The organism is Burkholderia sp. Ax-1719 (genome assembly GCF_011753055.1).
In the GTDB taxonomy this organism is placed as follows: domain Bacteria; phylum Pseudomonadota; class Gammaproteobacteria; order Burkholderiales; family Burkholderiaceae; genus Paraburkholderia.
The window spans coordinates 343,489-458,831 of sequence record NZ_VWWJ01000001.1 but is presented as its reverse complement, the minus strand read 5'-3'; the positions used below and the strand labels follow the sequence as shown (position 1 = coordinate 458,831).

At 63.1% G+C, this 115,343-nt stretch carries 95 protein-coding genes and 1 tRNA gene (2 of these 96 only partly in view); 44 read left to right on the top strand and 52 right to left on the bottom strand.

Annotated elements, in window-relative coordinates; translation table 11 throughout:
- The 3 genes from F3J17_RS01980 to F3J17_RS01970 all read left to right on the top strand — a co-directional run.
- Positions 1 to 746: the 3' end of a bifunctional 3-(3-hydroxy-phenyl)propionate/3-hydroxycinnamic acid hydroxylase gene (locus F3J17_RS01980; RefSeq protein ID WP_240160717.1), read on the top strand. The gene continues 940 nt to the left of window position 1, outside the view; the window shows 746 of its 1,686 coding nt (coding positions 941-1,686); the start codon falls outside the window, past its left edge; it ends in the stop codon at positions 744 to 746.
- Positions 743 to 1,819, top strand: a complete 1,077-nt coding sequence (locus F3J17_RS01975) for an alpha/beta hydrolase (RefSeq protein WP_167053267.1) — start codon at positions 743 to 745, stop codon at positions 1,817 to 1,819. The genes F3J17_RS01980 and F3J17_RS01975 overlap by 4 nt, the downstream gene beginning before the upstream one ends.
- A gap of 120 nt (positions 1,820 to 1,939) precedes the next feature.
- Positions 1,940 to 2,016 (top strand) — tRNA-Met (locus tag F3J17_RS01970).
- Between the two features lie 219 nt (positions 2,017 to 2,235).
- Here F3J17_RS01970 and F3J17_RS01965 read toward each other — a convergent pair.
- The 4 genes from F3J17_RS01965 to F3J17_RS01950 all read right to left on the bottom strand — a co-directional run bounded on the left by F3J17_RS01965 (position 2,236) and on the right by F3J17_RS01950 (position 8,761).
- Positions 2,236 to 2,847: a TetR family transcriptional regulator gene (locus tag F3J17_RS01965; RefSeq protein WP_167053265.1), complete on the bottom strand. Its 612-nt coding sequence runs from the start codon at positions 2,845 to 2,847 to the stop codon at positions 2,236 to 2,238.
- A 75-nt stretch (positions 2,848 to 2,922) separates the two neighbouring features.
- Positions 2,923 to 4,392 carry an efflux transporter outer membrane subunit gene (locus F3J17_RS01960; protein ID WP_167053264.1) on the bottom strand — a complete coding sequence of 490 codons (1,470 nt, stop codon included), beginning with the start codon at positions 4,390 to 4,392 and terminating at the stop codon, positions 2,923 to 2,925.
- The gene (locus tag F3J17_RS01955) at positions 4,389 to 7,538 is read right to left on the bottom strand and encodes an efflux RND transporter permease subunit (RefSeq protein WP_167053262.1); all 3,150 of its coding nucleotides are present in this window, start codon (positions 7,536 to 7,538) and stop codon (positions 4,389 to 4,391) included. Before F3J17_RS01955 ends, F3J17_RS01960 begins: the two co-directional genes overlap by 4 nt.
- 11 nt (positions 7,539 to 7,549) lie before the next feature.
- A complete protein-coding gene (locus F3J17_RS01950) occupies positions 7,550 to 8,761 on the bottom strand; it encodes an efflux RND transporter periplasmic adaptor subunit (protein WP_167053260.1) in 1,212 nt (403 codons plus the stop codon).
- 376 nt (positions 8,762 to 9,137) lie between these two features.
- Here F3J17_RS01950 and F3J17_RS01945 point away from each other — a divergent pair, with 376 nt between their 5' ends.
- Positions 9,138 to 10,181: a LysR family transcriptional regulator gene (locus F3J17_RS01945; RefSeq protein WP_167053259.1), complete on the top strand. Its 1,044-nt coding sequence runs from the start codon at positions 9,138 to 9,140 to the stop codon at positions 10,179 to 10,181.
- Here the strand turns inward: F3J17_RS01945 and F3J17_RS01940 are convergent.
- The 6 genes from F3J17_RS01940 to F3J17_RS01915 all read right to left on the bottom strand — a co-directional run bounded on the left by F3J17_RS01940 (position 10,138) and on the right by F3J17_RS01915 (position 18,681).
- Positions 10,138 to 10,794, bottom strand: coding sequence for a TetR/AcrR family transcriptional regulator (locus F3J17_RS01940; RefSeq protein ID WP_167053257.1), 657 nt, complete (start codon positions 10,792 to 10,794; stop codon positions 10,138 to 10,140). The genes F3J17_RS01945 and F3J17_RS01940 overlap by 44 nt on opposite strands.
- A 155-nt stretch (positions 10,795 to 10,949) precedes the next feature.
- Positions 10,950 to 11,756: a hypothetical protein gene (locus F3J17_RS01935; protein ID WP_167053255.1), complete on the bottom strand. Its 807-nt coding sequence runs from the start codon at positions 11,754 to 11,756 to the stop codon at positions 10,950 to 10,952.
- A 135-nt stretch (positions 11,757 to 11,891) separates the two neighbouring features.
- Positions 11,892 to 13,532 carry a cyclic peptide export ABC transporter gene (locus F3J17_RS01930; RefSeq protein WP_167053253.1) on the bottom strand — a complete coding sequence of 547 codons (1,641 nt, stop codon included), beginning with the start codon at positions 13,530 to 13,532 and terminating at the stop codon, positions 11,892 to 11,894.
- Between the two features lie 19 nt (positions 13,533 to 13,551).
- On the bottom strand, positions 13,552 to 15,582 hold the full coding sequence (fhuB, locus tag F3J17_RS01925) for a Fe(3+)-hydroxamate ABC transporter permease FhuB (protein ID WP_167053251.1): 2,031 nt from the start codon (positions 15,580 to 15,582) through the stop codon (positions 13,552 to 13,554).
- Positions 15,579 to 16,487, bottom strand: a complete 909-nt coding sequence (locus F3J17_RS01920; protein ID WP_167053249.1) for an ABC transporter substrate-binding protein — start codon at positions 16,485 to 16,487, stop codon at positions 15,579 to 15,581. The genes fhuB and F3J17_RS01920 overlap by 4 nt, the downstream gene beginning before the upstream one ends.
- Before the next feature lie 31 nt (positions 16,488 to 16,518).
- Positions 16,519 to 18,681: a TonB-dependent siderophore receptor gene (locus tag F3J17_RS01915; protein WP_167053247.1), complete on the bottom strand. Its 2,163-nt coding sequence runs from the start codon at positions 18,679 to 18,681 to the stop codon at positions 16,519 to 16,521.
- Positions 18,682 to 18,932: 251 nt separating this feature from the next.
- Between F3J17_RS01915 and F3J17_RS01910 the strand changes: the two genes are divergently transcribed.
- On the top strand, positions 18,933 to 19,754 hold the full coding sequence (locus F3J17_RS01910; RefSeq protein WP_167053245.1) for a helix-turn-helix transcriptional regulator: 822 nt from the start codon (positions 18,933 to 18,935) through the stop codon (positions 19,752 to 19,754).
- 34 nt (positions 19,755 to 19,788) lie between these two features.
- Here the strand turns inward: F3J17_RS01910 and F3J17_RS01905 are convergent, their stop codons facing one another.
- From F3J17_RS01905 to F3J17_RS01895, 3 genes are all read right to left on the bottom strand, one after another.
- Positions 19,789 to 20,151 carry a hypothetical protein gene (locus F3J17_RS01905; RefSeq protein ID WP_167053243.1) on the bottom strand — a complete coding sequence of 121 codons (363 nt, stop codon included), beginning with the start codon at positions 20,149 to 20,151 and terminating at the stop codon, positions 19,789 to 19,791.
- Positions 20,152 to 20,370: 219 nt separating this feature from the next.
- Complete coding sequence (locus tag F3J17_RS01900) at positions 20,371 to 22,551, bottom strand: TonB-dependent siderophore receptor (RefSeq protein WP_167053241.1); 2,181 nt, start codon at positions 22,549 to 22,551, stop codon at positions 20,371 to 20,373.
- A 739-nt stretch (positions 22,552 to 23,290) separates the two neighbouring features.
- Positions 23,291 to 24,022, bottom strand: coding sequence for a GntR family transcriptional regulator (locus F3J17_RS01895; protein ID WP_167053239.1), 732 nt, complete (start codon positions 24,020 to 24,022; stop codon positions 23,291 to 23,293).
- 227 nt (positions 24,023 to 24,249) lie between these two features.
- Between F3J17_RS01895 and F3J17_RS01890 the strand changes: the two genes are divergently transcribed.
- The 5 genes from F3J17_RS01890 to F3J17_RS01870 all read left to right on the top strand — a co-directional run bounded on the left by F3J17_RS01890 (position 24,250) and on the right by F3J17_RS01870 (position 31,902).
- A complete protein-coding gene (locus F3J17_RS01890; protein WP_167053238.1) occupies positions 24,250 to 25,575 on the top strand; it encodes an MFS transporter in 1,326 nt (441 codons plus the stop codon).
- Positions 25,576 to 25,603: 28 nt separating this feature from the next.
- Positions 25,604 to 27,187, top strand: coding sequence for an altronate dehydratase family protein (locus tag F3J17_RS01885; RefSeq protein ID WP_167053236.1), 1,584 nt, complete (start codon positions 25,604 to 25,606; stop codon positions 27,185 to 27,187).
- A gap of 50 nt (positions 27,188 to 27,237) precedes the next feature.
- Complete coding sequence (locus tag F3J17_RS01880) at positions 27,238 to 28,170, top strand: dihydrodipicolinate synthase family protein (RefSeq protein ID WP_167053234.1); 933 nt, start codon at positions 27,238 to 27,240, stop codon at positions 28,168 to 28,170.
- A gap of 58 nt (positions 28,171 to 28,228) precedes the next feature.
- Entirely contained in the window at positions 28,229 to 29,806 is a 1,578-nt protein-coding gene (locus F3J17_RS01875; protein WP_167053232.1) for an aldehyde dehydrogenase (NADP(+)), read from the top strand.
- Between the two features lie 365 nt (positions 29,807 to 30,171).
- Positions 30,172 to 31,902 (top strand): methyl-accepting chemotaxis protein, encoded by a 1,731-nt coding sequence (locus F3J17_RS01870; RefSeq protein WP_167054418.1) that lies wholly within the window; start codon positions 30,172 to 30,174, stop codon positions 31,900 to 31,902.
- A gap of 54 nt (positions 31,903 to 31,956) precedes the next feature.
- Here F3J17_RS01870 and F3J17_RS01865 read toward each other — a convergent pair whose 3' ends face one another.
- Positions 31,957 to 32,322, bottom strand: a complete 366-nt coding sequence (locus F3J17_RS01865) for an H-NS histone family protein (RefSeq protein ID WP_167053230.1) — start codon at positions 32,320 to 32,322, stop codon at positions 31,957 to 31,959.
- Between the two features lie 202 nt (positions 32,323 to 32,524).
- Between F3J17_RS01865 and F3J17_RS01860 the strand changes: the two genes are divergently transcribed.
- On the top strand, positions 32,525 to 33,157 hold the full coding sequence (locus F3J17_RS01860; protein WP_167053228.1) for a TetR/AcrR family transcriptional regulator: 633 nt from the start codon (positions 32,525 to 32,527) through the stop codon (positions 33,155 to 33,157).
- Positions 33,158 to 33,209: 52 nt separating this feature from the next.
- Positions 33,210 to 33,815 carry a VC0807 family protein gene (locus F3J17_RS01855; RefSeq protein WP_167053226.1) on the top strand — a complete coding sequence of 202 codons (606 nt, stop codon included), beginning with the start codon at positions 33,210 to 33,212 and terminating at the stop codon, positions 33,813 to 33,815.
- Between the two features lie 36 nt (positions 33,816 to 33,851).
- On the opposite strand, the gene F3J17_RS01850 is transcribed toward F3J17_RS01855, so the two are convergent.
- The 6 genes from F3J17_RS01850 to F3J17_RS01825 form a co-directional block, all read right to left on the bottom strand.
- Entirely contained in the window at positions 33,852 to 34,799 is a 948-nt protein-coding gene (locus F3J17_RS01850; RefSeq protein WP_167053224.1) for a LysR family transcriptional regulator, read from the bottom strand.
- Positions 34,800 to 34,884: 85 nt separating this feature from the next.
- The gene (locus F3J17_RS01845) at positions 34,885 to 36,309 is read right to left on the bottom strand and encodes a M20 family metallopeptidase (RefSeq protein WP_167053222.1); all 1,425 of its coding nucleotides are present in this window, start codon (positions 36,307 to 36,309) and stop codon (positions 34,885 to 34,887) included.
- A 56-nt stretch (positions 36,310 to 36,365) separates the two neighbouring features.
- Complete coding sequence (locus F3J17_RS01840; RefSeq protein ID WP_167053220.1) at positions 36,366 to 37,580, bottom strand: porin; 1,215 nt, start codon at positions 37,578 to 37,580, stop codon at positions 36,366 to 36,368.
- 183 nt (positions 37,581 to 37,763) lie between these two features.
- Positions 37,764 to 39,071: an MFS transporter gene (locus tag F3J17_RS01835; protein WP_167053218.1), complete on the bottom strand. Its 1,308-nt coding sequence runs from the start codon at positions 39,069 to 39,071 to the stop codon at positions 37,764 to 37,766.
- Positions 39,072 to 39,215: 144 nt separating this feature from the next.
- A complete protein-coding gene (locus F3J17_RS01830) occupies positions 39,216 to 40,220 on the bottom strand; it encodes a zinc-binding dehydrogenase (RefSeq protein ID WP_345891110.1) in 1,005 nt (334 codons plus the stop codon).
- A complete protein-coding gene (locus tag F3J17_RS01825; RefSeq protein WP_167053215.1) occupies positions 40,217 to 40,756 on the bottom strand; it encodes a lactoylglutathione lyase family protein in 540 nt (179 codons plus the stop codon). The genes F3J17_RS01830 and F3J17_RS01825 overlap by 4 nt, the downstream gene beginning before the upstream one ends.
- 95 nt (positions 40,757 to 40,851) lie before the next feature.
- Between F3J17_RS01825 and F3J17_RS01820 the strand changes: the two genes are divergently transcribed.
- Positions 40,852 to 41,733, top strand: coding sequence for a LysR family transcriptional regulator (locus F3J17_RS01820; protein ID WP_167053213.1), 882 nt, complete (start codon positions 40,852 to 40,854; stop codon positions 41,731 to 41,733).
- A 20-nt stretch (positions 41,734 to 41,753) separates the two neighbouring features.
- Here the strand turns inward: F3J17_RS01820 and F3J17_RS01815 are convergent, their stop codons facing one another.
- Positions 41,754 to 42,839: a porin gene (locus tag F3J17_RS01815; protein ID WP_167053211.1), complete on the bottom strand. Its 1,086-nt coding sequence runs from the start codon at positions 42,837 to 42,839 to the stop codon at positions 41,754 to 41,756.
- A gap of 293 nt (positions 42,840 to 43,132) precedes the next feature.
- On the opposite strand from F3J17_RS01815, the gene F3J17_RS01810 reads away from it, so the two are divergent.
- Together F3J17_RS01810 and F3J17_RS01805 are read left to right on the top strand one after the other, a co-directional pair.
- The gene (locus tag F3J17_RS01810) at positions 43,133 to 43,915 is read left to right on the top strand and encodes a helix-turn-helix transcriptional regulator (protein WP_205194583.1); all 783 of its coding nucleotides are present in this window, start codon (positions 43,133 to 43,135) and stop codon (positions 43,913 to 43,915) included.
- Positions 43,916 to 44,015: 100 nt separating this feature from the next.
- Positions 44,016 to 44,954, top strand: coding sequence for a DMT family transporter (locus F3J17_RS01805; protein ID WP_167053209.1), 939 nt, complete (start codon positions 44,016 to 44,018; stop codon positions 44,952 to 44,954).
- A 2-nt stretch (positions 44,955 to 44,956) separates the two neighbouring features.
- Here the strand turns inward: F3J17_RS01805 and gcvA are convergent, their stop codons facing one another.
- Entirely contained in the window at positions 44,957 to 45,856 is a 900-nt protein-coding gene (gene gcvA / locus F3J17_RS01800) for a transcriptional regulator GcvA (RefSeq protein ID WP_167054412.1), read from the bottom strand.
- 118 nt (positions 45,857 to 45,974) lie between these two features.
- On the opposite strand from gcvA, the gene F3J17_RS01795 reads away from it, so the two are divergent.
- Positions 45,975 to 46,817, top strand: a complete 843-nt coding sequence (locus F3J17_RS01795; RefSeq protein WP_167053207.1) for a DMT family transporter — start codon at positions 45,975 to 45,977, stop codon at positions 46,815 to 46,817.
- A gap of 55 nt (positions 46,818 to 46,872) precedes the next feature.
- Here F3J17_RS01795 and F3J17_RS01790 read toward each other — a convergent pair whose 3' ends face one another.
- From F3J17_RS01790 to F3J17_RS01755, 8 genes are all read right to left on the bottom strand, one after another.
- A complete protein-coding gene (locus F3J17_RS01790) occupies positions 46,873 to 47,751 on the bottom strand; it encodes a PHB depolymerase family esterase (RefSeq protein ID WP_240160782.1) in 879 nt (292 codons plus the stop codon).
- Positions 47,752 to 48,277: 526 nt separating this feature from the next.
- Positions 48,278 to 48,943 carry a ligase-associated DNA damage response endonuclease PdeM gene (pdeM, locus tag F3J17_RS01785; RefSeq protein ID WP_167053203.1) on the bottom strand — a complete coding sequence of 222 codons (666 nt, stop codon included), beginning with the start codon at positions 48,941 to 48,943 and terminating at the stop codon, positions 48,278 to 48,280.
- Positions 48,933 to 51,536: a ligase-associated DNA damage response DEXH box helicase gene (locus tag F3J17_RS01780; protein ID WP_167053201.1), complete on the bottom strand. Its 2,604-nt coding sequence runs from the start codon at positions 51,534 to 51,536 to the stop codon at positions 48,933 to 48,935. The genes pdeM and F3J17_RS01780 overlap by 11 nt, the downstream gene beginning before the upstream one ends.
- Positions 51,533 to 53,200: an ATP-dependent DNA ligase gene (locus F3J17_RS01775; protein ID WP_167053200.1), complete on the bottom strand. Its 1,668-nt coding sequence runs from the start codon at positions 53,198 to 53,200 to the stop codon at positions 51,533 to 51,535. Before F3J17_RS01775 ends, F3J17_RS01780 begins: the two co-directional genes overlap by 4 nt.
- Positions 53,197 to 54,252, bottom strand: a complete 1,056-nt coding sequence (locus tag F3J17_RS01770; protein WP_167053199.1) for a ligase-associated DNA damage response exonuclease — start codon at positions 54,250 to 54,252, stop codon at positions 53,197 to 53,199. Before F3J17_RS01770 ends, F3J17_RS01775 begins: the two co-directional genes overlap by 4 nt.
- A 168-nt stretch (positions 54,253 to 54,420) precedes the next feature.
- Entirely contained in the window at positions 54,421 to 54,750 is a 330-nt protein-coding gene (locus F3J17_RS01765) for a hypothetical protein (protein ID WP_167053197.1), read from the bottom strand.
- A gap of 36 nt (positions 54,751 to 54,786) precedes the next feature.
- Positions 54,787 to 55,236: a MarR family transcriptional regulator gene (locus tag F3J17_RS01760; RefSeq protein WP_167053195.1), complete on the bottom strand. Its 450-nt coding sequence runs from the start codon at positions 55,234 to 55,236 to the stop codon at positions 54,787 to 54,789.
- A gap of 53 nt (positions 55,237 to 55,289) precedes the next feature.
- Entirely contained in the window at positions 55,290 to 56,405 is a 1,116-nt protein-coding gene (locus tag F3J17_RS01755; protein WP_345891133.1) for a phytanoyl-CoA dioxygenase family protein, read from the bottom strand.
- Between F3J17_RS01755 and F3J17_RS36535 the strand changes: the two genes are divergently transcribed.
- The 3 genes from F3J17_RS36535 to F3J17_RS01745 all read left to right on the top strand — a co-directional run bounded on the left by F3J17_RS36535 (position 56,346) and on the right by F3J17_RS01745 (position 58,888).
- Positions 56,346 to 56,510, top strand: coding sequence for a hypothetical protein (locus tag F3J17_RS36535; protein WP_345891137.1), 165 nt, complete (start codon positions 56,346 to 56,348; stop codon positions 56,508 to 56,510). The genes F3J17_RS01755 and F3J17_RS36535 overlap by 60 nt on opposite strands.
- Before the next feature lie 183 nt (positions 56,511 to 56,693).
- Entirely contained in the window at positions 56,694 to 58,484 is a 1,791-nt protein-coding gene (locus F3J17_RS01750; protein WP_167053191.1) for a nitrite/sulfite reductase, read from the top strand.
- Positions 58,481 to 58,888, top strand: a complete 408-nt coding sequence (locus F3J17_RS01745) for a DUF934 domain-containing protein (RefSeq protein WP_167053189.1) — start codon at positions 58,481 to 58,483, stop codon at positions 58,886 to 58,888. The genes F3J17_RS01750 and F3J17_RS01745 overlap by 4 nt, the downstream gene beginning before the upstream one ends.
- Positions 58,889 to 59,037: 149 nt before the next feature.
- On the opposite strand, the gene bla is transcribed toward F3J17_RS01745, so the two are convergent.
- On the bottom strand, positions 59,038 to 59,913 hold the full coding sequence (gene bla / locus F3J17_RS01740; protein ID WP_167053187.1) for a class A beta-lactamase: 876 nt from the start codon (positions 59,911 to 59,913) through the stop codon (positions 59,038 to 59,040).
- A gap of 213 nt (positions 59,914 to 60,126) precedes the next feature.
- Between bla and F3J17_RS01735 the strand changes: the two genes are divergently transcribed.
- The 6 genes from F3J17_RS01735 to F3J17_RS01710 all read left to right on the top strand — a co-directional run bounded on the left by F3J17_RS01735 (position 60,127) and on the right by F3J17_RS01710 (position 66,787).
- Entirely contained in the window at positions 60,127 to 61,044 is a 918-nt protein-coding gene (locus F3J17_RS01735; protein WP_167053186.1) for a LysR family transcriptional regulator, read from the top strand.
- A gap of 293 nt (positions 61,045 to 61,337) precedes the next feature.
- Positions 61,338 to 62,504 (top strand): ABC transporter substrate-binding protein, encoded by a 1,167-nt coding sequence (locus tag F3J17_RS01730; protein ID WP_167053184.1) that lies wholly within the window; start codon positions 61,338 to 61,340, stop codon positions 62,502 to 62,504.
- Between the two features lie 8 nt (positions 62,505 to 62,512).
- The gene (locus tag F3J17_RS01725; protein ID WP_167053182.1) at positions 62,513 to 63,538 is read left to right on the top strand and encodes an ABC transporter ATP-binding protein; all 1,026 of its coding nucleotides are present in this window, start codon (positions 62,513 to 62,515) and stop codon (positions 63,536 to 63,538) included.
- Between the two features lie 2 nt (positions 63,539 to 63,540).
- Positions 63,541 to 64,503, top strand: coding sequence for an ABC transporter permease (locus F3J17_RS01720; protein WP_240160715.1), 963 nt, complete (start codon positions 63,541 to 63,543; stop codon positions 64,501 to 64,503).
- Positions 64,493 to 65,302, top strand: coding sequence for an ABC transporter permease (locus F3J17_RS01715; RefSeq protein WP_167053180.1), 810 nt, complete (start codon positions 64,493 to 64,495; stop codon positions 65,300 to 65,302). The genes F3J17_RS01720 and F3J17_RS01715 overlap by 11 nt, the downstream gene beginning before the upstream one ends.
- A 45-nt stretch (positions 65,303 to 65,347) precedes the next feature.
- Complete coding sequence (locus tag F3J17_RS01710) at positions 65,348 to 66,787, top strand: gamma-aminobutyraldehyde dehydrogenase (RefSeq protein ID WP_167053178.1); 1,440 nt, start codon at positions 65,348 to 65,350, stop codon at positions 66,785 to 66,787.
- Between the two features lie 12 nt (positions 66,788 to 66,799).
- Here F3J17_RS01710 and F3J17_RS01705 read toward each other — a convergent pair whose 3' ends face one another.
- Entirely contained in the window at positions 66,800 to 67,915 is a 1,116-nt protein-coding gene (locus F3J17_RS01705; RefSeq protein WP_167054408.1) for a peptidyl-alpha-hydroxyglycine alpha-amidating lyase family protein, read from the bottom strand.
- Between the two features lie 153 nt (positions 67,916 to 68,068).
- On the opposite strand from F3J17_RS01705, the gene F3J17_RS01700 reads away from it, so the two are divergent.
- Positions 68,069 to 68,989, top strand: a complete 921-nt coding sequence (locus F3J17_RS01700) for a 3-hydroxyacyl-CoA dehydrogenase family protein (RefSeq protein ID WP_167053176.1) — start codon at positions 68,069 to 68,071, stop codon at positions 68,987 to 68,989.
- A gap of 34 nt (positions 68,990 to 69,023) precedes the next feature.
- Here F3J17_RS01700 and F3J17_RS01695 read toward each other — a convergent pair whose 3' ends face one another.
- Both F3J17_RS01695 and F3J17_RS01690 read right to left on the bottom strand, forming a co-directional pair.
- A complete protein-coding gene (locus F3J17_RS01695; protein WP_167053174.1) occupies positions 69,024 to 69,650 on the bottom strand; it encodes an MASE1 domain-containing protein in 627 nt (208 codons plus the stop codon).
- A gap of 195 nt (positions 69,651 to 69,845) precedes the next feature.
- Positions 69,846 to 72,875 carry a hypothetical protein gene (locus F3J17_RS01690; RefSeq protein WP_345891109.1) on the bottom strand — a complete coding sequence of 1,010 codons (3,030 nt, stop codon included), beginning with the start codon at positions 72,873 to 72,875 and terminating at the stop codon, positions 69,846 to 69,848.
- A 1,087-nt stretch (positions 72,876 to 73,962) separates the two neighbouring features.
- Here F3J17_RS01690 and F3J17_RS01685 point away from each other — a divergent pair.
- From F3J17_RS01685 to F3J17_RS01655, 7 genes are read left to right on the top strand one after another with little or no spacing between them, the layout of a single operon-like run.
- A complete protein-coding gene (locus F3J17_RS01685; RefSeq protein WP_167053170.1) occupies positions 73,963 to 74,871 on the top strand; it encodes an alpha/beta hydrolase in 909 nt (302 codons plus the stop codon).
- A 43-nt stretch (positions 74,872 to 74,914) separates the two neighbouring features.
- A complete protein-coding gene (locus F3J17_RS01680) occupies positions 74,915 to 75,484 on the top strand; it encodes an isoprenylcysteine carboxylmethyltransferase family protein (RefSeq protein WP_167053168.1) in 570 nt (189 codons plus the stop codon).
- A 16-nt stretch (positions 75,485 to 75,500) separates the two neighbouring features.
- Positions 75,501 to 76,823, top strand: a complete 1,323-nt coding sequence (locus F3J17_RS01675; protein WP_167053166.1) for a nucleotide disphospho-sugar-binding domain-containing protein — start codon at positions 75,501 to 75,503, stop codon at positions 76,821 to 76,823.
- Positions 76,820 to 78,382, top strand: coding sequence for a DHA2 family efflux MFS transporter permease subunit (locus F3J17_RS01670; protein WP_167053164.1), 1,563 nt, complete (start codon positions 76,820 to 76,822; stop codon positions 78,380 to 78,382). The genes F3J17_RS01675 and F3J17_RS01670 overlap by 4 nt, the downstream gene beginning before the upstream one ends.
- A 53-nt stretch (positions 78,383 to 78,435) precedes the next feature.
- Positions 78,436 to 79,392, top strand: a complete 957-nt coding sequence (locus F3J17_RS01665) for a glycosyltransferase family 2 protein (protein ID WP_167053163.1) — start codon at positions 78,436 to 78,438, stop codon at positions 79,390 to 79,392.
- Positions 79,389 to 80,960, top strand: a complete 1,572-nt coding sequence (locus F3J17_RS01660; protein WP_167053160.1) for an efflux transporter outer membrane subunit — start codon at positions 79,389 to 79,391, stop codon at positions 80,958 to 80,960. Before F3J17_RS01665 ends, F3J17_RS01660 begins: the two co-directional genes overlap by 4 nt.
- Positions 80,960 to 82,156: an efflux RND transporter periplasmic adaptor subunit gene (locus F3J17_RS01655; protein WP_167053158.1), complete on the top strand. Its 1,197-nt coding sequence runs from the start codon at positions 80,960 to 80,962 to the stop codon at positions 82,154 to 82,156. Before F3J17_RS01660 ends, F3J17_RS01655 begins: the two co-directional genes overlap by 1 nt.
- Before the next feature lie 182 nt (positions 82,157 to 82,338).
- Here F3J17_RS01655 and F3J17_RS01650 read toward each other — a convergent pair whose 3' ends face one another.
- Together F3J17_RS01650 and F3J17_RS01645 are read right to left on the bottom strand one after the other, a co-directional pair.
- Positions 82,339 to 84,429, bottom strand: a complete 2,091-nt coding sequence (locus tag F3J17_RS01650) for an EAL domain-containing protein (RefSeq protein WP_167053156.1) — start codon at positions 84,427 to 84,429, stop codon at positions 82,339 to 82,341.
- 255 nt (positions 84,430 to 84,684) lie between these two features.
- The gene (locus F3J17_RS01645) at positions 84,685 to 85,617 is read right to left on the bottom strand and encodes a LysR family transcriptional regulator (RefSeq protein ID WP_167053154.1); all 933 of its coding nucleotides are present in this window, start codon (positions 85,615 to 85,617) and stop codon (positions 84,685 to 84,687) included.
- A gap of 148 nt (positions 85,618 to 85,765) precedes the next feature.
- Here F3J17_RS01645 and F3J17_RS01640 point away from each other — a divergent pair, with 148 nt between their 5' ends.
- The 3 genes from F3J17_RS01640 to F3J17_RS01630 all read left to right on the top strand — a co-directional run bounded on the left by F3J17_RS01640 (position 85,766) and on the right by F3J17_RS01630 (position 89,719).
- A complete protein-coding gene (locus F3J17_RS01640) occupies positions 85,766 to 86,629 on the top strand; it encodes an NmrA family NAD(P)-binding protein (RefSeq protein WP_167053152.1) in 864 nt (287 codons plus the stop codon).
- A gap of 301 nt (positions 86,630 to 86,930) precedes the next feature.
- Entirely contained in the window at positions 86,931 to 88,040 is a 1,110-nt protein-coding gene (locus F3J17_RS01635) for an OpgC domain-containing protein (protein ID WP_167053150.1), read from the top strand.
- Entirely contained in the window at positions 88,037 to 89,719 is a 1,683-nt protein-coding gene (locus F3J17_RS01630) for a tannase/feruloyl esterase family alpha/beta hydrolase (RefSeq protein ID WP_167053148.1), read from the top strand. The genes F3J17_RS01635 and F3J17_RS01630 overlap by 4 nt, the downstream gene beginning before the upstream one ends.
- Here F3J17_RS01630 and F3J17_RS01625 read toward each other — a convergent pair.
- From F3J17_RS01625 to F3J17_RS01605, 5 genes are read right to left on the bottom strand one after another with little or no spacing between them, the layout of a single operon-like run.
- Entirely contained in the window at positions 89,709 to 90,509 is an 801-nt protein-coding gene (locus F3J17_RS01625) for an alpha/beta hydrolase (protein WP_167054406.1), read from the bottom strand. The two genes, F3J17_RS01630 and F3J17_RS01625, sit on opposite strands and share 11 nt — an antisense overlap.
- A gap of 24 nt (positions 90,510 to 90,533) precedes the next feature.
- A complete protein-coding gene (locus tag F3J17_RS01620; RefSeq protein ID WP_167054404.1) occupies positions 90,534 to 91,751 on the bottom strand; it encodes a pyridoxal phosphate-dependent aminotransferase in 1,218 nt (405 codons plus the stop codon).
- Positions 91,751 to 92,392 carry a dimethylmenaquinone methyltransferase gene (locus F3J17_RS01615; protein ID WP_167053146.1) on the bottom strand — a complete coding sequence of 214 codons (642 nt, stop codon included), beginning with the start codon at positions 92,390 to 92,392 and terminating at the stop codon, positions 91,751 to 91,753. Before F3J17_RS01615 ends, F3J17_RS01620 begins: the two co-directional genes overlap by 1 nt.
- Complete coding sequence (locus F3J17_RS01610) at positions 92,392 to 93,072, bottom strand: RraA family protein (RefSeq protein ID WP_167053145.1); 681 nt, start codon at positions 93,070 to 93,072, stop codon at positions 92,392 to 92,394. Before F3J17_RS01610 ends, F3J17_RS01615 begins: the two co-directional genes overlap by 1 nt.
- Positions 93,073 to 93,086: 14 nt before the next feature.
- Positions 93,087 to 93,761, bottom strand: coding sequence for an RraA family protein (locus tag F3J17_RS01605; RefSeq protein WP_167053143.1), 675 nt, complete (start codon positions 93,759 to 93,761; stop codon positions 93,087 to 93,089).
- Positions 93,762 to 93,864: 103 nt separating this feature from the next.
- On the opposite strand from F3J17_RS01605, the gene F3J17_RS01600 reads away from it, so the two are divergent.
- On the top strand, positions 93,865 to 94,782 hold the full coding sequence (locus F3J17_RS01600) for a LysR substrate-binding domain-containing protein (protein ID WP_167053141.1): 918 nt from the start codon (positions 93,865 to 93,867) through the stop codon (positions 94,780 to 94,782).
- Positions 94,783 to 94,785: 3 nt separating this feature from the next.
- On the opposite strand, the gene F3J17_RS01595 is transcribed toward F3J17_RS01600, so the two are convergent.
- Positions 94,786 to 95,694, bottom strand: coding sequence for a LysR family transcriptional regulator (locus tag F3J17_RS01595; protein WP_167053139.1), 909 nt, complete (start codon positions 95,692 to 95,694; stop codon positions 94,786 to 94,788).
- Between the two features lie 169 nt (positions 95,695 to 95,863).
- Here F3J17_RS01595 and F3J17_RS01590 point away from each other — a divergent pair, with 169 nt between their 5' ends.
- The 3 genes from F3J17_RS01590 to F3J17_RS01580 all read left to right on the top strand — a co-directional run bounded on the left by F3J17_RS01590 (position 95,864) and on the right by F3J17_RS01580 (position 100,758).
- Positions 95,864 to 97,468, top strand: coding sequence for an MFS transporter (locus F3J17_RS01590; RefSeq protein WP_167053137.1), 1,605 nt, complete (start codon positions 95,864 to 95,866; stop codon positions 97,466 to 97,468).
- A 278-nt stretch (positions 97,469 to 97,746) separates the two neighbouring features.
- Positions 97,747 to 98,883, top strand: coding sequence for a porin (locus F3J17_RS01585; protein WP_167053135.1), 1,137 nt, complete (start codon positions 97,747 to 97,749; stop codon positions 98,881 to 98,883).
- 321 nt (positions 98,884 to 99,204) lie between these two features.
- The gene (locus F3J17_RS01580; RefSeq protein ID WP_167053133.1) at positions 99,205 to 100,758 is read left to right on the top strand and encodes a methyl-accepting chemotaxis protein; all 1,554 of its coding nucleotides are present in this window, start codon (positions 99,205 to 99,207) and stop codon (positions 100,756 to 100,758) included.
- A gap of 31 nt (positions 100,759 to 100,789) precedes the next feature.
- Here the strand turns inward: F3J17_RS01580 and F3J17_RS01575 are convergent, their stop codons facing one another.
- Positions 100,790 to 102,103, bottom strand: a complete 1,314-nt coding sequence (locus F3J17_RS01575) for a cation:proton antiporter (RefSeq protein WP_167053131.1) — start codon at positions 102,101 to 102,103, stop codon at positions 100,790 to 100,792.
- 244 nt (positions 102,104 to 102,347) lie between these two features.
- On the opposite strand from F3J17_RS01575, the gene F3J17_RS01570 reads away from it, so the two are divergent.
- Entirely contained in the window at positions 102,348 to 102,812 is a 465-nt protein-coding gene (locus F3J17_RS01570) for a PRC-barrel domain-containing protein (protein ID WP_167053129.1), read from the top strand.
- A gap of 34 nt (positions 102,813 to 102,846) precedes the next feature.
- Here F3J17_RS01570 and F3J17_RS01565 read toward each other — a convergent pair whose 3' ends face one another.
- Together F3J17_RS01565 and F3J17_RS01560 are read right to left on the bottom strand one after the other, a co-directional pair.
- On the bottom strand, positions 102,847 to 103,101 hold the full coding sequence (locus tag F3J17_RS01565; RefSeq protein ID WP_167053127.1) for a DUF6723 family protein: 255 nt from the start codon (positions 103,099 to 103,101) through the stop codon (positions 102,847 to 102,849).
- A gap of 99 nt (positions 103,102 to 103,200) precedes the next feature.
- On the bottom strand, positions 103,201 to 103,515 hold the full coding sequence (locus tag F3J17_RS01560) for a DUF4148 domain-containing protein (protein ID WP_167053125.1): 315 nt from the start codon (positions 103,513 to 103,515) through the stop codon (positions 103,201 to 103,203).
- 184 nt (positions 103,516 to 103,699) lie between these two features.
- Between F3J17_RS01560 and F3J17_RS01555 the strand changes: the two genes are divergently transcribed.
- The 3 genes from F3J17_RS01555 to F3J17_RS01545 all read left to right on the top strand — a co-directional run bounded on the left by F3J17_RS01555 (position 103,700) and on the right by F3J17_RS01545 (position 106,740).
- Positions 103,700 to 103,960, top strand: a complete 261-nt coding sequence (locus F3J17_RS01555; RefSeq protein ID WP_167053123.1) for a DUF1488 domain-containing protein — start codon at positions 103,700 to 103,702, stop codon at positions 103,958 to 103,960.
- Between the two features lie 458 nt (positions 103,961 to 104,418).
- Positions 104,419 to 105,225, top strand: coding sequence for an alpha/beta hydrolase (locus tag F3J17_RS01550; RefSeq protein ID WP_167053121.1), 807 nt, complete (start codon positions 104,419 to 104,421; stop codon positions 105,223 to 105,225).
- A 96-nt stretch (positions 105,226 to 105,321) separates the two neighbouring features.
- Entirely contained in the window at positions 105,322 to 106,740 is a 1,419-nt protein-coding gene (locus F3J17_RS01545) for an MFS transporter (protein ID WP_167053119.1), read from the top strand.
- Positions 106,741 to 106,760: 20 nt separating this feature from the next.
- Here the strand turns inward: F3J17_RS01545 and F3J17_RS01540 are convergent, their stop codons facing one another.
- From F3J17_RS01540 to F3J17_RS01510, 7 genes are all read right to left on the bottom strand, one after another.
- On the bottom strand, positions 106,761 to 107,306 hold the full coding sequence (locus F3J17_RS01540) for a glutathione peroxidase (RefSeq protein ID WP_167053117.1): 546 nt from the start codon (positions 107,304 to 107,306) through the stop codon (positions 106,761 to 106,763).
- 64 nt (positions 107,307 to 107,370) lie between these two features.
- Entirely contained in the window at positions 107,371 to 108,198 is an 828-nt protein-coding gene (locus F3J17_RS01535) for a Crp/Fnr family transcriptional regulator (RefSeq protein ID WP_167053115.1), read from the bottom strand.
- Between the two features lie 160 nt (positions 108,199 to 108,358).
- Complete coding sequence (locus F3J17_RS01530; RefSeq protein ID WP_167053113.1) at positions 108,359 to 109,981, bottom strand: arylsulfatase; 1,623 nt, start codon at positions 109,979 to 109,981, stop codon at positions 108,359 to 108,361.
- A gap of 32 nt (positions 109,982 to 110,013) precedes the next feature.
- Complete coding sequence (locus tag F3J17_RS01525; RefSeq protein ID WP_167053111.1) at positions 110,014 to 111,636, bottom strand: ABC transporter permease; 1,623 nt, start codon at positions 111,634 to 111,636, stop codon at positions 110,014 to 110,016.
- A gap of 32 nt (positions 111,637 to 111,668) precedes the next feature.
- The gene (locus tag F3J17_RS01520; protein ID WP_167053109.1) at positions 111,669 to 114,017 is read right to left on the bottom strand and encodes a TonB-dependent receptor; all 2,349 of its coding nucleotides are present in this window, start codon (positions 114,015 to 114,017) and stop codon (positions 111,669 to 111,671) included.
- A 17-nt stretch (positions 114,018 to 114,034) separates the two neighbouring features.
- Positions 114,035 to 115,123 carry an ABC transporter substrate-binding protein gene (locus F3J17_RS01515; RefSeq protein WP_205194581.1) on the bottom strand — a complete coding sequence of 363 codons (1,089 nt, stop codon included), beginning with the start codon at positions 115,121 to 115,123 and terminating at the stop codon, positions 114,035 to 114,037.
- A 90-nt stretch (positions 115,124 to 115,213) separates the two neighbouring features.
- Positions 115,214 to 115,343, bottom strand: partial view of a TauD/TfdA family dioxygenase gene (locus F3J17_RS01510; RefSeq protein ID WP_167053105.1) — the 3' portion only. Its footprint extends 815 nt past the window's final position; the window shows 130 of its 945 coding nt (coding positions 816-945); the start codon falls outside the window, past its right edge; its stop codon occupies positions 115,214 to 115,216.

The window sequence follows — 115,343 nt, the reverse complement described above, 5'->3', positions numbered from 1 at the left end:
GAGACGCCGCCCACGCGATGATGCCGTACATGGGTCAAGGCGCTTGCTCCGGTATGCGCGACGGCATCAATCTCGCCTGGAAGCTGGATCTGGTTCTGAGCGGCCGCGCATCGGCCGCCCTGCTGGACAGCTACGAAGCGGAGCGCCGGCCGCACGCGCAGCAGATCATGGAGATGTCGTTATTTCTCGGCCAGGTGACGAACGAAGACGACCTGCAGAAAGCCGCCGCCCGCGATGAGGCCTTCCGTGCTCGCGCCATGCCGCCGATGCCGCCCTTTCCGAAGGTCGAGAACGGCGTGGTGCACCACGAGGCCGATGGCAGCCTGCTCGCCTCTACCGGGATGCCCGGGCCGCAGGCACGCGTACGACGCGGGAATTGCGAGGGCAGGCTCGACGAGGTGGTGGGCAATGGCTTTCTGCTGGTCGCGCACGCAGACCCGATGCCATTCCTCAACCCTGGCCAGCGCGCGTTTCTGACTCAACTCGGCTGCCGCGTCGTGGTGTTGTCCGACGATGAGCAGGTGTCCGGCGCAGTGATCGAACTGGATGATGAGATGTCCGGCTTTATGGCTCAGCATGGTATCGGCGCGTACATTGGCCGACCGGACTTCGTGATCTTCGGCTCGGTGCCGCACGTGAGCGAACTGGCGGCGCTGGTCGACGATCTGCGCCTGAAATTGCACTGGATCGAGGACGAGCAACGCAACGACGCTCCCCAACATTCGTCGAAGGAGCGCGCAGCATGAACGACGCACTCACTTCCGCCACGCTCGCTTACCAGCGCGCGATGCCGATGACCCGCCTGCTGGACTGCGGCATGGAATTCGCCGATGCCCAGGCGTTGTTTCAGCGCACCAGCGCCGGCGAGCAATGGGACCAGGTGGCCGAAACGCTCGCGCAGGCCCAGCTCGATCGGGCAGCGCAGGCTGCCGATGCGGGTTGCCGCGTGACCGCCACCGAGGCCCAGGCGGCTGCGCTTGCCGATCTGCTCTTCGCGCAGATGGCGTTCAACCACGACAATGCGCGCAAGCGCGCGCTCTACGATCAACTGGTTGGCGCGACTCGACGCCTGTGCGATTGGTCCGAGGGCCGCATGACGCGTGTCGAAGTGCCTTTCGAGCAAAGCCAGCTGGTCGGCTGGCTGATGCGGCCGCGTTCGCAGCGGGCAGCTGGCACCGTGCTGGTGTTTGGCGGCCAGAGCGGCTGGGGCGTGGCCTACCTGCCAATCGCCCGCGCACTGGCCAGACGCGGACTCGCTACGTTGCTGGCCGAAGGACCTGGCCAGGGCGAGACGCGTATGCATCAAGGCGTGCATGTCGACGTGAACCTGGAGGCCGCATATAGCCAGTTCATCAGCTTCATTCTGAACGACGCGTCGCTGGGGCAACCGGGCATCTGGGGCAACAGCGTGGGCGGACTGTGGGCGGCCCGCACCGCGGCAGCCGATGCCCGCATTCGTGCCTGCTGTGTCAACGGCGGTCTGGCGAAGCCGACACTTCTGCCCTTTCGCACGTTTGCCGAACAGGCGGCCGCCATGCTGGGTACCGACAACGAGGACGCAATCCGCAGAAACTTTGAACGCATGAGTTTTCGCCCCGAGCGCGATCGCATTGCCTGCCCTGTGCTCGTGCTGCACGGCGGCGCCGATCCACTCGTGAAGCTGGAAGATCAGCGCCCCTTCCTCGACGCAGCGGACAGCGCCGACACCACCCTGCGAATCTGGGAGGACGGCGAGCACACGATCTATAACCACGCTGCCGAGCGCACCGCCTTCGTGGCGGACTGGTTTGCCAGCAGGCTTGGAGGCGGTCGGGCTTGAAGCGCCACAAGACACCGACGCGAACGCCACCACCAATCCTTCAGAGAGGGAAATCGAGGTGAAAGAGGCCAAAGAAGGCGAAGGGTTGCGCTAAGCCCGTCATGCCGGTACAATTCGCGCCGCGGGGTGGAGCAGTCTGGCAGCTCGTCGGGCTCATAACCCGAAGGTCGTAGGTTCAAATCCTACCCCCGCAACCAATTCCAGCATGACGTCAGTATCAAAGAACCCGCTTAGGCGGGTTTTTGCGTTTCTGGGCCTTTGAGCGCTTCTTGCGCTTGCCGCTCGAAAGTCCGAGCGCGATTGTGGTGATGGCGAACAACGTCACGAATCGGTCAGTGACAAGGCCGTCAAAGAATGGCTTTTGATCCGGATTTCAAGGGACAAATCGCAAGGGACATACCACGGTAGAACGACACTCAGTCACTGCGGTGCAAGAGAATCGCTCGAACGATTTTGCCCACTTCGGTTTCCGGCAGATTGCGCTCCGCCGGATTCAGCAGCCAGCGGCGCAACAGTCCGCTCAGCGTGGCATGAATAACGCGCGCGCCTGTGTGCGCGTCAAATGAAGGCGGCAAACGGGCATCCGCCATTGCGCGGCGTAACCACTCCTCGAAGCGATTTTCCGAGTCGCGGCACGCCCGCTCGACGCGCTCGAAGAGCTGCGCCGCCTCCGCAGCATTTTCGAACAGGTGATAGACCAGCGCATACATGCGCACAGTGTGAGGCGCATCCGTTGCTTCACGCCAGCAGCGCCTGATCTCCGCAATCAGCCCTTCGATAGAAAAGTCCTTGCGCAACGCAAGGTTCACCATAAACGGATCGAGCGGCCGCACGGCTGCCTCGAAAACCGCGTCGAGCAACACAACCTTGTTGGTGAAGTGTCCATACACCGCACCCCGCGTCACGCCTGCATGCTTTGCAATATCGGCGAGCGTCGCACCGGGAAACCCTTTTTCGTAGAACACGAATGCGGCTGCCTCTAGAAGCGACGCTCGTGTGGCAAGCGCCTGTTCGCGCGTACGCTTCACAGCCTCTTCCCTCAATGATATGGCTCGCAAGAATCGAAGGCGCATGACCTGAAGGTCATGCATCGATCCGCTGCGTCAGTCGACATGCGGACGCGAAGCTGCGTTCGCATCCGCCGCGATAGGTGCGGTGGGTGTGATAGGTGCGGCGGCCTCAGTCCAGCCGCCGCCCAGAACGCGATACAGATCCACCGTATTGCTCATGCGCGACAGCCGGATCTTGATGAGATTCTGCTGCGCGTCATAAAGCGAACGCTGATTCACCAGCACATCCAGGTAGCCATCCACACCCTGCCGGTAGCGCTCGTCGGACAGGTCGTAGGCCGACTGGCTCGCCTGAACCAGTTCACGCTGCGCGCTTTCCTCCTGCGCCCAGGTCGCGCGTCCGTCGAGCGCATCCGAGACCTCGCGGAACGCCGTCTGGATTGTCTTCTGGTACGTTGCGACCGCGATATCGCGATTCACCTTCGCGACCGCCAGATTGGCGCTGTTGCGGCCATAGTCGAAGATCGGCATGGAGATCGACGGCCCAAACGACCACGCCGCGCTGCCCGGATTGAACAGATCGCTCAAGGAAGCGCTGGTGGTGCCGCCGCTCGCGGTCAGCGCAATACGCGGGAAAAAGGCCGCACGCGCAGCGCCGATATTCGCGTTCTGCGCCAGCAACTGATGCTCCGCCGACATGATGTCGGGGCGACGCGTGAGCAGATCGGAAGGCAATCCGGCGGGCAGATTTTCATTGAGCCTGATCGCAACGAGTGCTTCGGGCGCGACGAGATCGGCGTCCAGCGGCGCACCCACCAGCAACGTCAGCGCATTGACGTCCTGCTTCACCTGCCGCTCATACTGCGCGAGATTGACTTGCGCGGTATGCACGGATGTCTGCGCCTGCCGCAGATCGAGCAGCGATGCCACGCCGTTGCGATAGCTCGATTCCGTGATCTTCAGCGAGGCCTGCTGGTTCAGCAAGGTATTCGCCGTCAGCACCTTGAGCGCCTGATCGGCCTGCAGGGTCAGCCAGGCATTCGCCACTTCCGCAATCAGGCTGATCTGCGTGGCCTTGCGCGTTTCGGCGGTGGCCAGATAGCTTTGCAGCGCCTGCACCGACAAGCTGCGAACGCGTCCGAACAGATCCAGCTCGTACGACGCCACGCCGCCCACGCTGTAGCTGCGCGTCACCCCCGCCTGCCCCGTTGTCGACACATCGGCAGGCAGACGCTGGAGCGAGCCGCTTGCGCTGGCCGAAAGCGTCGGCAGCAGATCGGCGCGCTGGATGCGGTACTGCGCACGCGCCGATTCGATGTCGAGAATCGCTACGCGCAGATCGCGGTTGTTCGCCAGCGCCAGGCCGATCAGCTTTTGCAAACGCGCATCGGTGTAATAGTCGCGCCAGTCGATATCGGCGGCCAGCGGCGCATTCGCCTGCGTTTGCGCCGTTACATCGTACTGCGATGCAACCGATGGCTCGGGCCGCTGGTACTTCGGAATCATCGTGCAGCCGGCCGCTATCACGAGTGCGGGCAAAACCGCCAGTTTCAGGGTCTTCATGCATCCACCTCTTCGGTCACATCGGCGTCTTCGGCCTGCGCGGACTTGCGGCGCGCGAAGAAGCCCGTGACCAGTACATAGAACATCGGCACGAAGAAAATCGCCAGGAAGGTCGCGGTCAACATGCCGCCCATCACGCCCGTGCCGACCGAGTGCTGGCTGCCCGAACCCGCGCCGTGCGAGATCGCCAGCGGCAACACGCCGAGTACGAACGCCATCGACGTCATGATGATCGGCCGCAGGCGCATCCGTGCCGCGTGCACCGCCGCTTTCGCGAGCGGCATGCCTTCGCGCTCGTAGAGATCCTTGGCGAATTCGACGATCAGAATCGCGTTCTTCGCGGACAGCCCGACCGTGGTGAGCAGGCCCACCTGGAAGAACACATCGTTGGTGAGACCGCGTGCGAGCGTTGCGACCACCGCGCCGATCACGCCGAGTGGCACGACCATCAGGACTGAAAATGGCACCGACCAGCTTTCGTACAACGCCGCGAGACACAGGAACACGATCAGGATCGACAGCGCATAGAGCGCTGGCGCCTGCGAACCCGAGAGTTTCTCTTCATACGACAGGCCCGTCACCGCCACGCTGAATCCCTTCGGCAATTGCGCTGCGATCTTCTGCACTTCAGCCATCGCTTCGCCCGAGCTATGTCCCTGCGCAGGCTGACCCTGCAATTCGACTGCCGAAATGCCGTTGTAACGCTCAAGCTTCGGCGAGCCGAATTCCCAGTGACTATCCGCGACCGCCGAGAACGGCACCATCTGATTCTGCCCGTTGCGCAGATACCAGCGGTTCAGATCCTCCGGGCTCATCCGCGAGCCAGGCATACCCTGCACATAGACCTTTTTCACACGGCCGCGATCGACGAAGTCATTCACGTATTGCGAACCCCAGGCGGCGGTCATGGTGTCGTTGATATCGGCAATGCTCACGTCGAGCGCACGGGCCTTTTCGTCGTCGATATCGACGTGGAATTGCGGCTCGTCGTTCATGCCGTTCGGACGCACATTCACCAGCAGCGGGTCTTGAGCCGCAAGCTGCAGGAATTGATTGCGCGCCGCCATCAAGGCTGTATGTCCCTGGCCGGTATCATCCTGCAGATAAATATCGAAGCCCTGCGCATTGCCGAGTTCGAGCACTGCCGGCGGCACGATCGGAATCACCATGCCATCCTTGATCTTCGAAAACGCGCCATGCGCACGCTGCGCCAGTTCGGCCACGCCTGTGTGCTCGCCCGTACGCTCCTCCCACGGCTTGAGTCGCACGAATGCAAGCGCGGAATTCTGGCCGCGTCCGGCGAAATTGAATCCGTTGACCGTGAATACATCCGAAACCACGCCGGATTCGTCTTTCAGCAGATAGTTGCGCACCTGGGTCAGTACATCTTCCGTGCGTTCCGCCGATGCATTACCCGGCATCTGCACCTGCACGAACATCAGGCTCTGATCTTCGTCGGGCAAGAAGGCCGTGGGAATGCGGGTGAAAAGCGTGCCCATGCTCACCACGATCACGGCATAGATGAAGAGATAACGCCCCTTCCTGCCGAGAATCGACGCCACCGCGCCTTCATAGCGCGCTGCGCCACGATCGAACGTGCGATTGAACCAGCCGAAAAAACCCTTCTTTTCGTGGTGTCCGCCGTGTACCGGCTTGAGAATCGTCGCGCACAGCGCAGGCGTAAACACCAGCGCGACCAGCACCGAAAGCGCCATTGCGGAAACGATCGTGATCGAGAACTGGCGATAGATTACGCCCGTGGAGCCGCCGAAGAACGCCATCGGCAGGAACACGGCGGAAAGCACCAGCGCAATGCCAACGAGCGCGCCCTGGATCTGCCCCATCGACTTCTTGGTCGCTTCCCTGGGGCTCAGCCCCTCTTCGGCCATCACGCGTTCGACGTTTTCGACTACCACGATCGCATCGTCCACCAGCAGGCCGATCGCCAGCACCATGCCGAACATCGTCAGCGTATTGATCGTGAAGCCGCAGGCCGACAGCACGCCAAAGGTGCCCAGCAGCACCACCGGCACGGCCATCGTCGGTATCAACGTTGCACGAATGTTCTGCAAAAACAGATACATCACGAGAAACACCAGCACGATGCCTTCCAGCAGCGTCTTCACCACCTCATGGATCGACGCATGCACGACCGGCGACGTGTCGTACGGAATCACGATCTTGACGCCCGGCGGCAGCAGCGGCTCCTTCTCCTTGAGCAGCGTCTTGACCGCCTGCACCGTTTCCAGCAGGTTTGCACCCGTGGCCAGACGCAGCGCGATGCCGGCAGAAGGCTTGCCGTCGTAGAGGCTGGAAATCGAGTAGTTTTCCGGCCCGAGGCTCACGGTAGCGACATCGCCCAGGCGAACCTGCGATCCGTCCGTGTTGACCTTGACGAGAATATTGCGGAATTCATCGGCGGTACGTAGACGCACCTTGCCGATCACCGTGGCATTCAACTGCACGCCACCGCGCGCGGGCAAACCGCCAAGCTGTCCTGAAGAAACCTGTACGTTCTGCGACTGGATCGCAGTCGTCACGTCCTGCGGCGTGAGTGAGTAACTATCGAGCTTTGCCGGATCGAGCCAGATGCGCATGGCGTACTGCGAACCCATCAGCAGATAATCGCCCACGCCCTTGGTGCGTAGAATCGGGTCCTGCAGATTCGAAGCCAGGAAATTGCCGAGGTCGCCCACCGACATCTTGCCGTCTTCGGACACCAGCGCCACCACCATCATGAAGTTGATCTGATACTTCACGACGCGAATACCCTGCTGCTGCACTTCCTGCGGCAACAGCGGCGTGGCGAGCGATAGCTTGTTCTGCACCTGCACCTGGGCGATGTCGGGGTTGGTGCCCTGATCGAAGGTCGCGATGATGGTCATGCTGCCGTCGGCATCGCTTTCCGACGACATGTAACGCAGGCCGTCGAGCCCGTTGAGCTGCTGCTCGATCGGCTGCACGACCGTATCCTGCACGGTTTGCGCCGAAGCCCCCGGATACGTCACCTGAATCGACACGGCAGGCGCGGCGATATTCGGATACTGGTTGACCGGCAACGAGCGGATCGCCAGATAGCCCGCCAGCATGATGATGATGGCGATGACCCATGCAAACACGGGCCGTTTGATAAAGAACTGGGACATGACCGCTCCGCCTAGCTACCGTTGGACTGCGCGGCGGCAGACGTTGATTGCGTTGTTTCCGCTGTTTGCCTGGTCTCCAGCCCCAGATCGACGTGCACGTTCGACGCGGGCTTCGCCACCACCTTCATGCCGGGCTGAAGACGCTGCACGCCTTCGGTTACAACACGCTCGCCGGCCTGCAAACCTTCGTTCACGAGCCACGTGTTGCCAACGGTGCGGTCCACCTTGATCGGCTTCTGCTGCACGGTGCTGTCCGCGTTCACTACCCAGACTACCGGCTTGCCGGTCGTATCACGCGACACGCCCTGCTGCGGCACGAGAATCGCCGCGTTGCGCGTCCCTTCGTCCAGCGACGCGCGCACGAACATCCCGGGCAGCAGTTCGTGATCGGGATTCGGGAATTCGGCGCGCACGGTGACGGAGCCGGTGCCTTGATCGACCGTGACCTCGGAGAACTTGAGCGCGCCCGATTGGGCATAGGCCGTGCCGTCCTCCATCGCCAGACCGACGCTCGCGTCTCCCGAACCCGTCGTGTGCAACTGCCCGCTCTTGAGTTCCTTGCGCAACCGCAGCAAATCGGTGGACGATTGCGTGACGTCCACGTAGATCGGATCAAGTTGAGTGATGACGGCGAGTGCCTGTGTCTGGCCGCTCGTGACCAGTGCGCCTTCGGTGATGGTGGAACGACCAATGCGCCCGGAAATGGGTGCATAGACGCGCGTGTAGTCCAGATTGACCTTGGCGGTTTCCACATCGGCCTGTGCCTGCCGGTATGCGGACATGGCGTCGTCGTATTGCTGACGGCTCACGGCATTGTCTGCCACGAGTTTCGCGTCGCGTTCAGCAAGGTTTTGCGCCGACATCAGTACGGCTTGCGCCTTGTCGTAGGCCGCGCGGTACGGCGCGTCGTCGATCTGATAGAGCTGCTGACCCTGACGAACGTCCGCACCCTCCGTGAACAGACGCTGTTTGATGACGCCGTTCACCTGAGGCCGTACTTCCGCCACGCGCCAGGCATTGGTGCGCCCCGGTAGCATGGCCTTCAACGTGACGGGTTGCTCGGCCAGCGTGACCACGCCCACTTCGGTCATCGGTGCGGCGGCTTGCTGCGGCTTGTCACATCCCGCCAGCACGAACGCTCCCGCCACCGAACAGGCAATCAGCAGAGTACGCGTCGCCAGCGCGCCACGGCTTTCCGAGGCCGCGCTTCGACGGTGATTCATTTCGCTATCCATATTAATTTCATCGACTCCATGCGCCCCGCCCGACATCATCGGACCAGCGCAATTCTTAGGACCATTCCCGGCAATCAAAGCACTCACACCTTCGTCAACGGATCATTCACGCACATATTCAACACTCGTTGAATTTTGCGGATGATAGGGGTTTGCCGCGCAAGCTGTCAACCGGCGCACACGAAAAGCACCGTTGATGACCTGCAACGTTAGAAGTCGATGTCAGGATTTGAAGGGGCGATGTTGACATTTGAGTGCCATTCACCCAGAATGAGAATATTCAACACACGTTGAATATAGTGTCGAAGCAAGCCCGTTACGGGCCGCTCAGGCTCGATCAAGGCATCTGCATTGGGGAATTCTGGTGAACCAACTCGAAGCGATTCGCACCTTTCTTGGAGTCGTGCGTTCGGGGAGCATCGCCAGCGCGGCAACAAAGCTGAACGTCTCCAGTACGATGCTCAGCCGTCATGTGAAAGTGCTGGAAACACAGCTTGGTACGCGGCTGTTTTCACGCAGCACGCGCAGCGTGTCGCTCACCGAGGTCGGCCAGTTGTATTTCGAGCGCATGAGCAAGCTCATCGACGATCTGGACGATTGCGAGCGCTCGCTTGCCAGCCTCGCGCATCAGCCTGTCGGCAAGCTGCGCATCGTGGCGCCTGCATTCTTTTCATGGCGCCACCTGGCGGCCTGGCTGCATCAATACAACCGACAGTTTCCACAGGTACGCATCGCGCTGGATCTCGTCGATCAGCCGTTCGATCTCATCAACGATGGCTACGATGTCGCGCTCGTCGACACGGCCACGCTGTCCTCGACCAGCGTCATTGCGCGGCAGTTATGGGACGAGCCGCTGATTGCGTGTGCGTCGCCCGAGTACCTCGCGCGTTGCGGCACGCCTGCTCGTCCGGGCGAACTGGTCAATCACGAGTACATTGCGATGGCCGCGCGGCATGCCGCGACCGGCGATGTGCAGCTGGAAGGCCCCGAAGGGCGCTTCCGGCTCGAACAGAAACCCGCGATGCTGGTCAACAACATCGACGCGCTCATGCAGATGATCCGGGCAGGCGTCGGAATAGGTTTTGTTCCTATGGCGATCGCCCGTGAGGATATTGCGGAAGGGGTATTGAATGTGGTGTTGCCCGCTTACGCGACACCGCCAGTGTCCATCAGTGTCGTGTATCCAAGCCGCGAGCATCTGCCCGCCAAGGTGCGGACGTTTATCGATCATCTCGTGGCGTCGGCGCACGGACTGCGCGAATCCATTCGTGCAGAATCCGTGGAGGACGTGGCGACCATACGATCAGTCGCGACGGCCGCTCACTTTCCCACCGAGCAACGCGTGCGCACGCCGCGCGCGGGCGCTAACGGAAAATACCAAGCGCAATTTCAAGCACAGACTGCCTGAATGCCTCAGGTTCATTGGGCAAATTGGAAAACTTCGACAGCACGTGGCTATAAGACACGGCATTGCTGATCGCATTCACCATCATGTAGTGCATCAAATCGGGATCGTGCGGCTTGAGCTTGCCCGCCTCCATCGCATCGACTAGCAGCGGGACGAATGCGTTGCGATACGGTCGCATCAAACCTTCGATCAGCACATTCAGACGCTCGCCCTGCTCCGTGGTCGCCGTCGAGAAAAACATGCCGATATAGCGGTCTTCCAGGACAAAATCGATGAAGAGAGTCAGCGCCTGCTTGATGCGCTCGCGCGCCGACATGCGTGCGGACTGCAGTTGCTCCGTGGCTTCGATCAACGGGCTGAGCTGTTGGGAAAGTTGCTCCACCACCGCTTTCCACAAGCCTTCCTTCGACCCGAAATGATGCGACATGAGCGCTGGATCGACGCTCGCGAGTCGCGCAATTTCACGCACACTCGTGCCTTCGTAACCTTGCGTCGCGAACATCTGACGAGCGCCGCGAAGCAGCGAATCGAAGCCACTCAGCGCGCTGCCTGCAGGACGCCCTCTGCTACGCTTTTCACCTGGCGATCTGGATCGCCCGTTTGAGGCAGCCATGTTGAACGGATTCTCTGAAGTTCATATGCCCGCGAGTATAGCAATGCGAATTCCCGAGTCTCCGTCAACGCTTGAGCGAAAGCACGAATTGCCGCACGCCTGACCTCACGTCGCTTCTCTGCCAACGTGACCGAAGTGATTCTGCAGCTGTCGCTCTATTGTCCGGAAGCGGCCACGGGTGCCTGAGCGACGTCAGACGCACCTGTAGCAACGGACGCGGACGGCGTCTGGGCAACAGTAGCCTGGTTCGCCAGATTCCGGATCTCCTGAGAGCAGTCATCCGAAGGGACGACATGTGCTCGAGCCAACAGTGTTTGCAGCCCGTTGATCTTTCGCTGATCTTCAAGCAATAGCGCCTGGCATTGCGCCTGCACCCGCTCCAACCCCTGGCGATCCAGAATTGATTGGAGATGCTGGGCCATCTGCCCTCGGTCTTCCACGTTCGGCACCTGGAGGCCGAGCACTTTCAAACTCTCCAGAACCGCTGGTTGGCACGCGCCGGTGTAGTTCAACACCTGATCGCAGACTTGCGGCAGGACCCACGTGGGAGCGCGCTGGGTCTGGGTGGACCACAACTCTTGCACGGCTGGCGCCCGTTGAACGTAGCTGACCTCGCCGTGATGCACCGGGTGTTTGCGCATCCGCACACGATGAATATTTCTGCGGCCGCCCGAGTGGGCCGTCACCTCTCGTTTGCGTTTCGCGCGTTCCTCGTGTTCGGTGCGCTGCTCGTGTTTCGAGCGCTCGAAGTGTCGTAGATGCTCAGGCCTTCGGTGTTCGTGTGACCGCGCCATAACCATCGGATGACGGGATGGCTGAGCGTGGTGCACCTGAACGTTATGAACTTGCGCGCCGGGATTAACCTTGGTCTGCGCAATAGCATTGGCTACCTGAGCCACCAACGAACATCCCACGATCACCACCACTGCGTTAATTCCCGTTCTTTTCCTGCTGTAATCCACTCCCCATCCTCTCATTCCTTGGGCACAGCTATCTGTTAACGGCAATATAGGGTCGGCCTTTAATGGGTTGCCCGGTCGCCAGCACGCGTCCGGGGCGCCTCATATGAACGCCGCTTGCCCGTTTGCCCGACGGGATTAGCCGTTCGCAGATAGCACGCGAAGATTCGCGCCCACGCCTGTTTCCACCAGTTGGCCGTATTCCAGCTTGATATAACGGTCGGCCAGATGGAAATAGCGGTCGTCGTGCGTGATGACGAGCACCGTCTTGCCCTTTGCCTTCAATTCGGGGAGCAGCGTGCGATAGAACACGTCCTTGAATAGCGGGTCTTGGTCGGCGGCCCACTCGTCGAACAGATAGAACGGCCGGTCCTCCAGATAGGCAACCAGCAGCGCAAGGCGCTTTCTCTGCCCTTGCGAAAGGTCCAGCGTGGAAAACGTGCCGTCCTGGATGCGAACCTTGTGATCGAGTTGCAGTTGCCTGAGCAGATCCTGTGCGGTCTGGTCAAGACCATCGAAACGTATCCCCAGCAGGCTGTCGAATAAAAAGAAGTCGCTGAACACCACAGAAAAAAGCTGGCGATAACTGTCACGACTGCCTTCGTCCACACTTGCGCCGTTGACCAGAATCCGACCGGTTTCAGGCGCATAGAGACCCACGATCATCTTCGCAAGCGTAGTCTTGCCGCTGCCATTGCCGCCGATCAGATAGATCAGTTCGCCAGGCCTGAAGCTGAGATCGATCGGCCCGAGCGTGAAAACCTCGTTCTCCTTTTCGCGGAAATAGCGGTGCGTGACGCCCTCAAGCACGATGCGCTCGAAACCTCGCGTGACGGGTGCGTCCATGCCTTTTTCGAGCGGCAGTTCGGCATTCACCTGCTCGATGCGCTCAAGCGCAACGCGTGCCGTGCCAATATTCGGAATCGCCGACAATAGCGATTCGATCGGCATGATCATGTAGAGAAACACCATTGCGTATCCCGACATCACATGCGGATTCACGGGATAGCGCAGCGCGACCACAAACAGCGTGATGCCGATGAAAGCGAACAGAATGAAGCTGCCCCAACTCGCCGCCGCCGCATAGAGCACATAACCGCGTGTGCGCTGCACGCGCACCGCTTCGACGTTGGTGGACAGGGTGTCATCGATGAACGCAGCGCGGCGCGCACGATGCAGCTTGAGTTCCTTGGCGCCGTCGAATAGCGCCCGGAAGTGCCGAACCAGATCGTCCTCGCGCTTGCGCGACGCGCGCAAATGAAAAAGCGCGCGCCCATTGGCAACGCGAAAGCCCGCAGCACCCACGCCGATCGTCACGATGGCGACGAGCAGAATCTGCCAGGACAGCACGCTCAGATAGGCCAGACATCCGATGATGACGGCACTTTGCATCGCCAGCGCGGGCATCCGCACGAACAGCATCACGATCGCATCGAGGTCCTGCGTGAGGACCGCAAGCGAGCGCGACGCGCCCTGCTGCTCCAGATGCCGGAACGAGGCGTCGCCCAGACGGCGGATCGTCTGCATGCGCAGGTTTGCCTTGGCGCGCTGGCCAAGGCTCATGAAGAGCGTTTGCGAAAGCGTGCGCGTGACTAGCACAACCACGCCGAGCACGACGAACTGCGCGCCCAGATGCGCGAGCTGCGTTTTGCTGGCCGACAGCGCCTGATTGATGAGCGCGACGAGGCCCGCGTTGCCAAAACCGCTCACGAGACTCGTTGCAAGCGCAACCAGCAAGGTCAGGCGCGAATGGCGCGCGAGCTTGAAAAGCAAAGACATGAGACTCCTTTGGAGTACGTCATGAACCGGGCCGATCTTGCGCCGGACGCCGGAACATTGTGAGGATCAGATAAAGTCCGCCGAGCAGCGTGGCCATCACGCCAGCCGGCATTTCCTGCGGGAACAACACCCAGCGGCCGAGCCAGTCCGACGCAATCATCAGCGTCGCACCAAACGCGGCAGCCACGTATAGCAAGGGCATCGCGCGGCGAATTCCGAGCATGCGAGCCATGTGCGGCGCCATCAGACCGATGAAGGACAGCGGCCCGATCACGAGCGTGGCGATCGCGCTCATCAGCGCGCCTAGCATCAGGAGGCCCAGACGCGCGCGGCCGATGCGCACACCGAGCCCCACCGAAACCGCATCGCCGAGCGGCAAAATTTCGAGCCAGCGCCGACACAGCGGCACGGCCGCCAGCGCGAGCAGCGCACAGCCGGCCACGAGCGCGGCCATCGTCGGCCCGACGTTGTAGGTCGATCCCGCCAGCAGGTTGTAGAGGACGATGACGCGCGGATCGCCGCTCGACACGGCGATCACGGAGATGGCCTGGAACGCCGCGCTCAACGTCATGCCGGCGAGGATCAGCGTGTCGGGCGAGAACGAGGAGGCGCGCGTAATCAGCACGAGCGCGCCCAGCGTCAGCATCGAACCGCCCGCGCACCAGACCAGAAAGGTCGGCAGGCCTGGGTGGGCGGTCAGGAACAATGCGCCCGTCAGGCCGAGCGCGCCGCCCGCGCATACCCCGAGCAGATCCGGGCTCGCCATCGGATTGCCGGTCATACGCTGCACCAGCGCGCCCGAGAGCGCGAGCAGCACGCCCACGCCCGCCGCCGCCACGACATGCGGCAGGCGCAGGAACAGCAGCGCGAGCGTTTCACGCGCGTCGCCCAGATGCCAGCCTGCGAGACCGCGTCCGAGGGTGAGCGAAACGACCACGACCGTCGCCAGCGACAGCAGGCTCAAGAGCGCGACGACGCGCAAACCCGGCGGCGCAAACAGCATGCTGTGCCGCGAGTCTGCTCGCACGAGATCGGGACGACCGCGCAGGCGACGCAGCATCACCAGCAGAATCGGCGCGCCGATCAGCGTCGTGATGGCGCCGGTAGGGATCATCATGCCGAATCGGGTTGTGCAAAGTTGCGCGACCTGATCGGCGAGCCACAGCAAGGCCGCGCCGGTCAGCGGTGACCAGATCATGCGTCCGCGCAGGCGACGCGCGCCCGCGAGCCGCGCCACCGCTGGCGCCGACAATCCAACAAAGCCAATCACGCCCACCGCGCTCACCACGAAAGCCGCGATGAGCAATGTGATGCCGAGCGTCAGGCTGCGCGTAGCGCGCATCGAGACACCGAGACTCGACGCGACCGTCTCGCCGAGATCGAAGACGGCCAGCGGCCGCCACAACAGCAGCAAGGGCAGCGCGCACGCCGCGAAACGCAGCGACAGTGCTCTCGCCACCTGCCAGTCGTGCTGCGCGAACGAACCGCCACCCCATACCAGCAGACCGCTCAGCAGGTCGTAGTGCGAGATGGCCAACGCGAGACAGAACGCCCCGCCACAGAGGTTCACGATCATGCCCGCGAGGATCAGCGCGAGCGGCGACATGCCGCGCCGCGCGGCCAGCGCGAACACGGCCGCCAGAGACACCGCCCCGCCCGCGAGCGCCACCGCATCACGGCCGTCCACGAGCAGGAACGGGGCGAAAACGGTGGCGAGCGCAAGCGCCAGCCATGCCCCCGAAAAAACGCCGAGCGTCATCGGTTCGGCGAGCGGATTGCGCAACACCTGCTGTGTCGCGGCGCCCGCCAGGCCAAGCGCCGCGCCGCACAGCAGCGTGACGGCCGCGCGTGGCATTTCGCCGTAGTGCACAAGCAGTTGCGCTACATCGGCGTTCGCCGGAGCCACGAGCGCCTGCCACCAGAATGCGGGGGCAAGCTGCGCGTCCAGGCGCAGCACGAACAGCAGGATGGCGAATGCGTATAGCGCGCTAACCGGCCATAGCGGCGTGCGGGGCTTCGGTACGCACAGTGCCGTTCTCGCCACGCTCATGCGGCCTCCGTTGCAGGCAGCGAGGACAACGCATCGACAAGCGCGTGCGCGAAGGATGCGGCGCTCAGGATCCCGCCCTCGGCGGGCGTGTCGGACATACCCGTCATGCGGCCTGGCCGTGCGAACGGCATCGCCTGCCAGACACGGCTCGTCTGCATCATCGACGCTGTCATGGCAGGCAGCGCACCCACATGAACGAGCGTCGCACGATGATCGGCGTCGAGCGCATCGAAGCCGATCATCGCGGAGGACGCACTGTCCGCGCGGCCCCACGCGTTGCGCAACCCCAGTCGTCCCAGCAGTTCACCGAACAGGCTGCGCGCGCCGAACACGCGCAGATGCGATTCGTCGATAAAGCGTGTCAGGTAGATGGGCGCGGCGCTACCGTTCGCGTATGCCGGCAGCGCCGCGAGCCTCGCGCGCGCCGCTGCAATCGCACGCTGCGATTTCAGCACGGCGGCTGCACCCTGTGATTCGCGATCGAACAGATGCGCAAGGCGCATCGTTTCCTCGCAGGCCCCCGTGTACGGCGTGGGGCTGGCCCGAAACTGGCCGAGCGTGACGGTCGGCGCGAGGCGTTCAAGCGCGCCGCGCATCGACGCGTGAGCAGGCGTAATGACAATGAGGTCAGGCTTGAGCGCGAGCATCAGTTCCATATTGGGCTGAAACATCAGGCCCAGATCGACGACCGGATCCGGCACCGGGCAAGCCTTGAAATTGCGGCGAAATCCCACGGTATTCGCCATGCCCACGGGCACGACGCCGATCGCGAGCATCAACTCCGCCAGGCCCCAGTCGAGCACGATCGCGCGGCGCGGCACGGCGTCCCGCGCAAGCGCGCCGGCGCTCATGAAGTCGAGCAACGCGCCGCCCAGCAGGGCGGCGAGCAAGGTCCGGCGTTTCATTGCATCGAACCTGAAAGAAGAACCGGCAGCCTTACCACTGATACTTCGCTCCCGCCGTCAGCAGACGACCCTGCCCCCAGTAGCAGTAGTTCGCGCCGGTACACGAGGCGAAATATTTTCGGTCGAGCAGGTTCGACACGTTCAGCCAGGTGGTCCAGCCCTGCATGGCCGAGAAGCGGCGGCCCAGGTCGTAGCGCAGCGATATATCCACCAGCGTCGCCGAAGACGTCATGAAACTGTTCGCCGTATCGCCATACGAACCGCCGATATACCGCACGCCACCGCCGAACAGCAGGCCCGCGAGCGGCCCGGCCGACACCGTGTAGTCGGCCCACAGCGAAGCCGTATTGCGCGGAATGCCCACCGGCACCTTGCCGAGGATCGCCGAATTGCTTTTGGTGTTGAGCAGGTTGGTGTAGGTATAGCTGCCGATCAGTTGCAGGTTGTTCGACAGGCTCGCGTGACCTTCCACCTCGAAACCCTGCGAGCGGATCTGGCCGGTCAGCACGCTGAAGCCGTTGTGCAGCGGATCAGTGGTCGCGACGTTGTTCTCGGTGAGATGGAACGCCGACACCGTGACGAAGCTGTTATAGCCCCTCGGTTGGAGCTTCACGCCCATTTCGTACTGCTCGGACGTCATCGGTGCGAACGCCGCGCCGCTATAAGTCGTGCCGACCTGCGGCTGGAACGAACGCGAATAGCTGAAATACGGGGCGATGCCGCTGTCGAACTGGTACGTGCCGCCCGCGCGCCACGTGAAGGCGCGGTTGAACTGCGTGGTGGTCGCGCCGGTCTTGTACGAGGTCACATCCTCGTTGGTCCAGTCCTCGCGCAGGCCCAGCAGGAACGACCACTTGCCGATATCGATCTGATCCTGCGCGTAAGCGCCCAGTTGCTTGATCGTCGTGGCGTTCGAGGTCGCAAACATGAAGCCCGGATACGGAATGGTCTGCCCGTAGACTGGATTGCTTTGCGAAAGGCCCGGCGTTGTCGTCAGGTTGCCGTAGAAGTAATGGTCGAACTGCAGGTTCTGATAGTCGATACCCACCGTGACGTTGTGCTTCAACGCGCCCGTGTTGAACTTCGCGTTCAACTGGTTATCGACGGTATTCGAATTCACGCTGCCGTAGTTCAGGTAAGCGCTGCGCGCGAGCGTGTCCGTGCCCGACTTGAAGCCGTCGTTGCCGGCGTACTGGATCGTCTGGGTGTTGCGCATAAAGCGGTAGCTCTGCTTGAACGACCACACGTCGTTGAAGCGGTGCTCAAGCTGATAGCCGATCGACTCCTGGGTCTTGCGGAAGCTGTCCCAGGTGGGCTCGCCCGGATATTCGCTGCGACTCTTCCAGGTGTACGGCACCGAGTTGTAGATGCCCGCTTCGGGATCCGACTGGTAATTCGCGAAGATCGTGAACGTGGTGTCTCGGGTCGGGCGAAACTGGATGGTCGGCGCGATCGAGAAGCGCTGCTGGTTCACGTAATCGGTCTGCGTGCCCGTGTTGAAGCCGTCTGCGGTCAGGCGATAGAGCACCTTGCCGTCCTTGTCGATCGGACCGCTCATGTCGAAGAAGCCCTGGATGCGGCCGTAGCTGCCGGTTTGCAGACCGATCTCATGGTAAGGCGTCGCGGTGGGCATCTTGCTCACGAGATTGACCGTACCGCCAGGCGAGCCCTGGCCATACAGCACCGAGGCCGGACCGTGCAGCAGTTCGATGCGCTCGAACATGTACGGATCGAAACTCGTGACGTTGTAGCCGAATCCCCCATTCGGGCCGGGCGTACGCAAGCCGTTCCAGTATTCGTCGACGAGAAAACCCCGTGCATAGAGATATTCGAGCGAATCGGTATTGGTGCCGCGCTGCTCGGGATTGATGCCCGAGGTGTAGCGCAACGCCTGCGCAACGCTCTGCGCGCCCTGCACGTCCATCTGGTCGCGCGTGACCACCGAGATCGCTTGCGGAACCTTGATGATCGGCGTATCCGATTTGGTGCCGGCTTCACTGCGTTTTGCCACGTAGCCGACCACCGGGCCAGTGGCGGTTTCGGCATCGCGCGCACCCTTCACCACCACGGCCGGCAACTGGTTGGCGGATTGCGTGGCCGCCGCATCGGATGCCGTCAGCGGCGCCGCCGTCTGCGCACTGGCGATCTTCGCCATCGCCAGCGCCACCACCGTCGTGATCGTTCGCACTTTCATTCGCCGCGCTTTGCCCGCACCACAAACTATCCCGTTCGATACCTCGCTGCCCCATCCCCGATTCATCTGCTGCACCCTGTTCAAGTTTATTCAATTTTCCGTACTACAAATACGAATCATTTCGATTGGCATTTGTGATTCGGCAGACGGACGATAGAATACGGTCGAAGCTTTGCCAACGTCCTGTCAATTTGCTACGCGAAACCGGCGAAATTTGACGGTTTCGCGGCATCATTTCCTGAAATTCACAAATGAGCGATATCTGGCACCGCATCGGTGGGACGCAACGGCGGCATCTCAAGCGTCCCGTCATTGCGAAGCGAACCGACTTCGAATCGGGTGACTTCGAAAGCTGGCATTCGCACACGCAACCCCAATTCGTCTACACGACGCATGGCGTGCTGCGCGTCATTACGCCTGACGGCGCGTGGACGCTCGGCCCGTACCGCGGCTTGTGGATCGCGCCGCTCGTCGCGCACGAATTGCAGGCGGTCAGTCCGGTGGAGATGTACACGGTCTATTTCGAAGTCGATGTCGCGCCGCGCAAGGAAGACAGTTGCCATGTGCTGATGATTTCTACCTTGCTGCATGCGCTGGTCAGCGCACTCGCGCTCGACCAGCAGAACGGCTATCCCGAGCGCCGCTCCGCATTGATCGATCCGCTGCTGCTGCAGGAAATGCATGAGGCCCAACTGGCGTCCGAAGGCCTGCTGCCGTTGCCGAAGGACCGCCGCCTGCAACAGATCTGCGGCCATTTGATGGACACGCCCGCGGATAACACACCGCTGAACGACTGGGGGATGCGCGTGGGCGCGAGCGAAAGCACGCTGGAGCGCGCCTTCAAGGACGACACGGGCCTGACTTTTGGGCAATGGCGTCAGCGCCTGCGACTGGTGGAGTCGATCGCGCGGCTGGCGAAAGGCATGGCGGTGTCTGCGATTGCCGCAGAACTCGGCTATCGCAACTCCAGTGCCTTTATCACGATGTTCCGGCGCGCGATGGGAGAAACGCCGCAACGCTTTCTGCGCAACCGTAGCGGGTTCGAACAGGTTGACGCTTCGCCCGTGCGATAGCGCGATGGCCGCTCATAGCGGTCGTTGTGGCGCCCTACAGATAGTGCGACGCTGCAACCATCAACCATATGTACGCGGGCATACTCAGGAAACCGTGAATGCAGATTGCAACGATCGCCGAACCTTGAGTCAGCCTGGCGTGCTGCTTCGCATGGCGCACAAGGCGAGCGCTCCAGATCAGGCCGCATAGCGAAATCGAGCCCGTTATCAAAGCGGTCTTGACCATTGCCGCCATGAATGAGGTGAACGGCAGCGTCTGGAAGCGGGTCTGATACAGGAAAACGATGACTGCAATTTCGAGCAATGAAAGAAGCAGCGACCCGTGCACGATAAAGGCACGCTTTGCCTTGCCGATCCGGTCGCCTGGGCTCCTGGTGTAATTTGCAGAATCGAGCATTGTGCTCGCATCCTCCGTGGACCTTGGATATTCATTATCGCGGCAACCGTTGCGCGCACATCGACTATGCGCTCACTGTTGCCTGCTGACAATTATATAAGTCACCTCGGCGACGCGGCGCCAACCTTTGCGACTTCGTCGCTGTTAGCCTTTTTCCGCACATGACCTCTCATAACGCACGGACCTCGCCATATTTGACGAGGTCCGCCGCGCTACTGATCAAAAGTCCGTTCGAACCGTCAACATGACATTGCGTCTATCGCCAAACTGGGAGAAATAGGTTCCCACTGTTCGCGCGTAGTACCGTCGATCGAACAGGTTGTTCACGGTCATCGTCGCCGACGTGTGTTTGTTGAAGCTATAGCCGATCTGCGCGTTATAGACGGCATATCCGCCTGTCTCATACTGCGCCGTGGCTCTGCTCGTCGCTGTCTGCGCCAGCATGCCGCCACCGATCATCCATCCGCGCAGCATCCCTTGCTGGAAGCGATACGTCGTCCACAGCTTGAACAGGCTATGCGGCTCCTCAGCGTCATAGGACTCACCGGTCGACGTTCCGCCGGACAGATAATCGGTATTCAGCAGCGTGTAGCCCGCATAGATATTCCAGCCCGGCAGCGGCTCACCATTGACTTCCGCTTCCCAACCCTGGCTGCGCACCCGCCCTGCATCGACAGAGTAATTCGGATTATCCGGATCGCTGATCGCATAGTGGTCGTTGTCGATGCGGAAGACGGCCACACTGGCATTCAGGCGATGATGGAGGGCGCTGGTTTTGAAGCCGGCCTCGTATTGCTTACCCGATTGTGGCGCCAGCGCGGCGCCGCTCGACGTCGTGCCAGTCTGCGGCGCAAAGACCGAGGAATAGCTCGCATAGGCGGTCAGTTGCGGAAGAATATCGTAGGTAATGGCAGCGTAGGGAACGAACTTGCCATTGATACGGGACTGGGTGCTCCAGTCGCTGCCTTCCGTGCGGCTGGTTTCCTGATACCAGATACCGCGCGCGCCCAAGGTCACCGCAAGAGGCGCCGTGATCTGAAAACGCGCCTGACCGTATACACCGCCCTGCTGGTAGTGATAGTAGGAGTACGAAGGTACGAGGTCGTCCGGTTTCGGAATATTTTCAGCATCCAGAACGTTCCACGTGCCCAGACTTTCTCCGCCATAACCCTGCACCTTGGTGTTCTGGCTATAGCTTGCACCGAAGGTGAGCGTATGGTCTCTGCCTAAAAGATGCAGTGGCCCGGATACGTTGGTGTCGAATCCCAGCGAGTTATAACCGATCCGATTGACTTCGCCATAATAGGACTGTTCATAGGGATTCGTGCCCGTTGCGCCAAGCGGATAGGCATCCGTGGCGTTGGTGCTTTCGTGCCGATACAACAAACTCGTACTGGACTTCCAGCCATTGTCGAAACGGTGCGCCAGATTCAGACTGACTTCGTCGATCGTATTGCGAGTGTAGTTCCAGCCCGGCGCGAAATTCTGTGTCCACGATGTCGGCAATCTTGCACCGTTGCTCATTCCGCCGACGCCGTAGTCATAATCAGAATCTGCATTGACCTGATGCGCGGCAGAAAGCGCGATCGTAGTACGCGGATCGATGTCATATTCAAGGATGCCGTAAACGCCGAATTCCTTTTTGCGGTAACGATCAATGGACTGGTGTTCGTCCGAGCCAACGATCACGGCACGGCCCCTCAGCGTCCCCTCCTTGTTCAGCGCACCGGTAATGTCGATGCTTTGCCGCACGCCTCCAAAAGAAGACACCTGCGTTTCCGTCGATACATGGAATGTATCCAGCGGACGCTTGCGGACCATATTGACTGTTCCGCCAGGATTGCCAATACCGTCTATGACACCCGCGGGTCCCCGGAATACTTCCACTCGATCATAGAAAGCAAGATCCAGCTGGGGTTGGTACTGAATGCTGTTGAACAGAGAAACGCCGTCGTATTCGATCCCGAGTGGATAGCCCCGCGCGGAGTAATAGGCGGATGTCCCCCAGGAGACGGCCTTGATGCCGGTGGTGTACTGCAACGCATCTTCCAGCGTCACCATGTTCTGATCAGCCATACGCTGGCTCGTTACGACGGATACCGAATTAGCCGTTTCCTGTAGCGACTGCGCCGCCTTTCCCGCGATCGTCGCATTTTTCGCGGCGTAGGAACCCGATCCTTCGGTTGTCGCATCCGCCTCGACGGCGGCATTGACGGATACGGCCGGAAGCACTGCGCCCGCGACGGCCTTGCCATCCGTTCCATTCACTATGGAGGACTCCTGCGCATACACTTTGCCAGACAAAATCAGCGCGGCAGCGAGGGCGACGGAAGTCAGTTCGAATCGTCGCGGCATGCTTGTCAGGCGCCGGGAATCGCTGCGTTTTTTCTGGTTTTTCATTGCGGTTATTCTTATTCGGTTGAATAGTCGTAGCGTGATTGCGTAAATGGCAACCGGTCAGCGTTAAAGCTGACAGGCTGTTTGCTGCGTATAGAAATGCGCAGACACGGGCATTGCCCAACGTGGCTTGCGGATGGCGGACTACGTCACGCCGAGGGCGCACGAATATGCGCAAGCCGTGGAAGACGCATCTGCCGAAGGAGCGTCAGAACGTGACCGATGAACGGCGGGCTGTGGTCGGCGGGCGGACGTCAGGCCATCGGGGTATCGATCCGTACGGGCGCGCTTGACGGCACAACGGCCCTCGCTCGCCCGCAGTCCGCTCGCATCAGATGAAGTTGCAACTCTCACGGTCAGATCGTCCCTTACCCACCCAGTCAACGGCATCAAAGAGACTGAATAATAATCATTCTCATTATTAATCACAAATACATTCGGGCTCCGGCATTGAATAGCTGCCGAAAAACAACAGCTACGTCAGCAAGCAAACTACGTGTTCGGGGGATGACGCAACGGCACTTGCTGGAAGTGTGGTGCTTTCGTTGGCTTAGCCGAGGCGCTGCTGCCGGGCGCGCTGGCGCGCGCACTTCATGCAAAGCACGCGTGATCGCGCCGATTCAACGAGCGCTGCTCACAAGACGTTGCCTTAGTCGCTCAAGTGATTCGGGGACTTTGAAAGCCGTGGTTCGACTGCGCGCCTCACTGCCCGCCTCGCGCCGCACCTACATGTCAGCAGTGCCTAGCGGCCTTCGAACAGCGCAGCGTTCGCGTCATACGCAGCCTGCTGACGCCGGAACGCGTCATCCAGATGCTCGCGCAACGCTTGTTCGGCGGCATCGGGGTCGTGCTTTTCCAGCGCATCCAGCACCCGTTGATGCTGCTTGAGCGTCACATCGGCGACCACAGGATCGCGCACGGTGACATGGCGCACGCGGTCGATCGGCGCGCGCGCGAACTCCACCAATTGCTGCACACGCGGCAGACGCGCCGCCGTGCAGACCGTGGCATGAAATGCGTTATCGCAGGCAATCGCCGCGACGGCGTTGTTGCGTTCGATCGCACGTCTGTGCGCTTCCTGAATGTCGTGGAGCTGTTCGAGTTCGCGCGTCGAGATGATCTCGGCCGCGCGCCGGATACTCGCGATCTCGAGCACCTGACGAATCAGTGCGCTTTCCGCGAACTGCTCGCGCTTCACGGGCGCGACGAAGGTGCCCGATTGAGCCGCAATGCGCACCAGCTCCTCACGCGCCAATTGCAGCAAGGCCTCGCGCACCGGCGTGCGCGAGATACCCAGCGCATCGGCGAGAGCACGCTCGAACACCACATCGTCGGGTTGCAGCGTCATCGTCACGATGGCGTCGCGCAGAAGCTGATAAAGCTGCGTCGACAGCGCCTTCGAGCGGTCCAGCGTGAAATCGGCGGGAAGCAGCCGGGCGACGAATGCCTCCGGCTCGTTACGGTCTTCAGTCATAGATCGGTCTGGATTGCGATGCGCCCCGGCTTCGGAATGAGGGCGCGACGCTCAGTATATTAGTGTCCTAGTCTTTTTACCCTGCCACCGCCCCGCTCACCAGGGTTTTCCCGCGAGACGACGATGCGCGGTTGCCGTCCCGGCGCGAACTCACTATCATCTGCGTACTAATATATTAGTTGACTAGTGCATCGGGCACACACGCGTATCCCCACGCAGGAGACACCATGCAATTCGAAGACACCGCAACCCGGCATGAGGCCGATCCGGCCCGCGCCGTCGCCCATGCTGCCGCACCCACCGCCGTGCGCTGGCGCATTTTCTGGATCCTCTTGCTGCTTTCGTCGATCAACTACATTGACCGCGCCTCGCTGTCGGTCGCGTTGCCGATCATCTCGACCGAATTCAATCTCACGCCCGCGATGGAAGGCGTGTTGCTGAGCGCCTTCTTCTGGACCTATGCGCTGATGCAGATCCCCAGCGGCCTGGTCGTCGATCGCTTCAAGGCGCGCAACATCGTCGGCATGGCGACGATTGCCTGGGGCGCGTGCCAGGCGTTCGCCGCCGGCTGCTTCCACTGGGTGCCGCTGCTGCTCACGCGACTGGGTCTTGGCGTGGCGGAATCACCGATCATGCCCGCCGGCGCCAAGCTGGCCGGTTCGTGGCTGACGCCGTCCGAACGCGGCCGCGGCGCGGCGCTGCTCGATGGCGGTGCGCCGCTCGGCTCGGCGTTCGGCGCAATCATCATCACCGCGCTGATCGCATGGCTGGGTTCGTGGCGCCTCGCCTTCGTGGTGGCGGGCGTGGGCACGGTGGTCGTGGGCGTGCTGGCCTGGTGGTACATCCGCAATCATCCCGCCGAGCATCCGGGCGTGAACAGCGCCGAACTGGCGCACATCGAAGCCGCGCGCCGCAAGCCCAACGCCCAGGCGCCGCGCGAGCGCCTGCCGCTGCGCGCCGTGCTGGCCGACCGCTCCGTGCTCTGCATGTTCGCGAGCTGGGCCTGCTACAACAGCGTGTTCTACGGCCTGATGACGTGGATGCCCAGCTATCTGCACAAGGCGCACGGTTTCGACCTCAAGCAGATGGGCGGCGCAACCTTCGTGATCTTCATGTGCGGCTTTATCGGCGAACTGTTCGGCGGCTGGCTCGCCGACACATGGCGCGCGGCAGGCGGCGAAGCCAATCGCGTGATGAAGTCGATGTTCGGCTTCGCGGGCCTGGCTTCCGCCGCGGCCATTCTCGCCGTGAGCTATGCAAGCGGCCTCGTGAGCGTGGTCGTGCTGCTGTCGATCGCCCTCTTCTTCATTCGCTGGTGCGGCATGTTCTGGGGCGTGCCCGCCACGCTCGGCGGCCAGTCGCGTGCTGGCCTGCTTGCCGGCGCGATGAACTTCTCCGGCAACATCGTCGGCGTGGTGGTGCCCATCCTGATCGGCGTCATCGTGCAAACGACCGGCACGTATTTTCTTGCGCTGATGTTCTTCGTCGTCGCCGCGTTCGGACTCGCCGTGTGCGCCAGTCTGATCGACTATCGCGATCGCGGCCTCGACTGAACTCGCCTCTTCTTTCCGGTACGAACTCATGCAATCCACTACCACTGCTGAACTGATACGCGGCGCAGCCGACAGCCAACGGCGCGCGCGCGCAATCCGGCTGCATCCGGCCGACGACGTGGTCGTCGCGCTCGAACAACTGATCGGCGGCATGCCGATCGAAGGCGAAAATGTCATTGCCAGCGGCCTGATCCCTCCGGGCCACAAGGTGGCAACGCGTGCGATCGCTACGGGTGCGCCGGTGCACCGCTACGGCCAGATCATCGGCTTCGCGCGCCAGCCAATCGCAGCGGGCGAGCATGTGCATACGCACAATCTCGACATGGGCGAGTTCTCCCGCGACTACGCGTTCGGTCAGGGCGCCCGCGCCACCGACTACGTGCCGGAATCGCAGCGCGCGACCTTCGAAGGCATCGTGCGTGCGGACGACCGCGTAGCGACGCGAAATTACATCGGCATCCTGACTTCTGTGAATTGCTCGGCGACGGTGGCGCGCGCCATCGCCGATCATTTCCGCCGCGATATTCACCCCGAAGCGCTCGCCGACTATCCGAACGTAGACGGCGTGGTTGCACTCACGCATGGCGTGGGCTGCGCCGTCGATACGGAAGGCGAAGCGCTCGCGCTCCTGCAGCGCACGCTGGGCGGCTACGCATGCCACGCGAATTTCGCTAGCGTGCTCGTGATCGGATTGGGCTGCGAGACCAACCAGATTCCGCGTCTGCTCGAAACACAAGGGCTCAAGGAGCATGCTGGACTGCGCACCTTCACGATCCAGGATACCGGAGGCACGGCGAAAACCATCGCCAAAGGCATCGACATCGTCAAGTCGATGCTCGCCGACGCCAACGCGGTGCGCCGCCAGCCGGTCAGCGCGAGTCATCTGAGCGTGGGCCTGCAATGCGGCGGCTCGGACGGCTATTCGGGCATCACGGCGAATCCGGTGCTGGGCGCGGCGGTGGATCGCCTCGTGCGCCACGGCGGCACGGCCATCCTTTCGGAAACGCCTGAAATTTACGGCGCAGAACATCTGCTGACGCGCCGTGCGGTGACGCGCGAAGTCGGCGAAAAGCTCGTCGCGCGCATTCGCTGGTGGGAAGACTATTGCGCGCGCCACAACGCCGCCATGAACAATAACCCCTCCGCCGGTAACAAGGCGGGCGGACTCACGACCGTGCTGGAAAAGTCGCTGGGCGGCATTGCGAAGGCTGGTAGCACCAATCTCGTCGAAGTCTATGAATACGCGCAGCCCGTTGTGGCGAAGGGTCTCGTGTTCATGGATACGCCGGGCTACGACCCGATTTCGGCAACAGGGCAGGTGGCGGGCGGTGCGAATCTCATCTGCTTCACCACGGGACGCGGTTCCGCTTACGGCTGCGCGCCCACACCCTCGCTCAAGCTCGCGACCAATAGCGCGCTCTGGAAACGGCAATCCGACGACATGGACCTGAACTGCGGCGGCGTCGTGGATGGCGACGACGACATCGACACGCTGGGCGAAGCGCTGTTCCGCATGATGCTCGATACCGCCTCTGGCAAGCGCACGCGCAGCGAACTGCACGGTTACGGCCAGAACGAATTCGTGCCGTGGCAGATTGGCGCGATTACCTGATACGCGGCACACATCGCATTCCTAAAGAACATTCAAGGACATTCCGTTCCATGGCAACGCAAGCATTTACCACGCCTTATCGCGGCGTCTTCCCGGTCATGCCGACCATCTTCACCGACAGCGGCGAACTCGATCTGGCAGGCCAGCGCCGCTGCACAGACTTCATGATCGACGCGGGCTCGAACGGTCTGTGTATTCTCGCGAACTTCTCCGAGCAGTTTTCGCTCACCGACGCCGAGCGCGACACCGTTATGCGCACTGTGCTCGACCAGGTCGCCGGACGTGTGCCGGTGATCGTCACGACGTCGCATTTCAGCGCGCGAATCTGCGCCGAACGCAGCCGCGCCGCGCAGGACGCAGGCGCCGCGATGGTCATGGTGATGCCGCCGTATCACGGCGCCACGCTGCGCGCGAGCGAAGCAGCCATCTACGCGTTTTTCCGCGATGTTTCGGACGCGATCACGATTCCCGTGATGATCCAGGACGCGCCGATGAGCGGCACCGCGCTGTCGGTCCCGTTTCTCGCGCGCATGGCGCATGAACTGGCCAATATCAGCTACTTCAAGATCGAAGTACCGCAGGCAGCGGCGAAGCTGCGCGAACTGATCGCCGTGGGCGGCGACGCCATCATCGGTCCGTGGGACGGTGAAGAAGCCATCACCCTGATCGCCGATCTCGAAGCCGGCGCGACCGGCGCGATGACCGGCGGCGGTTATCCCGACGGCATTCGCCGCATCGTCGATGCCTGGGCGGCTGGCCGCACCGAAGAAGCGGAGCAGGAATATCAGCGCTGGCTGCCGCTCATCAATCACGAGAACCGCCAGGGCGGCATCGCAACGGCGAAGGCGCTGATGAAGGCCGGCGGCGTGATTGGCTCGGACGCCGTGCGCGCCCCGCTGCCCGGCATCGCCGAAGCTACGCGCGCGAGCCTGCTGCGCATCGCGAAGCGCCTCGATCCGCTCGTGCTGCGCTGGGGCCGCTGAACGCGCTCACGTTAATCCAGTGCTTTGATCCACGATCGAAACCCATACAGGAAGGACCATGCAGATTTCAGGCAGCGCGCTGATTGGCCAGCGCAGCGTTGCGGGCGAACCCGCTTTCCACGCGATCAATCCAGTCAATGGCGCGCTACTCGAACCCGCATTCGCGCGCACCTCGACGCAGGATGTGGCGCTCGCGTGCGAACTCGCTGCGCAGGCATTCGACACGTACCGCGAGACTTCGCTTGAACAACGGGCAACGTTTCTCGAACGCATCGCCGCGCGTATCGTCGAACTGGGCGACACGCTCGTCGAGCGCTGCGTCGCCGAAACCGGTCTGCCGCGCGCGCGCATCGAAGGCGAGCGCGGGCGCACCGTTGGCCAGTTGAAGCTGTTTGCAGACGTGGTGCGCGCCGGCGACTTCCTCGGTCTGCGTATCGACCCGGCCCAGCCCGAGCGCAAGCCTGCGCCGCGCGTCGATCTGCGGATGCGCCAGATTGCGCTCGGACCGGTCGCCGTATTTGGCGCGAGCAATTTTCCGTTGGCGTTTTCGGTCGCGGGCGGCGACACGGCATCGGCGCTGGCCGCTGGTTGCCCGGTTGTCGTGAAGGCGCATCCCGCGCACCCCGGCACATCGGAACTGGTCGGCCGCGCCATCCAGCAGGCGGTGCGCGATTGCGCGCTGCCTGAAGGCACGTTCTCGCTGGTGTTCGACGATGGCATCGGCGCAGGCGTCGCGCTGGTCGAGCATCCGCACATCAAGGCCGTGGGCTTTACCGGCTCGCGCGCGGGTGGCACGGCGCTCATGCAGATCGCCGCGCGCCGCCCCGAGCCCATTCCCGTTTATGCGGAGATGAGCAGCATCAACCCGGTCTTGCTGTTGCCGCATGCGCTGGCTGCTCGCGCTGATGCGATCGGTCAATCGTTTGCCGCCTCGCTCACACTGGGCACGGGCCAGTTCTGCACCAATCCCGGCCTGATCCTCGCTATCGACGGACCGGACCTGCAGCGCTTCATCGATTCAGCCGCCGCTGCGCTCGAAACGCTGCCCGCCACGACGATGCTCACGGCAGGCATTCATCGTGCGTATCAGCGTGGCGTGGAAAGCATGCAAGGCCAGCCGGATGTCCTGCAGGCTGGTGTGGGCGCCGCGCCGCGCGAGAACGGCGTGAACGCGGGCCGCGGCGCCTTGTTCGTGACCGATGCGGCCGTCTTCGCGCAACAGCCCGCCCTGCACGAGGAAATCTTCGGACCCGCTTCGCTCGTGGTGCGTTGCCCTGATGCAAACGCACTGCACGCCATCGTCGAGCAACTCGAAGGCCAGTTGACGGTTGCGCTCCATCTGGACGAAGCCGATCACGATCTCGCGCGCGCCCTGCTGCCGACGCTTGAACGTCGTGCAGGACGCGTGCTGGTGAATGGCTTCGGCACCGGCGTGGAAGTCGGTCACGCCATGGTGCATGGCGGACCGTTCCCGGCGACATCGGATGGCCGGTCGACGTCGGTGGGCAGTCTCGCCATCACGCGATTCCTGCGCCCGGTGAGCTATCAGGATATGCCGGATGCGCTACTACCCGCCGCGCTGCGTGATGGCAATCCGCTTGCCCTGCGACGCAGCCTGGACGGCGTACCGGCTTAAATTGCCCAGCGCCGCGCTCCGCGTCCATTGAGTTCGCGGGGCGCATTTTCCTCCTCCACTACCGGCAGCGCGCAAGTCGAGCACCATCATCATCGCGTCCTTGATGCGTTCCGATGGCCTAAATGACGTTGCAGACGCAACCGTTCACTCATACATCGCGCATATTTCAATACCGATATTGCTTGAGATAGCAGAGAGCTGAAAACAGCAGGACATTTCTGGTCTGAATCACGCATAAAAGCGCAAACGTTTTCATGTCTTTAAGCAACACACAGCTTTCGACACCCCTTCAGAAACACAGCTTGCTGCCGTAACCATGGACATAGTCACCTCGCCTACGGCGTTCGACCATGACAGGGAGTTCTATGCGCAGCAGCAAGCTATCTACCCGTTTGATAACAGGCTTCGCCCTCCTGACTTTCCTGCTGATTGCCGTGGCAGGAGTCGGTTTCTACGGTTTATCCACACTGAATAGCCGACTCGACGACATCGCACGGGTCAACAACACCGAATTGCGTCTCGCCAATGTGCTGAAGTCGTCGATTCAGGATCGCGCTATCGCAGTGCGTAATCTCGCGTTTATTCAGGATCACCAGGAACTGCTCGGTGAAGTCGATCGCATCCGAAAACAGGATCAGATCTACGCGGACGCCGCACGACAACTGCGCGAGATGTTCACGCGCGAACCCAGCACGAGCGACGCCGAGCGCAAGCTGATTGCCGAAGTCGACGCGCTTGAGGCGCTCGCCGTACCGCCGATGAACAAGGCCATCGATCAGGCCGTCGCAAGTGATATTGCAACGGCGACGCATACGATCATGACCGAGGCACGTCCTCCCCAGCGCGCATGGCTGGCGAAGGCGGTCGAGCTTGCGAATCACGAAGACGACGAAAACGTCAAGGCCCAGAAGGATGCAATCTCCACCTACCGCAATGTCCGCCTCCTCGTTGGCTCGCTGGTTGTACTGGCTGTGGTGGTCGCGGTCCTGACGGCAGTGATGCTCATTCGAAGCGTGCTGCGCCAACTGGGCGGCGAGCCCAGCGACGCACAACACATTGCAGGCGAGATCGCCGCGGGCAACCTGCTTGTGCCCATCAAGCTGGCGCAAGGGGACGAACACAGCCTGATGGCGTCGCTTGCCACCATGCGCGTGCATCTGAGCAGTATTGTTATGGACATCAAAACATCGGCGGAATCGATTTCACTGGCCGCGGGCGAGATTGCCCAGGGCAATCTCGATCTTTCTCAACGCACCGAAGAACAAGCGGCCTCTCTCGAAGAAACCGCAGCGAGCATGGAAGAGCTCACCGCGACGGTCAAGGCAAACACCGACAACGCGCGCCAGGGCAGCACGCTCGCAGCAACCGCATCGCAAACCGCGGCCGCCGGCGGCGACGTCGTCCACCGTGTGATCGGCACCATGGGGGATATTTCGTCGAGTTCCACCAAGGTCGCCGAAATTATCTCGGTGATCGAAGGCATTGCATTCCAGACCAATATTCTCGCGCTCAATGCGGCAGTCGAAGCCGCGCGTGCCGGCGAACAGGGACGGGGATTCGCCGTCGTGGCCGGCGAAGTCCGCACGCTCGCGCAACGCAGCGCCAGCGCCGCGAAGGAGATCAAGGATCTGATCGAGACGTCTGTGCTTCATGTGCGCACCGGCTCAGCGCTCGTACAGGATGCCGGCCAGACCATGAACGACGTGGTGCGCTCCGTTCAGCGCGTCACTGACATCATGGGCGAGATCGCTTCGGCGTCGGTTGAACAGACGACGGGCATCGAACAGGTTAATGTCGCGGTCACGCAGATGGACGAGGTCACGCAACAGAATGCGGCGCTCGTCGAACAGGCGTCTGCGGCTGCGCAGGCGATGGCCGATCAGGCGCAGACGCTGCGGGCGGCCGTGTCGATCTTCAGGACGGACGCGGCATTGGGTTCGGCCGCATCCGTGATGACCGACAACGCCAGGAGCGCAGCTGTGGCCGCGAAGCAGCCTGCAAGCGTCAAGCGAAACGCACGCGGCGAACCGTCATCGCGGGTCACATCCATGCAACCGGCTGCTACGCCGTCTGGATCGGACTGGCAGCGCTTCTAGTGACACCATCACACACTAAGGGATGCTTAGTGTTGCTCTCGAAGCTACGCTTTTTCAGCGATTGTCATCTTGTTTGCTACAGGCATTCGACTGATGATCGTTCCCTTGCGTGTCAGCGTCAGCGCCGTCGCATTGCCGGACGAGAAAGTCGTTATAGCTGCGATTGCGGATCCACGACGGCGCGCGACCTCGACCGGTCCACGTCGCGCCCGTGACCGGATCCTGATACTTCATCCGAAGCGGCCGGGTGTTATACGTGCCTCGCCGGTCGACACGCAACTGGTTTGGCACGAGATTAAAGAAGTTCATGACCTGCCGGATGTGCTCGACGGCGGCTTTCTGTTCCAGTTGCCAGGCGACCTTGATGCGTTCATCGAGCCGCGCGAGTTGCTGCTGCAACACTCTCACCTTGCTGTTCATGCTCTCTTTCCGTCGTACATGGCCTGGTTGGTGCAACGCACGCCCAGTTTTTTTGCCTTTTCCTGCGCCTCGCCTTCGCAGGCACGCTCGCTGGACCCCGGATGCAATGCAGGGACATCGCCCTTACATTCACATATCACTTGATATGTGAATGTAATAATATCCATTTGAAATTTAAATATCAACTGATATCCTTGCGGCCATGAATGCGGCCCCCTCCTCACCGCGGCTGAGCCGCGAAGAAAGTCGTTTGCAGACGCGAACACATTTGCTCGCTGCGGCGAAACGGTTGTTCGTGGAGCGAGGTTTCGGCGCTACATCGCTTAGAGATATCGCGGCCGAAGCGGGTTATACGCAGGGCGCGTTCTATTCGAATTTCGCGAGCAAAGAAGAGCTGTTCGTGGAGTTGATGCGAGAGCGGTCGAAGACGCAGGTCAACGACATTGCGCGCGTGCTCAGTGATCCCACTGCTTCAGCGGAAGATATATTGAGCGCGCTGGATATCTGGGCGCAGACACTGGACGCCGAGCCTGAGTGGTCTGTGCTGGGCGTGGAATTCAAGCTTCAGGGGCGGCGCAACCCCACATTTGCCACGGCCTCTGAAGCACTGCTTAACGCTCACCGCGATGGTCTTGCGTGGTGCATCACGGAAATTTTTGCGAGGCTAAAGCGGGTACCGCCGGAATCGCCGGCCGTGCTGGCCGCTTCATTCATGGGACTGTCTCAAGGACTCGCATTGCAGCGAACGATGCTTTCCGAGGTGCCCATCGGACACATGATCATGGTATTTTTGCGTGGCTTGATCGCCGCCGCGCCGCCAGTGCGCAGATCCTGAATCTTCTGGATGAGCTTCTCGCGCGAGAGTGAGTCGATTCGAGATTGCCACCATGATCCCCTCCCTTCGCTACGCCACGGCATTCGTCGTCAACGTGGTTTTGCCAACGGCGGCTTATCACCTGGCGCTGCCGCACGTTGGACTGATGGGCGCGTTGTTCGCATCGGCGCTGCCACTGATCGCGTGGATGGGTTTCGATTTCCTGCGGTTTCGCCATACCGACGCCTTGAGCGCCGTGGTGCTGGCCGGTATTACGCTATCCCTGCTGATACTCGCGTCGCAACCCGCAAACTGGCTGCGCGCCGCGCGCGAACCGCTCGTGAGCGGCGTCATCGGCCTGTTGTTTCTTGGCTCGCTTGCGCTGCGTCGGCCGCTGATGTTCTATCTCGCACGCTCGACGCTCTCCCGCGAACACAAGGGACGTGAAGTCGAATTCGACGCGATGTGGACAAGCCGTCCGGCGCTCGCGCGTTCGATCCGGCTCATGAGCGCAGTCTGGGGCATCACGCTCGTCGGCGAAACCGCCGTGCGGCTCTGGATCGCCAGCTCGGTGGATGGCGATGCGCATTGGCTTTCCCCATGCCTGCGATACGTCACGTATGGCGGCCTCACGGCGTGGACAATCGCATACCGCCGCCTCTACCTGAGGAAGCAATAAGCGCGGCGCGAATAGCGTGCGATGACCGTGCTACCCTCACTCCACCTCGTCGTATTCAAGTCCCGCAGACGCGCGCTCGCGCGGTCCCTTCGCCAGCTTTTCGCTCAGTCGGCGGATAAAGTCCTGCGCCGTCGCCGTCAACAAATCCTCGCTGGCATACGCGAGATACATGCCGATACGCGGCAACGGCTCTTCGACTTCGAGGAGTATGACGCGCCCACCTCGCTCACGCTCGGCCAGAAAAGGCCGGGCGAGCGAAGTCCAGATCGCGACGGCTTCCATGCGCATAGCGAGATCAAGATACAGATTCATCGACGTGCAGCGCATGATCTGGCGAGGAAGCGGCAAGCCGTGGCTTCCAAAAAACGTCGCGACGAATCCTGCTTCGTCGTCGGGCGAGTCCAGCACGAGCCAGGGTAGCGCATGGATTTCGGCAACGCTCAGCGTGCGTTTGCCGCCATAAATCGCGGGAATCGACAGCACGATGTCGAGTTCATAGAGCTTCAGCCACTCGAATGCAGTCGTGCGCGGCTCGCTGTATTGCGTGAAGATGCCTACGTCGATGGTGCCGTCGTCGAGCCCGTCAGCGATATTTTCGGCGCGCGACTCGATGATTTCGGGCCGCACGCCAGGGCGCGCGGCCACGAGTTCGAGCAGCGCATCCGAAAGTGCGCGCGTGGCAGCGGGCGGCGTGACCGCAACGGTCAGGCGGCCCGCCAGCTCGCCGCGCGCGGTGGCGGCGTCTTCGAGAATCCGTCCCACTTCGCGCTGCACGACCTGCGAGCGCTTGAGGACCTGATGCGCGAACGGCGTCAGCGTGGCGCCGCGCGCCGTGCGCGTGAGCAGCGGCAAACCCAGTTCGATTTCCAGCTCGCGAATCGAGCGACTGATCGCGGGCTGGGTCAGGAACAGGCGTCGCGCCGCTTCGTGCAGGCTCTTTGCTTCAGCGATGGCGCGTAGCGCCTCGAGTTGTCTCAGCTTCACGCGACCCTCGCTGGATATGCCCTGGATCCAGCAGCATAGCAGGCCAGATTACACGCCAAATTGAAGGCGAAAAATACGACCGCGTTTAAACGGATCGCGGCAGCGGCGGCTCGACGCCTTCGGGGATCGGGCACACGTAAGGCTCCTGCGCGAGACGTTCGTGCAGTTCTGTACGTGCCGCCGCGAGCAGCAGCGCATTGGTGAACAGTTCGAGCGCCGTGGCGGCCATGGTCTTCGAGGCGAGCACCATGCCCTTGTGCGCAACGCCGCTCTTGCCTTGTGCCACCCATTGCCACGAATGCGGCGAGGTGCCAAACGCGAAGCACGCCGTCATGCACTGCACGGTTGGCGTCACCCAGCTCACATCGCCGACGTCGGTTGAACCATGCATCTGTGAAGGTCGATCATTGTCGAGCGCGTCGATGCGATCGAACAGCGCTTTCGGATCGCGCCACGCGGCTTGCAACATTCGTCCTGCCATTTCGATTTCGTCGGTGCGCGTGGTGCGATGCATCGAATCAGCGAAATCAAGCTCCTGGCGCGTATAGTCGGGGGCACCCAGTTCCACCAGCTTGGCCTGCATCAGCTCATTGAGCGTGTGATTGCGCAACAGGTTTGAACAGGCCGAATGCACGTCGATTTCAAGCTGGCAATCGGTCATCAACGCCGCGCCGCGCGCGATATTGCACACGCGTTCGTACAGCTCGTTCACGTCGCGGTTGCGCGGCGCGCGGATCATGTAGAGCGCGCTGGCATTCGGCTGTACGACGTTGGGCGCGATCCCGCCTGTATCGGTGATGGCATAGTGCACGCGCGCATCGGGAATCATGTGTTCGCGCAGAAAGTTCGTGCCAATGTTCATCAGTTCGAGCGCATCTAGCGCGCTGCGGCCCAGATGAGGCGAAGCGCCCGCATGCGCCGCCACGCCCTTGAAGCGGAAGTACGCCTGCTTCACCGCGAGACTTTCCAGATTCATGATCGTGTTGGCAACGCCGGGGTGCCAGGTAATTGCGGCAGACACATCGTCGAACAGGCCCGCGCGCGTCATATAGGTTTTGCCCCAGCCGCCCTCTTCGGCAGGGCAGCCGTAGAAGCGCACGGTCCCCTCAATCCCCGCGCGTTCCAGTGCGTCCTTGACCGCGACGGCGGCAAGGTGCGCGGCAGTCCCCAGCAAATGATGGCCGCAACCGTGGCCATTGCCGTTGGCAATCTCATTGGATGGACAACACGCGAGCGCAAGACTCTCCTGGCTGAGGCCGGAGAGCGCATCGAATTCGCCGAGTATCGCGATCACCGGACCGCCTGAACCGGCTTCAGCAACGAACGCCGTCGGGATTCCCGCCACGCCCTCGCGCACGCGAAAGCCCTCCGATTTCAGCAGCGCGATATGCGCGGCCGCCGATTGCTGCTCGTGATAGCCGAGTTCCGCATATCGCCAGATATCGTCGGACAGGGTCACGTAGCGCTGCTTGTTGCTTTCGATGAAATCGTCGACAAGTTCGATCGACATTTTGCTCTCCTGATAGTATCGACTGCGTGAGGGGACCGGGCGCTGGCGCGATTGCGTCAGAACGTGTGCGTCATGCCCAGCGTGATGCTCGAAAACGTGCGGCCTGGCGCGGTAGAGGGCGAGCCGCTGTCGTAGTTGTAGGTGACGCTCGAATGCGGGCCGTTGCGCATCATGCCCAGACGGCCATAGAGCGAAGTGCGCTTTGAAATGAAGTGGTCGATGCCAAGCGTGCCGCCATAGGCGTAATCGCCGGAGATCGTCGTATCGCGCATCGCCGCCGAAGCGCGTAGCAGATCGACGCCCCACCACTTCTGGATGCCAACCAGATACAGATCGGCAATCGCGCTCGTCGACGCTTGCGGCACATAGCGGATATACGCACCCTGCGCGATAAAGGGACCAACATCGAACAGCACGCTGGCGAGGTAAGTGTCGGTGCGTTTGCCCGGCGCGCCGTTGGCCGTGCTGCTGCAATCGCCGCTCATGCCCGGATCACACCAGCCCTGCCCGAATGCCGCCGAAATCACCACGCGACGCCCGGCATACGAAATCATCGCCGAGCGCTGATGCACGGCCGGCCCCACGTCCTGATCCTGCTTGAACGAATAACTGAGGTCGATGCCGATGTGGCCGATGCGCGGCGATATATAGCGAATCGTGTTCGGCAGACGGCCGAGCGCATCGCTGTTCGCGCCCGTGCCGAGATCGGATGTTCCCAGCAGATACGTGTACGCCGACTCATGCGCGGGCCCAAGAAACGGATCGGCGCCCAGCGCGGCCGCGCCGCCCGACGTGTATTGGCGGCCGAACGTCACCTGCCCATAAAACGGGTTCTGCATGCCGACATACGAGGCGCGATTGAACATCGAGGTCGAATCCTGCGTCGCGCCCGTGTTGGCCATGAAGCCGTTTTCCAGCCGAAACAGCGCACTCCAGTGATTGCCCAGATACTCCTGGCCATAAATGCCGAACTTCGACGTCAGCGCGCCGCCCGACTGCACGCGCACGACGCCCTGCGAGCCGCCGCGCGTGTAGTTGAGGCCTTCGTCGACCGTGCCGTAGAGCGTGACGAAGGTGCTCTGCGGTGCGACGCCGAGCGTTTGCGGCCCAAGGCCCGTGCCCCAGAAGGCGAACGTCGATTGCAGCTGCGATCCGGTGATCGTCGTCGACGTGGCGGCGTCGGAAGGCGAGCCAGGCGAAACCTCGGCGAAAGCGTGCAGGCAGGTGCCCGTGGACAGCGCGGCGAAGAGCGCGGGCAAGGTGCGTTTCATTCAGGAACTCCGCGGAGGTGTTGGGAGAAAGGGAAACGGCGAAAGCACGAACAGCAGGAATTTCAGGGCAAGCGACGCCCTGCCGCTCGCAAAACGCGAGCGCGCAACGACGCAACAGAAAGAAACGGTCGAATGAATCAGGAAGCATCCGGAGCCGCTGCAGTCAGGCTCCGGCGCATGAAGTCATGGGGCGCGTGGCCGTGACTCGGGCAAGCTCAAAATTGCGCACACGGTCACGACGCCACAGACCATCATGTAGAGCGCAAGCGACATCGGATTGCCGGTCTTCGCGAGCAGCCAGGTGACGGCGAGTTGCGCCGTGCCGCCAAACAACGCCACGCCGATGCTGTAGATCACCGAAAGTCCGCTCGCACGCACGCGCGCCGGGAACATCTCCATCAGCAACAGCAGCAGATGCGCGCCGCCAAGACTGCTGATGGTCGTCAGCACGGCGATGATCGCCAGCGCAAGAGGCACGCCGGGATGGGTGGTCATGAGTGCGATCGCCGGATAGATCAGCAGCGTGGTGAGTACGATCGACGCGAGCGCCATCGGTTTGCGTGCGCGCATGCGGTCGGCCAGTAGCCCGGACACGAGACACATCACCACCATCGTCGCGCCCGATACGCAGCCGGCCATCAATGAGAGCGACGTCGGAAGGTGGAGCACGCGCACGAGGAACGTGGGCATGAAGAACACGACGAGATACATACCCACCGTGCTCGCGACGATCGACAGCACGCCGCGCACGATCTTGCTCTTGTGCGTGGAAAAGAGTTCGGTGAGCGGTTGTGTTTCGTGCGCGCCGTTTTCCAGTGTTTCGTCGAGATGTCTGCGGATATAGAGGCCGACCGGCGCAATCAGCAATCCGAGCAGGAAGGGCACACGCCAGCCCCAACTTTCGAGCGAAGCGGTGTCGAGGGTTGCGTAAAGCGTCGCGCCGCTGAGCGCACCGATCACCGCCGCGCAGCCCTGGCTCGCGCCCTGCCAGCCAATCCGGAAGCCTCGCGTGCCGAAGCCGCCCGACTCCATCAGCATGGCCGTCGATGCGCCAATCTCGCCGCCCAGCGAGAAGCCCTGCAGCATGCGCCCGCCAACGACCACCAGCGTGCCCCACGTACCCGCCATCGCGTAAGTCGGCGCAAGCGCAAGGCAAAGCGTGCCGCCCACCATCAGCGCGATCGTCAGCGTCATCGCAGCCTTGCGGCCGCGACGATCGGCGAAGCTGCCGATCACCAGCGCCCCGAGCGGGCGCATCACGAAGCCAATGCCGAAGGTGCCGACTGCGAGCAGCAGCGAGCCGTACGCGCTATCGGCGGGAAAGAACAGCTTGCCGATCAGCATCGCGAAGAAGCTGTAGACCGTGAAGTCGTACATCTCCAGCGCGTTGCCGATCGAACAGGCGGCGATCGTGCGCACATGAGGACGCGCCGGCATGGCGAGGGGCGTTGCGTCCACGGCAGGCGTTGCCGGCAGGCTCACAGGATTCATGGGGCGCTCTGATGTTGGCTGGGGTTGTCTTGGTTGAATCGAGTATTCGTTCACCAAAAACATCCGCCAAATCACTTTTTCTTAGCTTGATAACTTTTTTGCATCACCCCACGCTCAAGCTGGAACCCGCAATATCCGCAACGCCTACCGCACCCGCACCACCGGCTTGCCACCAAAATTGCGCAACCGCAGATCGTCCAGAAACTGCGCCAGAGCCTCGAATGGTCGCACCACCCGTTCCTGCGGCTGCAAACGTGCGTGCGCGAGCGCCGCCAGCATCTGCTCGCCGGCTGTACGCAACAGCAACCACGCTTCGTCATCGCCGTGCTGGTGCAGCGCGCCCAGCGCGACTTCGTGCATCGACAAAGTCAACCCGAACGGATCGCACGGCCACTGCGTCACGCGATCCTGAACGCAGACCAGATGACCATTGGCACGCAACGCGCCAGCCATGCGTGCAGCGTGATCGCCGCTGACCGCATCGATCACCGCGTAATAGCGGCGACCGCCCGTCCATGCGTCTGCATCGGCCAACGGCCCGCCGATGCAGTCCGCCGCGCCCAGCGCGCGCAAGCGATCGCCATGGCGCGCGTTGGCCATCGCCGTCACCACGAAGCCGCGCGCCGCCGCGAGTTGAACCAGATACTGGCCGACTGCCCCGCCCGCGCCGCTGATGAGCAGCGGCTGCCCCGGCCTGACCGGCACTTTCTCGATCGCGAGCCATGCCGTCAGCGCCGGACACGGAAAGCTCGCAGCGGTTTCGAAATCGAGCGCGTCGGGCATGCGCAACAGCGCTCGCGCATCCACGACGCTGTGCTCCGCGAAGCTGCCGTCGCGATGCAGGCTGGTGTGCCAGGCCACGCGACGGCCCAGCCAGTCCTCCGAGACGCCCGCACCCAGCGCGATCACCTCGCCCGCGCCGTCGACGCCGGGCACGTGACCGGGCCGCCAGTCCACCAGTGCGCCGCCGAGCACTTTCCAGTCGACCGGGTTCAAGCCAATCGCGACATTGCGCACCAGCACCTGGCCGGCGGCGGGAACCGGCACGCTCACATGCTGCAGTTTCAGCGCGAGCGGCGATGCGCTGCCCTGCCAGGTCCAGGCGCGATGCTCAGCCCGCGGCGTGGCATGCATGGCGGAATCGCTCACGATTGATACGCCCCCGCCGAATAGGTCAGCTCATAGCTATGGCTGTAAATCTCGACGATATTGCCGAACGGGTCTTCCATGTAGACCATGCGATACGGCTTCTCGCCCGGGAAATATTCACGCACCGGCATGCGCTGCTTGCCGCCCGCCGCGACGATCTTTGCCGCCAGGCCCTCGACGTCCGGGTCCTGGACGCAGAAGTGGAAAACGCCGGTTTTCCAGTACTCGAAATTGTTGTCGGGCTTCTGCGCATTGCGGAACTCGAAGATCTCCACGCCGATGCGGTCACCCGTCGAAAGATGGGCAATGCGGAACGAACCCCAGCCCGCGCCGAACACATCCGTACACATGACGCCGATGGCGCTGTCGTCTTCGGTGATCGTGGTCGGCGGCATGATCAGATACCAGCCCATGACGTCGCTGTAAAAGCGCACGGCCGCGTCGAGGTCGGTTACCGAAAGGCCAATGTGGGAAAAGCTGCGCGGGTACGGGCGCACATTCGCGCGAAGATCAGAGAGGGAAGCGGGTTGTGACATGACGGATCACTCCGGAATAGTGGATTCCTCAAGCGTAGCGCCGCTCTAACCAAACATGATCTAATGCTTCCTTATCTATTCGATAAGAATTCGTTATGCTCAACCCTCAGTGGCTGCGTTCGTTCGCCGCGGTGGCGGAACTGGGCGGCTTCACGCGCGCGGCCAATCAATTGGGGCTGACGCAGGCCGCAGTGAGCCAGCACGTCCAGCACCTCGAAGCCCAATTGGGGCCGCTGCTGATCCGTCGCGGTCGCCAGCTGGAGTTGATGCCCGCGGGCGTCGCGCTGCTCGCCTATTGCAGCGAAGTCGAGCAGGCGCACAAGCGGCTGCAATTGCAGCTATCCGATACCACGATCGACAGCGGTGAGGTCAGCCTCATTACGCCAGGTAGCGTGGGGCTGGCGCTGTATCCGCTGCTGCTGGATCTGCAGCAGGCGCACCCGGGACTCGTGATCCGTCATCGCTTCGCGCCCGACCCGGAAACGCGTGAAGCCGTGCTCGACAAACGCTACGAACTGGGCCTCGTCACCTTGCGCCCCGACAATCCGCGCCTCACCGCAGAGCCCTTCGCCGAAGAGCCGCTGGAACTGGTCGTGCCCGGCGGCGAGCAAGTGAATGACTGGGCCGATCTCGAACGGATCGGCTTTATCGACCATCCCGACGGAAAGGCAATGGCCACGCGCTTTCTGTCCCGCCATTTCCCGGCCAACCCGGGCGTGAGCACATTGCCGCTACGCGGCTTCAGCAACCAGATTTCGCTGATCCTGGCACCGGTTGCGCGCGGACTGGGTTTCACGGTCATTCCTCGCCATGCACGCGAAGCGTTCGCGGATCAGGACGCGATCCGCGTAATCGGATGCGCGACGCCGGTGGTCGATACCTTATGGCTGGTCCATCGCGCGGAGTGGCCGCTGTCTTCACGCGCGACCTGGGTGCTCAAGCAGCTTCACGAGCGGCTAATGAGCAAGGCCGCCTAGCGCCTCAGCACTGCGCCCATTCAGAATTTGTGCACGAGGCCCACGCCGATGCCGCGCGTATCCGTACCAGGCGTCAGCGCGAGACCCGAGTACGCCGTACCTGCCAGCGTATAGGCCGCCTGATGCCGGTTCTGGATAAATCCGGCAGCGGTGTACAGCTCGGTTGCCTTGGACAACGCATACTCGTAAAGCAGACCGATTTCCTGGGCGTTATTGCCTTCGCCCGTCCGATCGCGCACGTAGCCGTACATCAGCGAACACAGCACAGCCGGCGAGAACTGGTACGAATCCGATATCTGATAGACGTCGTGCTGCATGTATTTGGGCGTATTGGTCAGACGCTCCGTGTGGTAAGCCAGCCAGACGCGGTTAGACCCGATCGCATAAGACGCGCCCGCGTTGAATACCGTGAACACCGCCCCAGGGCCCGCCGCCGCGCCGCCAGTCAGCGTGTAGCTGCCACCCGCTCCAACGCCTGGCTCGTCGCCCCGTTCGTAACCGGCCGCGACATTCAATGGTCCGTTGGTGTATTGCACGACTGCATTGTAGAAGCCGATGCCATTCCCGCCGCCACTGCTGGAATCGCGCAACGCCACCATGAATTTGGCATTCAGCCCGCCGAACGTTGGCGTGTAGTACGAAATCCCATTGTTTGCGCGGATAATCAGACCGTTGAAATTGTTCATCGGCGAAGCAATGCTCTTGACCCAAGAGGGGTCCATCGCCGCCTGAAGCACGTCGTATTGCGGGGAATTCTGCAAGCCAAAGCGGACTTCGCCAAAACCGCCTGACAGTCCAACATAGGCGAGACGATTGAAGGCATCGGCCGGATTCGTCGCGGCTCCCGATTGCCCGGAAAAAGCCTGTTCGAGCTGGAAATTGACGTGGATTCCGCCGCCAATATCCTCGCTGCCCTTGAAGCCGAAACGCGTTGCAAACAGTCCGCCAGGCACGGCGCGGACAGCCGAATTGCTGCCGCTCGAACTTTGATAGACGATGCCATTGTCGATCACGCCATAAAGCGTCACCGACGACTGCGCAAAAACGGGGGAAGCGGACACGCTGTACAACACTGCGCCCGATGCGAGAGTGACCAGTCTTTTCATACAACATCTCCATCTTTATACGCATCGAAAAGCCGATGCTTTTATCTCTGCTTTTATCGCTGCTTTTTTATCTGTATATCTAATCAATTGTCACTGCGCGACAGTGGCGACGCAGCTTACAGAACTTCAATGAATGAAAACATCGACAAGGTTAATGTCGACAAAGGCCGAGGGTCCATGCATAAAACGGAGATTGGGTGGCATTTTTTGCAGCGTGGCCCGGCGGGGTAAACCAGTATCGCCAGCGCGGACAATCGCTATACTTCTCGCCACTTCGCCCAGCGCACTACGACATGAATCACCACGAACCCCATATCTTCGATCTCGAACGCTGGGAACAGGCAGCCAGGCCCGTCGTATCGATGGCGAAGGACTATCCCGTGGGCTACGCGGTCCAGTGGCATCGGCATCCGCGCGGACAATTGATCTATGCGAGCGCTGGCGTCATGCATCTGCGCACGCACGACGCATGGTGGTTGCTGCCGCCAATGCGCGGCGTCTGGATGCCGCCGGGCGTCGAACATTGCATGCTGGCGGCGACGCCGGTTTCGCTGCGCTCGCTCTATGTGAACGTGAGTGCTTTTTCGCAAGCGTTCGATGAACACCCCGCGGGAATTACAGTTTCGCCGCTCTTGCGCGAACTCCTGCTGCGCGCCGCGACCTTCAGCGTGGACTACCCCGACGACAGCTTCGCGGGGCGATTGCTCACGCTGGCTTTGGAAGAAATGCGTAGTTCGTCCGAACATGGCCTGCACCTGCCAACCGGACGGGACCGGCGTCTGGTAAAACTTTGCGAATCGCTGATCGACGATCCAGGCGATGCGAGCACGCTCGCCGAATGGTCGGAGCGCGTCGGCGCGACGTCTAGAACGCTCGCGCGCCTTTTCCAGAGCGAAACAGGTATGTCGTTCGCCGTGTGGCGACAACAACTGCGGATCGTTGGCGCCGTGCCGCGACTGATCGCCGGCGAGCGCATCGGCGACGTAGCGGCCAGCCTCGGCTACAGCACGCAAAGCGCCTTCACGGTCATGTTCAAACGCGCGACCGGCAAACTGCCGAGCGACTATCAAGTCTGATCGTCCGTCTCTCGACAAATGACGGCGCGCCCTGTGGAGTGCATACACGGCGATTGGTCGAGAATCACATGCCTGTTCAACGACGTTTTAGCGACAAGGCATGTCGAAACAACACTCCGCATCCCGCACCTGGCTGGGCCTGATTCTGGCTTCGACTTTCCTGCAGGGCTCATCGTTTGTCAGCACGAAAATCGTGCTCACCGATATCACGCCGCTTTGGGCCGCAGCGCTACGCTTTCTGGTGGCGGCTTTATCGCTATTGCCTCTCATGTGCGTCAGCATGCGTCGCCAGAAACTCCGCCTGCGCGATCTGCCGTGGACGAAGCTGTTCATCATCGGTTCGCTGCAAACCACCGGAGTCATGGCGTTCCTGAACCTCGGGCTCATGTCGACGACACCGTCGACTGCGGCAATCCTGATGGCCAGCAATCCGCTACTGGTCGTGATACTCGCCCGCGTCGTCCTGCGCGAAACACTATCGGCGAGTTCACTGGGCGGCCTGGTGCTCGCGTTTATCGGTGTGGTCATCTGCATTGGCGTAACGCGCACCAGTCATTCCGTCAACTCCGGAGATTCGGGCCACGGCGAATGGCTCGTGGCATTGGCATCGGCATGCTGGGCCGGTTCGACCGTGCTCAACAAGCGATTCAATCTCGCCTTGTCGGCGTGGGTTCTGACCTTCTGGCAAATGCTGATTGGTGCGATCCTGCTCGCGCTTCTTGCCGCGTGTTTGGGGCCGTCCCTGACGCTTCCCACAACGGCATGGCACTGGGCCGCGTTTGCGTGGCTCTGCATTCCCGCTTCGACCGTGGCAATGGGACTCTGGTTTGCAGCGTTGAAGATTGGCGGTTCAGTTCAGACCAGCGGCTTTCTTTTTCTTTGCCCGTTGTTTGCAGCGCTCATCGCATTCGGCGTAACGCATCAATTGCCGTCTGCACATGAAATAGCGGGCGGCGTCCTGATAGGCATGGGTCTCTATCTGCTGTCGAAGCGGCACGGCCCAAAGTCGCCCGGACAGCGCGCCGCTCAATACAACTGATGTCACGCAGGAGTCGACACACGCCCTTCACGTTCGAGCCAGGCGCAGAACAAGCCGACCAGTTCATCGTCGGCCTTCTCGTTGGGCACATACATGCAATAACTGCGCGATGCCAAACGCGGCGCGTCAAACGGCGCGACCAGGCGGCCGGCGGCGAGATCGTCGGCAACCAGTGCGGTAGGCCCCATCGCAATGCCTATTCCGTCGATAGCGGCCTGCAAGGTCAGATAGAAATGGTCGAACGTCAACGTGGCCGCGGGCTGGAGCGAGGGAATGCGCGCGCTCGACAACCAGTCGGGCCACAGCCGCGGCAGGCTCGACGTATGCAGCAAGGTGTGCTGCCGTAAATCCTCGGGCGAATTCAGCGGCACGCGCTGCAAAAGCGCGGGACTGCACACCGGAAGGCGCTCCTCGGACAGGAAAGGCCGCATCGAATAGCCGTAGAACGTGTCCGGCCCACCCCGGATAATGACATCACAGTCCGCCTCCAGGCTCTCCAGCGGCTCGTTCGACGTATCCACCTTGACCTCGACGTCGGGATGTTGCGCACGAAATTTCGCCAGCCGAGGCACCAGCCAGCGCAACGTGAAGGTCGCGAGCGCGCTCACGGTCAACGTGCGCGATACGGCTTTGGGCACGCCGTATCGTGCAGTGGCCAGCGCAAACCGCTCGAACAAGGGCCCGATTTCCTCCAGATAGATCTTCGCGGCTGGCGTCAGCGCCACATGCCGGTTGTGCCGCTCGAACAGCGCTGCGCCGAGCCAGTCTTCGAGCAGACGCACCTGCTGGCTCACCGCGCCGGGCGTGACGTGCAGTTCGATCGCGGCTTCCTTGAAGCTGCCGAGTCGCCCCGCCGCCTCGAAGGCACGCAGGGCATTGAGCGGAGGCAGAACCGGCTTCATTCGAAATAGTTTATCTAACGTGAAAGCGCAATTTATCTGGTTTGTCATGGGCTTACAAGATAGATATTCTTCCGACTGCCGCAATCGCCAACGTTCCCCACTTTCTGCCTGAAATCCCATGCTCAGCTATACCGGCGGCATCGTCCTCTTCGCCGCCATTCTCCATGCGAGCTGGAACGCGATGCTTCATGGCAATCGCGACCGGTTCCTCTCGATGACCTGGATGAGCATCGCCATTGGCGTGGTCGCCTCATTCGTTATCCTGATCAATCCCTTGCCTGCCCGCGCCTCATGGCCGTATATCGCTGCCTCGGGTCTCGTGCATATCTTTTACAACGTGAGTCTCGTGCGCTCGTACCGGCGCAACGATCTGGCGCTCGCCTATCCCATTGCACGCGGTTCGTCGCCGCTGCTGGTCACGCTCGGCGCGGCATTGTTCGCGCATGAGGCGATCGGACCTTTGCACGCGCTGGGTATCGTGATGATCTCGGGCGGCATCATGGCCATCGCATTGCTCGGGCGTCATGTATCGCGTAGCGGCGCGCTCGCCGCGCTCACAACCGGAGCGACGATTGCGCTGTACACGGTGATCGACGGTATGGGCGTGCGCGCGTCCGATGGACAATCTATCGCCTATACCGCGTGGATGTTCCTGTTCTACTGGCTGATGCCGGTGCTCTTCATCGCGGTGCGTGGATTCGCACCGTTGTGGAAGCCTGTGCGCACCGAACCGCTCTCGATCGTCTCGTCGCTCGCTGGCGGCCTCGTGTCGATCGCCGCATATGGCATCGTGATCTGGGCGCTGCAATCCGGTGCGATGGGCACGGTATCGGCGTTGCGCGAAACCAGCGTGGTGTTTGCGGTTCTTATCGGACGGATGGTGCTGCAGGAAGCGGTGAGCGGAACGCGCTGGCTCGCGTGCGTGGTGGTCGCGGCAGGGGCGGTCTGTCTGGGGCTTTGAATGCCGGCGGCGGCGAGCGCTACATCGCGCCTGCCGCCGCTCAACGCCCTCGCGCTTACTGCTTTTCGACCAGCCTGCTCACCATCGCGTGAATCGCGGTCAATTGCGACCCAGACTTCAGCGCATAATCCTGGCCTGTATAGCCAAACCAGTCCCAGCACCCGTCGGGATTGAACGGCACCGTCGATGCATTCACCTGCGGATACAACACGATAATGTTGTTGCTATCGGCCCAGTAGTTATAGCCCGTGTTCGCATAGAAGTCGTTGCCTACCACCGCTGCCGATTGCTTGCAGCCGTGGAATGCCACATGCACCTTGCAATCCGCGCCCTCGGCGCAGGCCTTCGGCACGTACACAAACCCCGTGTCCGCCATGCCTGTCGCGGCGCTGGCAAATTCGCGCTGATTGAATTGCAGGATTTGGCCACCCAGCGTATGCGCCGGCGGATTCAGCTTGCCGTAGATCTGCTGAAGCAACGCACCCGCCTGGTCGTACTTCTTCTTGTCAATCGAACAGTGATTGATATACGGCGGCGCATTATCCGCACAGACATTGCCGAACGTCGGTGCAATGAATGCGTGACCGGCCGGGACATCGTTCACGTACTGTAGATTGGACTTGGGCACGCCCGCCTGTTCGAAGAACGAAACCGTCGCATCCACGGCCTGCTGATGCACGACCGTATCCTTCGTACCGCTGAACACATAGATCCGCGCCTTTTGCAGATTCGAAAGCGAATCGATCTGGTTCAAGGTCGCAAAGCCCGCGGCAGCCGTCACCATGAGCGACGGGTTAGGCGGGACGAACGGAACCTGCCCCATGCAGATGGTGGTGTTGAGGAGATTGCCCGCGGCGCAGTAGTACGGACCACCCGCCACCACGCCCGCGCCCATTACCGAGCCCGAATAGGCAACCTGATACTGGACCGCCATAAAGGCGCCCGACGAAAGTCCCGAAACTGAGACCTCGGAAGGATCACCGTGGTAAGGCGACAGCGCGTCGGCGGCGAGCGCGGCCTGGGTGAGCGTGAATGCGGCTGCGAGAGTGCCAATGGCAAAGCTGCGAAGCGATTTCATTGTAATAACTCCTGTGGCATGGCGTGTCGTAACGGAGGTCTCATGCTTCATGCCACATCTTGCCCACCCGAATCTTCGAAGAGTCCGCGCGTGTGTTTGATCGGATGAATGTGGCCGTCGAAGTATTTCGGCAAGCAAAATATCCGTCAAACCTCTTTTCTCGCCGCGTGAATCCGATACAACGGTGTCGTATTGCTGTCACCCGGCACATCTAGAAACGCCCTACGCACAAGGCATAAAACGCACAAAACTCATAGCGCAGCCAACGCTTTATCGCAATTGGATGCCGATCCTTTCGTAAGGAATTGCGCGCCGCATAAATGGCAACGCGTGGTTTGAGAACATCTAAAACGACGACGAATTTTTGCGTGATTTTTTATTTTTATCTATTGCGCACCAACACCACACGCTCACCCGCTACTGCGTATATATCGTCGCCTGCCGCTTCGGCACGCACCTCAAAACCGCCCGTAAATGCACCGAAAGCTGGCAGCACACCCACATGCCCACCCACCCTGAAACAGGGCAAACGCACACGATCGAAGCCCGTTGCGAGCCGGATCACGGGATGCTCATGCCCCGAGAGTACATAGGCGCCCTCAACCGGCTGCGGATGATGACAAAGCGCCCATGGCCCGATCCGATGGGGCTCAATAACAGTCTCCACGTCGAACTCGGCCGCCAATGCGCCCGCGTGCTTATCATGATTACCTTCGACCAATACCAGACGCACGCCGCGATGCTTCAAACGCCACCGACGCAACGCAGTGAGCATTTCCTCGGCGTGCGATTCGCGTGCGTGCAGTAAATCGCCGAGAAAGAAAATCGATTCAGGCTGGTGAGCAGCAATCAGATGATCCAGACGCGCCAGTGTTTCACCTGTCGAGCCCGCCGGCACCGGGATGCCACGCGCGCGAAACACGGCGTCCTTACCCAGATGCACGTCCGCCACAAACAGGCACCTGAGAACGGGATCGAAGGCGGCGCGCCACGCGGAGAGCACCAGTGCATGTCCATGCACGTCGATGGTCAGCGTTTCAGCGCGCATGATCGCCCTCACCGTCCTGGCGCTGCGCGGCCTTTTCGAGTTCGGCAAGCATGCGCTCGACACGGTCGGCGAGCTTCTCGGTCGTGACCTTTTCGCGCAGTCGTCCGACGATCAAGGGAAACGCAAAAGGCGTTGGCTTCTTCGGCTGCGTCAGCACCAGGCGGCTCTCGCTCATGCGCTCCAGCGCGGCACGAATGCGCTGGAGTTCGAGTTCCTGCAACATGACCTCGTTATCGGCCTGTTCGAGCAGCAGATTGCTGCTGTCGTGCTTGCGAAACACCTCGTAAAACAGCCCGCTCGATGCCTGCAACTGACGTGCGCTTTTTTGCTGGCCAGGATGGCCCTGAAAAACCAGTCCCGAAACTCGTGCGATCTCGCGAAACCGCCGCGCGGAGAGCTCGGACGCATTGAGACTGGCAAGAATGTCGTGCTCCAGTTGATCCGGAGAAAACAGGCCCGCTTCGATCAACGTCTGCCAGTCGAACGGTTGCGCAGACAACAATTCGAATCCATAGTCATTCATCGAAATCGAAAACGTGCTCGGCTGATCGCGCGCGACACGCCACGCAATCAAGGAACCCAGCCCGATATGCGCCATGCGCCCCGCAAACGGATAGCAGAAGAAGTGATGCCCCTCACGCGAACGCACCTGCTCCGCCACCAGCACGCCGGGCCCCGGCAACGCAGACCATCTGGCCTGCAGGTCCAGCAGCGGCTTGATCGCGCGCATTTCCGGCTCGTCGTAGATGCCGTCGTTCGCGCGGGCCAGCATCACCAGCGCGGCTTCGGCCAACTCGGAAGATAAAGGCATCTTGCTGCCCGCCCATTGAGGCATCGCACCACGCGACGATGTCGCGCGCTTCACGTAAGCCGTCATCTCACGCACCCGCACGAGTTCGAGCGAGCGACCGCCGAACGTAAAAACATCGCCGGGTTTCAGACGCGAGATAAACGACTCCTCCATCGCACCAATACGGCCCCCCGACAGATACGCAACATTGATCGTTGCATTGGCAACGATGGTGCCAACGTTGTTGCGATGGCGCCTGACCAGGTCGTCGCGCGGGACGCGGTAGACGCCATCGGCACCGACGACGACGCGATGGAAGTCGGGATAGGCCGCCAGCGACGCGCCGCCGCGCTCGACGAAGGCCAGCGCCCAGTCGAACTCGGCGGGCGTCAGATCGCGATAGGCGTAGGCCGTACGTACTTCGTCATAGATCGCCTCGCGCGTGAAGCCGCCGCCGATGGCCACGGTCACCAGATGTTGCACGAGCACGTCGAGCGGCTTGAGCGGCATATCGCGCCCCTCGATGCGGCCGCCTTCGATGGCCCAGCGCGCCGCCGCCGCTTCCACCAGTTCGAGCGCATGCGTCGGCACGATGGTGACGCGCGAGGTACGTCCCGGCGCGTGCCCGGAACGGCCCGCCCGCTGCATCAGACGCGCGACGCCCTTGGGCGAACCGATCTGGAACACGCGCTCCACGGGCAGAAAGTCCACACCCAGATCGAGGCTCGACGTACACACCACCACTTTAAGCAGGCCGTTTTTCAGGCCCGATTCGACCCAGTCGCGCACTTCCTTGTCGAGCGAACCATGATGCAGTGCGATCACGCCGGCCCAATCGGGCCGCCGCTCCAGCAGCGCGCGATACCAGATCTCCGACTGCGAACGCGTGTTGGTGAACACCAGCGAACTCTGCGCCTGATCGATTTCATCGGCGACCGCGCCCACCTGACGCGTGCCCAGGTGCCCGCCCCAGGGAAAGCGCTCGATCGTCTCGGGAATCAGCGTATCGACGATCAGCGTCTTGGGCTGCGCACCGCGCACGATCACGCGCGGCGTGCGCACGGCATGCAGCAGCGCATCGTGCGCCAGCGCAAGATTGCCGAGCGTCGCCGAAAGCCCCCACACCTGCAGCTCGGGCCGCCAATGGGCGAGACGCGCAAGCGCCAGCTGCGTTTGCGTGCCGCGTTTATTGCCAAGCAACTCATGCCATTCGTCGACCACCACGAGCCTCACGTGCGCGAGCGCCTCCTGCGCGTCCGCGCGCGTGAGCATCAGCGTCAGGCTTTCCGGCGTGGTCACCAGCGCCGAAGGCATGCGGCGGTTCTGGCGCGCGCGCTCCGTGGACGACGTGTCGCCCGTGCGCAGTCCCACCGTCCAGGGCACATTCAGGCCTTGCACGGCGCTTTGCAAGGCGCGCGCGCTATCGGCGGCGAGCGCGCGCATTGGCGTGATCCAGAGCACCGTGAGCGGCGCGGGCAAGGCATTGCGCTGCGAACTCGCGGTCGTGCCCGCATAGGCCGCCAGCGCGCCGATCCATACCGCCCACGTTTTCCCCGCGCCGGTGGTGGCGTGCAACAGCCCGCTTGCGCCGCGCGCGATTTCGCGCCAGATTTCCTGCTGGAACGCGAAGGGCCGCCAGCCGCGTTCATCGAACCACTGCGCGATGCGTTGCTCGATCGGCCTCTGCGCGCCGCTTGCATCGTATTCGAAGGGTTCGGGATGAAACTGTTCGGCGGCAGCGGCATCGTGCTTTGCCTGCGCCTCGCGCGTGCGGGGAATACGACGCGGCCGCGGCTCATTCATGTCTGGGCCTCGTCGAGAAAGCCCTTGAGCATGGCGAGCGTGTCAGCGTCTTCGATCGACTTGTCCGTGCGCCAGCGCAGCATGCGCGGAAAACGCACCGCAATGCCCGACTTATGGCGCGGACTCGCCTGGATCCCCTCGAAGCCAATCTCGAACACGAGCGTCGGCGTCACGCTGCGAACGGGGCCAAACTTTTCGATGGTCGTCTTGCGCACGACGGCGTCGACCTTGCGCATTTCTTCGTCGGTGAGACCGGAATAAGCCTTGGCGAACGGCACCAGCGTACGCACGCCATCGGCTTCGTCCCAGACCGCGAAGGTGAAATCCGTGTAGAGGCTCGCGCGCCGCCCGTGGCCGCGCTGGGCATACAACAGCACCGCGTCGATGGAATACGGGTCGATCTTCCACTTCCACCACGTCCCCGCCTCCTTGGTGCGCCCCACGCCGTACATCGACGCGCGCTCCTTCAGCATCAGCCCTTCGACGCCGCGCGAACGGCTTTGCTCGCGCAACGTAGCCAGTTCGTCCCAGTTGTTCGCGCTCACGAGCGGCGATACGCGCAACAAGTCCGGCGCGCTCGACGTCGCCAGCGACTGCGCCAGCGCATCAAGCCGCACACGCCTTTGCGCTAGCGGCCCGGTGCGTAAGTCCTGCCCCTGCGATTCGAGCAGATCATAGGCAAGCAGCGCCGCCGGCGATTCGCTGAGCACCTTCTTCGTCAGCGATTTGCGCGCGATGCGCGGCTGCAGGCGCGCAAACGGCAGCGGCGCCAACGCATCGGGCTCCCACGCGAGAATCTCGCCGTCGATCACCGTGCCGTCGGGCAAGGCCTCGCCTAGCGCCACGAGTTCGGGAAAGCGCTCGGTCACGAGATCCTCGCCGCGCGACCAGATCCAGACCCGGCCCGCGCGCTTGACCAGTTGCGCACGAATGCCATCCCATTTCCACTCGACGATCCAGTCCGACACCGCGCCCAGCGTCGCAGGATCGGCCTGCAACGGATGCGCGAGAAAGAACGGATACGGCAGGCCGATATCGCTTTCATGCGGCGTATCGACATCGTCACCTTCGGCGGTGGGCGCGATCAGCCGCAGGTAGCGCGCGGCGCTGGGTGTCTGGCGCGAATCCGTCCAGCCGACCATGCGCTGCGCGATGCGCTTGTGATCCACCCCCGCCACCCGCGCGAGCGCGCGCACCACCAGTTGCCGCGATACGCCCACGCGAAAGCCACCGCCGATCAATTTGGTCAGCAGGAAGCGCTCGCCCCAGTTCAACTCGTCCCAGTAGCCAGCCAGACGCTCACGCAACGCAATCGCGTCGATGCCGCGCAGCGTCAGCACACGCTCCTCGATCCACTGCGCGAGGCCCAGCGCCGTTTCGCGCGTGGCAGGCGGCAGCACGTGCGCAATGGTTTCGGCCAGATCGCCTACGGCCTGATACGACTCTTCGAAAAGCCACGGCGGCAGACCGGCGCGCTCACGCGCGCATTCGACCAGCACACGCGTCGGCACGGACTGACGCGGCTTGCCGCCCGCCAGAAAATACGCGGCCCATGCGGCGTCTTCGGGTTGTGCGCTCGAGAAATAGGCGATCAGCGCTTCCAGCTTGTCGTTGGTGGACGTGGTGGCGTCCAGTGCGGTGTAGAGCGCGGCGAAGCGTTTCATTGCGCGGCTTCCGGCGTGCTCGCGGCCTGCGCGGCATCGGCATCGGCTTCGACGGCTTCATCGCCATATTCGGTCGAGAAGGCGCCAGCATCCAGACCTTGCTCCGTGAGCCATCGCACCATCGGCTCGATCTGCCCATGCGTGACGATGACCCGCTGCGCACCGCTCGCGCCAATCGCGTATTGCAGCCCCGGCCAATCCGCGTGATCCGATAACACGAAGCCGCGATCCACGCCGCGTCTGCGCCGCGTGCCGCGCAACCGCATCCAGCCCGAAGCGAATGCGTCGCTATAGTCGCCAAAGCGGCGCATCCACGCACTGCCTTGCGCGGACGGCGGCGCAATCACGAGTGCCTGGCTGAATGCGCCCTTCTCCCGCGTGGGAACGTCGCTCACGAGCCGCGTTGGCGGCAGATCCACGCCGGCGTCGCGATAGGCGCGATTCAACGGCTCAACCGCGCCGTGGCAAAAGATCGGACCGATGCCGCGATTCACGCCCGCCAGCACGCGCTGCGCCTTGCCGAACGCGTAGCAGAACAGCACCGAAGCGCGGCCTTCGGCGGCGTTGTGCTGCCACCAGGCATCGATGCCGTCGAAGATGGTCTGCGACGGCTCCCAGCGATAGATTGGCAGTCCGAACGTGGATTCGGTGATGAAGGTATCGCAGCGCACCGGCTCGAACGGCGCACAGGTAGGATCGGGCTCGACCTTGTAATCGCCGGACGCCACCCATACGCGCCCGCCGTGTTCGACCCGCACCTGCGACGAACCGAGCACATGTCCGGCCGGATGGAGCGACACGCGCACGCCCTGGATATCGATCGCTTCGCCGTAGGGCAGCCCCTGCACATCGATGCCTGGCAGGCGTGAAAGCAGCACGCCCAGTCCCGCCTGCGCGGTCAGATAGCGGGTATGGCCGAAGCGCGCGTGATCGGCATGCGCGTGAGTGATGACGGCGCGCTCGACCGGCCGCCACGGATCGATATAAAACCCGCCAGGCGGGCAATAGAGGCCCTCGGGACGGGCGATGATGAGATCGGAAGCACTATCCACCTGTATTCACCTGTCGTCACGGATGTCCGGTCAAGTTCCGCCGATACGGCAGCTTAACCTCGGGAGCGAAAACCGTTCCCGGACGTGAAGAAGAGGTAAAAGCATGCAGGGATCGATTTCGTCCGACGATTGCTCACTTCGCCAGCACGATTCGAGAGCGCCTTGAAATCAGGTTTTTTCGGGTGAATTCCCGCCGTGCAGGCCGCCGAAATGCCGCGCCATGAACAGCCCCATTCCCAGCATGCCGATCCCGAAAGGCAACACGTCATGCGTCGCCTTGAAGGCAAAATCGCCGACATGACACAGCAGCAGCCACGCAAACACCAGATTGACGAATCCCCACACCACATTGACCGTGGACGACGAGAGCCCTTTACCAGGCGGCTTTGCAAACGGACTCTGGAACGGCGCTCCCGACACGCCGCGCACGAAATGCGGCACGGCATTGGTGAGCAACGCGCCTCCGAAGAAATGCGCAACAGCATGCAACCAGGGCATCGCAGACGCTCCTTTTATCGAAACACGAAACTGGGATCAGAAGTCGGCCAGGCGTTGCAGCAGTCCGACCGTAGCGGCGAGTTGCGCCTGTTCGCGCACGGAAAGCTGCGCCTGCAGCGCGCGCACGAGCCAGTCTTCCTTGGCCGCGCGACTGGCCTGCAATGCCTTGCGGAATTTCGGCGTCACGTCGATAAGCGTCTGGCGACCGTCGTTGGGATCGGCTTTGCCTTTGACTGCGCCTTGCGCTTCAAGGGCTGCAACGGTGATGCGCATCGATTGCGGCTTCACGCCCTCCGCGCGCGCCAATGCGGACACCGTGGCCGGGCCGCCGCGCTCCAGTTGCAGGAGCACGGATTTTTGCGCGGCACTCAGGTCATCGGATTGGGAATGCTCGCGCACGCGGCGCAGCAGTTTGCCGACGCTCACGCGCAGTTCACCGGCGAGCGCGGCAAGATCGACGGGGTCGGAGGACAATGGACGAGTCATGCCCGAACCATAGCATATATACAGCTAAACTGTACATATAAGCTGTATGTATTTCAGGCCAGGCGTCGTCCGTCCTGTGCGCGAATCGCCGCGACGAAATCCTTCGTCGGCCATGCCTCCTGCAGGGCGCGCCTGAATAGCACCTGCTGGCTTTCCGGCGCCAGGCCGCCTAGCGGCGGATCGCTGTCGAGATTGGTGGGAAACGGATAACCCTCCGCACACGAGGCAATCACGGCATCGGTCTGAGCTTCCGTCAAAGCATCGCGCGCAATCCGTTCAAGCAGCACGGGATAGAGCGCTTCGCACATCGTCACGCGGTCGAGCGATTCCATCGCCCGTCCATAGGCCGATGAAACCTGCAGCAGATTCGCCATGCGCTGCACGTTCGCGGTGCGATTCTCGCCGGCAGCATGAAACAGCGCGGGATTGAAGAAAATCACATCGCCCTTTTCCAGCGGCAATTGCCGCTGGTGCGATTCGAAATAATCACGAAAGTCCTGCCGCCGCCATGCCAGATAACCCGGTGCGTAGCGCTGCGAAAACGGCAGCAGTTTGGTCGGCCCGCTTTCGATGGGCATGTCGCTATGCGCCACCGCGCCCTGCAGCGTCAGAAACGGCGACATTGCATGCACCTGCGCGGGATAGCGCTGCGCCTGCTCGACCGTCTGAAAACCCAGGTGATAGTCGCGATGCGCCTGCTGCGCCGCGCCACCCGGCCGCACGACATTGACCTGTGCCGTCATCTGATAACACGGCCCTAGCCACGCTTCGGATGCGGCCACCAGCAGGGGATTGGCGTAATAGCGCGCGAACACCTCGGGCGCGCGCAGACAGAGCTTTTGCTGTGCGTTCCAGATGCGGTCGTTCGCGCCTGCTTTCGCGAAGTGATCGGCGGCTGCGCTGCCTGCCGCGCGCTCGTCGTGGATGATGGCTTCGAACACAGCGGTCGCGGCATCGATCGTTGCGGTGTCGGCGTAAGCGCGCTTGAGCACGAACACACCCGCGCCCTGCTCCAGCACGTCGGCCCATTCCTGCTGCAGGCCCATGCGGCTCAGAGGATCTTCGAGCGTGCGACTAAGGGCCGAGCAATCGTAGAACGGTACATGCTCATGGACGCTCTGCGCGTGCGGGGTGCGCACTACGTCGCGATGGCACTCTACGACCTCAATGAAATCGACGAGCGAGCAATCCTCTTCCCGATAATACCGATCGTACCGTTGGTGGCGATCTGGCTGCATGGCGTCTCCGTGGCAATGTTCTGGTTTGTGCGTTGAAGATATCGCCGATCGAACCTTCTGCGTGAACCCAAACACATCAAGAATCCCTCAAGCGCCGCAAAAAATCGCGCTGCTGCGCCCGTTTTCGCATCAACTGCTGCTTGGAACGCCCTGCCTGCCGCGATACCGTTGGCGATCCCGCCTTCTCCGCGGCTTTCTGGCAGCTTCCCGGTAGTCACCATGTATCGCTACAACGAATTCGACAAAGCCTTCGTCGCGAACCGCGCCGCGCAATTCCGCGACCAGATCGGGCGCTGGCAGCGCGGCACGCTCAGCGAAGAAGCCTTCCGCCCCCTGCGCCTGCAAAACGGCTGGTATGTACAGCGCCACGCGCCCATGCTGCGCGTCGCGGTCCCCTATGGCGAACTGTCGAGCGCACAAATGCGCGTGCTTGCGCGCATCGCGCGGGAATACGACGCGCCGCACGAGGATGTCTATCGCAGCGCGCTCGACGCGCAACGCAAACTTGGCACGCGCCATCTGCCCACCCATCACGCGCACTTCACGACGCGCACTAACGTACAGTTCAACTGGATTGCGCTGGAGAAGGCCGCCGACGTGATGGACCTGCTCGCCACCGTCGATATGCACGGCATCCAGACCAGCGGCAATTGCATCCGCAATATCTCCTGCGACGAGCGCGCAGGCGTTGCGCCCGACGAAATTGCCGATCCGCGCCCCTTCGCGGAAATCATGCGCCAGTGGACCACGCTGCACCCCGAATTCGCTTACCTGCCGCGTAAGTTCAAGATCGCCATCAGCGGCGCTGCCGAAGACCGCGCGGCCACCGACTGGCATGACGTCGGCCTGCGTCTCGTGCGCAACGAGCAGGACGAACTGGGCTTTCGCGTCGCGGTGGGCGGCGGCATGGGGCGTACGCCGTTGATCGGCGTGGTGCTGCGCGAATTCCTGCCGTGGCGCCAGATCATGAATTACATCGAAGCCGTGGTGCGCGTGTACAACCAGTTTGGCCGCCGCGACAACAAGTACAAGGCGCGCATCAAGATTCTCGTGAAAACCGAGGGACAGCGCTTCATCGATGAAGTCGAAGAAGAATTCCGCCAGATCGTCGAATGCGACGGCGGGCCGCATACGCTGCCCGAAACCGAACTGGAACGCGTGAGCGCTTGTTTTCAGGTGCCTGCGCAGGCTTTTGCGCAGCGCGCCGCGAACCCTGCCGCGACTGCCGCCCGCGACGCTCAGGCCGCCCGCCAGCCGCAATTCGCGCGCTGGCTTGAGCGCAATGTCGCGCTTCATCGCGAGCCAGCGCTGCGTATCGTGACCCTCTCATTCAAGCGTCTGCTGCAGGCGCCCGGCGATGCGTCCGCCGAACAGCTTGAACGCGTCGCCGATCTCGCGGAGCGCTTTTCGGCGGGCGAAGCGCGCGTCACGCACACCCAGAACATCGTGCTGCCGTGGGTCCACGCCGACGATCTGCTACCGCTCTGGCAAGCCGCCGTGGCCGCCCAGCTCGCCAGCGCCAACGTGCACCTGCTCACCGACATGATCTCCTGTCCCGGCGGCGACTTCTGCGCGCTCGCCAACGCGCGTTCGCTGCCCATCGCGCAGCGCATCATGGAACGCTACCAGGATCTCGATGAACTTAACGACATCGGCGAGATCGATCTGCACATCAGCGGCTGCATCAACTCCTGCGGTCATCATCACAGTGGCCACATCGGCATTCTGGGCGTCGATAAGGATGGCGCGGAGTGGTATCAGATCACGCTGGGCGGCGCAGACGGTTCCGCGCGCAGCGGCGAGGCGCGGCCCGGCAAGGTGATCGGGCCGTCGTTTGCCGCGCATGAAGTGTGCGACGCCGTCGAAGCGCTGATCGCGCGCTATCTCGCGCTACGGGAGCGCAGTGGCGCGCGTCATGAGACCTTTATCGAAACCGTGCGGCGCGTGGGGCTCGACCCGTTCAAGGCGGCAGCGGACAGCGTGCGCGCAAGCGCGGAGGCCACGGCATGAAGAAGCAACGCATTCGCCTCGTGAGCGCACACGAACACGCCGCCGATCCCGAGGGCGCAACCCTCACTCTGGCCAATGACGCCGACCCGCTGGCGCACGCTCTGGAAATCGCAGGCGCGGCGCGTGTGGAACTCCAGTTCCCGACCTTCACCGATGGCCGCGCATTCAGCCAGGCCTGGCTCGTGCGGCGGCGTCTGGGTTTCAAGGGCGATTTGCGCGCGACCGGCGAGGTGCTCGCCGATCAACTGCTGCAGATGGAGCGCACCGGTTTCTCCAGCGCGGTGCTTCAGGAAGGCGTCGATCGCGACGAGGCCGAGCGCCAGCTCGAACGCTTCGCCTGCTTTTATCAGGCCGATGTGCTGAGAGCCGCGCCGTGGAGCGCGGCCACGGTGTCCGACGACTGAGCATCCTGCCTCAAGGCGGGTTAGCGACGTACGTGGCAACGCGTCCATCGATAAAAGGCCTCGCATGCCTAAAGAGCGGATAAGGATCGACACACCGCGCGGGATGTCGATCTGGCCATTGCGCGTGGCGTGAGGAACTCACTATCGCATCACACGGACGCGCTCGCCCATTGCACGAACACTTTTCCCGCTTCGCGCAGCACCGCTTCGCGCGCGTCCATGCTCACGCCAGGCGCGTCGTAATACGCGGCGACCAGCAAAGGCGCGCGGCCTGGCGGGCGCACCAGCGCGTAGTCGTTGGTCTCTTCTTCGACGCTCGTACCAGGCCGGTCGGCCGCTTGCCAGCCTGCGGGCAAGACCGCCCGCAGGCGATTAAGCCCCGGCTTGCAATCGATCATCCAGCGCTCCAGCTGCGCGCGCGATTGCAGGCTTAGCACGTCGCCCAGCAGCACGGCGCGCGCGGCGGTCGCCATGGCCTGGGGCGTGGTGGTATCGAGCACGCCGCTGTAGCGGTTCGAATCCGGTTCGTAGCGGTCAGAGCGGGTGACGCTATCGCCGATCCCGCGCATGAACTGCGTGAGCGCCGCCGGGCCGCCCACACTGCGCATCAACAGGATTGCGGCGGTGTTGTCGCTTTGCTCGACGATAGCCTGGCATAGGGTATGAACCGGCAAGGCGCCGCGCGCCACATTGGCCTTGGTCACCGGCGACGTGAAGATGAGATCCTGCGCTGTGTAATGCACGAGGCGTTCGCGTTGCTCCTTGCCCGCGTCCACGCGCGCGAGCACCTGCGCGGCAAGCATGCCCTTGAAGGTGCTGCACATCAGAAAGCGCTCGCCCGCGCGATGTTCGAGCGTGCGGCCCGTGCCGGTATCGATAGCGTAAAAGCCTAACCGGCCGCCTTGGCGGCGTTCGATATCGGCAAGAGGCGAGCTGTTCTGCGCGAAGGCTGCGGGCGCAACGATCGCGCCTGCCAGCAGGGGAAAGCCGATCAACAGTTTGCGACGGGTAGGCGAATGGGTCACGGAGGTTCCTGATTGCGTGAAAGCCAGCTGTATCGACAAATATGGTCACATGAAACCGGAGCGCGTGAAAGCCCGCAACCGTTGCGCATCGGATTGCGTTTCGGATTTCACTTCGGATTGCACTTCGATCAGCCTGTGAAAGGCTTTTGATTGGCGCGGAAATCCGCGGGCTATACTTCCCCATCCCAAAAACCCGATGCCAGTTCGCCCCGCATGAGCCTTTCCGTCAAGAGCGTGCGCTACTTCATTGCCGTGGCCGAAGCCGAGTCGGTCACGGGCGCCACGCAAACGCTCAACATCTCGCAGTCCGTCATCACCGAAGCCATCAAGGGACTCGAAAGCGAACTGGGCGCGCAGTTGTTCGTGCGCCATGCGCGCGGCATGGTGCTCACGCACGCGGGGCATCAGTTCCTGCGCCACGCCCATCAGATTCTCGCGGCCGTGCGCAACGCGCAGCAGGCTTTATCGGCGCGGCCAGACTCCAAGACCGGCCGCCTGAATGTGGGCGTCACGAGCCTGATGACCGGCTATTTCCTGCCCTATCTGCTCGATCACTACAAACGCGTCTATCCAAAGGTCGAAGTGCAGGTGATCGAGGATCAGCGGGACTACATCGAACATCTGCTGGTGAACGGCGAACTCGACGTCGCGGTGCTGATCGTCTCGAACGTGGAAAACAGCCAGGCGATCGAAACCGAATCGCTCATCAAGGCTGCCTGGCGTTTATGGCTGCCCGCCAATCACGCGTTGCGCGGACTGGGCAGCATCTCGCTTCAGGAGATCGCCAACGAAGGCATGATCATGCTGAAGGTCGACGAGCTGGAGGACAACACTACGGCCTTCTGGCGCGCCGCCGGGCTGCGGCCGAACACGGTCATGCGTACGGCTTCGGTGGAGGCGGTGCGCAGTCTCGTCGCCACGGGTGCGGGTCTGTCGATCCTGCCCGACGTGCTCTATCGCCCCTGGTCGCTCGACGGCGACCGGCTGGAAGTGCGCAAGATTCTGGGAGAGATGCCCACGGTCGATATCGGCATTGCGTGGCGGCGCAGCCTCGCGCTGCCGGAGATGGTGCAGCACTTTCTGGTGGTGGCGCGCGAGTATTCGCGCACGCACAACAAGAATTCAATCTGATTATTCGATAGATCGCCGATTGCGTTCGCAAAGAACGAATGTTCGCCATTCACGCGATATCGGCGTTCGGGTTTTCACGTAGCAGCCTTTCCTGCCGGCGTTGGTCGCGCCGTTCCCGCCGTTCGCGCACCCATTTCGTTCTGTTTTACCGATAGCTCGTATCTGGGTTTCGGTCTGGCTGACAAAAAAATCCGGCTCCTAGAATAGCTCCGACCTTCATCGCAACGCCTCAGAAGCCGCCCGCCAAGCCTGCGGAGCGCGCAAGAGAACAACCGACTACGAGGATCCGGAGCATGTCGCACAACGTAAAACTCGCCGCCGCCATCGCCCTTGCCGCACTCGTCAACACCGGCCTGGCCAGCGCCGCCGCGCCACTCGAACCACTTAAACAGCTCGGCAAGCCAGAAGGCCAGGTCAACATCATCGCGTGGCCTGGCTATATCGAACGCGGCGACACCGACAAGAAATACGACTGGGTTACCGGCTTCGAAAAGGAATCCGGTTGCAAGGTCAACGTGAAAACCGCGGCGACCTCGGACGAAATGGTCTCGCTGATGAACCAGGGCGGCTACGACCTCGTGACGGCTTCGGGCGACGCGAGCCTGCGCCTTGTCTACGGCAAGAAAGTGCAGCCGATCAACACCGCGCTGATTCCTGCATGGAACACCGTCGAACCGCGCCTGCAGAACGCGCCGTGGCATACGGTCAACGGTGTGCATTACGGCGTGCCGTATCAGTGGGGCGCAAACTTCCTCGCCTATAACACGAAGATCTTCCCAAAGGCGCCCACTTCGTGGTCGGTGGTGTTCGAACAGCAGACACTACCCGACGGCAAGAGCAACAAGGGCCGTGTGCAGGCCTATAACGGCGCGATTTATGTGGCCGATGCCGCCGTCTATCTGATGCACAAAAATCCGGCGCTCGGCATCAAGGACCCGTACGAACTGAACGAAGCGCAATACGCCGAAGTGCTCAAGGTGCTGCGAGCGCAAAAGCCGCTGGTGCACCGCTACTGGCACGACGTCACGGTGCAGATGAACGACTTCAAGAATGAAGGCATCGCGGTATCGAGCGCCTGGGGTTACACGGTCAATTCGCTGCAAGCCGAGAAATTCCCCATTGCCGCGACGATCCCTCAGGAAGGCGCGACGGGCTGGGCCGACACCACCATGATGCACGCCGACGCCCCGCATCCCGTGTGCGCCTACAAGTGGATGAACTGGTCGCTCAACCGCAAGCTGCAGGCGGATCTGGCCGAATGGTTCGGCTCGAACCCGGTGATCACGGGCGGCTGCAGCCAGAAGGCCGTGGGCGGTTCGAACTTCTGCGCGGCCAATGGCTACGACCGCTTTGAGCAGATCCACTTCTGGAAGACGCCGGTGGCCAGCTGCTCGCAGGGTCAATGCGTGCCGTATAGCCGCTGGACCCAGGACTTCATCTCGATCATGGGCGGACGATAGGACTTCTTATGAACAGCGCAGTCGAATTTTCGAAAGTCTCGCGTCACTATGACGGCGTGCGCGCCGTGGACGACGTCTCGCTGGTGGTCGAGGACGGCGAATTTTTCTCGATGCTCGGGCCGTCCGGCTCGGGCAAGACCACCTGCCTGCGGCTCGTTGCAGGCTTCGAGCAACCCAGCGCGGGCCGCGTGGTGCTGCACGGACGCGACGCCACCGGCCTGCCGCCCTATCAGCGCGACGTCAACACGGTGTTCCAGGACTACGCGCTGTTCCCGCACATGAACATCCGCGACAACGTGGCGTATGGACTGCTGGTGAGCGGCGTGGACAAGCGTACCCGTCACCGCCAGGCGGAGGAAGCGCTGGAACTCGTGGCGCTTGGCGGCTACGGCGCGCGTCGGCCTGGGCAGCTCTCGGGCGGCCAGCGTCAGCGCGTGGCGCTGGCGCGCGCGCTGGTGCGGCGTCCGCGTATCCTGCTGCTGGATGAGCCGCTTGGCGCGCTCGACCTCAAGCTGCGCGAACAGATGCAGACCGAACTCAAGGCGCTGCAACGCAAGCTCGGCGTCACCTTCGTCTATGTCACGCACGATCAGGGCGAGGCGCTGTCGATGTCGGATCGCGTGGCCGTGTTCAACAAGGGGCGCATCGAGCAGGTGGACACGCCGCGCAATCTCTACACGCGCCCGGCTACGCCATTTGTGGCGGATTTCGTCGGCACCTCCAATGTGATCGCGGATCCGGCATCGCTGCAACGCGTAGGCAGCGCGCAGCCGTTCTCGATCCGCCCCGAGCATATTCGCTTTGCCCACGCGACGAATCCCAGCGCGGACGATGTCCACCTGTCCGGCAAGCTCGTCGATATTCAGTACTACGGCGCAACCAGCCGCTTCGAAGTCCGCTCCGAAGCCGGTCAGATGCTGGCCGTGACGGTCGCGAATCAGGACGATGCCAACGCCGCACTGCCGGAAGTGGGCGCGAACGTCACGCTCGCGTGGCCGCGCCGCTCAATGGTCGCGCTGGAGCAGCGGGGATGACCATGGCGACGACTTCGAATTCCGCCATCGTGCGCGCGCCCGACAAGCGCGATGGCATGGTGCGCCGCGCGTGCAGCTTCCTGCATCGCCACGCGAATCTTTATCTGCTCCTGCTGCTGTTGCCGCCGCTGCTGTGGTTTGGCGTGGTGTATCTGGGCTCGTTGTTCGCGCTGCTGCTGCAAAGCGTCTGGCGTTTCGACGACTTCACGATGGCCGTGAGCCCCGATTTCACGCTAGCGAATTATCTGGCGCTGATCCGCGACGCCGCGAATCTCGACGTGGTCTTGCGCACCACCGGCATGGCCTGCTGCGTCACGCTCGCGAGCGCCCTGCTGGCGTTTCCCGTCGCGTATTACATGGCGCGCTACGCAAAGGGCTGGAAAAAAGGCCTTTTCTACGTGGCCGTGATGCTGCCGATGTGGGCCAGCTATATCGTCAAGGTCTACGCCTGGACCGTGATCCTCGCGCAAGGCGGCGTGCTTTACTGGCTCATCGACACCCTGCATTTGCGCGGCGCGCTCGATGCGCTGCTGCGCGTGCCGGTGATCGGCGGCGATTCGCTTTCGACTTCGAATATCGGCCGCTTTCTGGTCTTTACCTATATCTGGCTGCCGTTCATGATCCTGCCGATCCAGGCCGCCATCGAACGCATTCCCGCGAATCTGCTGCAGGCATCCGCCGATCTGGGCGCGCATCCGGGCCAGACGTTTCGCACCGTGATCCTGCCGCTGGCGTTTCCGGGCATAGCGGCGGGTTCGATCTTCACGTTCTCGCTCACGCTCGGCGATTACATCATTCCGCAACTGGTGGGACCGAGCGGTCTGTTCATCGGCACCATGGTCTATACGATGCAAGGCTCGATCGGCAACGTGCCGATGGCCGCGGCCTTCACGGTCGTGCCGATGCTGCTGATCGGCGCATATCTCGTCATCGCCAAACGCCTGGGAGCCTTCGATGCACTCTGACGCCCAACCCTCGCGCCTGTTGCGCTGCGCCGCCTGGGGCGGACTCGCCTTCCTGCATCTGCCGATCCTCGTGGTGGCGCTCTACGCGTTCAACACCGAAACCAGCGCGTTCAGCTTCCCGCTCAAGGGCTTCACGCTGCACTGGTTCGCCGATGCCTTCGCCCGCGACGACATGCTTGAGGCCGCGTGGCTGTCCGTGAAGGTCGCGCTGCTCGCCACGCTGCTTGCGGTGATACTCGGCACGGCGGCAGCGGGCGCGCTGTATCGGCGCAACTTCTTCGGCAAGGAAGCCATCACCTTCGCGCTGATCCTGCCGATTGCGCTGCCTGGCATCATCACCGGCATCGCGCTGCTTTCGGCATTCAAGACCGCGAATCTGGACCTGGGCTTCTGGACCATCGCCGTTGGCCACGGCACCTTCTGCGTGGTGATGGTCTACAACAACGTGGTCGCGCGACTGCGGCGCATGCCCGCGAGTCTGATCGAGGCGTCGATGGACCTGGGCGCGGACGGCTGGCAGACCTTCCGCCATATCGTATTGCCGCAGATCGCCACGGCGCTACTCGCGGGCGCGATTCTCGCCTTCGCGCTGAGCTTCGACGAAATCATCGTCACGACGTTTACGGCGGGCCAGGAACGCACGCTGCCGATCTGGCTGCTCAACCAGCTTTCGCGCCCGCGCGACGTGCCCATCACCAACGTGGTCGCGCTGATGGTGATGGCAGTCACGATGATCCCGATTTTTGGCGCGTGGTATCTCACGCGCGACACCGAAAGCACGGCGGGCAGCAGCCGCTAGCCTCCAGTCCGATCTCCAGTCCGATAGTTCACCCAGAGAAATCACATGGAAAAATCGTTGCAAACCAGCCTTCTGATCGGTGGCGAGTTCGTGCCGGGCCAGGGCAGCAAGGAAAACATCCTCAACCCGTCGACGGGCGAAGTGATCGCGCTCGTGGCGGAAGCCTCGCTCGAACAGGTGCAGGCGGCCACTGCCGCCGCCAGCCGTGCATGGCCAAAATGGTCGCGCAGTACGCCGAAGGACCGCGCCACGCTGCTGCTCAAACTCGCCGATGCCATCGAAGCACGCGCCACCGAATTCGCACGCCTCGAATCGCTCAATTGCGGCAAGCCCTATGTGGGCGCGCTCAACGACGAAATCCCCGCCGTCGCCGACGTATTCCGCTTTTTCGCGGGCGCATGCCGCACGCAGCACGGTCCGATTGCAGGCGAATATCTCGAAGGCCACACCAGCATGATCCGGCGCGATCCGATCGGCGTGGTGGCGTCCATCGCACCCTGGAACTACCCGCTGATGATGGCCGCGTGGAAACTCGCGCCTGCCGTCGCGGCGGGCAATACGGTCGTCCTCAAGCCCTCGGAACAGACACCGCTCACCACGCTCAAGCTCGCCGAACTGATCGCGGCGATTTTCCCCGCGGGCGTCATCAATGTGGTGACGGGACGCGGCGACACCGTGGGCGCGCCGCTCATCACGCAGCCGCAGGTGCGCATGATTTCGATCACCGGCGACGTCTCGACCGGCCAGCGCATTCTCGAAGCCGCTTCGCGCTCGGTGAAGCGCACGCATCTGGAACTGGGCGGCAAAGCGCCGGTGATCGTATTCGACGACGCCGATCTCGACGAAGTGGTCGCGGGCCTGCGCACCTTCGGCTTCTATAACGCCGGCCAGGATTGCACGGCCGCCTGCCGCGTGTACGCCGAAGGCAAGATTTACGACAAACTCGTGGCCGATCTGTCGAGCGCGGTGGGCTCGATCCGCTACGGCGAGCAGCACATGGAAGGCGTGGAAATGGGCCCGCTGATCTCCGAGCGCCAGCGCGGACGCGTAGCGAGTTTCGTCGAACGCGCCGCGAGCCAGAAGCACATCGACATCACCACGGGCGGCAAGATCGCCGACACGCGCGGCTTCTTCTACGAACCGACCGTGATCGCAGGCGCGCGCCAGGACGACGAAATCGTGCGCCGGGAAGTGTTCGGTCCGGTCGTTTCCGTCACGCGTTTCGAAGGCACGGAACAGGCCATCGACTGGGCTAACGATTCGGACTTCGGCCTGGCGAGTTCAGTCTGGACTCGCGACGTCAACAAAGCCTTCAAGGTTGCCGCTGAACTGCAATACGGCTGCACGTGGATCAATACGCACTTCACGCTGGTCAGTGAAATGCCGCACGGCGGTATGAAGCGTTCGGGCTACGGCAAGGATATGTCGATGTTCGCGTTGGAGGAGTACACCTGCGCGCGCCATATCATGGCGCGCTTCTCCTGAGCCTGCGTGGTGCTACGCGTGCAGAACCAGCTTCTGCACGCGCCAGTTCAATAATTCGGCTACGAACAAGGTGTTTTCGGCGGGACACGCCATCTGGTGAATCCAGCCGAACTGCTTTAGCTGCTTGCCCGATTCGCCCAGCACACCTAACAGTTTCCCATCGAGCGTGAGTTTGTAGATGCGGCCCGGCCACGCGTCGGAGCTATATAGCACGGGGTTCGGACCGGGTGAGATGCAGATCGCCCACGGCGAGCCCGGCGCAAAGGTCCCCTGCGCGAGCACGGCTTCATCGGGAATATTGCCGATGGCGGGACGTGCGCCTGCGGGCACCGGCACGTCGATAGTGAACTGGCGCAAATACGTGCCGTCGGTATCGAACACCTGAATGCGCCGGTTGCTGCGATCCGCCACATAAACGCGGTTCTGCGCATCCACCGCAATGCTATGCGGCGTATGGAACTGGCCCGGAGCCTTGCCGCGATCGCCCCACGATTTCAGCCAGTTGCCGTCCTTATCCACCTTCGCCACGCGCGAGTTGATATAGCCGTCGCTGATATAAGCGTTGTCATTGCTGTCCCAGGCCACATCGGTCACCTGACGGAAGCGGCCGGGCTCCGCCGGCAGCGGCGGATCGGGATGCTTGAGCGGCGCGGTTTCCTCATCGGCGGCTTCCTGCTTGCGTCCGAACACCATCGCGACGCGCCCTTGCGGCGTGAACTTGATGACCATGTCCGAGCCCTTGTCGGTGACCCAGATATTATCGTGACGGTCGATCTTGACCGTGTGTGCGAACGACCACGCGTAGAGATGCCGGCCAATTTCGCGCACGAAACGCCCATCGGGCGCGAACTCGAACAACTGCGCGGCGGCCGCGCCATAAGCCGGCCCGCTGGTGTTGCCGCGCGACAGCACGAAAATATGGCCTTGCGAATTCACCGCGACGCCCGAACACTCGCCGAGATATTCATCGACGGGCAAACGCACCGGATCGGGCACGGAATCATAGGCAAGGGTCGGCACGCCTTGCGCCAGCGCCAGATCCGGCAACGCCGCCCATGAAGCCGAAGCGGCCGCCGCCGCCAGAAAACGGCGACGCGACCAGCCATCGCCACAGCACACGCAAGACATGGAATGTTGTGAAGTCACGAAACGATCCCCCTCTTGTCGATGAAGTGAACGATTCAGTCTAGTTCACGCCCGCCGCGATGCATCGGCGCGCGGCCCAACGCGGTATGCTTGCGGCTCGCTTACGTTTTATTCGGGCATTCAAGGAGACAGGGCATGAACGGCAAATTGACGGTGGTGGGCGTGATCGGCACGGGTTTGATGGGCGTGGGGATCGCGACGCAATGCGCCCTGCACGGTCTGCGCACGATCGTCCATGATGTCGATCCCGCACGCCTCGCGGGTGTGAATGGCAAGGCGCAGGCGGTGCTAGACGAACTGATCGATGCCGGTCGTATCGATGCAGCCGCACGCGAAGCCGCGCTCGCGCGCATTGAAACGAGCGCGCAACTCGACGTCATGGCGCACGCGCAATTCGTCTTCGAAGCCGTGCCCGAAGTCCTCGACCTGAAACACCGGCTTTACGCGCAACTCGACGCCGTGCTCGCGCCCGACGCGATTTTCGCAAGCAACACCAGCGGTTTCGAGCCCGACAAACTCGCGCAGGCACTGAGCGCGCCGCAACGTTTCGTGATCGCGCATTTCTGGAATCCGCCGCATATGATTCCCCTCGTCGAAGTGGTGCCGGGCAGCGCCACCACGCCCGATGTCACAGCGCGCACCGAAACGCTAATGCGCGAGATCGGAATGGAGCCGGTGGTGTTGGCCAAGGCGATTCCCGGTTTCGTCGGCAACCGGCTGCAATTCGCGGTGCTGCGCGAAGCGCTCAATATCGTGCGCTCGGGCGCGGCCAGTCCCGAGGTGGTCGACCGTGTGATGAAGGCTTCATTGGGACGTCGCTGGAGTATCGTCGGGCCGCTCGAAAGCGCCGATATGGGCGGTCTGGATACCTTCGTCGATATTGCGTCGCATCTGATGCCCGAACTCGCGAAAGACGAAGGCGTCATTGATCTGCTGCGCGAACAGGTGGACGCCGGGCGCGTGGGCGTGCGCAGCGGCGCGGGGTTCTACGAATGGGATGACGCGCGGCTCGCGCATGTGAAGGCGGCGCGGCGCAAGCTGATTGCGGGCGGTTGATATCGCATCGATATCGACGGCTGGCGCTATGCGTTCATGCGCGTAGCCGCCACGAATTGTTATAGGCGCTATCGAGCGCTAGTCGCACGCGGAACAAACCATCGCTCGCGCGCGAATGCCCTGATTCGGCGGGCAACAGCCTGAGTAGCCCTTTGACGATATAGAGCAGGATCAGCGCGCCGAGCAGATCGCCGCCGAACATCATGCTGTAGCTCTCCAGCAGATTCTGCGTGGTGCCCGCCAGCGCAAACCAGATGTGGTGCAAGGTGGCGTTGGTGAAGGCGACCGCAAACGCCAGCACGAGCAGTCGCCTGGGCGTGAGATTCACCAGCGACGCCTTGAGGCCATAACGCTCGAGCGCCAGCCGATAAACGGCGTACGGTCCCACCGAACTGATGATCGCACCCGCGATCGCCCGTACCGGATCGTGCGGAAAATAATGGAAGAAGTCGACCAGCAAGGCTGCGATCAGCAGCCCGATCGCGCCGTCCATGCCCAGTAGCAGCGTACTCAGCAGGCGAATGCCGGTGGGCAGATAGATCCATTCGACGAAGCGCGGAAAACCACTGTGCAGAAACAGCCGTTCGTCGACCCAGAGCGTCAGCAGGTAGACCAGCACGGTGCCGGAGATCGACCAGAGATGCAAACGTAAGCTGCCCATCGCCGTGTGTATATCCAGATCGGGTGAATGCCACGCTGGATCATAGCTCACGCCCGTGTCAGCCGCTGAAAGAGAAGAAGCCGGCGCGTGGCCGGCTTCCAGGTACTACATGTGGGCGCTTTGTGTTAGTGCTTATTGGCCCATTTCTCCTCGACTAACTTGTTGGTTGGATCATCAAAGGCGTGATCGATTGCCTTACTTCGGCAACGCGCCCGTGACCGAGCTGAGCAGGCTCGTGACCGGCGAAAGCGCGCTGCTCGAACCGGCCGCGTGCGTGGCCGTCGAACCGATCGACGCGACCAGGCCGGTGACCGGTGCGAGTGCGCCGGTTGCCGTCGAAGCCGCCGTGCCGGCCGTCTGACCCGCCGTTGCCGTGCCGCTGTTGGCAGCGGTGTTGGAGACGCTCACGCCCGCACCGACCGCGGCCGTGACCGTCGCCGTCACCGTTCCCGCCGAAGCCAGCGTCGAGCCGAGCGCGCCCGTCGCCGCGCTGACGAGCGGCACCACCGGGTTGGTCTTCGCGATGTTGCCGAGTGCGCCGGTCAGCGTGCCCGCCGTACCCGTGACCGCGCCGAGCGCACCGGTGATCGGCGTGATCGGGTTGGCGCTGGCGAGCGTGCTCGTGACCGTGTTCACAGCGGAAGTGACCGGGGCGGCCGCGCTGCTGAGGGCGGTGGTGACGGGGGCGAGCGGGTTGCTGCCGGCTGCGCCTGCGAGCGTGCTCGTGACCGTGTTCACGGCGGTCGTGACCGGAGCCAGCGGGTTGCTGCCGGCTGCGTTCGCGAGCGTACCCGTGACGGTGTTGACGACGCTCGTGATCGGCGTGAGCGGGGTGCTGCCTGCCGCGCCTGCCAGCGTGCCTGTGACGTCGTTCACGACGGTGGTGAGCGGAGCCAGCGGATTGCTGCCGGATGCGCCTGCGAGCGTGCTCGTGACCGTGTTCACGGCGGTGGTGACCGGGGCCAGCGGGTTGCTGCCTGCGGCGTTGGCCAGCGTGCCCGTGACGGTGTTCACGACGCTCGTGATCGGCGTGAGCGGCGTGCTGCCTGCCGCGCCTGCCAGCGTGCCCGTGACGTCGTTCACGACAGTGCTGACCGGCGCGAGCGGGTTGCTGCCGGATGCGCCCGCCAGCGTGCTCGTGACCGTGTTCACGGCAGTGGTAACGGGAGCAAGCGGATTGCTGCCCGCTGCGTTGGCCAGCGTGCCCGTGACGGTGTTCACGACGCTCGTGATCGGCGTGAGCGGCGTGCTGCCTGCCGCGCCTGCCAGCGTGCCCGTGACGTCGTTCACGACAGTGGTGACCGGAGCCAACGGATTGCTGCCGGATGCGCCTGCCAGTGTGCTCGTGACCGTGTTCACGGCGGTGGTGACCGGAGCCAGCGGGTTGCTGCCTGCGGCACCTGCCAGCGTGCCCGTGACGTCGTTCACCACGCTCGTGACCGGAGCCAGCGGATTGCTGCCGGATGCGCCTGCCAGCGTGCTCGTGACCGTGTTCACTGCAGTGGTGACCGGGGCCAGCGGGTTGCTGCCTGCGGCGCTGGCAAGCGTACCGGTAACCGTGTTCACAGCGCTCGTCACCGGAGCGAGCGGATCGCTGCCTCCCGCACTCGATGCCGCTGCAGTCAGCGAATTGAGCGTGCTGGCCAGCGTGCTCGTGCCAGAGTTCAACGCGTTGGCGACGATACCCGTGGTCGAGTCGACCGTATTCACTACGTTCGCCGTCGTCGAACCCGATGCCGTGCTGAGTGCCGCCACTTCGGTATTGACCGCGTTAGCCAGCGTGCCCGTTGCCGCGTTGACCGTGTTCGCGAGATTGCCCGTGGTGGCATTCGCAGCGCTTGCAAGCGTGCTAGTTGCCGCATTCGCCACGTTCGTCACCGGAGCGAGCGGATTGCTGCCCGCTGCACCGGACAGCGCGCCCGTCAGCGTGTCCACTGCGCCCGTTACAGGGGCGAGCGGATCGCTGCCCGAAGCGCCAGACAACGCACCGGTGATCGTGTTCACCGCGCCCGTAACAGGAGCCAGCGGGTCGCTGCCCGAAGCACCAGACAACGCGCCAGTGATCGTATTCACTGCGCCCGTAACAGGAGCCAGCGGATTGCTACCCGAAGCACCCGACAACGCGCCGGTGATCGTGCTCACCGCACCCGTCACAGGCGCGAGCGGATCGCTACCCGAAGCGCCAGACAACGCACTGGTGATCGTGTTCACTGCGCCCGTCACAGGAGCGAGCGGATCGCTACCCGAAGCCCCCGACAACGCGCCGGTGATCGTGCTCACCGCGCCAGTCACAGGCGCAAGCGGATCGCCGCCCGAAGCGCCAGACAACGCGCCAGTGATCGTGCTCACTGCACCCGTAACAGGAGCCAGCGGGTTGCTAGCCGAAGCGCCCGACAACGCACCAGTAATCGTGTTCACTGCGCCCGTCACAGGCGCAAGCGGATCGCCGCCCGAAGCGCCAGACAACGCACCAGTAATCGTGTTCACTGCGCCCGTCACAGGAGCGAGCGGATCGCTACCCGAAGCACCCGACAACGCACCAGTAATCGTGTTCACCGCACCCGTCACAGGAGCAAGCGGATCGCTACCCGAAGCACCCGACAACGCACCAGTGATCGTGTTCACTGCGCCCGTCACAGGAGCGAGCGGATCGCTACCCGAAGCGCCAGACAACGCACCAGTAATCGTATTCACCGCGCCCGTAACAGGAGCCAGCGGATCGCTACCCGAAGCGCCAGACAACGCGCCGGTGATCGTGTTCACCGCACCCGTCACAGGAGCAAGCGGATCGCTACCCGAAGCGCCCGACAACGCACCAGTGATCGTGCTCACTGCACCCGTAACAGGAGCGAGCGGGTTGCTACCCGAAGCACCCGACAACGCACCAGTAATCGTATTCACCGCACCCGTAACAGGAGCCAGCGGATCGCTACCCGAAGCGCCCTGCAACGCGCCCACCAACCCGCCGAGCTGCGCCAGCGGCTGTCCGCCATAGTTGATTGCAAGCCCGGCTGCCCCGCCCACCGCAACCGTGACGTCGTTACCCGTCGCCACGCCGCCGATGCCGCCGCCCAACACGATCGTCCCCGGCGCAGCGCCTGCTCCTGCGGCCGCTCCCACTGCCACGCCCCCCGGCTGTGTCGAATCTGCCCGTGCCGCACCGCTGGCCGCGGCGGCGAAAACCGCCGCGGTGCACAACGCCATGGTGGTGATTCGCGTCTTCACGTTGTTCCCCATCGCTAGCTCTCTCTTTAGGTTGGTTATCGCAGCGCCCCGGCTGCGAGACCCAACACTGCAGAGAGCGTGCCAACTTCGAAAGAACGGGCAAAACCACGCAGCGACGGGGCATGCGCGACACCCATCGCACGAAAAGCGATGCTGATTGATTAGACGTAACAGGGGAAAAGACCAGCGTTACGAAATTGCGTAACGTGACACGAGCGGGACGGAAAGCTGCATGCGCAGCCAATCAACCGCGAAGACGGAAAACCATCATGAAGCGCGAAAAAAGCGAAGTGCTCTTTACAAAAACACTTCAGCCTCACGCGAATTAAAAAGGATAACCAAGTATATGCACGAATCCACGCAAATCCGCGTGAATGCACCCGCCCTCTTTGGCCGCACAGGATGACCGCAACTTTATTCGCGCGCAACCTACCTGAATGAACAGGTGATAAATGTCGTTCCCGCTGACTCACGCGCGTCAAAAAAGCATGCGCCAACTCACTTATGCGAAATCACGATAAATGCCCGCTTGCAGCCTTCCGCACCGATCAAAAAAATCTGTTTTGAATTTCGATTTTCATTACAGCAACTGCAGGTGTTACGACCTGTTCCGTAACGTGCCCTATTGGCCATTACGTTACGCTCCATGTCCCGCGCATCGTTACGTTCGTTGCGCGTACATCGACCTTCCTCACTCCGCCCCGGCGCATTCCGGCGACTCCCTCAAGAAGCCCGTCCTGCAACGATCCCAGCCGCCGGCGTGACCTCGTAGCGCCAATTCGTCTGTCGAATGGCACACCTGTTGCATTAGAAGCAGTGCAGCAAATCGGGCAAGCGCCGGTACAAGGTGCAAGCGGCCGCCTCTCACGGCCGCGCCCGACCATCAGGCCTGGAGGAGACACCGTCAAGCCACAGGCCGACATATAGCAGGCGGCGCAGCGCATCGGTGTGAGCGGCGCGACCGCGGCCCTGGCGAAATCGGATGCAGCAGTCCTGGCGAATCCACGACGGCTGCGGGTGCGTTCGTCCTTTGGCGCTTTTTGCTCCTTTATTGCTCTATTGGCATCACACGCGGGGGGAAAATCTCATGTCAGTCGAGAAGCTGGTATTGCCACTGCCGGGTGGCCTGAAAGTTTACGTCGAGCACCATTGCTTCGACCCGTCATTCGAAACCGTGCTACTGGTCAACGGCGCGCTGGCGACCACGGCATCGTTTGGCCAGACCATTCGCTATCTGGGCGAACGTCTCAACGCACTCTGTTTCGATCTGCCCTATGCGGGCCAGTCGCGCCAGCACAATGTATGCGACTACGCGCTCACCAAAGACGACGAGATCGACATCCTCATGCATCTCGCCGATCGCTTCCGCCCGGCGTATCTGTTGTCGGTCTCGTGGGGCGGCGTCGCCTCGCTGTTCGCGCTGGCGCGCGGTTGCGCAAGCGTGCGACGCGCCGCCATCGCATCGTTCTCGCCGTTCCTCAACGCCGCGATGACCGATTACGTCACGCGCGCCCGCGACCACATCGCGGCTGGCCAGAACCTGCAGGCGGCACAACTGCTCAATGACACCGTGGGCCGCCATCTGCCGCGCATCATGAAGCTCTATAACTATCGCTACCTCACGCGTCTGCCGCGCGACGAGCAGGATCAGGTGGCGTTTCACGTCGACCAGATTCTGGCGATGGAGCCAGAGCGCTATCTGAACGAATTCCGCCGCATCGGCTGCGACGTGAAGTTCGTCAACGGCGATCTCGACGAATACACCACGGCCGCCGACGTGCGCCGCCTGGGCGACTACGTGCGGCGCGCCGAATTCGCCACGATTCGCGGCGCGGGTCACTTCCTCGATCTCGAAGGGCGCGTGCAACAGGAACAGATGCGCACGATGCTGTGCGACTTCTTCTGCGGCGAACGCGAGCCCTACACGCCGCATGCGTCCATCGCGAACTCCAGCACGCCGCAGCGCCTGCCGTTCCAGGTGCCCGCACTTTCCTGAAACGCCTGCGCGCGCAACACCCACTCATTGTCGAGATCTCTTCATGAATATCGTGCAAAGCATCGCCATCGTGGTTCCGTGGCTCCTGTGGCTCGCCTACTGGATCGCGACCGCACAGGCCGTCAAGTCCACCGCGCGCAAGGAAGCGCGCAGCGCCCGCACCTGGCAGTCGCTGCCGCTGATCGCGGGCGGCGCGCTCGTGATCCTGCCCGATCCCTCACTTGAGGCGATGCTGCCCGATTTGACGCATCTGGGCGCGCTGCAATTCGGTGGTTTCGCGGTGGTCGTCGCCGGGCTGCTGTTTTCGGTCTGGGCGCGTGTGCATCTCGGCACGAACTGGAGCGTATCCGTGACTCTCAAGGATGGGCATGAACTGATTCGCAGCGGCCCCTACGCACTCGTTCGCCATCCTATCTATACCGGATGCCTGGTCGCGCTGGTGGGCTCGGCCATGATTGGCGGGACGTGGCGCGGCGCGCTGGGCGTGCTGCTGATTTTCGCGTCGCTGGCCTTCAAGGTGCGCGTGGAGGAGAGCTGGCTCACAGGTCATTTCGGCGACGCCTACGCGCGCTACCGGCGCGAAGTCGCAGCGCTGATTCCGGGCATCTACTGAACCGCACGGCGGCAAGATGGCACAGATCATCATCACGGCGATAGGCTCGGCGGGCGACGTGCACCCTCTGCTGGGCGTGGGCCGGGCGCTCGCCGCGCGCGGGCATCGCGTCGTATTCTGCACACACCCGCCGTTCGAAGCGGCGGCGCGGCGCGAAGGCTTCGCCTTCGTGGCGATCGGTCTCGCCGAGGACTACGCCGCCGCGCTCGCCAATCCCGCGCTCTGGCATCCGCGCACCTCGTTCAAGACGCTGTGGGCCTTGATCGCACCGGTGCTGCAACCCCATTACGAAGCGCTCGAAGCATTGCGCAGCCCGGACACGGTGCTGGTCGGCACACTCTGGGCCTTCTCCGCCCGGCTGATGCAGGAGCGCTACGGGACGCCCTATGTATCCGTGCAGGTTTCGCCATCGACGCTGCTTTCCGCGCATGCGCCGCCCACGCACAAGCGCCTCACGATTCCGCGCGGCCTGCCCTTGCCGCTCAAGGTCGCGCTGATGACGCTGATCGAGCGCGCGGTGCTCGACGCTGTGTGCGGCCCCAGCCTGAACGCGCTACGCACGTCGCTGGCGTTGCCGCCCGCGAAACGCATCCTCGGCCGCTGGTTGCACTCCACCGACGGCGTGCTCTGCCTTTTCCCGGAATGGTTCGCGCCCGCGCAGCCCGATTGGCCCGCCCAGCACACGCAAAGCGGCTTCCCCCTGTTCAACGATCTCGACGAAAGCGCGCCTGACGCAGAACTCGAAGCCTTCCTCGCCGCGGGCGAACCGCCCGTGGTCTTCACCGCCGGATCGACGCTCGTCGATAGCGCTCACTACGCACGTGCGGTCTTGCACGCGTTGCGCGCAACCGGCGCGCGCGGCGTGCTTCTAGGCTCCGGTGCAACACTCGACGAAGCGCAACGCGGCCGCGATATGCCGCGCCAGCGTCTGCTGCAACGCCGCTATGTGCCGATGCGCGCGCTGCTGCCGCGCTGCCGCGCGCTCGTGCATCACGGCGGCATCGGCACCGCATCGCTGGCGTTCGAGGCCGGGATTGCCCAGCTCGTCACGCCCTTCGCGCACGATCAGTTCGACAATGCGCAGCGCGTGGCCGACGCGGGCTGCGGCGTACGGCTCGACGCGCCCATCAAGGAAGCCGCGCTGGCTCGCGCACTCGCGCACGTGCTGAACGATCCGCTCATCGCCACGCGTTGCACGCAGATGCGCGCGAAGCTGGCAGGCTCGCCCGATGGCTGCGTCGAAGCCGCGCGCTATATCGAACGCTTCGTACCGCAAACCATCCCGAACGCCGTGCAGGATATCGCCCCCGCGCGCGCGCTCAAGGCGGCAAGCGCATGAGCACCGCCTCGCCGTTCGCCCTGCCCGACGCGCCCGCCGCGCACGGATTGCGCGGCGCGCGTCTCGCCTTGCTCACCTTCGCGCTGTCGCTTGCGACCTTCATCGAAGTGCTCGATTCGACGGTGACGAACGTGGCCGTGCCTGCGATCTCGGGCAGTCTTGGTGTTGCGAACAGCCAGGGCACCTGGGTCATCAGCTCGTACTCCGTCGCCGCGGCCATCGCCGTGCCACTCACGGGCTGGCTCGCTCGCCGCCTTGGCGAAACGCGGCTTTTTGTGGGCGCGGTGCTGCTCTTCACACTCACCTCGCTGATGTGCGCGCTCGCCGCCGATCTGCACGTGCTGGTCGCCTGCCGCGCGCTGCAAGGGCTCTGCTCCGGGCCGATGGTGCCGCTCTCGCAAACCATTCTGCTGCGCACATTCCCGCCCGCGAAACGCACGCTCGCCTTGGCTCTCTGGGGCATGACCGTGCTGCTCGCGCCGATCTTCGGCCCGGTGGTGGGCGGCTATCTGATCGACGCCTTCTCCTGGGAATGGATCTTTCTCATCAACCTGCCGATCGGTCTGTTCTCGTTCGTTGTCTGCGCAACCATGCTGCGCAAGGACGCCACGCGCGGCGAACGCGTTCCCGTCGATCTGATCGGCATTGCGCTGCTTGTGATCGGCGTGGGCGCGTTGCAGGCGATGCTGGATCTGGGCCACGACGCGGGCTGGTTCGACTCCAACCTGATCGTCACGCTTGCCATCGTGGCGGCGCTCGCGCTGGTTTCGCTGCTGCTCTGGGAAGCGGGCGAATCGCAACCGGTGCTCGACCTGAGCCTCTTTCGTGATCGCACCTTCTCGTTCTGCGTGCTGATCATCTCGCTCGGCATGGCGAGTTTTTCCGTGGTGGGCGTGGTGTTCCCGCTCTGGCTTCAGGCCGTGATGGGCTACGACGCGTTCCATGCAGGCCTCGCGACCGCGCCGCTCGGCATCCTCGCGCTGGTGTTCTCGATTCTCGTCGGCGTCTACGCGCACCGCTTCGACGCGCGCGTGCTTGCGACCTTCGGCTTTCTCGTGTTCGCTGGCGTGCTCTGGTGGGACACGCATTTCACGCTGACGATGACGTTCACGCAGATCGTCACACCCGGTCTTATCCAGGGTATTGGCCTACCCTGCTTCTTCATTCCGCTCACGGCAGCGACGCTCTCGCGCGTGCCCGATCATCAGCTTGCCGCCGCGTCGAGCCTGTCGAATTTCCTGCGCACGCTCGCCGCCGCATTCGGCACGGCGATGAGCGTGACGCTCTGGGATCATCGCGCCACGTTTCACTACGCCACCCTCGCGCAATCGGTGACGAAAGAATCGGGCGGCACGCAACACGTCGTCGCCACGCTGCATGCGATGGGCGCGAGCGGCGCGCGCGAAACCGGGGCGCTGCACCAGATAACCATGCAGCAGGCGTACATGATGGCGACGAGCGACATGTTCTTCATGGCGTGCGTCACCTGCGTCGTGCTCGCAGCGCTCATGTGGCTCACGCGTCCCCGACGCGGCGCCGCGATGACGCTCGGGCATTGACACCATAACGACAAGAACGCGATAACAGCGCGATAACAAAGAGGAACCACGCGATGCGCACCGCAGCACTCGTCATTCTCTATCACCCGAGCAGCGTCCAGCTCGCGCGGTTGAGCGCATTGCGCAACGCCTGCGATGCGCTCGTCGTGGTCGACAACACGCCCCACGCCGACCCCGCCGCTTGCGAAGCCGCCGAGCGCGATGGCTATAGGCTGATTCATCACGGCAATCGTGGCGGCATTGCAGGAGCGTACAACGCCGGACTCGCGCATCTGTTCGCACAGGACGAGACGATCGATGCCGTTGCGCTATTCGATCAGGACTCCGTGGTGCCGGGTGCGTATTTTCCGGCGATGCGTGCGTTCGGCGAGCGGCTCGCGGGACGGCCCTTCATCGCCGGTCCGCGCATTTTCGACGAGAACGACGGCCGCTTCCTTCCAGAACTCGCGACCAACGGCATCGGCGTGAGGCGTCTGGAAGTGGACATCAGCGCGGCCGCGACTTCGCAGCCCGTGCGCTGCGCCTTCCTGATCTCCTCCGGCAGCTTTGTCTCGCGCGAGGCCTACGCGGCGCTGGGCCGCTTTGACGAAACCCTCTTCATCGATCACGTCGATACCGAGTACTGCTTTCGCGCGCTCGCGCGCAATGTGCCGCTCTATCTCGTGCCCGCGCTGGTGTTGCGCCATCGTATCGGCGAAAAAGTGCGCAAGCGCATTGGCCCGCTCGACATCTCGACCATGAATCACCCGTGGACGCGCCGCTATTACAGTGCGCGCAACGCAATGCAGATAGCCATCCAGTACGGCCCGCGCTTTCCCGTCGCGCTGGTGCCGAACGTGCTGACGCTCTGGCAGATCGTGCAGGTTCTGCTCGGCGAGCAGGATAAACGCGCCAAAATCAAGGGCATTCTCTATGGCGTGTTCGACGGCCTCGCCGGACGGATGGGACCGCTGGACGACGCCCATCCCCGCTGGGCCCCGCGTGCGACGGTGCAGGAGCGGCGCGGATGAACAAGCGCACGCTCGACCGCCTCCTCAGGCTCGGGACGCTGTGCGCCGCGACGCTGCTCGCCGGTGGCTGCGCACCGACGATCACCCCGGCGTTGCAGCCGCGCACGCCCGATGCGAACGCACTTTCGCGCACGCTGGCGGACACACCGCAATCCACCGACGCCACCGCCTGGCCCGCGCCCGACTGGGTGCGCCAGTTCGGCGACCCGCAACTCGATCAGCTAGTCGCGCAAGCCTACGCGCATAACCCCGACCTGCAGGTCGCGAAAGCCCGCATTGGCGTCGCTCAATCGCAATTGCAGCAGTTCTCGTCGCTGACCGGGCTGACGGCCACGGCGGGCGCGAGCGTCAACAAGGCGCGCATGCCGCAATCGAACGGCGTCGCCAACGTCTCGGCCAACGGGTACGACGTCCCGGTGCAATTGTTCGGCAATCCTGTGCAATCGCCATCATCGATATTTCTGGGCCTCGACTATCAGCTTGATCTCTGGGGCCGCAACGCAGCAGCCACGCGTGGGCTCCTGTCGCTGCGCGATGCAGCGCGCGTCGATGCCGAACAGGCGCGCCTCACGCTCGCCATCGCCATCGTCTCGCTCTATTGCGATCTCGATCAGGCCTATGCGCTGCACGATCTCTGGATCGAGAAACGCGACGCGAGCGACCAGATCACCGCGGTGCTGCGCGAACGCGCGGCGCGCGGCATCGATAACGGCTATGACGCCGACGATGCCGCCGTGCGCCGCAACAAGCTCATCGCGCAGATCGAACTGGCCGACGAGCGCATCCGTCTGGCGCAACTGCAACTGGGCGTGCTCTCGGGCGGCGGTCCCGAACGCGGCCTCGCGCTCACCCGTCCACGTCCCACCAACCTCGCGAGCCTCGCCGATCAACCCTTGCCCGCCCGCCTGTCCGCCGATCTGCTGGGGCGGCGGCCCGATATCGTCGCAGCGCGTCTGCGCGTCGAAGCCGCCTATGCCGCCATCGACGGCACGCGCGCGGAGTTTTATCCCGACGTCAATCTCGTGGGCTTCGCCGGCTTGCTCGCGCTCACACCCGGCGCCATGTTCTCGCGCCAGGCGCTCGCTGGATCGGTGGGTCCTGCCGTTTCGCTGCCGATCTTCGATCGCGGACGCCTCAAGGCGAAGCTCTCCGGCGACGCCGCCAACGCCGACGTCGCCATCGGCCTCTATAACAAGACCGTGGATTCGGCACTGGGCGACGTCGCGCGCACGCTGGTCTCGCTCTCGACGCTCGACCGGCTCGTGAGCGGCGAACGTGACGCCGCCGACGCCGCCCAGCGCTACGTCTCGATTGCCGAAGAACGACACCGGCGCGGCCTGCTGATGCAGAAAGACGTCAACACCGCCAGGCTCACGCTCTATGACGAGCGCGCGCAACTGATCGACCTGCAGGCGCAGCAGCGCACGCTGCGCGTCGCGCTGATCGGCGCGCTCGGCGGCGGCTTCGACGAGCGCACGTTGCCAGGGCCGGCAATCTCGCGCTTCGACGTCGCCTTCCCTTCACACGATCGCCTCACGGATCGACTCACCAGCGCGCATTTCAACTAATGCACCACGACCACGCCAACCTGCACCCCGATCCGGCCACCCTCGCCGCGAACGCCGCCCTGCTCGAACGCAAACGCGCGACGCGGCGACGACGCTTCGCGATCTTCGGCGCCGTGGCCGCTGTCACCGCGCTCGCCGCGGCCGCCTGGTGGTACACGACCGCGCGCTTTCGCGAAGATACCGACGACGCCTACGTCGCCGGCAATGTCGTGCAGATTGCTGCGCAGACGGCGGGCACCGTGATCGACGTCGTCGCCGCCGATACGCAGCGTGTGCGCGCCGGCCAGGCGCTCGTTCAACTCGATGATGCCGAGGCGTCCGTCGCTTTCGCGCAAGCCAAGGCGCAGCTCGCGCAGGCCGTGCGGCAGGCCGCCAACGCGCGGTATTCGGCGACGATGTACGCCGAAGCAGTCAAGGCGCGCCAGGCTGATCTGGACCTCGCGCAGCGGGCGCTGGCCGCGCGCGATCATGCTTCCGTTGAAGTGGTATCGCCCGAGGAACTGGCGCGCGCGCGGGCGGCGGTGGCCGGCGCGCAGGCGCAGCTAGGCGCGGCTCAGGCGCAACTCGATGCGGCACGCGCGCTCGGCAGCCGCCTGGCGGTGGAGGACAATCCGGGGGTGATTCAGGCGGTCGCGCAATTCAAGCTGGCGTGGCGCAATCTCAAACGCACCACCATCGTCGCGCCTATTGACGGCGTGGTGGGACAACGCACCGTGCAGATTGGCCAGCAGGTTGGGCCGGGCCTTGCATTGATGTCGATTGTGCAATTGCACGGTCTGTGGGTGGAGGCGAATTTCAAGGAAGGGCAGATTCGCAATATGCGCGTTGGTCAGCCTGTTGTGATCAATTCGGATATCTATGGATCGAAGGTGAATTATCGCGGGCGTGTGGAAGGATTTTCGGCGGGCACGGGCAGCGCGTTTTCGATGCTGCCGCCGCAGAATGCTGCAGGCAACTGGATCAAGGTGGTGCAACGCGTGCCGGTGGTGATTTCGATCGATCCAGCGGATCTGGCGGCGCACCCGCTGCGGATCGGGTTATCGATGCGCGTGCGCGTGGATACGCATGAGAGGAATGGGCATCTGCTTGACTCGGATACGCCGCTGGCCGCACTGGCGACGCGCGTGCATGACGGAGTGGCGAGTGAAGCGCAGGCAGCGGCGGAGAAGGTGATTCGGGATAATCGGGGCGGCTAAGGTGTGTGGTGTGGGTGGTGCGTGTGGCCGCCGGCCACACGCACGAGTCACATACGCTGGTTCCGATCGCACGGGGCGTTGGGCACGCTCGCCCGCTGTCTTTTACGTTTTTATCCTCGTGTACGCTAAAAGAGGACTACGCCACGAAAACGTACGGACCCACGTCCATCAACCCAACCTCACTACGCATTCAAATAACGCTCAAGCGCAATGACCGGTGCCGGCCTGGCAAAGAAAAAGCCTTGCAGTTCATGACAGCGCTCGTCGAGCAAGGCTTGCCGTTGATGGCCCGTTTCGACGCCTTCCGCAGTGATCGGCAGATCGAGGCTACGGCATAGCTCAGTAATCGCGTGAATGATGGCCGCCGATTTCGGATTGTTACCCAGTCCGTTGACGAAACCGCGATCGATCTTCACACGCGTAAAGGGAACGCTCTGCAGCAGCCCCAATGACGAATAGCCCTTGCCGAAGTCGTCCATTGCGACACCCACGCCCATCGCGCGAATTTCGTTCAGGATGCGCGACGACGTGCCGGACGATTCCAGCAGCACGGTTTCCGTAATTTCTATTTCCAGCCGATGGGCAGGCAGCGCCGCTTTCGTGAGCGCCTTCGCGACGATCTGCGTAAAGTCCGCGTGAATCAGTTGAGCCGGCGAAACGTTGACGCTCAGGCGAATATGCGACGGCCACAGCGCCGCGTCCCGACACGCTTTCTCCAGCACCCACGCGCCGAGTTCCGGCATCAGGCCTCGCTCTTCCGCAACCGGAATGAATTCAGCGGGAGAGATGGGGCCACGCTTCGGGTGATGCCAGCGCAGCAGCGCCTCGCATGCGGTGGTGAATCCGCTATGCGCGTCGACGATCGGCTGATAGTGCAGTTCCAGTTGATTGGCGCGCAGGGCGCGTCGCAGATCGTCTTCGAGTTCGTTGCGCAGCCGAATCGGGTTGTTCATGCCGCTTTCGTAAAGGCGAAAGCAGTTGCGGCCGTCGCGTTTGGCCGCATAGAGCGCCAGATCCGCTCGCTGGAGCACAGTCCCCGCGTCGATCCCCGCCCGGGCGTGAATGACGATACCGACGCTCGCCCCGACGCTAATTTCATTGCTCGCGATCTCGAACGGCACGGAAAGGTTTTCGATGCATCGCTGCGCGAGTTCCGCCGCATCATTCACGCTTCGAAACGGTACCTGCAGAATCGCGAACTCATCGCCGCTCAGGCGCGCCAGCTGGTCGCTCGCGCGCACGATGCCCGAAAGGCGTCGCGCCACGGCCTTCAGCAGTTCATCGCCGACATGGTGACCCAGCGTGTCGTTGACGGACTTGAATCGATCCAGATCCAGAAAAAGCAGGGCAAATGGCCGCTCGGCCGATGCGTTTTCTGCCAGTTCGGACAAGCGCTCCTGAAAGCGCAGACGATTGGGCAGGTCGGTCAGGTGATCGTGATGGGCGAGGTGCGTGATACGTCTTTCCGCGATGCGCCGTTCGGTCATGTCTTCGATCGTGGACACCCAGCCGCCATGCGAAAGCAGGCGCGTCACGACCGAGATGCTGCGGCCCTGACAGGTAACGTCGATCGTCGTCTGTTGCTGATCCGCCGCAAACCGGTGAACCAGCTGCGTGCGCACCGTTCTGACCCACGCCGCCATCTGATCCTGCGCAAGGCCGGCACGCTCGCCGATGCGCCGTAGCAGCGTGCCCAGCCGGATCCCTTTGAACAAGGCGTTGTCAGGCAGCGAAAGGATGCGGGAAAACTGATCGTTGGACAGGACGAGGCGTCCACGGCGATTGAACAGACATAATCCATGCGACATGTTATCCAGCGCGAGATCCAGATTGCGCGTGGTCTCCGCCAGCGCTAGCGAGATCTCGCGCTGTTCGCTGCAATCGCGCGTAATTTTTGCGAAGCCGAACAGGACGCCCGCATCGTCATAGATCGGCTGAATGACCACATGCGCCCAGAACCGGCCACCGTCCTTGCGCACGCGCCAGCCTTCAGCCTCGAACCTGCCGGTTTGACGCGCCGTTTCAAGCCCGTATTGCGGGAGGCCGCGATCGCGATCCGCGGGTTCGTAAAAGCAGGAGAAATGCTGGCCGACGATCTCGGCCGCCCGGTAGCCTTTGGCCCGTTGCGCACCGGCGTTCCAGTTCGAAACGACGCCATTCGTGTCGAGCATGTAGATCGCGTAGTCGGTGACGCCTTCCACCAGCAACCTGAGGCTGCGCTCATGGTCGCGCGCCCGCTTGTCCTGCGAGCGCTCCTCGGTATGATCACTCATTGACTGGATGAGCCTGAGCAGTGCGCCATTGCCGCCGTCGCCAGGATCGGTGAAGACATGCGCCCAGAATTGCGCGCCGTCCTTGCGCAGGCGCCAGCTTGCTCAGTTTTCATTTTTTGGAGTATCTGATCGGTTTCGCGAGATGCCCGCTCAGAATATATGCGGCATAGCGGGGCGCGCAATGGTTAAAAAGCAGTTGCTGGCGCGCAAACGTTTCATTTCGACGATCCGCAGCCGCAACCGCGCCTTTGCCCCTCAATACCACGGCACATCCCTCACCTGCGCCCCTGTCACCTTGACAATGAACTCCAGAAATGCCCGCACCTTGGCCGAAGGATGCCGCCGCGACGGATACAGCGCGTAAAGCGGAAACTGCTCATCGTGCCAATCGGGAAAGAGATCAACAAGCTTGCCGCTTTCAAACAGCGGTTGCGTGCCCAACGCCATGATCTGCGCGATACCGTGGCCCGCGAGACAGGCGCCATGCATGGTCGAAACGTCGTTGACCGTCAGCCGCCCGCGCGCGGCGATGACGATCTTCTTGCGCGGCCGATGAAACTCCCACACGAACGGTCGTCCTGTAAGCGGATCGCGAAACTGGATGCATTCGTGCGGGGCATGTTCGAGATCGGTGGGTTTGAGCGGCCTGCCGTGCTTCTTCAGATAGGCCGGCGACGCGGCCGTCACGATGCGCGTCTCCAGCAGCTTGCGCGCCACCAGCGTGGACGGACGCGGCTCGCCGAAACGCACGGCCAGATCGAAGCCGTCCGCAACCATATCGCCCAGTTCGTCGCGCGTCATCAGATCCAGATCGAGGTCGGGATAGCGCTCGACGAACTGGCCGATACGCGGACTCAATACGATCTTGGAGAAGAACGGATCGACATTCACGCGCAGCCGCCCACGCACCGCGCTCGCCCCGCTCGCCGCCGATGCGGCCGCTTCCTCCAGCCCTTCGAGTAACGGCACCACCTGTTCATAGAGCCGCCGCCCTTCGTCGGTGAGCGCGACGGTGCGCGTCGTGCGATCGAACAAGCGGATACCCAGACGCGCTTCGAGCCGCGCAACGGATCGACTCACGCCCGATTGCGACATATCGAGCCGCTCGGCTGCGCCCGCGAAACTGCCGCTGTCGACGATGGCCGTGAGCACGCCCATGCCATTGAGAACGCGTTCATCGAATGACATGAGGGTTTTCCTTTGGACCGGGTTCACGTTTCGCTCATGTCATTGTGTCATGAATCAAATGCCATTCATGTCATGGATTCCGAACCGCGTCGCGCTCACAATCCGCTGCGTCGAAGTACTTTTTTAATCCTCGTACCGGAGCAGGCAGATGTTTGCAATCACAGGCATGACAGGACAGGTTGGCGGTGCGCTCGCACAGGCGCTGATCGAGCAGAAACAAGCCGTGCGCGCCGTCGTGCGCAATGCGGAAAAAGCCGCCAGCTGGGCGGCGCAAGGCTGCGAAATCGCCGTCGCCGATATGGGCGATAGCGCCGCGCTAAGCCGTGCCTTCGAAGGTGCGCAAGGCGTATTCGTGCTGCTGCCACCCGTGTTCGATCCCTCGCCCGATTTCGCCGAATCGAAGCGCACCATCGCAGCCCTGCGCGATGCGCTCGCCGCCGCGCAACCACAGCGCGTGGTCGTGCTCTCCACTATCGGCGCGCAGGCGAGCCAGCCGAATCTGCTCAATCAGCTCGGCTTGATGGAACAGGCGCTCAGCACGCTGGCGATGCCGGTCGCCTTTCTGCGTGCCGCGTGGTTCTTTGAAAACGCCGCGTGGGACGTCACCTCGGCGCGCGATCAGGGCATGATCGAGAGCTATTTGCAGCCGCTCGACAAACCGGTGCCCATGGTCTCGACCATCGATATCGGCCGCGTGGCCGCGCAGTTGCTTCAGCAACCATGGTCGGGCGTGCGCGTGGTGGAACTGGAAGGCCCGCGCCGCGTGCCGCCCAACGAGATTGCGGCCGCGTTCGGGGCTTCGCTCGATCGCCCCGTGCAGGCACGCGCTGTGCCGCGCGAGCAATGGGAGGTGCTGTTCCGCGCGCAGGGCATGAACCACCCCACGCCGCGCATGCAGATGCTGGACGGTTTCAACGAAGGCTGGATCGAATTCGAAGCGCCCGCCAGCACGCTCAAGGGCCAGGTGTCACTGGAAGCGGCCATCGCATCGCTCGTCGCGCGAGGCGCTTGAACGATAGCCTGACGCTGCCTCACGTAACATCGGCAACATCGGCAACATCAGCAACATCGGCGGGCGAAACTGGCGTGTCACTGGCCTCCACATGACGCGCCGGTCATCTACGCTTTCTTGTGCCTTGCATGCGCATTTTGCCGGGAACGTTCGGGATTCGATTCGCTCGTAGGGGCATGGGCGGCGTGGCGCGACGTCTGTGTATGCCCCGCATGCACTGACCTGTCACGTTGCCTTCCATACCTTTCATCGAACGATCGCGCGTCATTCACCGCGCGATCCGGATGCTAGCGAGGGACACATGCAAGCGCGTCAGGGGCGTTCCATCGAAGTCGATTTTTTCCGCGGTATCGTGCTGATCGTGATCGTGCTCGATCACATTCCCGGCAGTGCGCTTTCGCACGTGATGTTGCATGCGTATGCGCTGTGCGATTCCGCCGAGGTCTTTGTGTTTCTCGGCGGCTATGCTTCGGCGGCTGCCTATATGGCTGTGCACGCGCACCGCGGCGTCGGTGCCGCGAAGCAGCGCTTCTTGCGGCGCAGCTGGGAAATCTATCGTGCTTATCTGCTGACTGCCGTGCTCACGCTGCTGTCGGGCGCGCTGCTTGCTGCGCTTCATCTGAATCCGCTCGCCGCCGACCTGAGCGGCTGGGCGCCGTTCGCACTGCATCCGATCCGCGAGACGCTGCATATTCTCGTGCTCACGCGCCAGCCGTATCTGTCCAGCGTCCTGCCGATGTATGTCATATTTGCGCTATGCGTGCCCGCCGCCGTGCCGCTCGCGCGTCGGGCGCCATTGCCGACGCTGGCCGTCAGTCTGCTGATCTGGGTCGTCGCGCCGCAGCTTGCCGCGTTTTTTAGCGCAAACCACGTCGCCGACTGGTCGTTCAATCCGTTCGCCTGGCAATTGATGTTCGTGTTCGGTATGCTGTGCCGCCTGCATCCGCTTCCCGCCGATTTCAAGGCCTCGGAGGCCGCGCGCTGGCTGGTGCGCTTTGCCTTCGCGGCGGTGGCGGTGTTTGCAGCGGTAAAACTGTTCGTCCTGACTCAACCTTTGCCTGGAGCCATGAAACAGCATCTGGCCTTCGCGCGCGTCGTCAACTTCATCGTAATCGCGATGGTAGCCGCGTATTTCGTGCATCGCGGCACCGTCGCGCGCCTGGCTGCGCGCTTGCCGTCCGTGGTGGCGGTCGGCCGCACGGGGCTCGTGTGCTTCGTGGGCGGGACGCTGATTTCAGTCGTCGTCGATACCGCCACGCCGCACGCGCTGCACGGCGCGGCAGCCTTCACCGCTGCGCTGGCCGGCGATGCCGTGGCGATCGGCGCCATGCTGATGCTCGCACGCGCCTGGCGCGGCGTGGCCAGCCGGCAAAAAGCGCGCGCTGCCGTGAACGGCGCTGGGTGCGGATGAGCGGGGGCAGCGCACAGAGCTTCGTATGCTGGAGGCCGGCGCGCGCCGCGGCGCTGGCGCTTTCCCTCGGCTATGCCTTCACCGCGAGCGCACCCGCGCACGCACAGCGCACGCCCGCGCTGCCACTGCATTGCGCCGACCTCGCTGGCGTGCTGCTGCCTCCCGCCAGCATCGGCGTGCCCACCGGCGGCGCGCTGGTGCAGAGCGCCGCCATGATCGGCGCGACGGCCATCGGTAACCAGGACGGCGACTTTTGCCGCCTGACCGGCGTGATCCGTCCGCAGACCTCCGGCACGCCGGATATCCACTTCGAACTGAATCTGCCGAGCCGCTGGAACGGCCGCGCCGTGCAGTTTGGCGGCGGCGGCTATAACGGCGTCGTCATCACCGGCACCGGACCGACGCCCTTCTCGCCCGACCGCGCCCCGCTCGCACGCGGCTATGCCACCTTCGGCGACGACTCGGGCCATCACGGCGATTCCTCGCAGGCGAATTTCGGGCTGCTCGACGAGGCCGTGACCAACTTCGGCTATCTGCATCTGAAGAAAGTGCACGACGTGGCGCTCGCGCTGATCGAGCAGGGCTACGGCCGCACGCCCGAGCACATGTATTTTGCGGGCGGCTCGACCGGCGGCCGCGAAGGCTACACCGTGATCCAGCGCTACCCCGACGATTACGACGGCGTGATCGCCAACGCGCCCGCGCTGAACTTCTCTGGCGTGCGCCTATTGGGCGTGATGGTGGGTCAGAGCGAATACCGCACGCCCGGCGGCTATGTTTCGCCACAACTGCTGGAAACCGTCTACGAGCGCGCAATGCAGGCCTGCGACACGCTCGACGGCGTAGCCGACGGCATCATCAGCGATGTCGAAGGCTGCCGCGCCAAGGAAGCGGAGATCATCGAATCGCTGCGCTGCCCGACGCACGAAGCGGGTGGCGTCGCGGCCTCCGACGAATGCCTCACGCCCGCGCAACTCGCCACGCTGGAACGCCTGCGCGACGGCATGCGCCTGCCCTATGCGCTCGCCTGGAATGCCGACCGCTATCGCGGCTATAACGTATTCCAGGGCGTGCGCTTCACGAGCATGCTCGGCCTCGCGCATTCGCCGGAACGGCTGCCGCAACCCAGCTTCGTCGCCAATGGCTATCTGTTCGCACAAGGCGATGCGTACATCAAATACTTCGTCACGCATGACCCGACCTTCGACGCGAGCAGCTTCGACGTCACGCGTCCGGGGCGCTACCAGCAGCGTCTCTATACGCTATCGGCAACCATCGGCGCGATGAACCCCGACATCTCCCGTTACCTCGCGCGCGGCGGCAAGCTCATCACGCTGCAAGGTCTCGCCGACGAGGTCATCAGCCCGAACCAGACGATCGCCTACTACAACGGCCTGATTGCGCGCTATGGCGAAGAACGCGTGGACGATTTCATGCGCCTTTACATGGTGCCCGGTTTCCAGCACGGCAACGGCGTATTCATTCCTTCGGTGGATCTGCTCGGCGCGCTCGACGGCTGGGTTTCGCACGGCGTCGCGCCGCAAACGCTGCTCGCCACCGATATCGCACAGCCCAGCAACGGACGCACGCGCCCGCTGTGCCGCTATCCCGCGTTTCCGCGTTATAACGGCAAAGGCAATATCAATCGCGCGAGCAGCTTTGAATGCGCTATGCCCTGATAAACGCCGCGATCGACTGCCACATTGCCACGGGATTCGAATACATCGGGAAGTGACCGCAATCTTCGATCTGTGCGAGGCTTACTCCTTGCGTACGCAACGAATCCAGATAGGAGAGGCCGGCATTTTGCGCGCCATACATGAAAAGGCGCGGAAACGGCAGCGCGAGGAATTTCTCCATCAACTCACCGTGATCCGATAGCGCGACCATCGACCGGAAGATCGGTCCCACCGCCTGCGCGCGCACTTTATGGCGCAGGCTCGCCGAATAAAGCGCGCTCGCAAAGGCCGGCGCATGACGCGTGCGCTCGATGAAGTCATCGAAGAAACGTTCGTCGCTATCTCGCGCGTGTTCGACGATCTGGCGGCTGAGAAAGCAGTCCTCGGGCGCGACGTTGCCTTCTATGTCGACGAAACTGAGCACACGCTCAGGATGCCGATGCGCGAGCATCAGCGCCGTCAAGCCGCCCATCGAATGCCCCACCAGATGAAAGCGCTTGAAACCCACGCGCTCGATCATCGCCAAGGCGGTTTCCACCAGAAAGGTAATATCGATGCGCGCGAGATCGGCGCAATGCGTGGCGCCGCAGCCTGGCGCGTCATAGGCGAGAAACGGGTGTCCGTCGAATTGCGCGTGGCGCACGATATCCGCGTAATCCTCCTTGGTGGACCCAAATCCGTGTAGAAACACGATGGGCGCCTTATCACCGCCGCGATGAATCGCGCTGACTTCGAGCGCCGTGCCGGCGATCGTCAGGGCGATGTGCGCGTCCTTGAATTCATCAGCCATCTCTTGAGCCATCACAACCCTCATTCACGCCGCGAGCGCGCGGCAAAATTGCTGGATCGCCGTGCACGCGCGCTCCAACGCGGCGTCGTCGAGCGCATAGGCGATGCGGATATACGGTCCCAGCCCAAACGCGCTGCCATGCACGGTCGCCACGCCCGCTTCGTCGAGCAGTGCGTGGACCACGGCCTCGTCGCTGTCGAGGCGCGTGCCGGCGCGCGTGGTTTGGCCGAGCAGGGCTTCGCAGGAGGCGAACGCATAGAACGCGCCGTGCGGCACATCGCAATGCAGCCCTGGTGCAGCGTTGAGTTGCGCAACCACCCGATCGCGCCGGCGCTGGAACACCGCGCGCGACTGCGCGATGAAGTCCTGCGGTCCATTGAGCGCAGCCAGTGCCGCATGCTGCGAAATGCTCGACGCCGCCGAGGTCTGCTGACCCTGCAATTTCTCCATCGCGTCGATCAGCCAGCGCGGCCCGGTTGCAAAGCCGATGCGCCAGCCCGTCATCGCATACGCCTTGGAGACGCCGTTCATGGTCAGCACGCGCTCGCGCAGACGAGGTTCGACCTGGGCAAGCGTAAAAAAGGCATGGCCGTCGAAAATCAGATGCTCGTAGATATCGTCCGATAAAACGAGTACATGCGGATGCGCGAGCAGTACCTCAGCGAGCGCCTGGAGTTCCGCACGGCTATAGACCGCGCCCGTGGGGTTGGACGGCGAATTGAGGATCAGCCAGCGCGTGCGTGGCGTGATTGCGGCCTGCAGGGCGGCGGGCGTCAGCTTGAAGCCGCTTGCCGCCTCGCAGGGTACGGTCACCGCCTGCGCGCCGCACAGTTGCACGATCTCCGGATAGCTGACCCAGTACGGCGCGGGGACGATGACTTCGTCGCCCTCGTTGAGCGTGGCAGCCAGTGCATTGAAGATCACCTGCTTGCCGCCGCTGCAAACCAGCGTATCGCGCCAGTCGACATCGAGACCATTTTCACGCTGGAATTTGGCTGCAATGGCTTCACGCAACGCGCGCATGCCAGCCACCTGCGTATAGCGCGTATGGCCCGCGCGGATCGCAGCAATGCCCGCTTCGCCAATATGCGCTGGTGTGTCGAAATCCGGTTCACCCGCACTCAGCGAGATCACCGCCTCGCCGCTCGCGCGACGCGCGGCCACACGGTCCATCATCTTGTACGTCGCGGAAGGCTTCGCCGTAGCAAGAAAGCGGTTCAATACAGGGTTCGATAGATCCATCATGCGGCCCTCCACTGCGAGAGGCCGAGGAGATCGAGCGTCGTTTTGCCTTCGCGCAGGCGCTCCATGATGCCCGCCTCCTTATCCGCGCGCGCTTGCCCACGGCTGAGCGTGGCCTGCACATGGACGGCGGGGACGATCAGCACGCCGTCGTCGTCGGCCACCACCAGATCGCCCGCTGCAACGGGCGTGCCGGTAAAACTGAGCGGCTGCCCGACCGACGGCGCACTGGCCTTGATGGTGCCACGCATCGACACGCCGCGCGTGAACACCGGAAAGCGCCGCGCCGTGAGCGCCGCGATGTCGCGCACGCCGCCGTCGATAACGAGTCCTGCCACGCCCGCGGCCTCGGCGGCTACGGTCAGCACCTCGCCCCAGTAACCGGCGACGAAACCACCCGTCGATACCACCAGCACGCTGCCGCGCGGCGCCTTCTCCATCGCGATGTGGATTGCCAGGTTGTCGCCCGGCGAGCATTCAAGCGGATAGGCGGGTCCCGCCACGCTCGCGCCGGGCCAGATCGTACGGATCGCCGGATCGACCGAGCTCGTCAGGATTCCCGATGACTCGTGCAAGGTCGATGTGCCCAGCCTGCGCGCCTGTTCCAGCAGCGCAGCGTCGTAGTGTCGAATGGCGGACATCAGGCTTTCCTCTGCAAATGGTGATAACCCAGCGCGGCGCGCGCCTCGCCAAGCGTGCTGCCCTGAGCGATCGCCTCGCGAATTCGCGCTTCGGTGGCTTCGATCGCGCGGGCGGTTTGCGCGACTTCCTGGGCCCGCGCGCGCGGCACGATCACGACGCCATTCGCGTCCGCCACCACGATGTCACGGGCCACGACCCGCACGCTGCCGATCGAGACCGTCGCGTTGACCGCCTCGACCTGCACGCGGTCCTTGCCGGTGCGCATGAAACGCCCCGCTGTGAAGAGCGGATAGCGTTCCGCCAGCGCCTTCGTCACGTCGCGGCAGACACCGTCGATCACCGTCCCCGCGATGCCGCGCAGCCCCGCGTACTGGGTCATGATGTCGCCCCAGACCGTGCAGTCGGCGCGACCGTCGTTGTCGATCACGATCACGTCGCCGGGCGCAACCTCGTCGATGAAATCGCCTACCGTTCCCGGCGGCGCGCTGGCCGGCACGTATTTGACCGTGAATGCCGGGCCAACCACCACGCGCGTCTCGTCAGCAAGCGGCATGATGCCCAGCGCCTGTCCGTGCAGACCCAGCTTGTCCAGCGCGTCAGAAACGCCTGGTGTATCGAGTCCATCGAAAAGCACCACCAGTTGCCGGTCTTCGGCGCTCTGTTCAAGGATTTGCTTCATCGCGCACACTCCAGTCAGGAAGGTTGGTTCAGCGGGGCCGCGATGGCCTCGAATGCCGTGTCGTGCATCACCTCGGCAACGGATCGTCCAGCACGCACCGCCGCGACCATGCCGTCCTGACGCCGCGCGATGCACTCGCCCAGATCGAGTACCGCGTCAATATGGGCGGCAGGCACGAAGACCGTGCCGCAGCGGTCGGCGATCACATAGTCGTCCTCGTGCACCGTAACGCCCGCGACCTCGACCGCGCAGCCCGCGTCGATCTGGATCACGCGATTGCGCGCGCTGATCATGGTCACGCCTCGCCCATAGACCGGATAGCCTACCGCTTCGCTGCCTTCGATATCGCGGCTCGCACCGTCGATCACCGAGCCCCGGATGCGCTTTACCGTGGCCGCATTGGCGAGGATGTCGCCCCAGCACGAGATGCCGTTCGCACCGCCAGCGATCACCAGCACGCGATCGTCCGTGGTGACGGCGTCGATCACCGGCGAGATCAGGTGGACGGTAGGCTTCGTATCGGCTTTTGGACCGAGCTGGATGGTGCTGGCGCGGCCGACGATCTTCGGACAGTCCCACAGCGGGCGCAGGCCGAAGGTCGCGCCGGGCAGGCCGAGAAAGTCGAGCGCATCGGACACCGTGTTGGTGTCCAGCGCCGCGAGGCGGTCAAGGAGAGGGGTAAGTTTCATCGCGCTCGTTTCCGTTGAAAGTGCGACAATCCTCGGCCTGTCCCGTTGATATGTAAATTTCGCGTTTTGTATCTGCGTGATACGAAATCCGGACTACGACGCCATGAACCAGACCATCGATTTCCGGTTGATACGCCAGCTATGGATGTTCCTCGCCGTCGCCGAGGAGCAGCATTTCGGGCGCGCCGCGCAGCGGCTGAACATGTCCCAGCCGCCGCTGACCGAGCAGATCAAGGTGCTCGAACAGTCGCTCAAGCTGCAACTCTTCAACCGCTCGCGCCAGGGGACCCAGCTCAGTGCGGCGGGCGCGGCCATCCTGCCCGCCGTGCGACAGTTCGCGGGACAGGTGGAGCAACTGGAGCGCGTGGTGCGCGAGGTGGCAGCCGGACAGACCGGCGTGCTGAATGTGGGCGCGATCACGTCCGCGATGCTGGAAACGGTGCCGCCCCTCCTCGATGCGCTCAAGCGTGCGCATCCCCATCTGAGCGTGTTCGTGAAGGAAATCGACAGCGTGGAGGCCGTCCCGCAACTGGAAGCCGGGGAACTGGATCTGGCTTTCGTGCGCGTGGATGGCGAAGTGGGCGGCACGCTGGCCACGCTGCCCCTGGCCGAGGACCGCCTCGCCGTGGCACTGCCGCGCGATCACGCGCTCGCTGCGCTGCCGCGCGTGCGGCTACAGTCGCTGGCCGGGGAACAACTGGTGATGTCGTCGCGCCAGGTCAGCCCGGTCTATTTCGACACGCTGATCGCCGTATGCCGCTCGCACGGGCTCTCGCCGCGCGTGACGCACGAAGTGCGCTCGGTCACCTCGCAGATCGCTTATGTGGGTTGCGGACAGGGCGTGGCGCTGGTGCCGGCGTCGATGCGACGGCTGGCGCCGGATAATGTGGTCGTGCGGCCGCTCAAGGAAAAGATCATGGTGGTCACCGCCGCATTACTCTGGAATCCTGAACGTCACAATCCGATGGTCGATGAAGTGCTGGCGCTGGTGCGCAAACACAAGACAAACCGCGCCGTCTGAACCTCACTCGCCGATCATCGCCGGAATGCGTGCTTTCAACGCGTCGATGGCCACGCGCGTCTTGGCCCGCAAATGGCGCTCCTTCGGCCAGACCGCGTAAATCTCCTGAGAACGCACGCGGTAACTGCCCAGCACCGGCGCGAGCGCCCCGCTCTGCACGAAACGCGTGAGCAGCCAGCAAGGCAGCCACGCAAGCCCGTAGCCGTCGATCGCAGCCGCCGCAATCGCCTGGATATCGTCCATGCTGATCTGCGAGCGCACCTGCACCGCTGGCGCGGGCTTCGCCGCGTCGGTTGCGCCCCACCACGGCGCCACATTGCCACCGCACGAATAGGCAATGCCGATGTGAGCGGCAAGATCGTCGAGACTCTGCGGCGTGCCGTGCTGCGCGAGATACGCAGGCGACGCGCCGATCGCTACATGCTGCGTACCCAGACGTCGCGCCGCCAGCGTGGCGCTGTCGCGCAACTCGCCGATACGCACGGCCAGATCGATGCCCTCCTCCACGAGATCGACCATGCGGTCCGTGAAAGACAGATCGATCTGCAGTTTGGGATAGTGCCGTGCGAGATCGAGCAACACAGGCGCGACGCACAGATGCCCAAAAGCCTCCGGCACACTCACGCGCAGGCGGCCGCTGGGTTCGATGCCGCTATGGTCGAGCGCGGCCTCGGCGTTGTCGAGTTCGGCCAGCGCGCGCACGCAGCCTTCGTAATAGGACTGCCCTTCCGTCGTGAGCGACTGGCTGCGCGTACTGCGATGGAGAAGCCGGACACCCAGCCGCGCCTCCAGACGGCTAATGGCCTTACCCACGGCCGAACGCGTGAGATTCATGCGCTCGGCCGCCAGCGCAAAGCTGCCTGCCTCAACCACCTGCACGAAGGTCGCTACGCCGTCGAGATTGTCCTTCATCGTCTATCCTGTTTATTGGTTCCTCAAAGGAAACTATGGCGGGAACCAAACGCGTCAATAAGGGAATTATATTCCTCTAAACTGCTCAGGAATATCCGGTGATGTACCGCCTGGCGTGTCACACCACGCGGCAGCGCAGCGGCATCGCCTCAACTTTCCGGAGTCGCGTATGCAAGCCAGTGAAATCGAGCAGCAAGCAGTCAAGGACACCGTCAAGGTAACCGAGACATCCGCACCGTTGCACACGCAACGAAATACCCTCGCACTGATCGCGGTCTGTCTCGCGGCGATGATGTTCGCGCTGGAAATCTCCAGCGTGCCCGTGATCCTGCCAACACTCGAAGTCGTCTTGCACGGCGATTTCAAGCAGATCCAATGGATCATGAACGCCTACACCATCGCCTGCACCACCGTGCTGATGGCAACGGGCACACTCGCCGACCGCTTCGGCCGCAAGCGCATTTTTATCGGCGCGATCCTGTTGTTCGGCATTGCATCGCTGCTATGCGGCCTGGCGTGGAACTCGGCCATGCTGATTGCCAGCCGCGTGTTGCAGGGCGCGAGCGGCGGCGCAATGCTGATTTGCCTCGTCGCCGTGCTGTCGCATCAGTTTCCGCAGGGTGCGCAGCGGGCGCGGGCATTCAGTGCGTGGGGCATCGTACTGGGCATTGGACTCGGCTTTGGGCCGCTGGTGGGCGGTGCTATCGTCGCGCTGGCCAACTGGAAATGGGTGTTCTGGATTCACGTCGGCCTTGCGGTGGCGACGCTCGCGCTCGCTGTGGCCGGCGTGCAGGAATCGCGCGATCCGCAGGCGCGTCGGCTCGACGTGTGGGGCATGGCGACGCTCTCGGCGGCGATCTTCGGCTTCGTCTGGTTCATCACGCAAGGCGCGGATAGCGGCTTTACCAGCGCTTCCAGTCTCGCCGTGCTGGCGGCGAGCGCCGTGAGCCTCGCGCTGTTCTACGCGATAGAAACGCGCATTGCGCACCCCATGTTCGACTTCTCCGTGTTCAAGGTGCGCAATTTCTCGGGCGCGCTGCTGGGGTCGGTGGGCATGAACTTCAGCTTCTGGGCGTTCATCATCTACCTGCCGATTTATTTTCAACGTGCGCTCGGCGAAGGGCCGGTTGCTGCGGGGCTTTCACTGCTCGCCTACACGTTGCCTACCCTTGTGTTTCCGCCGATCGGCGAGCGGCTGGCGCTGCGCTATCGCCCTGCGATGCTCATTCCAGCAGGCTTGCTCACAATCGGGCTGGGCTTCTTTCTGATGTGGGTCGGTAGCCGGACGGGTCACACGGGCGCACTGGCCGTGCTGCCGGGCTGCCTGCTGGCCGGTGCGGGCCTGGGTTTGACGAATACGCCGGTCACCAATACAACGACCGGCTCCGTTTCCGCCGACCGCGCCGGCATGGCATCGGGCATCGACATGAGCGCGCGCATGATCACGCTGGCGATCAACATCGCGTTGATGGGCTTTTTGCTGGTGGAAGGCGTTTCGCTGAAATTGCAGGCAGAGCTGGGGGCGCCGGGTACCTATCCCACAGACGTTTCGTGGAACGCCCTGGCTAGCCGTGTTGCCGCAGGGGATCTGATGCCCGCCGAAGCAGGACCGTTCATGAACGCCACTGCCACTAGCGCTGCGCAATTCGAAGCGATCAGCCGTAACGCACTGATTCATGGCTTTGGCGGCCTCATGCTTTATGGCGCGATAGCGGTGACTCTGCTGGCCGTCGCGAGTTTCTGCATTTTCCGCGGAAGACGAATCGGGTCCTGATTAGCGCACGAAATGACCCGCCAATTATTGCGCGCCGCGATGTTGCACAAACGCGACTGAAAATCGCGCTACATCGCGGCACATTGCGCAAGCGCGGTGGCACAAGGGCGCGCAAGCGTTATTACACCTGCCTTTCCGCGATTTATTTCAATTTTTTGAAACGATTCTTCCATTTTCAGGAAGAGACCGTGCGCGCGCCGGATCACATTTTCGTCGGAGCCCTTTTCTATACTCGCCGTCGTCTCAACCCAGCGTACCTATAGAACTGGAGTCTCACAGTGAAAAAAATCTCGATCGCCGCTGCATGCCTGACCGCATTCGCCGCTGCATCCGCACACGCACAAAGCTCGGTCACCTTGTACGGTCTCGTAGACGCCGGCATCGCCTACACGAACAACGTGGGCGGCAGCGGCCGCGTTGCGCTCGCGAGCGGCAATATCAGCGGCAGCCGCTTCGGCCTGAAGGGCGCAGAAGATCTCGGCGGCGGCCTGAAAGCGATTTTCCTGCTTGAAAACGGCTTTAGCGTCAACAACGGCCAGCTCGGCCAGAACAGCCGCATGTTCGGCCGCCAGGCATATGTGGGCCTGAGCAGCAACGCCTTCGGTACGCTCACGATGGGTCGCCAGTACGACGACGTGGTCGACTTCGTCTCGCCGCTGTCGGCCACCGCCGGCACCTTTGGCGATTCGGGCTTCGCGCACCCGTACGACAACGACAACCTCCAGCACAGCGTACGCTTCAACAACTCGGTCAAGTACACCAGCCTGAACTACGGCGGCTTCAAGTTCGGCGGCATGTACGCGTTCAGCAACAGCACCGAATTCGCCGTGAGCCGCGCCTACAGCGCCGCTGCGAGCTACACCTACGGTCCGTTGACGGCCGCGGCCGGCTACCTGCAAACGAACGGTTCGGGCTCGAAGACGGGCACGGCGTTCACTAACACCGCGGGCGCAATCGATCAGGCCGAAGTCAAGGGCAGCCTCACGTCCGACGTGCAGCGCACCGCCGCTGCGGGCATCAACTACGCGTTCGGCCCGGCCGTGGTGGGCTTCGTGTATTCGCACAGCCAGTATCAGGGCACCAGCGCGTTCGGCCTGAGCAACGGCTCGGTCCGCTTCGACAACTACGAAGTCAACGGCATGTACAACTTCACGCCCGCATTCAAGGCTGGCGTGTCGTACACGTACACCGACGGCCACCTGAACGGCGCGACCTCGTATGGCGCCGATCCGAAGTGGAACCAGGTGAACGCAATCGCACGCTACTCGCTGTCCAAGCGCACCGAAGTCTACGCAGAAGCGATGTACCAGCACGCGACGGGCAACAAGAACGTCGCCAACATGTACAACTCGGGCGGCGCTTCGTCGACGGGCAATCAGGTGATGGGCGCTGTCGGCATGCTGACGCGCTTCTAATTTTGTAGCAACGCTGTAAAAGGGAAGCGGTGCGCGGGCGTTGGCGCTGCGGCCGTTTTCCTTGCGATGTGAGTGGCTTCTCTCCGGATGGAGTGCGGGATATATTCAGGATCGCTATTCAATTTTATAGCGATGGAAAACATATCGCACACTACGTCCTTTCGCCCGTCCTTTCAGGACGGGCTTTTTTGTTTCTGGAGCTTGATTGCGCGCCTGAAAGCGTTCTACGGGTAAACACCTCCCAACACACGATTAATTTTCCGCCGGTCGCTGCCGTTATACTTTCCATATACGGTGTATCGTTTCGCATATGGAACAATAATGAAAAGCTTGACGATCAATCTTCGCCTCGCGTTGACGGTGGTGACACTCGGGGCGCTGGTCATTGCCATGGGCGTGGTGAGCCTGTTCGGCATGGACATGACCAATCGCGCGCAGCACGACGCTTACACGATGCATTTCGCTTCGGCGGTGGCGCTCGGCAAATCGGGCACGGCGATGTCGCGCGCGCGCTTTGGCCTCGACTGGGCCATGGCCAATCCGCATTCGCCGCAACTCGGCCCGCAACTCGATCGCGCGCAGGCGCTGCTGGCCGATTCCGACCGCTGGTGGCAGCAGTTCCGCGAACTGCCCAAGACACCCGAACTGCAAACCCTCACCGACGACCTCGACGCCAAACGCACCGCCGTGCGTCGCGAGGCGATAGACCGTTTGATCGCAGCGATCCGCAGCGGCGATACGAGCTGGATGGACGAGCGCCGCGCCGCCGAACTGATCGGCCTCTACACGGCGATGAACGCAAGCCAGGGCGCGCTCGAACACTACCTCGACGATGCCGCGCGCCAGGCCGATGCCGATTCCAACGCGCGCTTTCACACGCTCGGCGTGGTCTGCGCAGCGAGTATCGTGCTGGCGCTGCTGATTGCGTTCATCAGTTGGCGGGGCTTGCGGCGCGCCGTGATGGACCCGCTGCGCGCGGCGATGGCGCATTTCGAAGCGATTGCCGCTGGTGACCTGACCACGCGCGTCAGCGCCCATCAACAGGATGAAATGGGCGCGCTGCTCGACGGTCTCGCAGCGATGCAGACGCGTCTGCGCGAAACGATGGAACAGGTGCGCGTGGGCGCGAACGCGATGGCGACCGCCACGCAGCAGATCGCGAGCGGCAATCTCGATTTGTCGCAACGCACTGAGGAACAGGCTTCATCGCTCGCGCAAACCGCGTCGGCGATGCAGGAGTTGATCGGCACGGTACAGGCCAACGCAATCAACGCACAGCAGGCGCGCGATCTCGCGCTCGGCGCATCCAATGTGGCCGAACGTGGCCGCGACGCGGTCACGCGCATGGAGCAGACCATGCACGAGATACACGCCAGCTCGTCGAAAATGACCGACATCATCGGCACGATCGAAAGCATCGCATTCCAGACCAATATTCTTGCGCTCAATGCGGCGGTCGAAGCGGCGCGCGCGGGTGAGGAAGGGCGTGGTTTCGCGGTGGTGGCGGGCGAAGTGCGCAGCCTCGCGCAGCGCGCCTCGGCGGCGGCCAAGGAAATTGGCACGCTGATCGCGGGATCGACGGGACGGGTGGCAAGCGGCGCCACGCTCGTCACTGAGGCAAGCGGCGCGATGGAAGCGATCCAGACATCGACCACGCGCGTTGCCACATTGATTCACGAAATCGCATCGGCATCGCGCGAGCAGAGCGACGGCATCGAACAGGTTGGACTCGCCGTCACGCAGATGGACGAAGTCACGCAGCAAAACGCAGCGCTCGTGGAGCAAAGCGCAGCCGCTGCGTCGTCACTCGCCGATCATGCGAATTCGTTGAATACGCTGGTGGCGGCATTCAGGGTGGAAAGCATTGCGGCGTGAACGATGGCGCATGAAGCCGGCCCGCTCCTTCCTAAACCGTCTGCCGCGTGCGCCGATAGTAGCGCCCTAATACATACCCCGCCGTCGATCCATGTAGCGCCACCGAAATGACAATCGCGTCGAGCGCTGCGGCCAGCACGGGCTGCAAGGTATCGCCCGCCTGATCGATGCCCCACACCGCGTAATAGAACGCGCCCACGCCGCGTATGCCCATCCATGCCATCAGGCGGCGCTGCTGGCCGTCCGCCCGCGAACCGAGCATCGCACCCATCACCGCAAGCGGCCGCACAACGAATATCAGCGCGAAAGCGATCATCAGCGCGTGAGGGTCCAGCATCTCGCGCCAGTGCGCCGACATCACACAGCCGACGATGAGGAGCAGCGAAAATTCCGCAAAGTGCTCGATTTCCAGCGTGAAACCGGTCATGCCTTCGGCGAGCCACACATGGGCGCGGCGTGGATCGGTGGCCACTTCCGCGCGCTCGCCTAGCTGCACGGTTTCCAGTTCCTGCGCGGGACGGCGCTGCTCGCCGGTGGCGCGGAGTTCCGCGTGACGCAGCGCGACGCCAGCCGCGAAGACGGCCACGAAGGCATAGGCGTGCGCGAGCAGCGCCGCGCCATATGTCACCGACATCAGCCCGATCGCGATGAAGCCGTCGAGGCCCACTGCCTCGCCATATCGCGTATGCAAATGAAGCACGAGCCGCACGCACAACGTCGCGAGCAACGCGCCGATCAATAGCGCGCCTGCCACGCCCCAAACCAGCGACGCGGCGAATCGCAACGCGCCTTGCGAGCCGGCCGTCGATGCGCCACACAGCGCGAGGCCAAGCACGGCAAACGGCAAGGCCGCGCCGTCGTTGAGACCACCTTCGCCCGAGAGCGCAAAACGCACAGGATCGGCGTCACCGGCTTCGTGCACGCGTAGTTCGTTGGCGAGCACCGGATCGGTAGGCGCAAGCGCGGCGGCGAGGAACAGCGCCACGCCCGCCTGCATGCCGGTCGCCCATGCGAAGGCAAACATCAGCGCGACGCTGAACACCATCGCCAGCACGCCAAGCCGCAACGGCAGCCGCCACAAGGGATCGCGCAGCCGCACACGAAGATGCATGCCCACCGAGAACAGCGACACCACCAGCCCCGCCTCCGCCACCACAGTGAGCGTGCGCACCGACTGCGCAAGGTCTGCATGCACAAGACCCAGCACACCGGGGCCAACGATCACGCCCGCCGCCAGATAGATCATCGCGCCGGTCAGCGGCAATCGCGCGATCGGTCCGCGTGCGAGCGCCACGAACATCAGCAGCACGCCGACGATCAAAAACCAAAGTGCTTCTTGAGGCATTGCTTCCCGGCAGCTCCTCGTCAGGTTTGCGCGCCACGTTTGCGTGGTGGTTTGGGCTTGCAGCACGGCGCGGCGCAATCTCGCTGATGCGCAATGGCCGTGCCGCCTGCTTTCTGGCTCGCGGGTCCGCGCGTTGCGCAACGACGGATGCAGCGCTCGCATGCGGGCCTGCGCATTTGACCTGTAACGATTGACCCGTGCCGATCGAGAGCGATCCAAAGCCCGGCCACTTCAGGAGCCCATCATGTCCATCCCGACCCAAACCTCATCCGGCGGCGCGCGCATCGTCGGCGCTGCCAGCGAACCTTCCAGCGGTCCCGGCCCCTATGTCATGGCCGCCAGCACGCTGGAAGGCGACAAAGTCTATAGTTCGGATAACGAAGAAATAGGCAAGATCAAGGAGATCATGCTCGACGTTCAGCAGGGCCGCATCGTCTATGCGGTGATGTCGAGCGGTGGATTTCTCGGTATCGGCGACAAATTGCTGGCGCTGCCGTGGGTCGCGCTTGCGCTCGATGCGCAGCGCAAATGCTTCGTGTTGAATGTGACCGCCGAGCGCGTCAAGGACGCGCCAGGCTTCGACAAGGATCACTGGCCAGCCATGGCCGATATCGGCTGGGCCACCACGGTGCACGACTATTATGGCGTGCGTACCCAATGGCGCGACGATCCCACCGAGCCGCCCGAAGCAGGCGGCGTGAAGCTGTGAGATACGCGACGCGCGGCGTGCGCGCAGCAGAGATTCAGGCTTCCGGACTCGCAATATCCAGCCGGACCAGTTCCTCCGCCATCTCGCACGCCGCGCGCCGCGCTTCATCGCCCGTCGCGAATGGTCCCGGCACCTCGCAGCCATCGAAAGGGTAGATGATCTTGCCATCGGGCTTCCTGCGAACACGCAAATAGCCGATGTAGCGGCCAAGCCCATTCACCTTTTGCCCGCATACCACCTCGTAATCGTCTGGCCCAAAGCGGCCGGCTGAATGCGTCGATTTATCCATGTCCAGTCGACCAGTCATTGCGAATCGCGCAAGCGCGCACCTATCGCGCGCCTCTGCGGATTGTCGTGAAGGAAAGTGCTCGTGAAAAGCCCGCTGGCGTTACTGGCTCGCGCCGCCCGCCGCGCCAGCCTTTTTCTCCGCCTTCTGGATATCGTCTGGATAATTGAGGTTGTTTCTCGACGGGTTATAGCCGTTCTTTTCCAGTTGTTTCAGTTCGGCGTTCTTGTGCGCACGCGCAGCCTTGCGGGCCTCCTTGCGTTGCGCCTTGGTCGAGCTTGCGCCCATCGAAGTGGCTGCGGCGTCGTTCGACATGGAGGTGTCGCTAGACGCGGTTTGCGCGCCGGCCTGCGCCGCCATCAACATGAACGAAACGGCGGTCACGCTAATAATCATCAGGGAAGCACGGTGGGCCATTGCGGTTCTCCGGTTAAATGCGGGGTCGATGCAAATGAGCATGCGCAATCGGCGGGCCTGAGGAGCGCGACACTTTTCGTTTCGCTTGATCGTGGCGGGTATTGGTAGGACCATGACTTGCTGACCCCAACCGGCCGGGTGAATGACGCCCGGCTGTCCTGCAATCCACGCATGGAGGAATCAGATGAGGATCGAATTTACGAACCGCCGTCACGCCGTGGCGGCTTCGCGTATTGCTTTCGAAGCCCAGGTGGACGATCGGCCCGTATGGTGCAGCGTATCGCTGGATGCGCTCAATAATCGCTTCGACAGTGACGGCACGTCGTCACATGCGCTGCTGAGCGCATTCGATGCGAACCGGGTTCGTATCGAAAACGCCGCGCGCAACGCGCTATCCAGGAACGGCGGCCAGTCGGTCGAGCTGGAAACGAACGACTTCAAGTAAGGGTGGGTTGGGGGCCGGGTTCACACGAATGTGCTTGCTGATGGCGCACCTGTGCGTCCTGGCCCCTGTTTTCGCGGTCTAAACGGATAGCACGGCGGACCATTCCACTGCGCCTGTCTTATGACCTGAACACAATCAGTCAGCATACGGCCATGCCGCTCGATCGGCGGCAGAAAAACGTGCTCTCGCTTTGGATAAACGTTAGTTATGCCAATGTTTTATTGAGCCGTTGCTGGCATCCAGCGTCGTCGCGTCGCGCAGCCGGTTTGCGTAACGAAACAAAAGCGAAACAAAAACGAATCAAAAGCGAATCGAAAAAAGCGGCACGGCAGCGTGGTCGATGCGTAATGTCCCGTAAAACGCGGAGCGGCCGCGCAGGCCGGTCTGACACAGTACGGCCGGCGATTCTCCTTATACTGGCGCGGTCCCTCCACGAAATCGAACGCGCGAGATCGAATATGCGGCTGCTCTCTTATGGCTTACGCTTTGCAGTCGCTGCCTGGCTGCTCGCCGCGCTGGCGCTGTTTCTGATGCAGGACCGCCTGTTGTTGCCGTCCACGCCCGGCGCACCCGATCTGCGCTCGCTCACGCACGCAGGCGACACCATCGGCGTGTGGCATGTGCGCGACCAGTACGCGGGCTATGTCGTCACGCCCGCCGGCCAGACGCCGCGCGGCACCTTCCTCGTTTATCACGGCAACGAAGAATCTGCCGAAACCAAGCTGCCGCTCGCCGATGTGTTCGTGCGTGCGGGCTATCGCGCCGTGATCGTCGAGTATCCGGGGCACGGCAACCGACCGGGCGCGCGCACCATGAAGGCCGCCCTCGCGGCCTCGCGCGAGGCGTTCGACGCGACGCTCACGCAATGGGGCGGCCCGATCTGGCTGGTGGGCGAATCGCTGGGTGCGGGCATGGCCTCGCAGGTCGTGAAGGGCAACGAAGCCTCGATTGCAGGGGTCGCGCTCATTACGCCGTGGGATTCGCTCGCGAATGTCGCGGCGGAAAAATATCCGATCTTTCCGGTGCGCTGGCTGCTGCACGACGGTTTCGATTCGATCGCCGCCGTGGCGCATTACGACGGCCCGCTCGTGATCGTCGGCGCGCAACTGGATACGCTGATTCCGGTGGTTCATGCCCAGCACTTCGCCAATGCGCATGACAATGCGCATCTGATGATGCTCGGCAGCGCGGACCACGATAGCTGGTTCGGAGCGATGAGCGCAGCGGACTGGCAGCAGGTGCTGGTCTGGCTAAAGGCGGCGTGACACGCGCCTGGCTTTGCGGTCCGATGCACATCGCGCGAAGGTCTCGTCTAAGATGCGCAGGTGTCTTAACCTAGCCCCAGCACCGGACCAACCTGCATGGACGCCACGTCCCCTCTCGCCGCCCGCCGGCGTCTCGCCATCGCCCTGCTCGTCGCGGGCGTGTTCTTCATGGAGAATCTCGACGCCACCGTGATCGGCACGTCGTTGCCCGCGATGGCGCGCGATTTCGGCACCGCGCCCGCGTATCTCTCGGTAGGCGTGTCCGCCTATCTGGTCGCGCTCACGGTCTTCATCCCCGTAAGCGGCTGGGCCGCCGACCGCTTCGGCGCGCGCCGCGTGTTCAGTCTCGCCATCGCCGTGTTCACGTTCGCCTCGCTGCTTTGCGCGCTGAGCGGGGGCTTGCTCAGCTTCACCGCCGCGCGCGTGCTGCAGGGCATCGGCGGCGCGATGATGGTGCCGGTCGGTCGCCTCGTCGTGATGCGCGAAACGCCCAAGGAAGGCATCGTGCGCGCCATCGCCCTGCTCACCTGGCCCGCACTGGTCGCGCCGATTCTCGGACCGCCAGTGGGCGGCTGGATCAGCACGCACTGGAGCTGGCACTGGATCTTTCTGCTCAATCTGCCGCTGGGCGTGGTGGCGTTCGTGGCCGCGCGCCTGCTGGTGCGCAATGGCACGCCGCACTTGCAGCGTTTCGATATCGCCGGTTTCGTGCTGAGCGGTCTGGGCTTCGGCCTCTTCATGGCCGGCATCGAAGCCGTGAGCCGCGCCGATGTGTCCCGCGCCATGTCGCTAGGCGTACTGGGCAGCGGCATCGTGCTGCTGGCGTTGAGCGTGTGGCATCTGCGCCGCGCCGCGCAACCGCTCTTCGGCCTCGCGCCGCTGACCATTCCCACCTTCCGCGTGACGGCGCTGGGCGGCTCGCTGTTTCGCACCGCCATCGGCACGGCGCCGTTCCTATTGCCGCTGATGTTCCAGATCGGCTTCGGATACAGCGCCGTGCAGGCGGGCGCACTGCTGCTCTGGCTGTTTGCGGGCAATCTGGCGATGAAGCCGGGCACGACGCGCATCATGCATCGTTTCGGCTTTCGCACCGTACTGCTGGTCAACGGCCTGCTGGTGGCGGCCGGCTTCGCGGCCTGTGCGCAACTGAGCGCGGCCACGCCCTACTGGCTGGTGTGCGCGCTGCTGTTCTTCACGGGCATGACGCGTTCGATGCAGTTCACCGCGCTCAACACCATCGGTTTCGCCGATGTGCCGCAAGCGCAGATGCGTGACGCCACCACGCTGTTTTCGGTGATGCAGCAGATGAATGCGGGGATGGGGATTGCGGTGGGCGCGCTGATGCTGTCGATCGCGGAACAGTGGCACGGCACGCCCGCAGGCCATGCAACGCCGGGCGATTTTCAGCTGGCGTTCGGGATGATCGCGTGCGTGGCGCTGCTGGCCACGCTAGACAGCATGATGCTGCCCGCGAATGCAGGCAGCCGTGTGCTGGTCACGCAGAAACAGAAATAGCAGATGAAGCGGGAAGGCGTTTAAGCCTTCGCCAGTTCCGCGTCGATGGCGGCGACGAGCTTCGGATCGTCGGCCGCCGTATCGGGCGCGAAGCGCGCCACCACTTCGCCGGAACGGCTCACGAGAAACTTCTCGAAGTTCCACAGCACGTCCGGCGCGGCGTTCGGCTGGATGCCGTAGCCTTCGAGGCGCGCGCGGAACGGGCCGTCGCCGGATGCTTGCGGCTGCGCCTGCGTGAGCGAGCGATACAGGGGATGCTGGTCGTCGCCCACCACGGAGATCTTCGAGAACAGCGGAAACTTCACGCCAAAAGTGCCGGTGCAGAACGCCTGGATTTCGGCGTCCGTGCCCGGTTCCTGGCCCTTGAAGTTGTTGGCGGGAAAGGCCAGCACTTCGAGACCTTCGGCGCGCTTGCCTTCATAGAGCGCTTCCAGACCTTCGTATTGCGGCGTCAGCCCGCACTTCGAGGCCACGTTCACCACCAGCAGCACCTTGCCCGCGTAGGGGCGCAGCGTGGTTTGCGCGCCGTCGATGCCGTTGACGGGAATGTCGTAAATCGTGCTCATGTCTCTATCCTTATCCGATGGGTAATTGGACTAAACGTTGACGCAACGGCGTTCGCCTGGACAATCACTCGCAGGCCTCGCGCACCATCAGCAAGGATGCGCTGTCGACGATCGTGATCTGCCCGTAGCGGATCTCGATCCAGCCGCGATCGGCGAACGCCCGTAATTCCTTGTTGATGCTCTGCCGCGACACGCCCAGCAGTGCCGCCAGATCGTCCTGCGAAAGCTTCAGGCCGATCTCCACACCGCTATCCACGGGATTGCCATAACGCTCCGCCAGGCTCAGCAGCCGCTCGGCCACGCGCGCGCTGAAATCGGCCAACCGCGAGAAGCGGAAGCGCTTGTTCAGTTCGCGGTTGCGCGAGCAGATCAGCTCGAAAAAGCCGCGCATCAACGCGGGCTGCTGCTCGAACAGGTCGAGCATGGCCTCGCGCGGGATATGGTACAGCCGCACCGTTCCGCGCGCATACAGGTCACACAGCGAGCCTTTGCGGTCCAGCGCCGGAATGATGTTGATGACCGAATCGGGCTGGATATATTCGCCGATCACGCGTGCGCCCGACGCGCTCACCCAGCTCGCCTCCAGCGCCCCCGCCAGCACGATCAGGATCTCCTTGCAGTCGGCCTGATACGGCACCACGAGTTCGCCTTGCAGCCAGGTCTTCTCGTAGCCCGCATCGACGAGCGTGGCCGCCGCGCCCGCCGACCAGTGCAGCAGGCTCGGATTGGTGAGGAAGGCGTTGATGACGCGCTGGCGCGTCACCGGGTCGAGCGCGCGCCGGAACAGCGCGTCGTGCGACGCCGCCGCATAGGTGGAAGACGCGGGCGGCGCATGCGTTGCGCGGCGCTCGGGCGACGAAAACCGCTGCGCTAGCGTGGCTAAGGCGGCCATGATTCGTTCTCCGGGGATGATGTGTCCGAGCCATTTGAGCATTCGATCCCCACCCGCCCAAACCATGATTTTTTGCTATCCATATCTGAGCCGCCGCACTAATGCGGTGCGGATAGCGGCGCGATAAGCCCCGGCCCTGGTCGCGATCGCCGCCAGGCGGTCAGACCGGCGCGAATTCGAACGCCTGAACCCCGTTTTCCTCGACATAGCGTTCCCAATGCGCCAGCAACGTCTGTAGTTTTGCCGGTTGCGCATCGGCGAGATCCTGGGTCTCGCCGGGGTCGCGCGCCAGATCGTAAAGCTGCCAGACGCCCGGCCCCGCTGGCGCGGGAATGAACACCGCCTTCCAGTCGCCCTGACGCACTGCGCGCCGACCGAACAGCTCCCAGCCGGTGACGTGGGTGGCGTCGTGTACGGCGTCGGCTTCGTTGCGCAGATACGGCAGCAGCGAGCGGCCCTTCACGGCGGCGATCTCGCGGCCGCGCCAGTGCGTGCCCGGATGCTCGACGCCCGCGAGTTCGAGCACGGTCGGCACCACGTCCATCACCGTCGCGAACGCCTCGCCAACACCGCGCCGCGCCAGCGCCGCATGATGCGCGAACGCCACCACGCGGATGCCGCCTTCGGTCGTGAACGCCTTGTAGAGCCGCGAGGGCGCGGTGCCCGCCTGGGCCCAGCGCGGACCGTACCAGACGTAGGAATTGCCGCGCCCCACGTTCTCCAGACTGTTGTCGTAGTAGTCGCGGATAAAGCGCTGCAGATCCGGCCCGAAGATCGGCAAGGCTTCGAGCAGCGCGCCTTCGGCGCCGTTATCGGAAAGGAACAGCACGAAGGTGTTATCGAATTCGCCCGTCTGCTTGAGGTGCTCGATCACGCGGCCCACGTTCCAGTCGAGCCGTTCGACCATCGCCGCGTAGACCTCCATCGTGCGGGCGGAAAACGCACGCGCTTGCGGCGTGAGTGCGTCCCATTCGGGCGTGGGCGCGACAACGGGGTGAGCGGTCACTTCGGCGTCGAGCAGGCCCAGTTCCTTTTGCCTGGCAAGACGTGCGGCGCGCAGCGCGTCGGGGCCCGCGTCGTAGCGGCCCTGGTAATGCGCGACGATATCGGCGGGTGCCTGCAGCGGCCAATGCGGCGCGGAAAACGGCAGGTAAGCGAAGAAAGGACGGTCGTCGTCGCTCGCGCGCTCGCCCAGGTACTGGATCAGCTTGCCAGCGAAGGCGTCCGAGGAATAGAAGTCGTCGGGCAGATTGTCAACATAGTGGCCGTCTTCCACGTACAGACCGCGCGTCGAACGCATCAGGCGCGGCTGCTCGTCGTCCTCGCCTACCGGCTCGAAACCGTAGTGATTGGCGGCGCCCGGCAGCAACGCGAAGGAACGCTCGAAGCCGCGTGCGGAAGGCGCGCGATCGAGCGTCAGGCCCAGATGCCATTTGCCCGCCATCGCCGTGAAATAGCCGGCGTCGTGCAGCAGTTCGGGCAGCGCCGCGACGCGATCGTTCAGGTAGCCCTCATAGCCGGGCTTATCGGCCAGATGGGGCGGGCGCGCTTCGGCCATCGTGCCGATGCCCGCGACGTGATGGTCGGTGCCGCTGAGCAGCATCGCGCGCGTGGGGGAACAGGCCGAGGCCGTGTGGAAGTCGGTGAAACGCACGCCCGCGAGTGCGAGCGCGTCGAGATTGGGCGTGGCGATCTCGCCGCCGAATGCGCCGAGGTCGGAAAAGCCCAGATCGTCGGCGACGATCACGAGGAAATTGGGCCGCTTGCCGGCTTGCTTTGACATGGTTTGCTATCCGTGAGGTTCAAATGAGGCGCTCAATGGCGCGTGCGCCAGCGGGTGGCCGAGGCTTCCAGACGGCTGCCGAGCCAGCCGAACAACGCGCCCAGCGCGCCGATGGTGACCGCGGCGGCCAGCAGGCGGTCGGTGCGAAAGAGTTGCTGCGCGTCGATCATGTAGGTGCCCAGACCGACGCCCGATGGCATCAGATACTCCGCGCCGATCGCGCCGAGCCACGCATAGACCAGCGCCAGTCGCAGCCCCGCGAACACGCCGGGCAGAATCGCGGGGACGATCAGCCAGCGCAGCCGCTGCCACGCATTCAGGCGCAGCGTAAGCGCGACTTCGACGAGCGCCGGCGGCAGCCCTTCGACGGCACGGCTGGTCGCCAGCACCACCGGAAAGAACGCCGCCAGCGCCACGAAGATCACCTTGGAGAGATCGCCCAGGCCCGCCCAAGCGGTCAGCAGCGGAATCCACGCGAAGATCGCCACCTGCCGCAAGGCCGTGAGCGTTGGGCCGAATGCGCGCCGCACCCAGGCCACCGCGCCCAGCGCGATGCCGAGTGCGAGACCCGTCGCCGCGCCGACAGCCAGGCCTTCGCCCGCGCGGGCAAGCGTATGGGCGAGCGGCACCGGCAGCGCGCCGCTCCGCAAATCGTCGAGCGCGCTGTTCAAGACGTCGCCGGGCGCGGGCAGCAGGTTCGCATCGACGAGACGCAGATGCGCGACCAACGCCCAGACCGCGAGGATCAGCACGGGCAGCACCGCGCCGCGCGTGTATCGGGAAACATTGCGTTGCCAGCCGCGCTGCGCCGCGACGACGCGCGCACCCGGCGCTTCGAGCGGCCAGCGCACGAGCAGGCGGTCGATCCGCTGCACGCCCTGATCGATCGCGAAGCCGGTCAGCCCGATTGTGACGATGCAAACGAACACCACATCGAGCTGGAACATCTGCCGCCCATACACCATCAGATAGCCGATCCCTTCCGAGGAAGCCAGCAATTCCACTGCGATCAGCGTGAGCCAGCCCTGCGCGAGCGCCTGACGTACGCCCGTGAGGAACGCAGGCAGCGCGGCGGGCAGCACCAGCAGACGCACACGCTGCCAGGCGGACAGGCGCAGCACGCCCGCCACCTCGCGCAAGCGCCACGGCATCGCGCGCACGCCCGCCTGGGTGTGGATCGCCACGGGAATCGCCACGGCCTTGAAGATCAGCACGAGCTTGAGCGCCTCGCCGATGCCCAGCAGCACCATCAAAAGCGGCAGCAGAGCAAGCGGGGGCACCTGCGCGACGGCGTAGAACAGCGGCGAGATGATCTCTTCGGCGACGACGCTCGCCCCCATAAACGCGCCGATCAATGCGCCGCCCAGCGTGCCCAGCACGAAACCGATGGCAAGACGCTCCAGACTGATGAGCAGGTTCGACACCAGACCGTCGCGCAGCAGATCGCGCGCGCTTTCCCACACGAGTTCGGGCGCGGGCAGGATCTGCGCCGACATCCAGCCCGCGTGCGCGGCCTTCCACCAGAGCAGATAGACGAACACGGGCAGCACCCACGGCAGCAGCGCAGACCAGGAAATCGCCTGACCACCCGCGCGCTTCGCAAGCGGTGCGCGCGCCGTATCGTCGAGAATCGTCGAATTTGCTGTGTTGAGCATCTGAGCCTCGCCGCAAGTGCAATCAAGCAGGATCAATAGGTAAAGCGCAGCGTCGCGCCGACCATGCGCGGGTCGCCCGCCATCGCCGTATAGGTGTTCTGCACGCTCGCAAACGACGCCAGGTAGTAGTGGCGATTGAACAGGTTGTGCGCCCAGATCGAGAGGTCCCACTTATGCGCGCCGCTGTTCAAACGCCAACCCGTTGCCAGATTGAAGATGCCGTAGCCCGGCAGGCGGCCATAGCGCGAATCGTCGAGCGTGCCGTACTGGTTCGAGCGCAGCGACCACACGCCGGTGACGTATTGATCGATGTCGTGACCCAGCGAGAACTCGTATTGCGCGCTCAGATTGGCGATCCAGCGCGGCGCGCCCGAGACTGGCTTGCCGGTGAGATTGCAGGTGGTCGCGCCCGTCGCGATGGTGGTTTCGGCGGCGCACGGGCCGTTGGTGTACGAGCTATACGTCGCGTTCACATACGAAGCGTTCAGGCCCAGCGTCAGTCCGCGCAGAGGCCGCGCGCGCAGATCGAGTTCCGCGCCGCGCGAGCGCACGTTCGCGCCGTTGGCGAGCACCTGGCTCACGAGGCCGCTCGACGGCACCGTCACGTATGTCGTCGCCTGATAACCGTTGATCTGCGTCCAGAACAGATTCGCGTTGAGCACCAGCCGATGGTCGAGCCATTCACTCTTGATACCGAGTTCCGCGTCGTTGGCGCGCTCCGGGCCGAACAGCAGCGAATTCGCGCCGAGCGTAGGTGCGGAACCCACCGCCATATTGATGCCGCCCGACTTCTCGCCGTGCGAGAGCGAGGCGTAGGCGAGCACGTCGGAGGTGAGCTTGTAGCTGAAATTGAGCATCATCGACGGACTGATGCCGTGCTGCCCCAGTTGCCCCGACTGATACGCGCCCACCGCCGCGTTGCGCAGCGCGAGCAGCGAACCCGACAGCGCCTCGCCGCCCGTAGGCGCAAGACGATTCACATAGCCGGTCTTGTCTTCGTAGGTGCCGCGCACGCCCGCCGTTAGATCAGCGCGCGTATTGATGTGCCACGTCGCCTGGCCGAACAGCGCGGCGCTATTGGTTTCGACCGAAGCCGGCGAAATCGCCGTGACGCCGTTCAGGATGCCGCGATTCACGCCGTACTGGAATAGATCCGCATCCGGGCCGAAGGCGGTGAAGGTGTTCGTGTTGGTCTGCTCGTAGAAGTAGAACGCACCCACCACCCAGTCGATCGGGCCGCCCGTCGGCGATGCGAGGCGCACTTCCTGCGAGATCTGGTGATCGTCCACGCGCACGCCCGCGTTGCTGATCGCGGGCACCGGCAGGTTGTCGCCGTCGTTGGAAGGCGAGAAGTCCCAGAAGCGCGCCGCCGTAATCGACGTGAGCGAATAGCCGGAATTCAGCTTGTAATTCGCCTCGGTCGATACCCCGCCCTGATGGACGTTCATATGCGGCGTGGTATCCGTGTCGACCTGAAACTGCGAGGGATTCACCACCGGCGTCACGCCCAGCAGCGCCGCACGTGACAGAAACGTGCCGCCCGCAGGCACGCCGTAGAGCAGCATCGCGCCGGTGTTGGAATTTTGCGTGTTGTAATCGGCGATAAAACGCACGCTCAAATCATTATTCGGTTTCCATAATAATTGTCCGCGCACACCGTAATTCGACACCCCGTTTAACTGGCTGCCGTTGTAGAGATTCGTCACGCTGCCGTCGCTATGCGTGTGCTCCAGATCGAGCGTGCCCGCCAGTGTTTCCGAGAGCGGCCCGCTCAGATGCGCCTTGGTCTGCGCATAGCCGTCGTTGCCGACCGACTGTTCCAGATAGCCTTCGGTATGGAACTGGGGCGGGCGCGTCGAAATATTGAGCACGCCTGCCGTACTGTTCTTGCCGAACAACGTGCCTTGCGGACCGCGCAGCAGATCGACCTGCTGGATATCGAGCAGATCGAATACCGCCATGCCGGGGCGGCCCAGATACACGTTGTCGAGATAGACGCCAACGCTCGGCTCCAGATTGTCGCTGGCTGGATTGTTGCCGATGCCGCGAATCGAAACACTCGACTGGCGCGGATTGATGAACGACACGTTCAGGCTCGGCAAGCTTTGTTGCAGGTCCTGGATGCGATAGAGGCGCTGGCGCTCCAGGTCCTGGCCGCTTACCGTGGAAATCGGCGCGGGCACCTTCTGTGCGCTTTCGGAACGACGGCGCGCCGTGACCGTGAATTCCCTCAGTTGCACCGGGTTTTCGGCCTTGCTTTGCGCCGCTTCCGTGGCGTTCGTGGTGTTCGTTGCACTATCGTCCTGCGCCCATGCGGAAGTGGTGGCCAGAACCGCTGCGGCAATCGCCGTCAGCCGATAAAAGGTGTGGTGGTCCTTCATATTGTTATAGATGCCTTTTAATTCGCTTTTGCCGTCTTTTCGACTTCGCCAAAGGTCCGATAAGGTTGCCAGCGGCCTGCGAGTTTTGTTTGTGCGAGCGCCTGATTCAGATAGCTCGCATCGATCCAGTGATCGACATCGAAACTCTGGCGGATCATGCCAAGCTGCTTTGCCGTATCCACGTCGCGTTTGAAGGCATTGACGTAGTACGGATCGAGCAACGGCGAGAAGAAGGTGGCCGGATCGCTGTCGCCGATTTCATTGCGCCAGACGGAAGTGGGCGTGCCCGCGCGGGTCTGTTCGAGTTGCAGATAAGCGTCCAGATTCTTGCGGTCCGACACCCAGTTCGACGCTTCCAGCACGCTGGCGACCACACGCTGCGCCCACTCGGGATGTGCACGCAGGAAGTCATTCGACGCCACCAGTCCGGCCTTGAAGGTGCCGATGCCATCGCGGCCACGCGTGCTCACTGGAATGTCCACCAGCCCTTTATCCTTGAGAATGAAGAGCGAAGACGCGCCCCACACCGCGTCGATGCGATGCGCCGCAATCGCCGCGGCGGCGCTATTGAGGTCGAGATTGACCACGCGGAAATCGCGTTCGGTCAGACCTTCGCTGCGCAACACGCTGTCGAACGACAATTGCAGCGCCGTGCCGCGAAAAAGCGCGACCTGTTTGCCCTTGAGGTCCTTCAGATTCTTGATGCCCTGCCCCGGCTGCACGGCGAGATAACCGTTGATATCGCGCGCCAACGCCGCAATCAAACGCGTATCCAGCCCGTTCGCCCGGCCAATGATGCCCGCGAGATCGCCCAGAAACGCCAGATCGACCTGATGATTCGCAAAGGCTTCGTTGACGGCCGGACCCGCGCCTTTGAAGAACGTCCACTGGATCTTCACGCCGTCTTTCAGGAAGGCTTTTTCCAGCGTCTGATTGGCGTAGAGCACGTCGACCACGCCGCCGCCCGCGGGCTTCGAAGCCGCGCCGATATCGGGCACCGCGATGCGGATCACGTTCTGCGCGCGGGCATGCGGAGAAACCAGCGCCAGCAGCGCAAACGCGACGAGGCAAGCGGCGTAAAACTGTGCGAAAAATCGGCGTCCCACAAGCAACCCCCACAAATAAAGCGCTTTAAATCGCCGCGCCGGACGCTGCCGATCGAAACGCACGGCAGCGCGGCGCATTGTCTGGCCTGCTCAGGCCGCGGCGGCGAGCTTCGGATTCTTTTCCACCGTGCGCGTAACGCTCTTGCGCCCGTCCACGCTCACCGGCACATCGCCCGCCAGTGTCACGCGGCGCACGACGCGGCGTGCGTCGCCGTAATCG

Excerpts from the sequence above, each read along its gene's own strand:
- F3J17_RS01975 (WP_167053267.1), top strand. The coding sequence starts at position 743 with ATGAACGACGCACTCACTTCCGCCACGCTCGCTTACCAGCGCGCGATG.
- F3J17_RS01960 (WP_167053264.1), bottom strand. The coding sequence starts at position 4,392 with ATGAAGACCCTGAAACTGGCGGTTTTGCCCGCACTCGTGATAGCGGCC.
- F3J17_RS01955 (WP_167053262.1), bottom strand. The coding sequence starts at position 7,538 with ATGTCCCAGTTCTTTATCAAACGGCCCGTGTTTGCATGGGTCATCGCC.
- F3J17_RS01950 (WP_167053260.1), bottom strand. The coding sequence starts at position 8,761 with ATGAATCACCGTCGAAGCGCGGCCTCGGAAAGCCGTGGCGCGCTGGCG.
- F3J17_RS01940 (WP_167053257.1), bottom strand. The coding sequence starts at position 10,794 with ATGGCTGCCTCAAACGGGCGATCCAGATCGCCAGGTGAAAAGCGTAGC.
- F3J17_RS01930 (WP_167053253.1), bottom strand. The coding sequence starts at position 13,532 with ATGTCTTTGCTTTTCAAGCTCGCGCGCCATTCGCGCCTGACCTTGCTG.
- fhuB (WP_167053251.1), bottom strand. The coding sequence starts at position 15,582 with ATGAGCGTGGCGAGAACGGCACTGTGCGTACCGAAGCCCCGCACGCCG.
- F3J17_RS01920 (WP_167053249.1), bottom strand. The coding sequence starts at position 16,487 with ATGAAACGCCGGACCTTGCTCGCCGCCCTGCTGGGCGGCGCGTTGCTC.
- F3J17_RS01915 (WP_167053247.1), bottom strand. The coding sequence starts at position 18,681 with ATGAAAGTGCGAACGATCACGACGGTGGTGGCGCTGGCGATGGCGAAG.
- F3J17_RS01910 (WP_167053245.1), top strand. The coding sequence starts at position 18,933 with ATGAGCGATATCTGGCACCGCATCGGTGGGACGCAACGGCGGCATCTC.
- F3J17_RS01905 (WP_167053243.1), bottom strand. The coding sequence starts at position 20,151 with ATGCTCGATTCTGCAAATTACACCAGGAGCCCAGGCGACCGGATCGGC.
- F3J17_RS01900 (WP_167053241.1), bottom strand. The coding sequence starts at position 22,551 with ATGAAAAACCAGAAAAAACGCAGCGATTCCCGGCGCCTGACAAGCATG.
- F3J17_RS01895 (WP_167053239.1), bottom strand. The coding sequence starts at position 24,022 with ATGACTGAAGACCGTAACGAGCCGGAGGCATTCGTCGCCCGGCTGCTT.
- F3J17_RS01890 (WP_167053238.1), top strand. The coding sequence starts at position 24,250 with ATGCAATTCGAAGACACCGCAACCCGGCATGAGGCCGATCCGGCCCGC.
- F3J17_RS01885 (WP_167053236.1), top strand. The coding sequence starts at position 25,604 with ATGCAATCCACTACCACTGCTGAACTGATACGCGGCGCAGCCGACAGC.
- F3J17_RS01880 (WP_167053234.1), top strand. The coding sequence starts at position 27,238 with ATGGCAACGCAAGCATTTACCACGCCTTATCGCGGCGTCTTCCCGGTC.
- F3J17_RS01875 (WP_167053232.1), top strand. The coding sequence starts at position 28,229 with ATGCAGATTTCAGGCAGCGCGCTGATTGGCCAGCGCAGCGTTGCGGGC.
- F3J17_RS01870 (WP_167054418.1), top strand. The coding sequence starts at position 30,172 with ATGCGCAGCAGCAAGCTATCTACCCGTTTGATAACAGGCTTCGCCCTC.
- F3J17_RS01865 (WP_167053230.1), bottom strand. The coding sequence starts at position 32,322 with ATGAACAGCAAGGTGAGAGTGTTGCAGCAGCAACTCGCGCGGCTCGAT.
- F3J17_RS01860 (WP_167053228.1), top strand. The coding sequence starts at position 32,525 with ATGAATGCGGCCCCCTCCTCACCGCGGCTGAGCCGCGAAGAAAGTCGT.
- F3J17_RS01855 (WP_167053226.1), top strand. The coding sequence starts at position 33,210 with ATGATCCCCTCCCTTCGCTACGCCACGGCATTCGTCGTCAACGTGGTT.
- F3J17_RS01845 (WP_167053222.1), bottom strand. The coding sequence starts at position 36,309 with ATGTCGATCGAACTTGTCGACGATTTCATCGAAAGCAACAAGCAGCGC.
- F3J17_RS01840 (WP_167053220.1), bottom strand. The coding sequence starts at position 37,580 with ATGAAACGCACCTTGCCCGCGCTCTTCGCCGCGCTGTCCACGGGCACC.
- F3J17_RS01835 (WP_167053218.1), bottom strand. The coding sequence starts at position 39,071 with ATGAATCCTGTGAGCCTGCCGGCAACGCCTGCCGTGGACGCAACGCCC.
- F3J17_RS01825 (WP_167053215.1), bottom strand. The coding sequence starts at position 40,756 with ATGTCACAACCCGCTTCCCTCTCTGATCTTCGCGCGAATGTGCGCCCG.
- F3J17_RS01820 (WP_167053213.1), top strand. The coding sequence starts at position 40,852 with ATGCTCAACCCTCAGTGGCTGCGTTCGTTCGCCGCGGTGGCGGAACTG.
- F3J17_RS01815 (WP_167053211.1), bottom strand. The coding sequence starts at position 42,839 with ATGAAAAGACTGGTCACTCTCGCATCGGGCGCAGTGTTGTACAGCGTG.
- F3J17_RS01810 (WP_205194583.1), top strand. The coding sequence starts at position 43,133 with ATGAATCACCACGAACCCCATATCTTCGATCTCGAACGCTGGGAACAG.
- F3J17_RS01805 (WP_167053209.1), top strand. The coding sequence starts at position 44,016 with ATGTCGAAACAACACTCCGCATCCCGCACCTGGCTGGGCCTGATTCTG.
- gcvA (WP_167054412.1), bottom strand. The coding sequence starts at position 45,856 with ATGAAGCCGGTTCTGCCTCCGCTCAATGCCCTGCGTGCCTTCGAGGCG.
- F3J17_RS01795 (WP_167053207.1), top strand. The coding sequence starts at position 45,975 with ATGCTCAGCTATACCGGCGGCATCGTCCTCTTCGCCGCCATTCTCCAT.
- F3J17_RS01790 (WP_240160782.1), bottom strand. The coding sequence starts at position 47,751 with ATGGCGGTCCAGTATCAGGTTGCCTATTCGGGCTCGGTAATGGGCGCG.
- pdeM (WP_167053203.1), bottom strand. The coding sequence starts at position 48,943 with ATGCGCGCTGAAACGCTGACCATCGACGTGCATGGACATGCACTGGTG.
- F3J17_RS01780 (WP_167053201.1), bottom strand. The coding sequence starts at position 51,536 with ATGAATGAGCCGCGGCCGCGTCGTATTCCCCGCACGCGCGAGGCGCAG.
- F3J17_RS01775 (WP_167053200.1), bottom strand. The coding sequence starts at position 53,200 with ATGAAACGCTTCGCCGCGCTCTACACCGCACTGGACGCCACCACGTCC.
- F3J17_RS01765 (WP_167053197.1), bottom strand. The coding sequence starts at position 54,750 with ATGCCCTGGTTGCATGCTGTTGCGCATTTCTTCGGAGGCGCGTTGCTC.
- F3J17_RS01760 (WP_167053195.1), bottom strand. The coding sequence starts at position 55,236 with ATGACTCGTCCATTGTCCTCCGACCCCGTCGATCTTGCCGCGCTCGCC.
- F3J17_RS36535 (WP_345891137.1), top strand. The coding sequence starts at position 56,346 with ATGGACGCTCTGCGCGTGCGGGGTGCGCACTACGTCGCGATGGCACTC.
- F3J17_RS01750 (WP_167053191.1), top strand. The coding sequence starts at position 56,694 with ATGTATCGCTACAACGAATTCGACAAAGCCTTCGTCGCGAACCGCGCC.
- F3J17_RS01745 (WP_167053189.1), top strand. The coding sequence starts at position 58,481 with ATGAAGAAGCAACGCATTCGCCTCGTGAGCGCACACGAACACGCCGCC.
- F3J17_RS01735 (WP_167053186.1), top strand. The coding sequence starts at position 60,127 with ATGAGCCTTTCCGTCAAGAGCGTGCGCTACTTCATTGCCGTGGCCGAA.
- F3J17_RS01730 (WP_167053184.1), top strand. The coding sequence starts at position 61,338 with ATGTCGCACAACGTAAAACTCGCCGCCGCCATCGCCCTTGCCGCACTC.
- F3J17_RS01725 (WP_167053182.1), top strand. The coding sequence starts at position 62,513 with ATGAACAGCGCAGTCGAATTTTCGAAAGTCTCGCGTCACTATGACGGC.
- F3J17_RS01720 (WP_240160715.1), top strand. The coding sequence starts at position 63,541 with ATGGCGACGACTTCGAATTCCGCCATCGTGCGCGCGCCCGACAAGCGC.
- F3J17_RS01715 (WP_167053180.1), top strand. The coding sequence starts at position 64,493 with ATGCACTCTGACGCCCAACCCTCGCGCCTGTTGCGCTGCGCCGCCTGG.
- F3J17_RS01710 (WP_167053178.1), top strand. The coding sequence starts at position 65,348 with ATGGAAAAATCGTTGCAAACCAGCCTTCTGATCGGTGGCGAGTTCGTG.
- F3J17_RS01705 (WP_167054408.1), bottom strand. The coding sequence starts at position 67,915 with ATGTCTTGCGTGTGCTGTGGCGATGGCTGGTCGCGTCGCCGTTTTCTG.
- F3J17_RS01700 (WP_167053176.1), top strand. The coding sequence starts at position 68,069 with ATGAACGGCAAATTGACGGTGGTGGGCGTGATCGGCACGGGTTTGATG.
- F3J17_RS01695 (WP_167053174.1), bottom strand. The coding sequence starts at position 69,650 with ATGGGCAGCTTACGTTTGCATCTCTGGTCGATCTCCGGCACCGTGCTG.
- F3J17_RS01685 (WP_167053170.1), top strand. The coding sequence starts at position 73,963 with ATGTCAGTCGAGAAGCTGGTATTGCCACTGCCGGGTGGCCTGAAAGTT.
- F3J17_RS01680 (WP_167053168.1), top strand. The coding sequence starts at position 74,915 with ATGAATATCGTGCAAAGCATCGCCATCGTGGTTCCGTGGCTCCTGTGG.
- F3J17_RS01675 (WP_167053166.1), top strand. The coding sequence starts at position 75,501 with ATGGCACAGATCATCATCACGGCGATAGGCTCGGCGGGCGACGTGCAC.
- F3J17_RS01670 (WP_167053164.1), top strand. The coding sequence starts at position 76,820 with ATGAGCACCGCCTCGCCGTTCGCCCTGCCCGACGCGCCCGCCGCGCAC.
- F3J17_RS01665 (WP_167053163.1), top strand. The coding sequence starts at position 78,436 with ATGCGCACCGCAGCACTCGTCATTCTCTATCACCCGAGCAGCGTCCAG.
- F3J17_RS01660 (WP_167053160.1), top strand. The coding sequence starts at position 79,389 with ATGAACAAGCGCACGCTCGACCGCCTCCTCAGGCTCGGGACGCTGTGC.
- F3J17_RS01655 (WP_167053158.1), top strand. The coding sequence starts at position 80,960 with ATGCACCACGACCACGCCAACCTGCACCCCGATCCGGCCACCCTCGCC.
- F3J17_RS01650 (WP_167053156.1), bottom strand. The coding sequence starts at position 84,429 with ATGAGTGATCATACCGAGGAGCGCTCGCAGGACAAGCGGGCGCGCGAC.
- F3J17_RS01645 (WP_167053154.1), bottom strand. The coding sequence starts at position 85,617 with ATGTCATTCGATGAACGCGTTCTCAATGGCATGGGCGTGCTCACGGCC.
- F3J17_RS01640 (WP_167053152.1), top strand. The coding sequence starts at position 85,766 with ATGTTTGCAATCACAGGCATGACAGGACAGGTTGGCGGTGCGCTCGCA.
- F3J17_RS01635 (WP_167053150.1), top strand. The coding sequence starts at position 86,931 with ATGCAAGCGCGTCAGGGGCGTTCCATCGAAGTCGATTTTTTCCGCGGT.
- F3J17_RS01630 (WP_167053148.1), top strand. The coding sequence starts at position 88,037 with ATGAGCGGGGGCAGCGCACAGAGCTTCGTATGCTGGAGGCCGGCGCGC.
- F3J17_RS01625 (WP_167054406.1), bottom strand. The coding sequence starts at position 90,509 with ATGGCTGATGAATTCAAGGACGCGCACATCGCCCTGACGATCGCCGGC.
- F3J17_RS01620 (WP_167054404.1), bottom strand. The coding sequence starts at position 91,751 with ATGGATCTATCGAACCCTGTATTGAACCGCTTTCTTGCTACGGCGAAG.
- F3J17_RS01615 (WP_167053146.1), bottom strand. The coding sequence starts at position 92,392 with ATGTCCGCCATTCGACACTACGACGCTGCGCTGCTGGAACAGGCGCGC.
- F3J17_RS01610 (WP_167053145.1), bottom strand. The coding sequence starts at position 93,072 with ATGAAGCAAATCCTTGAACAGAGCGCCGAAGACCGGCAACTGGTGGTG.
- F3J17_RS01605 (WP_167053143.1), bottom strand. The coding sequence starts at position 93,761 with ATGAAACTTACCCCTCTCCTTGACCGCCTCGCGGCGCTGGACACCAAC.
- F3J17_RS01600 (WP_167053141.1), top strand. The coding sequence starts at position 93,865 with ATGAACCAGACCATCGATTTCCGGTTGATACGCCAGCTATGGATGTTC.
- F3J17_RS01595 (WP_167053139.1), bottom strand. The coding sequence starts at position 95,694 with ATGAAGGACAATCTCGACGGCGTAGCGACCTTCGTGCAGGTGGTTGAG.
- F3J17_RS01590 (WP_167053137.1), top strand. The coding sequence starts at position 95,864 with ATGCAAGCCAGTGAAATCGAGCAGCAAGCAGTCAAGGACACCGTCAAG.
- F3J17_RS01580 (WP_167053133.1), top strand. The coding sequence starts at position 99,205 with ATGAAAAGCTTGACGATCAATCTTCGCCTCGCGTTGACGGTGGTGACA.
- F3J17_RS01575 (WP_167053131.1), bottom strand. The coding sequence starts at position 102,103 with ATGCCTCAAGAAGCACTTTGGTTTTTGATCGTCGGCGTGCTGCTGATG.
- F3J17_RS01570 (WP_167053129.1), top strand. The coding sequence starts at position 102,348 with ATGTCCATCCCGACCCAAACCTCATCCGGCGGCGCGCGCATCGTCGGC.
- F3J17_RS01565 (WP_167053127.1), bottom strand. The coding sequence starts at position 103,101 with ATGGATAAATCGACGCATTCAGCCGGCCGCTTTGGGCCAGACGATTAC.
- F3J17_RS01560 (WP_167053125.1), bottom strand. The coding sequence starts at position 103,515 with ATGGCCCACCGTGCTTCCCTGATGATTATTAGCGTGACCGCCGTTTCG.
- F3J17_RS01555 (WP_167053123.1), top strand. The coding sequence starts at position 103,700 with ATGAGGATCGAATTTACGAACCGCCGTCACGCCGTGGCGGCTTCGCGT.
- F3J17_RS01550 (WP_167053121.1), top strand. The coding sequence starts at position 104,419 with ATGCGGCTGCTCTCTTATGGCTTACGCTTTGCAGTCGCTGCCTGGCTG.
- F3J17_RS01545 (WP_167053119.1), top strand. The coding sequence starts at position 105,322 with ATGGACGCCACGTCCCCTCTCGCCGCCCGCCGGCGTCTCGCCATCGCC.
- F3J17_RS01540 (WP_167053117.1), bottom strand. The coding sequence starts at position 107,306 with ATGAGCACGATTTACGACATTCCCGTCAACGGCATCGACGGCGCGCAA.
- F3J17_RS01535 (WP_167053115.1), bottom strand. The coding sequence starts at position 108,198 with ATGGCCGCCTTAGCCACGCTAGCGCAGCGGTTTTCGTCGCCCGAGCGC.
- F3J17_RS01530 (WP_167053113.1), bottom strand. The coding sequence starts at position 109,981 with ATGTCAAAGCAAGCCGGCAAGCGGCCCAATTTCCTCGTGATCGTCGCC.
- F3J17_RS01525 (WP_167053111.1), bottom strand. The coding sequence starts at position 111,636 with ATGCTCAACACAGCAAATTCGACGATTCTCGACGATACGGCGCGCGCA.
- F3J17_RS01520 (WP_167053109.1), bottom strand. The coding sequence starts at position 114,017 with ATGAAGGACCACCACACCTTTTATCGGCTGACGGCGATTGCCGCAGCG.